General features: G+C 60.7%; 105 protein-coding genes, 4 tRNA genes, 3 pseudogenes and 1 riboswitch (2 of these 113 running past the window's edge). Of the genes and pseudogenes, 67 read left to right on the top strand and 45 right to left on the bottom strand.

The features are described from left to right. The 9 genes from K5K89_RS22860 to K5K89_RS22820 all read left to right on the top strand — a co-directional run. Positions 1-726: the 3' portion of a fatty acid desaturase gene (locus K5K89_RS22860; RefSeq protein WP_093125349.1), read on the top strand. 204 nt of this gene lie to the left of the window's left edge; only the last 726 of its 930 coding nucleotides appear in the window; the start codon falls outside the window, past its left edge; it ends in the stop codon at positions 724-726. Between the two features lie 9 nt (positions 727-735). Beyond that, positions 736-1527 (top strand): phosphate/phosphite/phosphonate ABC transporter substrate-binding protein, encoded by a 792-nt coding sequence (locus K5K89_RS22855; RefSeq protein WP_071489466.1) that lies wholly within the window; start codon positions 736-738, stop codon positions 1525-1527. Positions 1528-1635: 108 nt separating this feature from the next. After that, complete coding sequence (locus tag K5K89_RS22850) at positions 1636-2145, top strand: sigma-70 family RNA polymerase sigma factor (protein WP_071489467.1); 510 nt, start codon at positions 1636-1638, stop codon at positions 2143-2145. Next, the gene (locus K5K89_RS22845) at positions 2142-3086 is read left to right on the top strand and encodes a FecR domain-containing protein (RefSeq protein WP_222540321.1); all 945 of its coding nucleotides are present in this window, start codon (positions 2142-2144) and stop codon (positions 3084-3086) included. The genes K5K89_RS22850 and K5K89_RS22845 overlap by 4 nt, the downstream gene beginning before the upstream one ends. Positions 3087-3201: 115 nt before the next feature. After that, the gene (locus K5K89_RS22840; protein WP_222540320.1) at positions 3202-5838 is read left to right on the top strand and encodes a TonB-dependent receptor plug domain-containing protein; all 2637 of its coding nucleotides are present in this window, start codon (positions 3202-3204) and stop codon (positions 5836-5838) included. 31 nt (positions 5839-5869) lie between these two features. Further along, entirely contained in the window at positions 5870-6883 is a 1014-nt protein-coding gene (locus K5K89_RS22835) for an ABC transporter substrate-binding protein (protein WP_071489470.1), read from the top strand. Beyond that, entirely contained in the window at positions 6883-7809 is a 927-nt protein-coding gene (locus K5K89_RS22830) for an aliphatic sulfonate ABC transporter substrate-binding protein (protein WP_092247027.1), read from the top strand. Before K5K89_RS22835 ends, K5K89_RS22830 begins: the two co-directional genes overlap by 1 nt. Before the next feature lie 56 nt (positions 7810-7865). Further along, a complete protein-coding gene (locus K5K89_RS22825; protein WP_222540319.1) occupies positions 7866-8870 on the top strand; it encodes an ornithine cyclodeaminase family protein in 1005 nt (334 codons plus the stop codon). Beyond that, positions 8867-10297 (top strand): aromatic amino acid lyase, encoded by a 1431-nt coding sequence (locus K5K89_RS22820; protein ID WP_222540318.1) that lies wholly within the window; start codon positions 8867-8869, stop codon positions 10295-10297. The genes K5K89_RS22825 and K5K89_RS22820 overlap by 4 nt, the downstream gene beginning before the upstream one ends. On the opposite strand, the gene gstA is transcribed toward K5K89_RS22820, so the two are convergent. Continuing rightward, positions 10237-10839, bottom strand: a complete 603-nt coding sequence (gene gstA / locus K5K89_RS22815) for a glutathione transferase GstA (RefSeq protein ID WP_071489474.1) — start codon at positions 10837-10839, stop codon at positions 10237-10239. The two genes, K5K89_RS22820 and gstA, sit on opposite strands and share 61 nt — an antisense overlap. 96 nt (positions 10840-10935) lie before the next feature. On the opposite strand from gstA, the gene K5K89_RS22810 reads away from it, so the two are divergent. The 3 genes and pseudogenes from K5K89_RS22810 (at position 10936) to K5K89_RS29055 (ending at position 13275) form a co-directional block, all read left to right on the top strand. Continuing rightward, positions 10936-11805 (top strand): LysR family transcriptional regulator, encoded by an 870-nt coding sequence (locus K5K89_RS22810; protein ID WP_071489475.1) that lies wholly within the window; start codon positions 10936-10938, stop codon positions 11803-11805. 150 nt (positions 11806-11955) lie between these two features. Then, positions 11956-12732, top strand: a pseudogene (locus K5K89_RS29060) (PAS domain-containing protein); the annotation flags it as partial. Further along, entirely contained in the window at positions 12706-13275 is a 570-nt protein-coding gene (locus tag K5K89_RS29055; protein WP_371322067.1) for a methyl-accepting chemotaxis protein, read from the top strand. The pseudogene K5K89_RS29060 and the gene K5K89_RS29055, both read left to right, overlap by 27 nt. A 39-nt stretch (positions 13276-13314) precedes the next feature. On the opposite strand, the gene K5K89_RS22800 is transcribed toward K5K89_RS29055, so the two are convergent. From K5K89_RS22800 to K5K89_RS22780, 5 genes are all read right to left on the bottom strand, one after another. After that, entirely contained in the window at positions 13315-13812 is a 498-nt protein-coding gene (locus K5K89_RS22800; RefSeq protein WP_222540317.1) for a hypothetical protein, read from the bottom strand. Between the two features lie 240 nt (positions 13813-14052). Next, the gene (locus K5K89_RS22795) at positions 14053-14490 is read right to left on the bottom strand and encodes a hypothetical protein (RefSeq protein ID WP_222540316.1); all 438 of its coding nucleotides are present in this window, start codon (positions 14488-14490) and stop codon (positions 14053-14055) included. Between the two features lie 358 nt (positions 14491-14848). After that, positions 14849-16258 (bottom strand): MFS transporter, encoded by a 1410-nt coding sequence (locus tag K5K89_RS22790; RefSeq protein WP_222540315.1) that lies wholly within the window; start codon positions 16256-16258, stop codon positions 14849-14851. Positions 16259-16335: 77 nt separating this feature from the next. After that, a complete protein-coding gene (locus K5K89_RS22785) occupies positions 16336-16968 on the bottom strand; it encodes a glutathione S-transferase family protein (RefSeq protein ID WP_222540314.1) in 633 nt (210 codons plus the stop codon). Between the two features lie 83 nt (positions 16969-17051). Next, on the bottom strand, positions 17052-18083 hold the full coding sequence (locus K5K89_RS22780) for a LacI family DNA-binding transcriptional regulator (RefSeq protein ID WP_222541746.1): 1032 nt from the start codon (positions 18081-18083) through the stop codon (positions 17052-17054). Between the two features lie 211 nt (positions 18084-18294). On the opposite strand from K5K89_RS22780, the gene K5K89_RS22775 reads away from it, so the two are divergent. Beyond that, positions 18295-18828, top strand: coding sequence for a gluconokinase (locus K5K89_RS22775; RefSeq protein ID WP_071489482.1), 534 nt, complete (start codon positions 18295-18297; stop codon positions 18826-18828). Positions 18829-18912: 84 nt separating this feature from the next. Next, the gene (locus K5K89_RS22770) at positions 18913-20265 is read left to right on the top strand and encodes a GntP family permease (RefSeq protein ID WP_058423189.1); all 1353 of its coding nucleotides are present in this window, start codon (positions 18913-18915) and stop codon (positions 20263-20265) included. Between the two features lie 139 nt (positions 20266-20404). On the opposite strand, the gene alaC is transcribed toward K5K89_RS22770, so the two are convergent. Further along, on the bottom strand, positions 20405-21616 hold the full coding sequence (gene alaC, locus K5K89_RS22765; RefSeq protein WP_071489483.1) for an alanine transaminase: 1212 nt from the start codon (positions 21614-21616) through the stop codon (positions 20405-20407). A gap of 196 nt (positions 21617-21812) precedes the next feature. Here alaC and K5K89_RS22760 point away from each other — a divergent pair, with 196 nt between their 5' ends. Next, positions 21813-22295: a GyrI-like domain-containing protein gene (locus K5K89_RS22760; protein WP_071489484.1), complete on the top strand. Its 483-nt coding sequence runs from the start codon at positions 21813-21815 to the stop codon at positions 22293-22295. Between the two features lie 60 nt (positions 22296-22355). On the opposite strand, the gene K5K89_RS22755 is transcribed toward K5K89_RS22760, so the two are convergent. Then, positions 22356-22856 carry a GNAT family N-acetyltransferase gene (locus K5K89_RS22755; protein ID WP_222540313.1) on the bottom strand — a complete coding sequence of 167 codons (501 nt, stop codon included), beginning with the start codon at positions 22854-22856 and terminating at the stop codon, positions 22356-22358. A 149-nt stretch (positions 22857-23005) separates the two neighbouring features. On the opposite strand from K5K89_RS22755, the gene K5K89_RS22750 reads away from it, so the two are divergent. Genes K5K89_RS22750 through K5K89_RS22740 form a run of 3 tightly spaced genes read left to right on the top strand, consistent with a single transcriptional unit; the run spans position 23006 to position 25023 of the window. Beyond that, on the top strand, positions 23006-23425 hold the full coding sequence (locus K5K89_RS22750) for a YybH family protein (RefSeq protein WP_071489486.1): 420 nt from the start codon (positions 23006-23008) through the stop codon (positions 23423-23425). Between the two features lie 42 nt (positions 23426-23467). Continuing rightward, positions 23468-23812: a YciI family protein gene (locus K5K89_RS22745; RefSeq protein WP_016978318.1), complete on the top strand. Its 345-nt coding sequence runs from the start codon at positions 23468-23470 to the stop codon at positions 23810-23812. Next, positions 23809-25023, top strand: coding sequence for an RNA polymerase sigma factor (locus K5K89_RS22740; RefSeq protein WP_222540312.1), 1215 nt, complete (start codon positions 23809-23811; stop codon positions 25021-25023). Before K5K89_RS22745 ends, K5K89_RS22740 begins: the two co-directional genes overlap by 4 nt. Positions 25024-25029: 6 nt before the next feature. On the opposite strand, the gene K5K89_RS22735 is transcribed toward K5K89_RS22740, so the two are convergent. Then, complete coding sequence (locus K5K89_RS22735; protein WP_222540311.1) at positions 25030-25884, bottom strand: LysR family transcriptional regulator; 855 nt, start codon at positions 25882-25884, stop codon at positions 25030-25032. An 89-nt stretch (positions 25885-25973) separates the two neighbouring features. Between K5K89_RS22735 and K5K89_RS22730 the strand changes: the two genes are divergently transcribed. Continuing rightward, on the top strand, positions 25974-26417 hold the full coding sequence (locus K5K89_RS22730; RefSeq protein WP_071489489.1) for a multidrug/biocide efflux PACE transporter: 444 nt from the start codon (positions 25974-25976) through the stop codon (positions 26415-26417). A 2-nt stretch (positions 26418-26419) separates the two neighbouring features. On the opposite strand, the gene K5K89_RS22725 is transcribed toward K5K89_RS22730, so the two are convergent. Next, complete coding sequence (locus K5K89_RS22725) at positions 26420-27178, bottom strand: SDR family NAD(P)-dependent oxidoreductase (RefSeq protein ID WP_071489490.1); 759 nt, start codon at positions 27176-27178, stop codon at positions 26420-26422. 106 nt (positions 27179-27284) lie between these two features. Here K5K89_RS22725 and K5K89_RS22720 point away from each other — a divergent pair, with 106 nt between their 5' ends. Further along, positions 27285-28181, top strand: a complete 897-nt coding sequence (locus K5K89_RS22720; protein WP_222540310.1) for a LysR family transcriptional regulator — start codon at positions 27285-27287, stop codon at positions 28179-28181. Here the strand turns inward: K5K89_RS22720 and K5K89_RS22715 are convergent. Continuing rightward, positions 28178-29095: a LysR family transcriptional regulator gene (locus K5K89_RS22715; RefSeq protein ID WP_222540309.1), complete on the bottom strand. Its 918-nt coding sequence runs from the start codon at positions 29093-29095 to the stop codon at positions 28178-28180. The two genes, K5K89_RS22720 and K5K89_RS22715, sit on opposite strands and share 4 nt — an antisense overlap. A gap of 120 nt (positions 29096-29215) precedes the next feature. Between K5K89_RS22715 and K5K89_RS22710 the strand changes: the two genes are divergently transcribed. Genes K5K89_RS22710 through K5K89_RS22700 form a run of 3 tightly spaced genes read left to right on the top strand, consistent with a single transcriptional unit; the run spans position 29216 to position 31881 of the window. After that, positions 29216-29974, top strand: coding sequence for a 5-oxoprolinase subunit PxpA (locus K5K89_RS22710; protein ID WP_071489493.1), 759 nt, complete (start codon positions 29216-29218; stop codon positions 29972-29974). Between the two features lie 57 nt (positions 29975-30031). Continuing rightward, positions 30032-30910: a 5-oxoprolinase subunit B family protein gene (locus tag K5K89_RS22705; RefSeq protein WP_071489494.1), complete on the top strand. Its 879-nt coding sequence runs from the start codon at positions 30032-30034 to the stop codon at positions 30908-30910. After that, positions 30907-31881 carry a biotin-dependent carboxyltransferase family protein gene (locus K5K89_RS22700; RefSeq protein ID WP_222540308.1) on the top strand — a complete coding sequence of 325 codons (975 nt, stop codon included), beginning with the start codon at positions 30907-30909 and terminating at the stop codon, positions 31879-31881. The genes K5K89_RS22705 and K5K89_RS22700 overlap by 4 nt, the downstream gene beginning before the upstream one ends. Positions 31882-32007: 126 nt before the next feature. Here the strand turns inward: K5K89_RS22700 and K5K89_RS22695 are convergent, their stop codons facing one another. Together K5K89_RS22695 and K5K89_RS22690 are read right to left on the bottom strand one after the other, a co-directional pair. Continuing rightward, positions 32008-33624, bottom strand: a complete 1617-nt coding sequence (locus tag K5K89_RS22695) for an inorganic phosphate transporter (protein ID WP_071489496.1) — start codon at positions 33622-33624, stop codon at positions 32008-32010. Between the two features lie 233 nt (positions 33625-33857). Next, entirely contained in the window at positions 33858-34880 is a 1023-nt protein-coding gene (locus tag K5K89_RS22690) for a transporter (RefSeq protein ID WP_058423173.1), read from the bottom strand. Positions 34881-35143: 263 nt separating this feature from the next. On the opposite strand from K5K89_RS22690, the gene K5K89_RS22685 reads away from it, so the two are divergent. Then, the gene (locus K5K89_RS22685; RefSeq protein WP_222540307.1) at positions 35144-36772 is read left to right on the top strand and encodes a methyl-accepting chemotaxis protein; all 1629 of its coding nucleotides are present in this window, start codon (positions 35144-35146) and stop codon (positions 36770-36772) included. Between the two features lie 47 nt (positions 36773-36819). Here K5K89_RS22685 and K5K89_RS22680 read toward each other — a convergent pair whose 3' ends face one another. Then, positions 36820-37128, bottom strand: coding sequence for a PepSY domain-containing protein (locus K5K89_RS22680; RefSeq protein ID WP_071489498.1), 309 nt, complete (start codon positions 37126-37128; stop codon positions 36820-36822). 155 nt (positions 37129-37283) lie between these two features. Between K5K89_RS22680 and K5K89_RS22675 the strand changes: the two genes are divergently transcribed. Further along, positions 37284-38147, top strand: coding sequence for a sterol desaturase family protein (locus tag K5K89_RS22675; RefSeq protein WP_222540306.1), 864 nt, complete (start codon positions 37284-37286; stop codon positions 38145-38147). Here K5K89_RS22675 and K5K89_RS22670 read toward each other — a convergent pair. Beyond that, positions 38139-38792, bottom strand: coding sequence for a helix-turn-helix domain-containing protein (locus tag K5K89_RS22670; protein WP_222540305.1), 654 nt, complete (start codon positions 38790-38792; stop codon positions 38139-38141). The genes K5K89_RS22675 and K5K89_RS22670 overlap by 9 nt on opposite strands. Continuing rightward, positions 38793-39920 (bottom strand): glycerophosphodiester phosphodiesterase family protein, encoded by a 1128-nt coding sequence (locus K5K89_RS22665; RefSeq protein WP_071489501.1) that lies wholly within the window; start codon positions 39918-39920, stop codon positions 38793-38795. A 232-nt stretch (positions 39921-40152) separates the two neighbouring features. Here K5K89_RS22665 and K5K89_RS22660 point away from each other — a divergent pair, with 232 nt between their 5' ends. Next, positions 40153-40476: a DUF2025 family protein gene (locus tag K5K89_RS22660; RefSeq protein ID WP_071489502.1), complete on the top strand. Its 324-nt coding sequence runs from the start codon at positions 40153-40155 to the stop codon at positions 40474-40476. Positions 40477-40584: 108 nt separating this feature from the next. Here K5K89_RS22660 and K5K89_RS22655 read toward each other — a convergent pair whose 3' ends face one another. Both K5K89_RS22655 and K5K89_RS22650 read right to left on the bottom strand, forming a co-directional pair. After that, complete coding sequence (locus K5K89_RS22655) at positions 40585-40908, bottom strand: antibiotic biosynthesis monooxygenase family protein (protein ID WP_222540304.1); 324 nt, start codon at positions 40906-40908, stop codon at positions 40585-40587. Then, positions 40905-41606, bottom strand: coding sequence for a CTP synthase (locus K5K89_RS22650; RefSeq protein WP_222540303.1), 702 nt, complete (start codon positions 41604-41606; stop codon positions 40905-40907). The genes K5K89_RS22655 and K5K89_RS22650 overlap by 4 nt, the downstream gene beginning before the upstream one ends. Positions 41607-41686: 80 nt before the next feature. On the opposite strand from K5K89_RS22650, the gene K5K89_RS22645 reads away from it, so the two are divergent. Next, on the top strand, positions 41687-42565 hold the full coding sequence (locus K5K89_RS22645; RefSeq protein WP_071489527.1) for a LysR family transcriptional regulator: 879 nt from the start codon (positions 41687-41689) through the stop codon (positions 42563-42565). Here the strand turns inward: K5K89_RS22645 and K5K89_RS22640 are convergent. The 5 genes and pseudogenes from K5K89_RS22640 to K5K89_RS22625 form a co-directional block, all read right to left on the bottom strand. Then, positions 42562-43080: a DUF1003 domain-containing protein gene (locus K5K89_RS22640; RefSeq protein ID WP_058427265.1), complete on the bottom strand. Its 519-nt coding sequence runs from the start codon at positions 43078-43080 to the stop codon at positions 42562-42564. The genes K5K89_RS22645 and K5K89_RS22640 overlap by 4 nt on opposite strands. Positions 43081-43156: 76 nt before the next feature. Next, a pseudogene (locus K5K89_RS29050) lies at positions 43157-43594 on the bottom strand (methyl-accepting chemotaxis protein); the annotation flags it as partial. A 159-nt stretch (positions 43595-43753) separates the two neighbouring features. After that, a pseudogene (locus K5K89_RS29045) lies at positions 43754-44386 on the bottom strand (PAS domain-containing protein); the annotation flags it as partial. 352 nt (positions 44387-44738) lie between these two features. Continuing rightward, positions 44739-45797 carry a diguanylate cyclase gene (locus tag K5K89_RS22630; RefSeq protein WP_071489505.1) on the bottom strand — a complete coding sequence of 353 codons (1059 nt, stop codon included), beginning with the start codon at positions 45795-45797 and terminating at the stop codon, positions 44739-44741. 191 nt (positions 45798-45988) lie between these two features. Further along, positions 45989-46615 carry a TetR/AcrR family transcriptional regulator gene (locus K5K89_RS22625; protein ID WP_071489506.1) on the bottom strand — a complete coding sequence of 209 codons (627 nt, stop codon included), beginning with the start codon at positions 46613-46615 and terminating at the stop codon, positions 45989-45991. Between the two features lie 123 nt (positions 46616-46738). Between K5K89_RS22625 and K5K89_RS22620 the strand changes: the two genes are divergently transcribed. The 3 genes from K5K89_RS22620 (at position 46739) to K5K89_RS22610 (ending at position 50298) form a co-directional block, all read left to right on the top strand. After that, positions 46739-47788 carry an MBL fold metallo-hydrolase gene (locus tag K5K89_RS22620; protein WP_222540302.1) on the top strand — a complete coding sequence of 350 codons (1050 nt, stop codon included), beginning with the start codon at positions 46739-46741 and terminating at the stop codon, positions 47786-47788. Positions 47789-48172: 384 nt separating this feature from the next. Beyond that, a complete protein-coding gene (locus K5K89_RS28745; protein WP_231999525.1) occupies positions 48173-48649 on the top strand; it encodes a hypothetical protein in 477 nt (158 codons plus the stop codon). A 110-nt stretch (positions 48650-48759) separates the two neighbouring features. Further along, positions 48760-50298, top strand: a complete 1539-nt coding sequence (locus K5K89_RS22610; protein WP_231999524.1) for an amidase family protein — start codon at positions 48760-48762, stop codon at positions 50296-50298. Between the two features lie 158 nt (positions 50299-50456). On the opposite strand, the gene K5K89_RS22605 is transcribed toward K5K89_RS22610, so the two are convergent. The 7 genes from K5K89_RS22605 to argH all read right to left on the bottom strand — a co-directional run bounded on the left by K5K89_RS22605 (position 50457) and on the right by argH (position 57292). Then, positions 50457-50837 carry a helix-turn-helix transcriptional regulator gene (locus K5K89_RS22605; protein ID WP_071489508.1) on the bottom strand — a complete coding sequence of 127 codons (381 nt, stop codon included), beginning with the start codon at positions 50835-50837 and terminating at the stop codon, positions 50457-50459. Positions 50838-50931: 94 nt separating this feature from the next. Continuing rightward, complete coding sequence (locus tag K5K89_RS22600) at positions 50932-51879, bottom strand: hypothetical protein (RefSeq protein ID WP_222540300.1); 948 nt, start codon at positions 51877-51879, stop codon at positions 50932-50934. Between the two features lie 54 nt (positions 51880-51933). Then, a complete protein-coding gene (locus K5K89_RS22595) occupies positions 51934-53103 on the bottom strand; it encodes an MFS transporter (protein ID WP_222540299.1) in 1170 nt (389 codons plus the stop codon). A gap of 149 nt (positions 53104-53252) precedes the next feature. Then, positions 53253-54074 (bottom strand): ABC transporter substrate-binding protein, encoded by an 822-nt coding sequence (locus K5K89_RS22590; protein ID WP_071489511.1) that lies wholly within the window; start codon positions 54072-54074, stop codon positions 53253-53255. 25 nt (positions 54075-54099) lie between these two features. After that, a complete protein-coding gene (locus K5K89_RS22585; protein ID WP_010208290.1) occupies positions 54100-54864 on the bottom strand; it encodes an amino acid ABC transporter ATP-binding protein in 765 nt (254 codons plus the stop codon). Between the two features lie 24 nt (positions 54865-54888). Beyond that, on the bottom strand, positions 54889-55767 hold the full coding sequence (locus K5K89_RS22580) for an amino acid ABC transporter permease (RefSeq protein ID WP_071489512.1): 879 nt from the start codon (positions 55765-55767) through the stop codon (positions 54889-54891). Between the two features lie 97 nt (positions 55768-55864). Beyond that, positions 55865-57292 carry an argininosuccinate lyase gene (gene argH / locus K5K89_RS22575; protein WP_222540298.1) on the bottom strand — a complete coding sequence of 476 codons (1428 nt, stop codon included), beginning with the start codon at positions 57290-57292 and terminating at the stop codon, positions 55865-55867. Between the two features lie 193 nt (positions 57293-57485). On the opposite strand from argH, the gene K5K89_RS22570 reads away from it, so the two are divergent. Then, positions 57486-58445: a LysR family transcriptional regulator gene (locus K5K89_RS22570; RefSeq protein ID WP_222540297.1), complete on the top strand. Its 960-nt coding sequence runs from the start codon at positions 57486-57488 to the stop codon at positions 58443-58445. Positions 58446-58633: 188 nt separating this feature from the next. Continuing rightward, positions 58634-58837, top strand: a complete 204-nt coding sequence (locus K5K89_RS22565) for a hypothetical protein (protein ID WP_071489515.1) — start codon at positions 58634-58636, stop codon at positions 58835-58837. A 40-nt stretch (positions 58838-58877) separates the two neighbouring features. Here the strand turns inward: K5K89_RS22565 and K5K89_RS22560 are convergent, their stop codons facing one another. The 4 genes from K5K89_RS22560 to K5K89_RS22545 form a co-directional block, all read right to left on the bottom strand. After that, positions 58878-59519: an HAD-IB family hydrolase gene (locus K5K89_RS22560; protein WP_038846731.1), complete on the bottom strand. Its 642-nt coding sequence runs from the start codon at positions 59517-59519 to the stop codon at positions 58878-58880. A gap of 52 nt (positions 59520-59571) precedes the next feature. Continuing rightward, positions 59572-59751, bottom strand: a complete 180-nt coding sequence (locus tag K5K89_RS29040) for an HNH endonuclease (RefSeq protein WP_409996282.1) — start codon at positions 59749-59751, stop codon at positions 59572-59574. 51 nt (positions 59752-59802) lie between these two features. Continuing rightward, complete coding sequence (locus K5K89_RS22550; RefSeq protein WP_093529834.1) at positions 59803-61053, bottom strand: ribonucleotide-diphosphate reductase subunit beta; 1251 nt, start codon at positions 61051-61053, stop codon at positions 59803-59805. Between the two features lie 552 nt (positions 61054-61605). Next, the gene (locus tag K5K89_RS22545) at positions 61606-61875 is read right to left on the bottom strand and encodes a DUF2790 domain-containing protein (RefSeq protein ID WP_092242420.1); all 270 of its coding nucleotides are present in this window, start codon (positions 61873-61875) and stop codon (positions 61606-61608) included. Positions 61876-62288: 413 nt separating this feature from the next. On the opposite strand from K5K89_RS22545, the gene acs reads away from it, so the two are divergent. From acs to K5K89_RS22510, 7 genes are all read left to right on the top strand, one after another. Next, positions 62289-64244 carry an acetate--CoA ligase gene (gene acs, locus K5K89_RS22540; protein WP_071490555.1) on the top strand — a complete coding sequence of 652 codons (1956 nt, stop codon included), beginning with the start codon at positions 62289-62291 and terminating at the stop codon, positions 64242-64244. Between the two features lie 651 nt (positions 64245-64895). Then, positions 64896-65681, top strand: a complete 786-nt coding sequence (locus K5K89_RS22535; RefSeq protein ID WP_092242426.1) for an ABC transporter substrate-binding protein — start codon at positions 64896-64898, stop codon at positions 65679-65681. Positions 65682-65773: 92 nt separating this feature from the next. Continuing rightward, positions 65774-66463, top strand: a complete 690-nt coding sequence (locus K5K89_RS22530) for an ABC transporter permease (protein ID WP_010208305.1) — start codon at positions 65774-65776, stop codon at positions 66461-66463. Beyond that, positions 66460-67158 carry an ABC transporter permease gene (locus K5K89_RS22525; RefSeq protein ID WP_058426872.1) on the top strand — a complete coding sequence of 233 codons (699 nt, stop codon included), beginning with the start codon at positions 66460-66462 and terminating at the stop codon, positions 67156-67158. The genes K5K89_RS22530 and K5K89_RS22525 overlap by 4 nt, the downstream gene beginning before the upstream one ends. Before the next feature lies 1 nt (position 67159). Then, the gene (locus K5K89_RS22520; protein WP_222540296.1) at positions 67160-68272 is read left to right on the top strand and encodes a succinylglutamate desuccinylase/aspartoacylase family protein; all 1113 of its coding nucleotides are present in this window, start codon (positions 67160-67162) and stop codon (positions 68270-68272) included. Positions 68273-68299: 27 nt separating this feature from the next. Beyond that, a complete protein-coding gene (locus tag K5K89_RS22515; RefSeq protein ID WP_003214336.1) occupies positions 68300-69064 on the top strand; it encodes an ABC transporter ATP-binding protein in 765 nt (254 codons plus the stop codon). Between the two features lie 146 nt (positions 69065-69210). Next, a complete protein-coding gene (locus K5K89_RS22510) occupies positions 69211-70191 on the top strand; it encodes a GlxA family transcriptional regulator (RefSeq protein ID WP_071490552.1) in 981 nt (326 codons plus the stop codon). Between the two features lie 9 nt (positions 70192-70200). On the opposite strand, the gene K5K89_RS22505 is transcribed toward K5K89_RS22510, so the two are convergent. Continuing rightward, positions 70201-76098 carry a dermonecrotic toxin domain-containing protein gene (locus K5K89_RS22505; protein WP_222540295.1) on the bottom strand — a complete coding sequence of 1966 codons (5898 nt, stop codon included), beginning with the start codon at positions 76096-76098 and terminating at the stop codon, positions 70201-70203. Positions 76099-76384: 286 nt separating this feature from the next. Here K5K89_RS22505 and K5K89_RS22500 point away from each other — a divergent pair, with 286 nt between their 5' ends. The 7 genes from K5K89_RS22500 to astE all read left to right on the top strand — a co-directional run bounded on the left by K5K89_RS22500 (position 76385) and on the right by astE (position 84120). Next, a complete protein-coding gene (locus K5K89_RS22500) occupies positions 76385-77605 on the top strand; it encodes an aspartate aminotransferase family protein (protein ID WP_222540294.1) in 1221 nt (406 codons plus the stop codon). A 188-nt stretch (positions 77606-77793) separates the two neighbouring features. Continuing rightward, on the top strand, positions 77794-78813 hold the full coding sequence (aruF, locus tag K5K89_RS22495) for an arginine/ornithine succinyltransferase subunit alpha (protein ID WP_003175655.1): 1020 nt from the start codon (positions 77794-77796) through the stop codon (positions 78811-78813). Between the two features lie 51 nt (positions 78814-78864). Further along, the gene (gene astA, locus K5K89_RS22490; RefSeq protein ID WP_222540293.1) at positions 78865-79890 is read left to right on the top strand and encodes an arginine N-succinyltransferase; all 1026 of its coding nucleotides are present in this window, start codon (positions 78865-78867) and stop codon (positions 79888-79890) included. Continuing rightward, positions 79887-81356, top strand: a complete 1470-nt coding sequence (astD, locus tag K5K89_RS22485; RefSeq protein WP_222541745.1) for a succinylglutamate-semialdehyde dehydrogenase — start codon at positions 79887-79889, stop codon at positions 81354-81356. Before astA ends, astD begins: the two co-directional genes overlap by 4 nt. An 84-nt stretch (positions 81357-81440) precedes the next feature. Beyond that, positions 81441-82787 (top strand): N-succinylarginine dihydrolase, encoded by a 1347-nt coding sequence (astB, locus tag K5K89_RS22480; RefSeq protein WP_222540292.1) that lies wholly within the window; start codon positions 81441-81443, stop codon positions 82785-82787. A 26-nt stretch (positions 82788-82813) separates the two neighbouring features. Continuing rightward, positions 82814-83104, top strand: coding sequence for a topoisomerase II (locus tag K5K89_RS22475; protein ID WP_222540291.1), 291 nt, complete (start codon positions 82814-82816; stop codon positions 83102-83104). A gap of 11 nt (positions 83105-83115) precedes the next feature. Then, a complete protein-coding gene (gene astE, locus K5K89_RS22470) occupies positions 83116-84120 on the top strand; it encodes a succinylglutamate desuccinylase (protein ID WP_222540290.1) in 1005 nt (334 codons plus the stop codon). A 133-nt stretch (positions 84121-84253) separates the two neighbouring features. On the opposite strand, the gene K5K89_RS22465 is transcribed toward astE, so the two are convergent. Further along, a complete protein-coding gene (locus K5K89_RS22465) occupies positions 84254-84763 on the bottom strand; it encodes a 6,7-dimethyl-8-ribityllumazine synthase (RefSeq protein WP_071490545.1) in 510 nt (169 codons plus the stop codon). Between the two features lie 96 nt (positions 84764-84859). Beyond that, positions 84860-85029, bottom strand: a riboswitch (FMN riboswitch). A gap of 191 nt (positions 85030-85220) precedes the next feature. Here K5K89_RS22465 and ltaE point away from each other — a divergent pair. The 8 genes from ltaE (at position 85221) to mgtE (ending at position 92960) form a co-directional block, all read left to right on the top strand. Further along, positions 85221-86225: a low-specificity L-threonine aldolase gene (gene ltaE, locus K5K89_RS22460; protein WP_071490544.1), complete on the top strand. Its 1005-nt coding sequence runs from the start codon at positions 85221-85223 to the stop codon at positions 86223-86225. Between the two features lie 146 nt (positions 86226-86371). Continuing rightward, the gene (alaS, locus tag K5K89_RS22455; protein ID WP_071490543.1) at positions 86372-88990 is read left to right on the top strand and encodes an alanine--tRNA ligase; all 2619 of its coding nucleotides are present in this window, start codon (positions 86372-86374) and stop codon (positions 88988-88990) included. 95 nt (positions 88991-89085) lie between these two features. After that, positions 89086-90327, top strand: coding sequence for an aspartate kinase (locus tag K5K89_RS22450; RefSeq protein WP_222540289.1), 1242 nt, complete (start codon positions 89086-89088; stop codon positions 90325-90327). 174 nt (positions 90328-90501) lie between these two features. Next, complete coding sequence (gene csrA, locus K5K89_RS22445; RefSeq protein ID WP_003175645.1) at positions 90502-90690, top strand: carbon storage regulator CsrA; 189 nt, start codon at positions 90502-90504, stop codon at positions 90688-90690. 62 nt (positions 90691-90752) lie between these two features. Continuing rightward, positions 90753-90843: transfer RNA gene (locus K5K89_RS22440), tRNA-Ser, on the top strand. Between the two features lie 108 nt (positions 90844-90951). After that, positions 90952-91028: transfer RNA gene (locus tag K5K89_RS22435), tRNA-Arg, on the top strand. Positions 91029-91100: 72 nt separating this feature from the next. Continuing rightward, a tRNA-Arg gene (locus K5K89_RS22430) sits at positions 91101-91177 on the top strand. Positions 91178-91517: 340 nt separating this feature from the next. Further along, positions 91518-92960, top strand: coding sequence for a magnesium transporter (mgtE, locus tag K5K89_RS22425; RefSeq protein ID WP_071490542.1), 1443 nt, complete (start codon positions 91518-91520; stop codon positions 92958-92960). 103 nt (positions 92961-93063) lie between these two features. On the opposite strand, the gene K5K89_RS22420 is transcribed toward mgtE, so the two are convergent. The 3 genes from K5K89_RS22420 to K5K89_RS22410 form a co-directional block, all read right to left on the bottom strand. Then, on the bottom strand, positions 93064-93390 hold the full coding sequence (locus tag K5K89_RS22420; RefSeq protein ID WP_003175643.1) for an Arc family DNA-binding protein: 327 nt from the start codon (positions 93388-93390) through the stop codon (positions 93064-93066). Positions 93391-93772: 382 nt separating this feature from the next. Next, positions 93773-93952 carry a PA3371 family protein gene (locus K5K89_RS22415; RefSeq protein ID WP_071490541.1) on the bottom strand — a complete coding sequence of 60 codons (180 nt, stop codon included), beginning with the start codon at positions 93950-93952 and terminating at the stop codon, positions 93773-93775. An 11-nt stretch (positions 93953-93963) separates the two neighbouring features. Further along, entirely contained in the window at positions 93964-94191 is a 228-nt protein-coding gene (locus tag K5K89_RS22410; RefSeq protein ID WP_071490540.1) for a hypothetical protein, read from the bottom strand. Positions 94192-94518: 327 nt separating this feature from the next. Between K5K89_RS22410 and K5K89_RS22405 the strand changes: the two genes are divergently transcribed. Further along, positions 94519-94595, top strand: a tRNA-Arg gene (locus K5K89_RS22405). A 269-nt stretch (positions 94596-94864) separates the two neighbouring features. Further along, positions 94865-96244 carry an MFS transporter gene (locus K5K89_RS22400; protein WP_071490525.1) on the top strand — a complete coding sequence of 460 codons (1380 nt, stop codon included), beginning with the start codon at positions 94865-94867 and terminating at the stop codon, positions 96242-96244. A 60-nt stretch (positions 96245-96304) separates the two neighbouring features. On the opposite strand, the gene K5K89_RS22395 is transcribed toward K5K89_RS22400, so the two are convergent. The 4 genes from K5K89_RS22395 to flgA form a co-directional block, all read right to left on the bottom strand. Continuing rightward, positions 96305-97054: a flagellar brake protein gene (locus K5K89_RS22395; RefSeq protein WP_071490524.1), complete on the bottom strand. Its 750-nt coding sequence runs from the start codon at positions 97052-97054 to the stop codon at positions 96305-96307. A 96-nt stretch (positions 97055-97150) separates the two neighbouring features. Then, a complete protein-coding gene (locus tag K5K89_RS22390) occupies positions 97151-97621 on the bottom strand; it encodes a flagella synthesis protein FlgN (RefSeq protein WP_071490523.1) in 471 nt (156 codons plus the stop codon). Positions 97622-97669: 48 nt separating this feature from the next. Next, entirely contained in the window at positions 97670-97993 is a 324-nt protein-coding gene (gene flgM / locus K5K89_RS22385; RefSeq protein WP_071490522.1) for a flagellar biosynthesis anti-sigma factor FlgM, read from the bottom strand. A gap of 141 nt (positions 97994-98134) precedes the next feature. Further along, complete coding sequence (flgA, locus tag K5K89_RS22380; RefSeq protein WP_058427495.1) at positions 98135-98899, bottom strand: flagellar basal body P-ring formation chaperone FlgA; 765 nt, start codon at positions 98897-98899, stop codon at positions 98135-98137. Positions 98900-98993: 94 nt separating this feature from the next. On the opposite strand from flgA, the gene K5K89_RS22375 reads away from it, so the two are divergent. From K5K89_RS22375 to K5K89_RS22345, 7 genes are all read left to right on the top strand, one after another. Then, positions 98994-99926, top strand: coding sequence for a chemotaxis protein CheV (locus K5K89_RS22375; protein ID WP_071490521.1), 933 nt, complete (start codon positions 98994-98996; stop codon positions 99924-99926). Positions 99927-99968: 42 nt separating this feature from the next. Beyond that, positions 99969-100796 carry a protein-glutamate O-methyltransferase CheR gene (gene cheR / locus K5K89_RS22370; RefSeq protein ID WP_027607785.1) on the top strand — a complete coding sequence of 276 codons (828 nt, stop codon included), beginning with the start codon at positions 99969-99971 and terminating at the stop codon, positions 100794-100796. Between the two features lie 308 nt (positions 100797-101104). Next, a complete protein-coding gene (flgB, locus tag K5K89_RS22365; RefSeq protein ID WP_010208346.1) occupies positions 101105-101512 on the top strand; it encodes a flagellar basal body rod protein FlgB in 408 nt (135 codons plus the stop codon). Between the two features lie 3 nt (positions 101513-101515). Continuing rightward, positions 101516-101959, top strand: a complete 444-nt coding sequence (gene flgC, locus K5K89_RS22360) for a flagellar basal body rod protein FlgC (RefSeq protein WP_058427493.1) — start codon at positions 101516-101518, stop codon at positions 101957-101959. Positions 101960-101975: 16 nt separating this feature from the next. Then, positions 101976-102701, top strand: coding sequence for a flagellar hook assembly protein FlgD (gene flgD / locus K5K89_RS22355; protein WP_222540288.1), 726 nt, complete (start codon positions 101976-101978; stop codon positions 102699-102701). A gap of 31 nt (positions 102702-102732) precedes the next feature. Then, complete coding sequence (gene flgE / locus K5K89_RS22350) at positions 102733-104043, top strand: flagellar hook protein FlgE (RefSeq protein ID WP_071490520.1); 1311 nt, start codon at positions 102733-102735, stop codon at positions 104041-104043. A gap of 227 nt (positions 104044-104270) precedes the next feature. Beyond that, positions 104271-105254: a hypothetical protein gene (locus K5K89_RS22345; protein WP_222540287.1), complete on the top strand. Its 984-nt coding sequence runs from the start codon at positions 104271-104273 to the stop codon at positions 105252-105254. 102 nt (positions 105255-105356) lie between these two features. On the opposite strand, the gene K5K89_RS22340 is transcribed toward K5K89_RS22345, so the two are convergent. Further along, a complete protein-coding gene (locus K5K89_RS22340; RefSeq protein ID WP_071490518.1) occupies positions 105357-108254 on the bottom strand; it encodes a ribonucleoside-diphosphate reductase subunit alpha in 2898 nt (965 codons plus the stop codon). A gap of 553 nt (positions 108255-108807) precedes the next feature. Here K5K89_RS22340 and K5K89_RS22335 point away from each other — a divergent pair. Next, positions 108808-109533 carry a response regulator gene (locus K5K89_RS22335; RefSeq protein ID WP_222540286.1) on the top strand — a complete coding sequence of 242 codons (726 nt, stop codon included), beginning with the start codon at positions 108808-108810 and terminating at the stop codon, positions 109531-109533. After that, complete coding sequence (locus tag K5K89_RS22330; protein ID WP_071490516.1) at positions 109530-111140, top strand: ATP-binding protein; 1611 nt, start codon at positions 109530-109532, stop codon at positions 111138-111140. The genes K5K89_RS22335 and K5K89_RS22330 overlap by 4 nt, the downstream gene beginning before the upstream one ends. 4 nt (positions 111141-111144) lie before the next feature. Here the strand turns inward: K5K89_RS22330 and K5K89_RS22325 are convergent, their stop codons facing one another. Continuing rightward, complete coding sequence (locus tag K5K89_RS22325; protein ID WP_071490515.1) at positions 111145-111861, bottom strand: 4'-phosphopantetheinyl transferase; 717 nt, start codon at positions 111859-111861, stop codon at positions 111145-111147. A gap of 135 nt (positions 111862-111996) precedes the next feature. Here K5K89_RS22325 and K5K89_RS22320 point away from each other — a divergent pair, with 135 nt between their 5' ends. Together K5K89_RS22320 and K5K89_RS22315 are read left to right on the top strand one after the other, a co-directional pair. Then, positions 111997-112305, top strand: a complete 309-nt coding sequence (locus tag K5K89_RS22320) for a hypothetical protein (RefSeq protein ID WP_071490514.1) — start codon at positions 111997-111999, stop codon at positions 112303-112305. 18 nt (positions 112306-112323) lie between these two features. Beyond that, on the top strand, positions 112324-112873 hold the 5' portion of the coding sequence (locus tag K5K89_RS22315; RefSeq protein WP_058427484.1) for a response regulator. 128 nt of this gene lie beyond the right edge of the window; the window shows 550 of its 678 coding nt (coding positions 1-550); the start codon lies at positions 112324-112326; its stop codon lies beyond the right edge, outside the window.

Here is a 112873-nt window from a genome sequence, read left to right as displayed (position 1 = left end):
CAACACGAACTGCTCCACGGCCATCCCACCCGTTCGCTGCTGCTCAATAAACTTCTCGGCTATGCACCCTTTGCCGTGTGGTACCCCTACACGTTGTACCGCGACAGCCACCTGCTGCACCACAACGACGAAGACTTGACCCTGCCGGGCATCGATCCGGAAAGCCGCTACCTCACCCAGCAGCAATGGGACCACAGCTCGCTGTTCGAACGCGGCGTGCATGGGGTGACCAAGACCGTGCTCGGCCGCTTCCTGCTTTCTGCCCCTTTGGCGATTGGCCGCCTGATCCGCCACGAATGCCAGCGCCTGCCCCAGGTATGGCCGATGTGGCTGGCCCACGGTGCCGTCACCGTGCTGATGTTGATATTCATCGCCCACTACAGCGCGCTGTCGGTGGGGCATTACCTGCTGCTGGTCAGCGTGCCGGCCTTGTCCCTGGCCTCGATCCGTTCCTACTATGAACACCGCCCGCACCCCCGGCCCGAGCAACGCAGCGTGCTCAACGAAGCGTCCTGGCCGTGGACCTGGCTGTTCCTCAATAACAACCTGCACCTGGTGCACCACGATTTGCCGAAACTGCCCTGGTACTTGCTGCCCACGGTCTACCGTGCCCGGCGTGAACAATGGATCGCACGCAGCGGCGGCTTCCTGGTGCAAGGCTACGGCCAGTTGATCGGCCGCCACGGGCTCAAGGCCATCGACAGCCCCCGGCACCCCTTTGCGTGAGAGAAGAGCATGAGTGAGCACTACGCCGAACTGCTGATGTATGTCGCGCCCGAGCCGATCCGGCAGGCCAACCAACAGTGGCTGGAGCGCATCCTTGAACACCTCGGACTGCGCCGTCTCAATGCCGATCATCTGGACTTGCCGGGCCTGTGGCTCGCCCCCGAATTGCTGGTGACCCAAACCTGCGGTTATCCACTGATGACCCAATTGCGCGGCCAGGTCCGCGTGATCGGTCGACCGCGCTATGAGCTGCCCCACAGCAGCCGGGGCGAACATTGCAGCCTGTTGCTGACCCGCGACGACAACCCGCGCCACCCTCTGGCGGACTTCTACAACAGCCGTGGCGTGATCAACGGCCACGACTCCAACAGCGGCATGAACCTATTGCGCGAACGCCTGGCGCCGCTGCAGCGCGACGGGCGTTTCTTCGCCAGTGTCGGCATCAGCGGCGCCCATCGCGAAAGCCTGCGCTGGCTGCGCGAAGACCGTGCCGACCTCGCCGCTATCGACAGCGTGACCTACGACTACCTCGCCCGCTTCGCGCCGCAAGAGGTGGCGGGGCTGCGCATCGTCACCCACAGTGCGCCGAGCCCGACCTTGCCCTACATCGGCCCGCCGGGCTTGAGTGATGAACAGGTGGTTCAGATCCGCCGGGCGATGAACCAGGCGTTGCAGGACTTACCCGAGGTGGCCGAGACACTGGGCTTGCATGAAGTATTCCCCGCCAGCGAAGACGACTACGCGGTGCTCTTGACCTACCAGGATCAGGCCGTCAACGTCGGCTATCCTGTACTTCAATAGAGTTATATAAAAATACCTTTTAAATATTATTAAAGAATAAGCAGCCTTGCTAGGATCGCTCCACCGGAACACCGGACATAACGTGCAACCCTCTCAAATGGAGCCACTATGTCCGGCGCCGACACTTCTCACAGCGATTACGTGGGCGGATTGTTCCGCAGTCATTACGACTGGCTGTGCAGCCGTTTGCACCGCCATCTCGATTCCCGCGCCCACGCCGAAGACATTGCCGCCGACACCTTCGTCCAGCTCCTGAGTGCGCCGGGTGTGGTGCCTATCCGCCAGCCCCGCGCCTTGCTCACCACCATCGCCCAGCGCCTGATGTACCAGTTGTGGCGTCGCCGTGATTTGGAGCGCGCCTACCTCGAAGCGCTCGACCATGACGAGACGTGCACCGCACCGTCTGCGGAGGCGCTGGCACAAATGCTCGAAGCCCTGCACGCCATCGACCAGTTGCTCGACGGCTTGCCGGCCAAGGTCAAGGCGACCTTTTTGCTTTCGCAACTCAATGGCCTGACCTACCCGGAAATCGCCGCCGAGCTGGGGATTTCCCAGCGTTCGGTCAGCGACTACATGACCCGCGCCTTCAACCGTTGCCTGCGGCTGTGCCTGGAATGAACGACGACCTGATCAACGACGCCACGCGCTGGTACGTGCTGCTGCGTTCCGGCCAGGCCACGGCGGGCGACTGGCAGCGCTACCAACTCTGGCGTGCCGCCGACCCACGCCATGACGCGTTGTGCCGGCAGTTGGAAACGCGCCTCGGCGTGTTCCAGATTCCCCAGGCACAAGGGGTCAGCGGCCAGCTGTTGCAGCAGGCATTGGACGCACCGTCCAGCCGTCGCCAGGTGTTACAGGTCGCGCTGGTCGGTGCTGGTGTGGCTGCCGGCGCGACTTGGTTGGCCAAGCCGCTGGGTGTGCCGTTGGCGGACCTCACGGCGGATATCCGCACCGGCACCGGCGAGCGCCGCACCGTCACGTTGGACGACGGCAGCGAGCTGTCGCTCAACGCGCAAAGCGCGGCGGATATTCAGTTCGACCCACAACGGCGCCTGGTGCGCCTGCGCGAAGGCGAGTTGCTGGCCAGGGTGGCTGGCGATCGCGTTCGGCCTTTTATGATCCAGACCGACCAGGCGCGTTTGCGTGCCTATGGCAACCGCCTCCTGGTGCGCGAGCGGGCAGGGCAGGGCCAGGTCGTGGCGCTGAACGGCGCGGTGGAAATCGACAGCCAGAACGGCGAGCGCCTGCAACTTGCCGCCGGCCATGAGGTGCACTACGACCGTGCCGGTTTCGGCCCGGTGCAGGCCAGCTCCTCCGGAGCCACGGCCTGGGTCGACGGCTTCCTGCAAGTGCGCGACCGCCCGCTGTCTGAAGTCATCGAGGCGCTGCGGCCTTACCACAATGGCCTGTTGCGCCTGGACCCCTCCGTGGCGGGACTGCGTGTCAGCGGCCTGTACCGCTTGGACAACCCCCAGCAAATCCTCGATACCCTGGCGCGCACCTTGCCGATCCACATCACTCGCCGCACCGGTTTGTGGGTGAACGTCAATGCCGCGTGACCTTGGTTCTATCGACATAACCAAACGATCTGCAAGTTTCCCCCCGGCCGTGCCACATCACTCCCGTAAGCGCTGCGGGGAGCAGCGTTCTCGAGTTTCCTTGGGGGGAGCCAAAGTGAGTCAGTTCAACCGTTTGCCGCGTCGAACCTTTGCCCTGGTGCCGTTGGCCAGTCTGTTTTTCACGTTCGCCGCCAGTGCCGAAGAGGCGCGCCAGGTCTACCATATTGCCCCTGGCCCGTTGGATGAAGTACTGCTCGATATCAGCCGGCAAAGCGGCCAAGTGATCTCGTTCACGCCACAGTTGGCAAACTATTCTTCGTCCAGCGTAGACGGTTCGCTGTCGGCGCAACAGGCCGTCGACGCCGCACTGAAGGGCACCGGCCTGCACGTCCAGGTCAGCCCGGACGGCGCGTTCATCATCAAGGAAAGCGCGAGCAACAACGCCATCCGCAACGTCAAGGCCCAGACCAGCGCCGCCCAGGCCCCGACCCTGGACCGCGTGGTCGCCATCGGCACCCGGCGCAGTGACGCCACGGCCCTCACCAGCGCCGCGCCGGTGGATGTGATCAACGCCGAAGAACTCAAGCAGACCGGCGCCACCAGCCTCAACCAGGCTTTGTTCCAATTGCTGCCGTCGTTCAACTTTCCGCAGAACCAGAGCGCCACCCGTGGCCAGAACCCCAAGGGCGCATCCCTGCGCGGGCTGGCCCCGGACCAGACGCTGGTGCTGATCAACGGCAAGCGCCGCCATGCTTCGGCGGTGGTGAACATCTCCGGTGGCGTGCCGTTCATTGGCGCGCAGCCGGTGGACCTGGACATGATCCCCATCAGCAGCATCGACCACGTCGAAGTGCTGCGCGATGGCGCCTCGGCGCAATACGGTTCGGATGCGGTGGCGGGCGTGGTCAACATCGTGCTCAAGGAGCGTGACAGCGGCGGCCAGGTCAACACCCAGCTGGGCAAATACGCCCAGGGCGACGGCTTCAGCAAGACCACCGATGGCTGGTACGGCCTGGGCTTGCCGGGGGATGGTTTCCTCACGCTGAGCTTCAACACCCTCAACAACAAACCCACCGACATTGGCGACAAATATGTCGCCGACGGCCAACTGCAAGACCCCCGCTGGGGCGGTGCCGGGCGCGATAAATTCAACCTGGCGGCGAATGCCGAAATCGGCCTGAACGACCAGTGGCGGCTCTACAGTTTCGCCACCTTCGGCCAGGACAAGTCGGTGAACAACACGCCGCCGCTGCTGGCCAACAACCCGAACAACGTGCCGGGCATCTACCCCAACGGCACCATTCCCAAGTACCGCTACCGCTATGAGGACGGTGCGCTGACCGTCGGCACCCGCTACGAAGACGAGACCCTCGGCCGCTTCGACCTCAGTGCCACCTACGGACGCGACCAGCACGATGAACTGGCCTTCAACACGGTCAACCCCAGCTACGGCTTGAACAGCCCGACCAAGTTCGACGTGGCCACCCTGGTCAACGAGCAGACCAACCTCGGCCTGGATTACGCCAAGGATCTGGACGTCAACTGGTCGAGCCATCCGCTGACCGTCTCGGCGGGCATTGCCTACCGCCATGAGCAATATCGGCTGGAAGAGGGCGACTACGAGTCTTACTCCTTTGGCGGCATCAACGGCGTGCAGGTCGGAGCGGTGCAAGCCTCCGGGCTCACGCCGGATGACGCCGGCACCTACAAGCGTGATGTCGGCGGTGTGTACTTCGGCCTCGAACATCAGCTCACCGATAAATTCCAGATCGGCCTGGCCGGGCGTACCGAGCACTACTCGGACTTCGGTTCGGCCACCACCGGCAAGCTCTCGGCGCGTTATGACTTCACCCCGCAGGTGGGCCTGCGCGCCACGGTGAACAACTCCTTCCGCGCACCGACCCTGGGCCAGATCGGCACGTCGTGGACCACCACCACCAACGTCGACATCAACGGCAACCCGGTGTTGACGCGCATGCTGCCCGCCGACAACCCGGCCGCCCGTGCCCTGGGCGCCGAGCCGCTCAAGCCCGAGAAGTCCACCAACTACTCCCTGGGCCTGGTGCTGCGGCCGGTCGAAAACGCGTCCCTGACCATTGACGCTTACCAGATTTCGATCCGTGACCGCCTGCTCTACAGCGGCGGCATTTCCGGGCCGCGCGCCGAACAGATCCTGCAGCAGGCCGGGTTTGGCCAGTACACCTGGGCGCAGTTCATGACCAATGCGGCCAATACGCGCACGCGGGGTGTCGACATCGTCGGCAAGTACAACCTGGACCTGGCGCAGTACGGCGCATTGAGCCTGTCGGCCGGTTACACCAGGGCGCGCACCACGATTGAGAAGGTCCACGAGAACCCCAACGGGTTCGACATCCTCACCCGCGAAGCCCGTGGTTTCCTCGAACACGGTTACCCCGAAGACAAGCTGGTGCTCGGCGCCACCCACCGCATCGGCGCCTGGACCATCGCCCTCAGCGAAACCCGCTACGGCGAGTACCGCAAATACGCCGCCAGCGCAGCCAACGCCCAGTACGACCAGACCTTCGCCGCGCAATGGAACACCGACCTGGACGTGAACTACGCGTTCACCCAGCAACTGCGCCTGTCGATCGGCGCCAACAACCTGTTCGACAGCAAACCCGACGACTTCAACACCCGCCTGCGCCAGACCCCGGGCCAGCAGTACAGCTACCTGTCGCCGTCGGCGCCGGAAGGGGCGTTCTACTACACGCGGCTCAGTTATGACTTTTAACGAACATCACCGCACAACTATGAGGTTGCCGATGAAGCATCTGAAGAAACTCCTGGGCGGCGGCCTGCTGGCTCTGAGCCTGCTGTCCCCAACCGTCCACGCCGCCGAAGCCGTCAAACCCATCCACTTCGGTGACATCACCTGGGAAAGCGGCAGCCTGATCACCGAGGTGCTGCGCCTGATCGTCGAGAAGGGCTACGGCTTGCCCACCGACACCCTGCCCGGCAGCACCGTGAGCCTGGAAGCCGCCCTGGCCAAGGACGATATCCAGGTGATCGGCGAAGAGTGGGCCGGGCGCAGTCCGGCGTGGGTCAAGGCGGAAAACGAGGGCAAGGTGTTCGGCCTGGGCGACACGGTCAAAGGCGCTACCGAAGGCTGGTGGGTGCCGGAGTTCGTGATCAAGGGCGATACGGCACGCGGTATCAAGCCCCTGGCGCCGGACCTGAAGTCGGTGGCCGACCTGCCGCGCTACAAGGATGTGTTCCGCGACCCCGAAGATCCGAGCCGTGGGCGCTTCCTCAACAGCCCCACCGGCTGGACCTCGGAGATCGTCAACAGCCAGAAACTCAAGGCCTACAAACTCACTGACAGCTTCGTCAACTTCCGCACCGGCTCCGGCGCGGCGCTGGATGCCGAAGTGGCCTCGTCGATCCGCCGTGGCAAGCCGGTGTTGTTCTACTACTGGTCGCCAACGCCGCTGCTGGGCCGGTTCAAGCTGGTCAAGCTGGAAGAGCCGCCGTTCAACGCTGATGCCTGGAAGACCCTGTCCGACGCGAAAAACCCCAACCCCATCGGCACCCGCTCGATGCCGGCACGCCTGGCGATTGGTGTGTCGGCGCCGTTCAAGGCGCAGTACCCGCAACTGGTGAGTGTGTTTGAAAAGGTCGACCTGCCGATTGATCTGCTCAACGGCATTCTCGGCGACATGAGCGAGAAACGCACGCCGCCCCGCCAGGTGGCTGAAGCGTTCCTCAAGGACCATCCAGACGTCTGGCAACAATGGGTGCCGGCGGATGTCGCGGCCAAGGTCAAGGGAGCGCTCTGATGCTTAAAGTCTTCGCTGCAGCTGTACTTTCGTTGATCGCCGGTCACGTGCTGGCGGCCGAGCCCTCCACCTTGCGCATCGGTTACCAGAAAAGCTCGGTGAGCATGGTGTTGGCCCGTGAGCACAAACTCTTCGAAGCGGCGCTGCCCGGCACGCAGGTGCAGTGGATCGAATTCCTCGGTGGCCCGCCGCTGATCGAAGCGCTGAATGGCGGCAGCCTGGACATCGGCAATATCGGCGACATCCCGCCGATCTTTGCCCAGGCCGCCGGCATCGACTTGCAATACTTCGCCGTCGAGCCCAACGAGGGCAAGACCGAGGCGGTGCTGGTGCCCAAGGCCAGTCCGGTGCAGAGCGTGGCTGAACTGAAGGGCAAGCGCGTGGCGCTGCTCAAGGGCTCCAGCGCGCACAACCTGTTCCTCAAAAGCCTGCTGCGCGCCGGCCTGCAATGGAAGGACGTGAACGTGGTGTACCTGTCGCCGTCCGATGGTCGTGCTGCGTTCGAGCAAGGCAAAGTCGATGCCTGGGTGGTGTGGGACCCGTACTACTCCGCCGCCGTGGTCGACGGCTCCGCCCGTGTGCTGGGTGACGGCCAGGGCCTCAACCCGGCCGGCAGTTTCTTTGTGGTCAGCAGCCCGTTTGCCAAGCAGTACCCGCAGTCCATCGGCACGATCATCCAGACCCTGGGCAAGGCGCAGCGCCTGTCCCTCGACAAGCCCGAAGAAAGCATCGCACTGATGGCCAAGACCCTGGGCCTGCAACCGGCGGTGGTGAAAAGCTACTTCGAACACCGCTCGCCCGCGCCGATCCGGCCGCTGCAAGCCTCGGACGTCGCGACCCAGCAACGCACGGCGGACCTGTTCTTCGCCAACGGCCTGATCCCGAAAAAGGTCGACGTGCAGCAAGCCGTCTTCAAGGCGCCATGAATGTGTGGTGAGCGGACTTGCCACAACCACAAAAGCCCTTAATCAGTGAGCAGACCATGCAACCGATCTACATCGATTTTCTCAACGGCCTCGACATCGACGAACTGGGTCTCTCCAACGATGAAATCCTTAGCGCCATCGAAGCCAGCCTGGCGATCCAGGGCCGTGGCGAGGCGGTGATCGAGCCGCGTACCCACCTGATTCCCGGTGGCGAGATCAACGGCCACTTCAACGTGCTGCGCGGTGTGCTTGGCGGCGCTATCGGTTATGCCGGGGTCAAGGTGGTAGGGGATTTTGTCGACAACTATCGCAAGGGCCTGCCCTCGGAACTGGCGATTCTCAACCTGCTGGACCCGGCCACCGGCATTCCCAGGGCCATCCTGGATGCCTCGGCGATCACCGATATGCGCACCGGCGCGGTCACGGCCATTGGCGCCAAATACCTGGCCCGGCCCGACAGTAAAGTGCTGGCGCATATCGGCGCGCGCGGCACGGCCTACTGGAACGTGCGCTTGCTGGATCACCTGTTCGACTTCGACGAAATCCGCGTGCACTCGCGCCGCAGTGAAAGCCGCGAGGCCTTTGCCGAAGGCCTGCGCCGGGACCTGGGTAAACCGGTGATCGTCACCGACGATTGGGAGTCCGCCGTGCGTGGCGCCGACATCGTCGTCGAGGCCTCGCGCCTGGACCAGCCCGAACCGCTGTTGCGCACCGAGTGGATCAAACCCGGCGCCTTCGTGGTGCCCTACGGCACCATGAGCGCGGTGGAACTGTCGCTCACCGACATCATGAGCAAGTTGGTGGTGGATGATTGGGGCCAGTGCAAGGGCGGTCTGTTCGGTTCGTTGCGTGCCCATGTCGATGCAGGAAAACTCAGCGCCGAGACCCTGCATGCCGAGTTGGGCCAGATCGTGGCCGGCTTGAAGAATGGCCGGGAAACCCCCGAGGAAACCATCCTGTTCTGGCATCGCGGGCTGAGCCTCAGTGATATCGCATTGGGCCATGCGCTGCTGGAGAAATCCAGGCGCCTGGGCATCGGCCAGCGGTTGCGCTGGGCATGATTCACTTCGACCCCCAAGGCTTGGTACTGGCGGATTTGCTGGCGATTGCGCGGCAGGATATACCGGCGGATTTCAGTCAATCGGCACGTCAACGTATCGACGAAGGCCATCGGCTGCTGGTGAAACTGGCGGCTGACGGCACGCCGATCTATGGCGTCAACACCGGCCTTGGCGCGGCGGTGGGTACGCCGGTGGCGCCGGTGCAGGCGAGCATTCCGTTGGGGCGTGCGGTGGGGGTGGGGCGGCTTGCCAATCGCCAGGAGTTGCGCGCCATCACCGCCACGCGCCTGGCCGGGTTGGCCCAGGGGCGCTCGGGGATTTCACCGGCAGCGGCGCAGGCATTGCTGGACCTGCTCAACTCAGGCGTCGAGCCCGAGGTGCCGTTGCTGGGTTCCCTGGGCGAAAGCGACCTGGCGCCGTTGTCGCACCTGAGCCTGGCGCTGACGGTGCCTTTGACCGGTAAGGATGGCTTGGCGCTGGTCTCGGCGAATGCCGCCAGCGTTGGGCTCGGTGCGTTGCTGGTGGCTGAGGCGCAGCAGGCGTTGGAGGCTGTGCTCGCGGCGCTGGCGTTGTCGTGTGAAGGCTACCGCGCCAATCTCAGTGCGTTCCAGCCATGGGCCTCACGCCTGCGCCCGGCCCCGGGGCAAACCGAGCAATCGGCGGCGCTGTTGCGCTTGCTGGCGGGGGGCGAGTTGGCGGACAGCCCACGTCGCCTGCAAGACCCACTGAGCTTTCGCTGCGCCACGGTGGTCCAGGGCGCGGCGCAGCAGGCGTTGCACCAGTTGCATGAGCTGATCGAACTGGAACTGCGCAGCGGCGCGGACAATCCGGCATTGATCAGCGAGGAAGCGCTGGTGTTGGCCACGGCGAATTTCGACAGCACGCATCTGGCGCTCGCCGCAGAAGGGCTGGGCCTGGCGCTGAATCGAGTGGCGGCGTGCGGTGCAGAACGCATCGCCAAGTTGCTCTCGCCTGGCTCCAGTGACTTGCCGCGCTTCCTGATCACTCAACCGGGTCATGTCGGCATGGCCGCGTTGCAGCGCACCAGTTCGGCGCTGGTCGCGGAAATCGGACACTTGGCCAATCCCCTGCCGGCGGTGAGCGTGCCGGTGGCGGATCGTGTCGAAGACTATGCGGGGCAGGCCTTGGCGGTGGTCGACAAGACCCGGCGGTTGGTCGAGCGGGTCGTGTGGCTGGTCAGCATCGAGCTGATCGTCGCGGCGCAGGCGGTGGACCTGCGGGGTGCGGTGCGATTGGGGCAGGGCTCCGGACAGATCCATGCCGAGGTGCGCAGCCAGGTGGCGCACCTGGATCAGGATCGCTCGGGCTCGGTGGATGTGTTGGCGCTGAGCCGCTTCATCTCAACTCATGGGTTTTCAGCGGCCAATGCGGCAACCACCGCAGGTCGCTCACCCACCCGTTGCTGAAACGCCGCCAGCGCCGGCCACCGGCCCAGGTCAATTGCGTGAAACGCGGCCCAGCGCAGCACCACGAACAGGTAGGCATCCGCCACCGAGTAGTGCGACCCCAGCAGGTAATCCTGGCGCTCCAGCGTTTGCACCAGCACCGCGAAACGCTTGAAGAGTGTGGCCTCGAACAGCGCGCGCACGTCGCCCTGGATCGCGTCGTTGAAGAACACCGCCAGGCCGCCATGAATCTCGGTGGCGATAAAATTCAGCCATTCCTGCAAACGCACCCGCTCCCAGCTGCCATTGGCAGGGGCCAGGCCAGCGGCGGGTTTCAGGTCGGCGAGGTATTGCAGGATCGCGCTGGCTTCGGTCAGTACCTGGCCGTTGTCCAGTTTCAGGGCGGCGACGTAGCCCTTGGGGTTGATCTGCAGGAAGTCCTCGCCCTCGGCGGTGATCTTGGCCTGGTTATCGACCAGCACCAGGTCGAACGGCAACGCCAATTCGCGCAACACGATATGCGGGGCGAGGGAACAGGCGTAAGGGAAGAAATACAGTTTCATCTGGGGCAGCTCCGTTGAATTTGCGCCAGTCTCGCGGGCGTGGCACCGTGCGTAAAATTAAACCTTCAGACCCCTGCCATAAGGACAGCTACTGCCATGATGAACCTGATGCACTGGCGCCTGCTGGTGGCCGTGGCCGATCACGGCAGCATCACCGCCGCCGCCGAGCGGGTAGGCATGACCCAGTCCGCTGCCAGCCAGGCCATGGCCGGCATGGAGGCGACGTTGGGCGCGCAACTGTTCACCCGTGAACCGCGCAAGACCTTGCCTACGGCGTTGGGCTTGAGTGTGATCGAACAGGCGCGGGTGATGCTCGGTGCCTTGCAGGCGATCCGCAGCACTGTGGACGAAGCCAGGCCCATGCTGCGGGGGACGATTCGCATCGCCAGTTTCCCGAGGGTGCTGGCGACGTTTCTGACACCTGCGTTGCAGCGTTTTGCGCAGCTCTATCCCGGCATCGAGGTCACCACCCTGGATGTCACCGACAACGAAGTACTCACCCTGCTCGACACCGGCCTCATCGACCTGGGCGTGGTGCTCAACCCCGCGCCCGAGCGCAATGCCACCGTGTTGGGCCGTGACTTATGGATGGCCGTGCTGCCAGCGAACCATGCCCTGGCGCAACGCCCGGCTGATGCGTGTGTGTCGCTTGAGGAGTTACTGGAGCAGCCTTTCGTGCTGGCCACCGGTGGCTGTACCGCCAATGCGCGCAGCCTGGGGGCCGCAGCGGGGCTGACCCTGCGGGATATCCGCGTGGAAGTGCGCGAATGGAACAGTGCCTTCAGCCTGGTGCGCGAGGGGGTTGGTGTCACGCTGGTGCCGGAAATGGCCCTGCCTATCCAGCGTAAGGGGCTGCGGGTGATGGCACTGAAGATGCCGCTGCACCGTGAATTTGCCTTGGTCGGTACGCCAAATCGTCCACCTTCAGCCGCCGCCCGTGCATTGTTAGAAATGCTGGCTGACTAGTGGCTTGCAGAGTGCCAAGCCCTGTCTATGCTCATCCAGAACCGTTGATGACGCTTGGTATATAAAGCGATTTGGATGGTTTGCGACTGTATTCGATCCGTGAATGGAATGCGCCCCGCCAGGCGCTGGTAATTGAAGGGTGATCCGAACATGTTCAACCTCCACCACAAATCCGACCTGCAGCAAATCGAACGTTTCTCCTGCGCGCTGTCCGAATCCAACGCCAAGCTCGCCGCCATCAGCCGTTCCATGGCCATGATCGAATTCGACCCTGGCGGCGTGATCCTCGACGCCAATGACAACTTCTGCAAAACCATGGGCTACAGCGTTGAAGACATCCGCGGCAAACACCACCGCATCTTTTGCGACGAGGCTTACACCCACACCGACGCCTACGCCAAGCTATGGCACGACCTGGCGCGGGGCGAGGCGCTCAGCGGCACCTTCATGCGCTTGAACAAGCACGGTCAGGAAGTGTGGCTCGAAGCCAGCTACATGCCGGTGCTGGACAAGGACAATCACGTGCAGAGCGTGATCAAGGTCGCTTCGGATATTTCCGCGCGGGTTCACCATGAACATGAAAACCAGAGCCTGATCGATGCCATTAGCCGTTCCATGGCGGTGATCGAGTTCACTCCCCAGGGCCAGATCCTCAACGCCAACGAAAACTTCCTGAAAACCGTGCAGTACTCCCTGGATGAAATCGTCGGCCAGCACCACAGCCTGTTCTGCCATCGCTGTGACGTCGAGTCGCCAGCCTACAAGGCGTTCTGGGCGTCCCTGAACCGCGGCGAGTACCACTCGCACCGTTTCGAGCGCAAAGACAAATACGGCAAGACATTGTTCCTGGAGGCGTCCTACAACCCGATCTTCGACGCCAGCGGGCGCCTGTACAAAGTGGTGAAGTTCGCCAGCGACATTACCGACCAGGTCACCACCCTGCGCAACGCCGCCGACTCGGCTCACGCGACGTCAGTGCAAAACGATGTCTGCGCGCGCAAGGGCTCGGAGGTGGTGCAGCAGACCGTGCAGATCATTGAAGAAATTTCCAACGACCTGAACCAGGCGGCGCAGAGCATTGATGCGGTGAACAAGCAATCGGACATCATCGGCAGCATTGTGCAGACCATCCGCAGTATTGCCGAACAGACCAATATGCTCGCGCTCAATGCGGCGATTGAAGCGGCGCGGGCGGGCGAGCATGGGCGCGGCTTTGCGGTGGTGGCCGATGAAGTGCGCAGCCTCGCGGCACGGACCAGCCAGGCGACGGTGGAGATTGTCGATGTGGTGCGCAAGAACCACGACCTGTCGCTGAGCGCGGTGTCGAGCATGCAGTCGAGCTTGAGCCGCACGGGGCTGGGGGTGGAACTGGCGAATGAGGCGGGGCAGGTGATCCTGGAAATCCAGGAAGGGTCACGGCATGTGGTGGATGCGATCGGGCAGTTCAACTCGACATTGCAACTGCAATAGCCTGCAGGAGCGCGTTCGCTCCCGCAGGGGCGGATGGCGTCAGATCGCAGCCAGGGTTTCTTTGACTGTCTGCGCCTGCGGCTCAGCGGTTTTCGCCGCTACTTGCTGTTCTTGCTGCTGCTTCAGGCGTTCAGCCACCTGTTTGGAAATAGCGTCCTGCTTTTCCTGGGACATGTTCTGCACATCCGCCTCGGTCAAACCCTGCTCCTTGAGCAATTGCTCGCGGATACGCTCGGCCGGGGATTTGCTCATGTAGTCCGTGAACTCGGCACGTGCGCCGGAGGTGGCGCTGGTAGCCGGCACATCCGAGGTCGCCGCGCTGGTCTGCAACTGCACACGGGTCTTGGCGAAGGCTTCGTCGATGCGGTCGGCGGCCTTGTCCAGTTCCTTCTGCGCGGCCGGCACGGTCAAGCTTTGCTGCGCGGCCTGCAGGGCACCGCTGTACAGCGCGCTGGCGGCGGCGTTGGCGGGGTCCATGTCGGGCCGTTTGATCTGTTGAACGGTCGACACGGCTTGGGTGTTGTTGTTAACCAGCATGATCGGTCACCTGTGGAAATGTGCGGTGCCACAGGTGGAGCAAATAGCGTGCCGGGCGTGAAGTGCCCGGTTTTATTGGGGATGGCGTGGCCGGCGCGGCAAGGGTTGTCCTGCCGGCGGCCAGCCGTTGCCGTCAATGGGCGATGTTTTCCAAAGCTGGTTCGGCATACTGGCAGCTTCGGGCTGCGTTTGATCCCTATTTAAATGGATATCGAAGGCAAAACGTTTTAAGGTCTAACTTTAGACAGAAACATCAAAAACATATTTAACTTCGACTTCTTTTCCGCCACGGTTTGAGGTGAATGTTACGGATCCAGTGACATGTTGGGTGTTCGGAATATAATCGATGTGGTAGGAGCCTGTATCGGACCAGTAGAAACTACCATTTCCGCTGGCGTCCGAAAAGTTGTAAGTGGACCAAGGGCGTATGCCAGCCCCGGGGAATGTTCCGTTCGATTCTCCTGGAACTTTGTCGACAATCAAACTAATAATGGCTTCTTCTCCATTGGGCCATTTTATAATGCATTCCACGATATTGTATTGTTCTGTCTGTGACAGAAAGACCCTGTCTGTTGTGAAACTGCCTTGAGGCGACTCGGAGACCCGGAAGTGTCCAGTGGCCTTTGGCGTTTTATTGGTTATGAAGCTCGGGGGGATTGGCTTCGTATTTGCGGTCATGGCGAGTTTCTTCCTGTTTGAGTTAGAGGGTTCTATCTCTTTTTAGAGATGGATTGAGTGTAAATGGGCGCGTTATTTTGTCTACTGTAAAGGTTGACAGTAGATTCGTTGCGGTGAGCGAGGTAGGGTTCGGTGTTTGACTTTTATACTGGAGAGATGTGGCAATTTTAGACTTGGGTCTATTTGAATTTCATATAAGAGCTCTAATAGCTGCTCGTGTTCCAGAGTTGGGTGAGGCATGGCAGTTGTTTCGATAGTGTCGGGGTTTGCTACATCCAGACGGGATCACTATAAAACTGCCCTACGAACGAGGAGGGACGTGCCATCGACATTGACCCCCCGCCGAACGCTACCTTGATCAGTGGGCGATATTTTCCAGCGCCAGGTTCCGCGTACGCGGCCCGAACCAACTGATGGTGATCATCACGATCAGCATGCTGCTGGCAATGAATGCCAGTACCCCAGGCGTGCCCAGATGCTCGAGGATAAAACCGATCAACAAGCTGCTGAACACCGTGGACAAACGGCTGAACGAGTAACAGAAACCCACCGCCCGTGCGCGGATGTTGGTGGGGAACAGCTCACTCTGATAGGAGTGGTAGCTGAAGCTCAGCCAGGCGTTGCAGAAGGTGATCATCACCCCGCAGATCACCAGACCCACCGCCGTGGTTTGCAGGGCGAACAGGCTGCCGAAGATCATCGCGCCCAGCGCCGATCCGACGATTTGCCATTTGTTTTCAAAGCGATTGGCCACCTTCACGAACAGCAGCGGCCCCAACGGGTAGGCGAGGGTGATGATGAAGGCGTAGAGCAAACTGTGGGTCACGCTGACGCCCTGGCCGGACAGCAACGCCGGCAACCAATTGCCGAAGCCGAAGAAACCGATGGCCTGGAACACATGAAACACGATCAGCATCAACGCGCGGCGGCGGTACGGCGGTTGCCAGATATCGGCAAAGCGGCCACTGCCTTGCACGCTGACGGCTTGCGGCTCGGGTTCGTCCAGCGGTTTGCCGTGGTCTTTCTGGCAGCGTGCTTCCAGGTTGTCCATGATCGTCCCCGCTTCTGCGAAGCGGCCCTTTTGCGCAAGCCAGCGCGGTGACTCTGGCAGGCGCTTGCGCAGTTGCCAGATAAACAGCGCAAACACCGCACTGCTCAGCACCACCCAGCGCCAGCCCGACACGCCGAACGGCGCTTGCGGCACCAACCACCACGACATCAATGCCACCGCCGGCACCGACAGAAACTGGATGAAAAACGCAAAGGCAAACGCCGAGCTGCGCATGCGCTTGGGCACCAGTTCCGAGAGGTAGGCGTCGATGGTCACCAGTTCGATACCCAGGCCGATCCCCACCAGGAAACGCATGCCGATGATGCCCAGCGCTGACGTTTGAAGCCCCATCAACACGGTAGCGACGGTGTACCAGATCAACGCAAAGATGAAGATCGCCCGGCGGCCGAAGCGGTCGGCGATGGGGCTTAGCAGGCTGGCGCCAAGGAACAGACCGAGAAAGGTCGCCGAGGCGAAGGCGGCCTGATCCGAGAAGCCGAATACACCCTCGCTGCCGGTGTGGAAAATCCCGTCGCTGATCAGGCCGGGGCTGATGTAGGCGGTCTGGAACAGGTCATACAGCTCGAAAAAACCACCGATGGACAGCAGCGCGACCAGGCGCCAGACGGTGGCGACGGCGGGCAGGCGGTCAATGCGTGCGCTGATGTGGGCGGCGCGGATCGGGTCGATGCCGTCGGTGCTAGAGAGTACGGGCATGGGAAAACTCAATAAGTGATCGGAATCTCGACTGTTTGAAACGCGCCATCCTGGGGATGCTTTCTCTCGCAGCGTGCTCAGTTATGGCCGTCGAGGGCAAAGGTTTTGAAGCCGGAGCGCTGGCTGAGGCGCTGGTAATACGCTTGCACCGCAGGATAGTCGGGATGCGCCAGTGGGGCGTTGCGCCAGCGGTGCACCGAGAGGCCGATGAGGATGTCGGCCAGGGTGAACTCATCGCCCGCGACGTAGGCGTCGGTCTTGAGCAACTGCTGTTCGAGCAGGCCCATCTTGTCATTCCACGCTTGCACGCCAGCCTGGATGCGCTGCGGGTCCTGGTAGTCCGGGTTCTGGCGCACCAGCGCATGGAACGCATAGCCCCACGACGGATTGAGTTCGGTGGCTTGCCAGTCCATCCATTGCTCGACGCGCGCCCGTGGCGCGGGTTCGGCTGGGAGCAGGTCGTGGCGTTGGTAGAGGCCGACGAGGTAGCGGCAGATGGTGTTGGACTCCCACAGCACGCCGTGGTCGTCGATCAGCACCGGCACCTGGGCGTTGGGGTTCAGGGCGAGGAACTCAGCGGATTGAGTGGGCTTGAAGCCGACGCCCCAGTCTTCGCGCTGGTAGTCGATGCCCAGTTCCTGGCAGGTCCAGAGTACTTTGCGCACGTTGATGGAAGAGGTGCGGCCCAAGATTTTCAGTGAGTGTCCCATGGTGCTTCCCTGGCATTTGGAGAAGGCTCAATCTAGCAGGGGTGATAGCAATGTGGGAGGGGGTTTGCCCCCTACCACATGGGTCAAGTGCTTTCCCGTATCTGCAATTCAAAGCCCATATCCACCACCGGCTTGGCGATTTTGCTGCCCGCCATGATCGTCAGCAGATGCTCCGCCGCCCGCCGGCCAATCGCTTCCCTTGGTGTACTGATACTGCTCAGGCGCGGCACCATGAACGACGACGCCGGTAAATCGTTGAAGCCCAGCACAGCTACGCGCTCCGGCACCTTGATGCCATGGCGCATGGCCTCCAGCAGGGCGCCCTGGGCCAGGTCGTCGTTGCCGAAAAAGATCGCATCCACATCCGGATGGGTTGCCAGCAACTGCAGGAACAATTCACCTCCCAGGCCGACTGAGGAAGGGCGCGGCGTCAGTAGTTCCAGCGCCGGGTCGTACAGGCCGGCCTGTTGCAGCGCCCGGCGGAAACCTTCACCGCGCAGCAGCGTGCGTTGGTCCAGTTGCGCGCCGATATACGCCAGGCGCTTGCGCCCACGGGACAGCAAGTGCGCCGCCGCTGTCTCACCCGCCGCCAGTTGCGAGAAACCCACGCAGTTCACCCCGGCGTTGGGGTCCAGGTCCATCATGTACACGCAAGGCACGTTGCTGGCCTCGACCATTCGTCGGGCGCTTTCGGTGCGATCAAAGCCGGTCAGCAACAAACCCCGTGGCTGATAGGCCATGTAGTTGCGCAACAGGTTTTCTTCTTCGTCGCGGGAATAGTGGGAATTGCCGATCAGCACTTCGAAGCCCTTGGGCCGCAGAACCTGGTGGATGGCTTCGAGGGTTTCGATAAACAGCAGGTTGGACAACGACGGCACCAACACCACCACCGAGTGGCTCTGGGCCGAGGCCAGGGCGCGGGCGGCGGGGTTGACCACATAGTTCAGTTCGGCGGCGGCCTGCTGTACTTTCTCCACCAGTTCGGTGGCGACGGTACTGATGCCGCGCAGGGCGCGGGAGGCGGTAATCGGGCTGACGCCGGCCAGGCGGGCGACTTCGTTAAGGGTCGGGCGACCCGTGGTGCGCATTTTTTTATCGTTCTTGGAGGTCATCAGGCGGCTTGCCAAACAAAAATCGAGGCACTAAGGTAGCGCTGTCTCCAAGTAGCTGCAAATGCTTGAACGCTGGGTTGCCTGATCCGGTTCAAATGATTGGAGAGGATGCACGCGTCACTCCATAAAAATGACAAGACGGCGCGGGAAAGCCTGTTTTTGCACTAGCCTTACAGCGTGCAAAGGTAGCGCTATCTGCGTCCTGAGGTGTTTCATGAGTCAACCTGTTACCGCCCTGGTCATCATGGGTGTCGCCGGCTGTGGCAAGACCAGTGTCAGCGAGGCCCTGTGCCGCTTGAACGGCGCCACCGCGATCGAAGGCGACAGCTTTCACCCCGCCGCCAACATCGAAAAGATGAGTGCCGGCCACCCCCTCAACGACGACGACCGCGCCGGCTGGCTCGACATCCTGTGCGATGAACTGCGCCGTTCGCTCAAGGCGGGCGAGCATCCCGTGCTCACCTGTTCCGCCCTCAAGAAGAAATACCGCGACCACTTGCGCGAAGCCGCCCCGGGTCTGGGTTTTGTGTTCCTGGAACTGACCCGTGAAGTGGCGGCCGACCGAGTGTCCCATCGCCCCGGGCATTTCATGCCGGCCAGCCTCATAGACAGCCAGTTCGCCACCCTTGAATCGCCCAAGGGCGAGCCGCTGACCCTGGCCCTCAATGCCAGCGAAGACAGCGTCGAGCAGTTGGCCGAGCAGACCAATGCCTGGTGGCTGCAACACGGCTTTGAACCAACCCATTGATTTTTTGCCGGAAAAGATAGCGCTGTCCCCGGCAGGAAATTCAACACCCGCTTTAATAACAACAACAAACAGGAGAGACCCCCCATGTTTGGCATGTCCCACGAGTCCTACCTGCTGCTAGACGCAGTGGTTACCATCATCGGGTTGATCGTTCTGATCACCAAGTTCAAGGTGCACCCGTTCATTGCACTGATCATCGCGGCCGGCTTCCTCGGCCTGACCTCGGGCATGCCCGTGGACAAGATCATCAAGGCGTTCCAGGACGGCTTCGGCGGAGTGCTCGGCTTTGTCGGCATCATCCTCGCGCTGGGTACGATGCTCGGCAAGATGATGGCCGAATCCGGCGGTGCCGATCAGATCGCCCAGACCCTGATCCGTGCCTTCGGCAAAGAGAAGGTCCAGTGGGCCATGATGTTCGCTGCGTTCCTGGTGGGCATCCCGCTGTTCTTCGAGATCGGCTTTGTGCTGCTGATCCCGCTGGTGTTCATCGTCGCGCGCCGTACCGGTGTGTCGCTGATCAAGATCGGCATTCCGTTGCTGGCCGGCCTGTCGGCGGTACACGGCCTGGTGCCACCGCACCCGGGCCCGCTGCTGGCTATCGGCGTGTTTGGCGCGGACATCGGCAAGACCATTCTCTACGGCCTGATCGTCGCACTGCCGACAGCGATCATTGCCGGCCCGATCTTCGGTACGTTCATCGCCAAGTACATCCCGGGCAACCCGTCCCAGGAACTGGTCGATCAACTGGCCCGCGAGCCTGAGAACAAAGACCTGCCGAGCTTCGGCATTACCCTGGTCACCGTGCTGCTGCCGGTGTTCCTGATGCTGCTGAAAACCTTCGCCGACATCGCGTTTGCCGAAGGCAACGTGGTACGCAACTGGATGGACATGATCGGTCACCCGATCACCGCCTTGCTGCTGGCGTTGCTGCTGTCGCTGTACACCTTTGGCCACCGCCAGGGCATCCACTCCAAGCAGATCCTCAAGCTGCTCGACGCCAGCCTCGCGCCGACCGCCGCGATCATCCTGATCATCGGCGCCGGTGGTGGCTTCAAGCAGATGCTGGTGACCAGCGGCGTGGGCGATGTGATCGGCCACATGGCGGTGAACGCGCAGATCAACCCGATCCTGCTGGCGTGGCTGGTGGCGGCGGTGATCCGTGTGGCGACCGGTTCGGCTACCGTCGCGACCATTACCGGCGCGGGTATCGTGGTGCCGGTGGTGGGGATGATTCCGGGGGTTAACCGTGAGCTGCTGGTGCTGGCGACGGGGGCGGGCTCGTTGATCCTGTCTCACGTCAACGATGCGGGGTTCTGGCTGGTGAAGCAGTACTTCAACATGACCGTGGCCGAGACGTTCAAGACGTGGACGGCGATGGAGACCATTCTGTCGGTGGTCGCGTTGATTTTCATCATGCTGCTGTCGCTGGTGGTCTAAGCCACACCGCGGAACAAATGTGGGAGGGGGCTTGCCCCCGATAGCAGAGTGTCAGTCACCGCATCTGGTGACTGATCTACCGCCATCGGGGGCAAGCCCCCTCCCACAGTTTTGACCACATTCCTACCGGTAGATTGGGTCAGGCTTTAGTGACCAACCCATCCGCGCGAAACATCCCGCGAATCCCGCGCACCGCCTGGCGAATCCGATCCTGGTTCTCGATCAGCGCAAAGCGCACGTGATCATCGCCATACTCGCCAAAGCCGATGCCCGGCGACACACACACCTTGGCTTCCAGCAGCAACTTCTTGGCAAATTCCAGCGAGCCCAGGGCGGCATACTGCTCGGGAATCTTCGCCCAGACGTACATCGACGCCTTCGGGTTCTCCACCATCCAGCCCAGCTCATGCAGGCCCTTGACCAGCACGTTGCGGCGTTGGCGATACTGCTCGGCAATGTCCTTCACGCACTGTTGGTCGCCTTCCAGCGCAGCAATCGCCGCCACCTGCAGCGGGGTAAAGGTGCCGTAGTCGTGGTAGCTCTTGATCCGCGCCAGGGCGTTGACCAGTTCCGGGTTACCCACCATGAATCCGATGCGCCAGCCGGCCATGTTGTAGCTCTTGGACAGGGTGAAAAACTCCACCGCAATGTCCTTGGCGCCCGGCACTTGCATGATCGACGGGGCTTTCCAGCCGTCGTAGACGATGTCGGCGTAGGCCAGGTCATGCACCACCAGCACGTCGTACTGCTTGGCCAGGGCGATCACGCGTTCGAAGAAGTCCAGCTCCACGCACTGCGCGGTAGGGTTGGACGGGAAGCCCAGGATCATCATTTTCGGCTTGGGGATCGAGCCGCGAATCGCCCGTTCCAGCTCAGCGAAGAAGTCCACGCCAGGCACCAGCGGCACTGAACGCACCTGGGCACCGGCAATCACCGCACCGTAGATGTGGATCGGATAGCTCGGGTTGGGCACCAGCACCGTGTCGCCCTGGTCCAGAGTGGCGAGCATCAAGTGCGCCAGGCCTTCCTTGGAGCCGATGGTGACGATGGCTTCCGACTCGGGGTCGATGTCCACTTCATAGCGGTCCTTGTACCAGCGCGAAATCGCCCGGCGCAGACGCGGAATGCCTTTGGAGGTGGAGTAGCCGTGGGTGTCTTCACGCTGGGCGACGGTGACCATTTTCTCCACGATGTGGGCAGGCGTGGCGCCGTCAGGGTTACCCATGCTCAAGTCGATGATGTCTTCGCCGCGCCGACGCGCAGCCATCTTCAGCTCGGCAGTGATATTGAAAACATACGGGGGGAGTCGATCTATGCGCGCAAAGCGGCGCGGCGAACCTTGGTCGGCCATTGTTGCCTCGAGAGTACGTAAGCGCCCGGAACCGTCCGAGCGACGTCGGCCACTGCGGTGGCCTGCGGGGCAGACAATACGGTCGATGATGGCCAGTTGTCCAGATGCGTAGGAAAATTTTCTGCATGGAGTCGCGCGTGGATATGCCCCTATACTCGATACGGGTTTGTTCCCTCATAAGAAGGAGACTGTTCGTATGGATCAGCAGACAAAACAACCGTTGGAGCCACGCATGGAAGCAGGCAAGGCCCTGGTGATTGCCGGTGTACAGGGGCGTTATTCGAAGGCCACCGTGGGCGATATTCCCAAATTGTGGGAGTTGTTCGACACCTGCATCAAGGACATCAAGAAGCGCGTCGGCGGTGTGACCTATGGCGTTTGCCATAACCCCAACCATGGCGAATTCGACTACATGGCGGGGGTCGAAGTCCCCAACAAGGGCGACGTGCCGAGCAACTTTGAATACATCGAAATTCCGCCGCTCAACTATGCCGTGTTCCCGCATTACGGGCCGGTGCAGGCGCTGGAACAGACGTACGAACGCATCATGTTCGAGTGGCTGCCGCACTCGGGCTACAAGGTGATGGGTGCGGATTTCGAACGCTACAGCGAGGATTTTGATGCGCGTAAGGGCACCGGGACGGTGGAGATCTGGTTGCCGGTGGGCGAAAGAGGCTGAAGCACTCGCCGATGTCACGTAAACAGGACATTAACGTCTGAAAGTCATGTTTACGTGACATCAAAGGGCTGGGTTAAACACCCTCTTCAATCTGCGCTCATACCCGATCCGCCCTTTATACGCCTCCCCGCTATCGACCCAACCAGCCGACAGATACAACCCCATCGCCGCCACATTGTCCGCGTCCACCGACAACTCCAGGCCCCTGATCTGCGGCCACGCAGCCAATGCCGCCGCCGGCAGCGCCTGCAAGCACGCCTTCCCAAACCCGCGCCCTTGTTGATGCCGATCGACCTGCAACGCATGCAGGGTCGCGCTGTGCTCATCGGCCCAATGGGGCAGGCACGGTGGGCGTTTGAGCAGCAGGAAGGCCACCGGGATTTTATCGGCGAGCAGGGCGAAGCCTTTGATGGCACCGGTGCTGGGATTGACCAGCAGGCTGTTCAGCGCACAGTAGATATCGCCGGAGTACGGCAGTTGCTCGGGATGCACTTGCAGGGTGTCGAGTTGCTGTTTCTGCACAAGGCTCAGCGTCTCATAGGCGACGAGGCGGGTTTCCATCGGTGGCGCATCCGAAATCCTACAAAGAGGCGTGGATTCTAGCGGGTTTGCCGAGGGCGAAATTATTTTTAAGCGGGGTGTCGATTTGTCGGCGGGCCATTCGACCAAGGGTGTCTTCCGTGATGTTTTCCAACCCGAGGAGTATCGCCATGAGCACTGCCATCAACACCCTGATCGAACAATGGAAGCAAGCTGTCACCGCCAAGGATGTCGACAAGATTGTCAGCTTTTATGCCGAGGATATCGTCGCGTTCGACGCCGTTGGCGCCCTGCAATTCAAAGGCAAGGCCGCTTACCAGGCGCACTGGAAGGCCTGCATGGAGTTCTGCCCCGGCCCCGGCGTTTTCGACTTTCATGAGCTGCATATCGTAACCGGAGAAGACAGCGCCTTTGCCCACTGGCTCGCCCACTGTGGTGGCGCCGGGCCGGATGGCGTGCTCAAGACGTGCTGGATGCGGGTCAGCGCCGGTTACCAGCGCATCAACGGGCAGTGGAAGGTGGTGCATGAGCACTGGTCCGCGCCTTTTGACATGGAAACCGGCGCCGGTCTGTTCGACCTGAAACCTTGACCTGCGCGATCTATAGTCAGTAATCCGAAAACGGAGAACGCCATGAAATACCTGTGCCTGATCTACAGCAACGAACAGGTGCTGCACACCTCGCCGGACAGCCCCGCCGACCCGGAGTGCTTCGCCTACGCGCAGTCCGTGCAGGCCAGCGGTCGCATGCTGGCCGCCGAGCCGTTGGAGTCGGTGAGCACCGCCACCACCGTGCGCATGCGCAATGGCAAGCTGTCGATCACCGACGGGCCGTTTGCCGAAACCAAGGAACAGCTCGCCGGCTTCTACCTGATCGAGGCCCGTGACTTGAACGAAGCGATCCAGGTGGCTGGCGGTATTCCGGCCGCCCGGGTCGGCAGTGTAGAAGTGCGTCCCGTGCGTGAATTGAATCTGTGACTGCAACAACCTCGGTCGATGCCCTTTACCGCAGTGAATCACGTCGGGTTCTCGCAACGCTGATTCGCTTGCTGGGCGACTTCGACCTGGCCGAAGAAGCCCTGCACGACGCGTTTTTCGTCGCCGTGCAGCGCTGGCCCCTGGACGGTGTGCCGGCCAACCCAAGGGCATGGCTGGTGTCGACCGGGCGCTTCAAGGCCATCGACCGTCTGCGCCGCCAGGCGCGGTTTACCCCGTTGTTGCAGGAGCAGGCCGACACGCTGGAAGCGGCTGACTGGAGCGATCAAGACGTGGAAGACGACCGCCTGCGCCTTATTTTCACCTGCTGCCACCCAGCACTGGCGGCAGATGCCCAGGCGGCGCTGACCCTGCGTGAGATCTGCGACCTCACCACCGAGGAAATCGCCCGGGCGTTCCTGGCCACGCCGGCGACCATCGCCCAGCGCATCGTGCGCGCCAAGGGCAAGATCCGCGAGGCGAAAATCCCTTATCAAGTGCCGTCCAGGGAGGCGCTGCCGGAGCGTTTGGATGCGGTGCTGCGGGTGATTTACCTGGTGTTCAACGAGGGGTATTCGGCGTCCATCGGTGCCGACCTGACCCGCGAGGAGTTGACCCGCGAAGCGATTCGCCTGGGGCGCCTGCTGATGGAGTTGTTGCCCGAACCGGAAGTCATGGGCCTGCTGGCCTTGATGCTGCTGCACGAGTCCCGCTGCCCGGCGCGCACCTCGGCCGAGGGTGAGTTGGTGCTGCTGGCTGAGCAGGATCGCTCGCTGTGGGACGCCTCGTTGATTGCCGAAGGTTGTGCCCTGGTCGAGCGCGCGCTGGGCACACGGCGCTTTGGTCCGTATTGCCTGCAGGCCGCCATCGCCGCGGTGCATGCCGAAGCGGCGCGTGCCGATGAGACGGACTGGCCGCAGATCGTCGGGCTCTACGATGTATTGCTCAGGGCCCTGCCGTCACCGGTGATCGAACTGAACCGCGCCGTAGCCCTGGCCATGCGCGATGGGCCGTTGGCGGGGTTGCAGCAGGTGGAGGGCATTCTGGCACGCGGCGAGTTGCTGGATTACCACTTGGTGCATTCGGCGCGGGGGGAATTCTGCCGGCAACTGGGGCGCGTCGAAGAGGCGCGCGCCGCCTACGCAAAAGCCCTGTCGCTGACCCAGCAGGGCCCGGAACGACGTTTCCTCGAACAACGTTTGCAAAACCTGTAGGCGGTGTCATTCGAGCATTTGACTGAGCATCCAACTGCCCGCCGGCCCGGGTGGGTGTTGTCGCGACCACAACGCATCCACCGCCACCGAGCGTGGCCAACCCCGAACGTTGAGTTCAACCAGCTCGGCATTGCCAAAGCGCTCCACCAACCAGCGTGGTAACTCCGCCCAGCCGAAACCGAGTTGAGCCATCTCCATCAGCATCAGAAAGCTCGGCGCCGACCACACCCGGCCCATGGGGCGTGTCTCGTTGGGGCTGATGATGCTTGCCAGGCGCAGTTCCCGGTGTTGTTGCAGGGCTTGCGAGTCGATGTTTTCTACGCGCGCCAATGGGTGAGTGGGGGCGACGAACAGTGCGATTTCCGTGCGTTCGGCCACGGGCGAGTGGGTCAGGTCGGGCGGGTAGATGTGCTGGGCTTCGATCAAGGCAATCTGTGCACGGCCGCTCTGCACCAGGGCGATCAGGTCTTCACACTCGGCGATCAGCCATTCCAGTTCAAGGTCCGGGTAGCGATGTTCAAAGGCCTTGAGGGCGATCTCGAAGCGTTCCGACTGATACGTATCGGACATGGCAATCGTGACCTTCGGCTCCAACCCCTGGGACAACTGGCTCGCCGCCAGTTCCAGACGACTGCTGGCCTCCAGCACCTGTTCGGCGCGTTGCAGCAGCACGAGGCCGGCCGGGGTCAGCGTCGGCTTGCGGCTGCTGCGGTCGAACAGCACCACATCCAGGTCAATCTCCAGGCTCGCCACGGCCGCACTGACGGTGGACTGGCTCTTGCCCAGCTTGCGTGCCGCCGCCGAAAACGAGCCTTGGGTGGCGGCCTGGACAAACGCTTGCAGCACTTCGTGCGAGGCCATGACTATCGCCTTGATCGATGGTTATTAGTTATGAAGTATCGATTCAAAGGGTAATCATGGCAACCATCGTCCTTCACAGAGCACAGGTTATGAGCCCTACCAAGTCGATTACTGAACGCGTTTGCCAGGCCCTGGGTTTTGAAGGCCTGGCGTTGTTGATCTGTACGCCGCTGCTGGTCTGGATCACCGGCAGGCCGGCCCTGGAAATGGGCGCAGTGACCCTGGGCCTGAGCCTGTTGGCGCTGACCTGGAACGTCATCTTCAACAGCCTGTTCGACCGCCTCAAGGTGCGCCTGCAACTGTCCAACGGCGGTTGGACGCGGGTGTTGCATGCGCTGATGTTCGAAGGCGGGCTGATCATCGTCGCCGTGCCGCTGATCGCGGCGTGGCTGAACATCAGCCTGATGCAGGCGTTCATGCTCGACATCGGCGTGTTGCTGTTTTTCCTGCCGTACACCTATGTGTATCACTGGGGGTATGACGTGATCCGGGAAAAAATCATCAACAGAAACGCGCCTGCAGGTTATGTGTGAAATCAGAGGAACATGCCGCCTGAGGCTTCGATGCGTTGCCCGGTGATCCAGTGGCTGCCATCGGCCAGCAGGGTCGAGATCGCCCCGCCAATGTCGTCCGGCAAACCGGCGCGACCCAGGGCGGTGTTGTTGGCCACCATCGCATTCACATCCGGGTTGTCGCGCACGGCGCCGCCGCTGAAATCCGTGGCAATGGCGCCAGGGGCCAGGGTGTTCACGCTGATCCCGCGCGGGCCCAGTTCCTTGGCCTGGTAGCGCGACAGCACTTCCACCGCACCTTTCATCGACGCATAAGCCGCATACCCCGGCAGGCTGAACCGCGCCAGGCCGCTGGAAATATTGAGGATGCGCCCACCATCGCAGATCAGCGGCAGCAATTTTTGCGTGAGGAAAAACGGCGCCTTGAAGTGGATCGCTACCAATTGGTCGAACTGCGCTTCGGTGGTCTCGGCAAAACTGGCGTGGGCGCCGATACCGGCGTTGTTGATCAGAAAGTTGAAGTGATCCTGTGCGAACACATCCTTTAGCAGGGTGCCGACTTCGCCGACAAAGGCATCGAAGCGGTCGCTCTGGCTCACATCCAGTTGCAGCATGGCGGCGCGGCCACCCAGGGCCTGGACCTGCTCGACCACCGTCTGGGCTTCAGCCGCCGCGCTGTGGTAGGTGCCGATGATGTCGACGCCCTGGGCCGCCAGGTGCAGCGCGGCGCTTTTGCCCAGGCCACGGCTGGCGCCGGTGATCAGTGCGATTTTACGGGGCATGGTGCAGTCCTCTCAGGTGATTAGTGGGACTGAGTGTATTTATTCGTCCGTAACGTGATAAACAGCGCCATACCGGAATCACTGGCCGGATAAGGCGAACAATCCCATGAATAAACTTGAGCTGTTGCGCACCTTCGTGCGCGTCACCGAACTGTCGAGTTTTACCCAGGCCGGCGAGAGCCTCGGCCTGCCGCGCTCGACCGTGTCCGAGCATGTGCAAGCCCTGGAAGAACTGCTCGGCGCGCGCCTGTTGCAACGCACCACGCGTAAGGTGCAGGCGACCCAGGACGGCCGGGTTTTGTATGAGCGCAGCAAGGACCTGCTGTCGCATATGGAGGAGTTGGAGGGGTTGTTTCGCCAGGCTGAGGCGCAACTGAGCGGGCGCATCCGGGTGGACATGCCCACCGTGATGGCGAGGGAGTTGATCCTGCCGCGCTTGCCCGAATTCATGGACGCGCATCCGCTGATCGAGCTGGAGATCAGCAGTTCCGACCGCCAGGTGGACCTGATCGCCGAAGGCTTTGATTGCGTGTTGCGTGTCGGTGCCCAGCCGGATCAAACGGTGGTCGCACGAAAAGTCTGCAGCATGCCGATGGTCAACTGCGTAAGCCCGGTCTACCTGCAACGCTATGGCTCGCCGATGACCCTGGCGGACCTGGCGCAGCATCAACTGGTGCATTACGTGCGGCCGCTGGGGTCACGTTCGGCGGGCTTCGAGTACCAGCAGGGCAACAAGGTGCACCGCGTGCCGATGGCCGGGCGGGTCACGGTCAACAGCACAGATGCCTATCAGGCTGCCTGCCTGGGTGGTTTCGGGATTACCCAGGTGCCGTCGCTCGGTATCCGCGAGTTGCTGGAGCGTGGCGAACTGGTCAGCGTCCTGCCGGATTACCCGGCTCCCCCGTTGGACGTGTCGCTGCTCTATGCCGGGCAACGGCATTTGCCGCAACGTGTGCGGGTATTCATGGAGTGGCTGGCTGCGACGTTGCAAGCCCAGCTCTAACGCCGTGCCGACAATTGCTGCGGTGCCAGGAACGCGTCGTGGAAGTAATCGCGCACCGCCTGCATCGCCGGGGTGAACGCGCGTTCGCGGTGCCAGGCCAGACCCACGCTCATCGGCGTGACGGGGTCGGTGACGGTGAGGGTTTCGATGCGCTTGCCTTCCAGGGACCAGGGCCGATGCACCAGGTCGGACAGGATCGCCACGCCGCTGCCATTGGCGACCATGCTGCGCACCGCTTCCACCGAACTGGTGCGCAGCCGCACCTGGGGCGTTTGCCCGGCCTGTTCCCAATAGCGCATAGCGCTGTGTTCGGCCTCGTCGACGGTGAGCAGGATGTAGGGTTCCCGGGCCACATCGGCCAGGCTCACGGCGCCGCGCTCGCACAGCGGGTGGTGGCTGGGCAGCCACAGGCGGCGTTCCGAGTTGAACAAGATCTCCGAGACGATAGCCGGGTGGGTAAGGTTGGCGGTGAGCACCACCGCCATGTCGAACTGGCCGTCGAGCAAACCCTGTTCGATGGCCTGGCGTTCCTGCTCGAAGACCTCGATGGTCACGTCCGGGTGCCAGTGCCCCATGCGCTGCAAGTGGTGCGGCAGGAAGTAGCCGAGCACCGTGTAGCTGGCCGCCAGGCGCAGCACGCCGCTGGCGCGGTAGTCGGGCAGCGGGCTGTTCAGCGCGTCATCGACACTGCGCAGGATCACATAGGCGCGGTTGAGAAAATGCCGCCCGGCGTCGGTCAGGTTCATGCCCTGGGCCGAACGCACGAACAGTTGCACACCGAGCATGCCCTCCAGCTCCTTGATCGCCGTGGTCACCGCCGACTGGGAGATGTTCAGGTGGATGGCCGCCTGGGAAATCTGGCCGATCTCGGCGGTGGCGACAAAGTAGCGGACTTGGCGCAAGGTCAGGGACATCGGCCTCTCCAAAACGTAGGATTATCTGATTTTCAGAAGATGGGTCATCTGATAATAGATCTTCCCAAGGGGTCAAGGGGCAGCCTACTTTTCCTGCATCACTTAGGCGGAGCGACTTCGATGCAGGCAGTGGATTTCAATTCGGACATGGGCGAAGGCTTCGGCCCCTGGACCATCGGCGATGGCGTCGACGCTGAGCTGATGGCCTACATCAGCTCGGCCAATATCGCCACCGGCTTCCACGCCGGCGACCCCGGCACCATGCGCCGCACCGTCGAGCGGGCCAAGCAATTGGGCGTGGGCATCGGCGCGCATCCTGGCTTCCGGGACCTGGTCGGCTTTGGCCGCCGCCATATCAACGCTCCGGCCCAGGAGCTGGTGGACGACATGCTCTACCAGCTTGGTGCTCTGCGGGAAATTGCCCGCGCCCAGGGCATGACCCTGCAACACATCAAACCCCACGGCGCGCTGTACATGCACCTGGCCCGCGACGAAGAAGCCGCGCGCCTGCTGGTACAGAACCTGCGCATCATCGAACCGACGCTGCTGCTGTACTGCATGCCCAACTCGGTGATCTGGCGTGTCGCGCAGGAGCTGGGACAGCCGGTGGTCCGGGAGTTTTATGCCGACCGTGAGTACGATCTGACCGGCTCCATCGTGTTTACCCGCAATGTGCGGGCGCTGGACCCGGCGACGGTGGCGGCGCGCGTCCTGCGGGCCTGTCAGACGGGACTTGTGCGAACCGTGGAAGGCGAAGACCTGTTTATCGAATTCGACTCCATCTGCCTGCACAGCGACACCCCCGGTGCGCTGGAGCTGGTGGAAGCCACCCGCGAAGCGCTGGACCAAGCGGGCATCACGGTCAAGACACCACAATAAAAATCATCGCCTTATTTTTTCGCCTGCCTTTCTACAATGATTCCAAGAGGAACAGACATGGCTGAAACGTCCCCCATCCGCTACAGCTTCGGCGGTGATGAACACCTGTTTGCCGAGGTCAGCGACAGCATGTCCCTGGAGGCTTTTTTCAAGGGCATGGCGGTGACCCGCGCGGTGGAGCGCCTGGCGCTGGAAGGCGTGCTGGATGTGTGCCTGGCCAACGCATCGTTCCAGATCCGCTTCGACCCCGACCGCATCGCGCCCCACGTATTGCTCGACGCGGTGCAGACCGCCGAAGCCCAGGCCGTGGCCGAACGCACGCTGCACACGCGCATCATCGAAATCCCGGTGCTGTACAACGACCCGTGGACCCATGAAACCCTCATGCGTTTTCGCGACCGCCACCAGGACCCCAGCGGCACCGACCTGGAATATGCTGCGCGCATCAATGGCCTGGCCGATGTCGACGCGTTTATCGCTGCCCACAGCGGTGCGCCGTGGTTTGTGTCGATGGTCGGGTTTGTCGCGGGCTTGCCGTTCATGTTCCAGATGGTCGAGCGCGAGCGGCAGTTGCAGGTGCCCAAGTACCTGCGCCCGCGCACCGACACGCCGAAACTCACCCTCGGCCATGGCGGCTGTTTTGGTTGCATCTACTCGGTGCGCGGTGCCGGCGGTTACCAGATGTTCGGCGTGACCCCGGCGCCGATCTATGACCCGGCGCAGCAGTTGGCCTACCTCAAGGAGCACATGGTGTTCTTCCGGCCTGGCGATATCGTGCAGTTCAAACCCATGGACCGTGACGCCTACGACCGAGCGGTGGCCGAGGTGGACGCAGGACGTTTCGACCTGCGTATCCGCCCGGTGGAATTTTCCCTCGACGCTTTTCTCGCCGACCCCATTGGCTACCCGAAAACCCTGCAGGAGGCGCTGGCATGATCAAGGTCCTCAAACCCGGCCTCGCCACCTCCGTGCAAGACCTTGGCCGCGAAGGTTACTACCACCTGGGCATCCCGCCGTCGGGTGCGTTGGATCAATACGCGTTGAGCGCGGCCAACCACCTGGTGGGCAACCCGGTGGGCGCGGCGGGTCTGGAATGCACATTGATCGGCCCTGAACTGCAGTTCCAACAGGATGCGCTGGTGGCCCTCAGCGGCGCCTTGATGTCGCCGCGCCTTGACGGTGAAGTGGTGCACCAGGACACCGCGTTCCAGGTGCGCGCCGGGCAGGTGTTGCGCTTTGAATTTCCCAAGGCGGGGGCGCGGACTTACCTCGCGGTGGCCGGTGGCATTGATGTGCCGCTGGTGCTCGGTAGCCGCTCGACCTACACCCTCGGCGCGCTTGGCGGCTTTCAGGGGCGGCGCTTGCAGGAAGGCGATGAATTGCCCATCGGTGAAGTCAGTGGCACGGGGCGCGCGGGCAACAGTCTGCCGATGGCGTTGCGTCGCTCAGTGGGCGGGGATATCACCCTGCGCGTGGTGCCGGGGCTGTATTACGAGCGCCTCACGGATGCGGCAAAAAGCAGCTTTTTCGCCGAGCCCTGGACCGTGGGTTCCGAAGCCGACCGCATCGGCTATCGCTTCAAGGGCGGCAGTGCGTTGAGCTTCCAGCCACGGGAGCAGCCGTTTGGCGCGGGGTCGGACCCTTCGAACATCGTCGACAGTTGCTACCCGATCGGTTCGATCCAGGTGCCGGCTGGCTTGGAGCCGATTGTGTTGCACCGGGATGCGGTGTCGGGCGGTGGCTACGCGATGATCGGCACGGTGATCAGCGCCGACCTGGATTTGATCGGGCAGATGCAACCGAACCAGCGGGCCGGGTTTGTGGCGGTGACGCTGGAGCAGGCGTTGGAGGCGCGGCGTATCTACAAGAAGCGGTTGAAGATAATGTCCGGGCTGTTCGCAGGATAAAACTGCGGGAGGGGGCTTGCCCCGATAGCGGTGGACCAGCCAGCTTATCTATAGCTGACCCCCTGCAATCGGGGGCAAGCCCCCTCCCACATTTGGTTCTCTGTTCACTTTTGCTTTGGTTTTGTGTCAGAAAAGTTGGGTGAACAGCCAGTAGAGGCTGCCGGAAAGCAAAATCGCCGCCGGCAACGTCAGCACCCACGCCATCGCCAGGTTGCGGATCGTGCGCATCTGCAATCCACCCCCGTTCGCCACCATGGTTCCCGCCACACCCGACGACAGCACATGGGTGGTCGACACCGGCAACCCATACATGTCTGCCGCGCCGATGGTCAGCATCGCTACCATCTCCGCCGAGGCGCCCTGTGCGTAAGTCAGGTGGGTCTTGCCGATCTTCTCGCCCACGGTCACCACGATGCGCTTCCAGCCGACCATGGTGCCCAGGCCCAGGGCGATGGCCACGGCGATTTTCACCCACAGCGGAATAAAGCGCGTGGAATTGTCGATCTGTTGCTTGAACAGTTGCAGCTTGCCCTGGGTGTCGGCGTCGAAGCTGCCGACCTTGCCCTTGTCCATCAGGCGAATGGTTTCGCTGGTCAGGTACATGTCGTTACGCACGTTGCCGACGGCTTCGGCAGGCACCTTGGCCAGGGAGCCATAACCTTTGACTTCATCACCGATCTGCCCGGCGAGGGCGGCGAGGGCGGGGACCAGTTCCGGGGTGGCTTCCTTGGTGCGCACGTAGGTGGAGAGGATCGGGCGCGGGTCACCGGTCAGCGCTTGTGGGGCACTTTTCACCAGGGCGACCTGGGTGACTTCGGCCACTGCCGCGAACTGCAGCGACTGCTCGGCCGGCATGGTGCGGTTCAGCGCGTACGCCATCGGCAAGGTGCCCACCAGGATCAGCATGATCAGGCCCATGCCTTTTTGCCCGTCGTTGGAGCCGTGGGCAAAGGACACGCCGGTGCAGGTGGCGATCAGCATGCCGCGGATCCACCACGGTGGCGGGGTGTCGCCCTTGGGCGCCTTGTACAGCGCGCGGTTCTTGACGAAGGCGCGCAGGGCCAGCAACAGCATCGCCGCAAACGCGAAGCCGATCAGCGGCGACAGCAGCAAGGCGTAACCGATCTTGATCGCCTGGCTCCAGTCCACACCGCTGGTGCCGTCACGCCCGTGCATCAAGGCATTCGCCACGCCCACGCCGATGATCGAACCGATCAGCGTGTGGGACGACGACGCCGGCAAGCCCAGCCACCAGGTGCCGAGGTTCCACAGGATCGCGGCGATCAGCAGGGCGAAGATCATCGCAAAGCCGGCGGAAGAACCCACCTGCAGAATCAGCTCGACCGGCAGCAACGCAATAATCCCGAACGCCACCGCGCCGCTCGAAAGCAGCACGCCGAGGAAGTTGAAAAAGCCCGACCACACCACCGCAAAATGCGGCGGCAGCGAGTTGGTGTAGATCACCGTCGCCACGGCGTTGGCGGTGTCGTGGAAGCCGTTGACGAACTCGAAACCCAAGGCGATCAACAGCGCCACACCCAGCAGCAGAAACGGCGTCCAGGTGGTGAGCTGGGCGCCCATTTCATGCATGTCGTGCATCAGGCTGTAGGCGGTGAACAACAGGCCCATGGCGAGTACGGCGAAGAAGATGATCACCGTCACCAGGCCGGGTTTCTTGTCCAGCCTGGGCTTGGGCGCGGCGGGTGAGGCGTGGGTGGAGGCAGTCAGGGAAGGGGTGGCCATGCCGGGGCATCCAGTGTGGGGAGGATGTCGTTCATAGTCATTGCAGAATGTTACAGAGATGCTGCCATAGGTCAGTGTTTGATGGAATTGGGATAGCCGCTGATCCTGTATACGCCGCAGAAACTATGTGGGAGGGGGCTTGCCCCCGATTGCAGTGGGTCAGCTGAAGACAAACTGCCTGATCTACCGCTATCGGGGGCAAGCCCACTCTCACATGTCAACTGCGTTCCAGTTCAGTAGTCTTTGCGCTTCCTGAAGGCCCACCGCCCGGCAATCAAGGTAAAGGTCGCCACCAACGCCACCAGGATCCAGAAGCCTTCCGGGTCCTGCGAAAGCGGCACCCCCCCCACGTTCATGCCGAAAAAACCGGCGATGATGTTGATCGGCAACGCCAGCACCGTCACCACGGTGAGGGTGAACAGTGTGCGGTTGCTCTGCTCGTTGAGGTTGGCGGCGATCTCTTCCTGTAACAGCTTGATGCGTTCGCCCAGGGCCATCAGGTCGTTGATGATCAGCGCAAACTCCTCGGTGGATTTGCGCAGCTCTTTCACGTCCTCTTTTTGCAGCCATTGCGGCGGGCGGTTGAGCAGGCGCAGCAGCGAACCCGGTTCCAGCGCCAGCAGGCGTTGCAGGCGCACCAGCACCCGGCGTGCCGCCCCCAGTTCAGCGCGGTTGGTGGACAGCCGTGACGAGAGCAACTGGTCCTCGATATGGTCGACGCTGATGCTGGTCTTGCGCACGATCTGCGTCAGCACTTCACCCTGGTCACGCAGCAAGTGCACGAGCAAGGCCAGCGGTGAGCGGAAGCTTTCACCGGCTTTCACTGACGAGCGCAGCTTGTCCACCGAGTGCAGCGGTTGCAGGCGTGCGCTGATCAACAGGCGGCTGCGGGCGCACACCCACAGCGTGGAAATGTCCGACGAGACCATGCTGCTGAAGTTGAACACCACGTCGTTGACCACCGCCAGCAAGGCCGAGTCAACATGTTCGATGCGGGTTGAGCGCGAACCTTCATGCAGGGCTTCGAAGAACTCTTCCGGCAGGTCCAGATGCGCCTGCATCCAGCGCTCGCATGCGGCGTGGGCCAGGTTCAGGTGCAGCCACAAAAACTCGTCCGGGTCGGCCGGCTGGCGCAAGGCCTGGAGGGCCGTGGCCGAATCGATCTGCTCGCCCTTTTCACCGGGGCGAAAACGGAAACCGTAAAGCAAGCCGAACAGGTCGGAATCCTGGTGGCTGTGGTCGATGCTGTGGTTCATGAGGGCTCGCAGGAAAAGCGCCTGTAGGAGATTTCACAGGTTCGCATGCGCGAATCATTGCAAGGGGATTTGACAGTTTTGTGACGGTTTTGGATTTATTTCGTTGCGGTGACATTTATTTGACCGCCTGTCAGGAACTGTTCAAGAGGCCTCTGGCCCGGCCGATTCAAGGTGTTAAGAACCGCTGTGGATCGGCGGTGCTTTTGATGACAGGGAAGTCGCCGTGTGTATGCACCACTTCCTTGTATCGAGGCTTTTCCCCGATGAATGTTTTGCGAACCTCATTGAGAGCACAAATCCTGTCGCTGCTCGGTGGCAGCCTGTTGGCGATGCTGTTGATCGCCCTGGCCTGTTTCAACTTCCTGTCCAATGGGGTGCAGAGCTATCGAAGTTTGATCGATGGGCCGTTACTGACCTCACAGTTGATTGACGAGGCCAACCTGCAATTCAAGGTGCAGGTGCAGGAATGGAAAAACGTCCTGTTGCGCGGCAAGCAGCCCCAGGACATGGAGAAATACTGGGGCCAGTTCCAGGAGCGCCAGCGCGATGTGCAGGGCATTCTCACTCGGCTGGTCACCCAGACCGGCAGCGACCCGAGCCTGAGCCGACGCATCGAAACCCTGCGTCAGACGCACGAGCAACTCGGTGTGGCTTACCAGAAAGGCCGCGATGCCTACGTGGCGGCGGGGGGCGATGCCACTGCGGGCGACACGGCGGTAAAGGGCGTGGACCGCGCCGCCAGCGAGCAGATGAGTGCGCTGGTCAGTGACCTGCGCGAACAAGGCAGCCAGCAATCCAAGGCCATCAGCGCCTACGCCGAGCGCACCGTGCTGGTGGGGTTGGCGATCATGTTGCTGTCCGGTGTGCTGATCGGCTTGTTCAGCCTGTGGTTGATCAACCGCAACCTGATCCTGCCGATCCGCAGCCTGATCGACTACGTGACGCAACTGAGCCACGGTCGGTTCGCCGAGCGCGTAGCCAGCCGTCGCCAGGATGAGTTGGGGCACTTGGCCGCCGCCGCAAATACCTTGCGCGACTTTCTTGCCGAAACCTTCAGCCGCTTGCAGCGCAGCGCCAGCGACCTGGTCGGCGCCAGCGGCGAGTTGAACGCCATCGCCGGGCAGATGGCCACGGGCACCCACAATCAATTCAACCGCACCGACCAAGTGGCCACGGCCATGACCGAAATGTCCGCCACCGCCCAGGAAGTCGCGCGCCATGCCGCCAGTGCTTCCCGTGCGGCCGACGAGGCGGACCATTCGGCGCGGGAAGGCGGTGAGGTGATGAGAGTCACCATTGCCACCATCGGCCAGATGCGCAACGAAATCCTCAATACCGGCACCATCATCCGCCGCCTCGAAACCGACAGCGTACGCATCGGCAAAGTGCTGGAAGTGATTCGTGGCATCGCCGAGCAGACCAATTTGCTGGCGCTCAACGCGGCGATTGAAGCTGCGCGCGCAGGCGAAGCCGGTCGTGGTTTTGCCGTGGTGGCTGATGAGGTGCGCAGCCTGGCGCAACGCACGGCGGCGTCGATCATCGAGATCAACGGGATTATCGAGGCGGTGCAGACCGGTGCGGTGGACGCGGCTGAAGCGATTGTGAGCGGCCAGTCATGCAGTGATGAGAGTGTGGAGAAGGTCACGCAAGCCGGCGCCATGCTGGCTCACATCACCCAGGCGGTGGAGGCGATTCGCGACATGAACCGTCAGATTGCCACGGCAGCGGAGGAGCAGACGTCGGTGGCCGAGGACATCTCGCGCAACATCACGCAGATCACCACGGTGGCGACGGCCAACCTCGACAATGTGAAGCGCACCGAAGCGGCGAGCCATGACCTGCGTGGGTTATCGAGTGAGTTGAATGAGGTGACGGCGCGTCTGAGCGCCTGATCAGGCACAAAAAAAGCCACCCGAGGGTGGCTTTTTTTTAGTTCAAATCAAGTATCGAGCTTGTCTTCCAGCACGGCGCCGGTCTTGGCGTCGAGCTTCACTTCAAACTTCTTGCCGGCGGTGTCGGTCAGTTCGACTTCGTAGACCAGCACGCCACTGTTGTTATGGTCCAGCTCGGTGTCGTTGAGGGTGGCGCCTGGGTGTTTGGCCAAGGCAGCCGCGTTGAGTTTTTCGAAAGGCATCACGGCGCCGGACTTGAGCAGGCCTTCAATGTGGTCGGGGCGAACATCCGCCTGGGCCAGGCTGGCGGTCAGGGTCAGGGCGGTAGCGGCGAACAGAGCGGTCAAGGTTTTCATGGTGTGTGTCCTTCTTCGGTGAGCTGTTTAAGTGGCGCCAGATTAACCAGCGCAACTTAATTCACCCTTAATTAATTCAAACAGTTGCGCAGTTTGTTCAATCCACCAGACGCGGGGGATTTCATGCTGGAGGCTCACTTGAGGGGAGACTCGGCATGAAACGGTTAGTGAGTTGCATCTACGCGCCTGTATTTCTGTTCGGCTTTATCGGCTGCGGGTTTTGGCAGCCGCACGCGCTGATTCTGCTGTTCGTGATCGCGGTTGCAGTGTCATTCCTGGCAGAGCAGTGGCTGCCCTATGAACCGCAGTGGAATTGCAGCCTGGGCGATCGGCGCCGCGACACCGTGCACGCGCTGGTCAACGAAAGCCTGAATGCCCTGGGGTTGTTGATCCTGCCGGGGCTTACTGCGCTGTTCGCGTTTGAAGGTCTCTGGCCGCGCGGTTGGCCGCTGTGGCAGCAACTGCTGATGGCCATTGTGCTGGCTGATGCCGGTATCACCTTGATGCATTACGCCAGCCACCGCATTGCGCCGCTGTGGCGTTTGCATTCGTTGCATCATAGTGTGCAGCGCCTTTACGGTTTCAACGGTTTGATGAAGCACCCCTTGCACCAGATGCTGGAAGCCACGGCCGGGTTGCTGCCGTTGATCCTGCTGGGCATTCCCCTGGACGTGGCGCAGTTGCTGGCACTCGCGATTGCCCTGCAGTTGCTGTTGCAGCATTCCAATGTGGACATGCGCCTGGGGCCTTTGCGCTGGGTGTTCGCCTGGGCGCCGGTGCATCGTTTTCACCATATGAAATATGGGCACGCCGGGGATGTGAATTTCGGGCTGTTCTTTAATCTGTGGGACTGGTTGCTGGGTACTGCGTTTTACCGCGAGGGGTATCGCATGGGGGCGGGTGATCTGGGGATTGGCAGTCGGCCGGATTTCCCGGTGGGCTACGGGGCGCAGTTGCGTGATCCGTTCAGGCCGGTTGCCTTGAGCAAGGAGCCGTCCCTGCCGGACGAATTACGTTAACAGTTCAACGTCCAGCTGGCGCAATGACGCAGCTGCCGTGACCCCAAACAACTGCTTCATGGTCCGTGAGAAATGTGCTGAGTCGGCAAAGCCGGCACCGTGAGCGGCATCGGTCAGCGTGCCACCGGCGAGGGCCAGTTGCAGGGCGATGCGCAGCCGTCGCCACAGCACCAGGCGACGCACGGGCAGACCGAGTTGATGGGCGAACAGCCGCTCCAGTTGGCTCAAGGACAGGTGCGCGGCCTGGGCCAGGGCCTGGGCTGAGACCTTGCCGATGAGTTGTTGATCCAGTGCGGCCAGCGCCCGTTCCAGGCGTGAGTCCTCCAGGCTGCGTCGGGGGAGTTGATGCAGTGCATCCAGGGACAGGTCTGTATCCAGCAACGGGGCGATATCAAACACCGCCGGTTCGGCGTACAGCACCGTGACTTCACCTTGAGCGTCAAGAATGGCGTGGGTTTGACGCGAAGGGATAAACAGGCGATGGGCCGTGGTGATTTGGCCATCGAGGCTGACCGTGAACGGTGAGCCTTTGGAGACCATCAACTGATGGGCGTAGTGCGCATGGGGCGCTGTGCGCCCCAGCTCGCCGACGATCAGGCCATAGTCACGCCCCAACCACAGGCGGCCTGACCATTCGGCCGTCACTCAGTACTTATAGTCGTTCAGCAGGTCTTGCACGCTGGACGACGGCCAGCGCTTGTAGAACTTCAGCAGTTCGGCGGCGCGGTTGGTGAAGATGCCATCGACGCCGGCCTTCATCACTTTGTCGAAGTCCACCGGCTCATCGACGGTGTAGACGTGCACCAGCAGGCCCTTGTCGTGGGTCAGCTTGTTCATCTCCGGTTTGACCAGGTCCGAATAGCTCTGGTCGCCGTGGTTGGTCAGCTCGGCCGATGGGCCGGTGCCGATGGCGCCGAGGCTCTTGGCTTCGTCGACCCATTTTTCGAACTCGGCGGCATCTTTCGGTTCCTGCTTGGCGTAGTAGGCGGCCTTGGTGGTTTCGCCGGACTCAGCGAACGTCTGCTTGTTTTTCGGCTCGATGCTGCCTTCACCCACCCACAACAGCAGGATCTTCGGGGTGTTGGGCATTTCTTTCTGCAGCTCTTTGAGGCTGGCAACCTCGAAGGTTTGCAGCACCACGCGGCCCTTGCCCTGGCCGACGCCGGTGTTGCTCTTGCCCAGCTTGGAGCCGGCGGAGCTCAGCCAGCCTTTATCCTGCAGCTTGTTCTTCAGGTCGGCTTCGATGCCCGGGAATTGCTTGGGCTCCTTGGTCTCGATGTACAGGCCGGGTTTGTGCGACGGGTTGCCTTCGGCGATCTTGATGATGTCGTCCAGGCTCTGGATTTTCAGGCCGACGAAGCCTGGACGCGCGCGGTCCGGGTAGGCGGCGTTGAACCAGCTGCCGGCGTCGAGGGTTTGCAGTTCTTTCCAGGTGAACTCGTTGGCCGGGGCGTCCTTGCGGTCGGGGAACTTGGTGGCCACGTCGGTGGTGCGCTGCAGGTTGTTGTCGTGCAGGGCGAACAGCACGCCGTCCTTGCTGCGCTGCAGGTCCATTTCCAGATAGTCGGCACCCAGGTCGCGGGCAATCTTGTAGGCCGCGGCGGTGGATTCGGGGGCGTCGTAGGATGCGCCACGGTGGGCGATCACGGCTGGGTACGGAATGCCTTCGTTGGTTGCCAATTCAGCCGGGCTGATCGGGTCGGCAGCCTGTGCCTGGCCAAGGCCGAGCATCAGGGCGAGCAGCAAGGCACTCTTGGTAAACGTGACAGGCATATGCGAAGTCCTTTCGTGGAGGTAGCTTTGAGAAGGCCTCCTTTTTAACAATTGATTGCGAAAGGCGCTATCACCAAACCGACATTAACGTGTGCACGCCTCGATTTTCTGCGTTTTTTTTGCAGGCATTGCAGTACTCTTGCCCGAAGCTGCCCCGTTAGAGGGCGGTACTTTGTGCCACGCGTGTAAACCATCTTTCCAGTCCCTGTGGGACTTTTCAGTGAGGTTTACCATGCGCATCACCTCCGAGCTTATCTGCCAGGCCGCCGACCAACTCCGTGGTTTTGTTGGCCTCAACCGCAAGACCGGCCAGTACATCGTGCGTTTCAGCGAAGACGCCTTCGGCATGGACGTGGCCGATGACGGCATCATTCCCACCGCCGAATTCGTCTGGCTGCCGGCCCCGGAGCAGACCATGACCCTGTCCCGCGAGCGCATCCAGTTGCTGCTGGACCAGAACATCGACGACCGTATCAACATCACTGAACCGTTGCGGGTGTATATGCGGCGGGTGGAGGTTCCGCAGATCAGTGCGTTGCGCAGTCTTGTAAGCTGATCCTGTGGTTAGCAGGCTTGCCCTGCCACAGCAAGCCTGCTGGCCACAAGCGAGTCTGGGCCTCTGAAAGCAAGCCTGTTCATCGCCAAGACCTCTCACCCCAAAGGCTCAACCGCTTTCGAAGGCGTACGCCCGTTCGACTTTGCACACCCGTGTCTGGAACGCCGAGTACCACGTGGCGCGTCCCTGTTCGCGCACTGCCCGGTGCTCGGCCTGCTGTTTCCAGGCCAGGATCGCCGCCTCACTCTCCCAATACGACACGGTAATGCCCAGGCCGTCTTCCCGCGCTGACTCCACGCCGAGGAACCCCGGTTGCTCGCGTGCCAGTTCGAGCATGCGGTTGGCGGCCAGGCCGTAACCCTGGTCGCCCTCGGTGCGCAGTGAACTGAAAATCACCGCGTAGTACGGCGGGCAAGGTGTGCGGGCGATCATGGCGACACCGCCTGGCAAGCCTTGAGCAGGGCAATCGCCAGGGGTGGGGTGATGCCTTTCAGCGCGGCGCGTTCGGGTTGGAACAGGGTGGCGACGAAGAACGGGTGGTCGAGCAGCTCCACGGCTCGCAGATCACCTGCCGAGTCATGGCCGCTGGGGATCAGGTCGCCTTCCAGCAGTGCGTCGAGAAACTCAGGGTTCACGCCGTAGCGGCAACGATAGCCTTCCTGCACATCAAGAGTGCCGTAGGCTTCTGCAATACGCGTGTAGGACACCAGGCGCACAGTGTCGGTGGCTTCCACCAGCGCACAACTCAGTGGCGCGATCACGGCGCGCCTGGCGTGCGGCGCCAGTTCGCCGTGCTCGGCATCCTTCCAGCCCAGTACGTTGCGCGCATATTCCAGCACCGTGTGCTGAAAACCGCCGCAGGTGCCGAGGAACGGCCGGCGTTGCTCGCGGGCAAAACGGATCGCCCGCAGTGCGCCATCGGTGTCGCGGTAGGGGCTGGCGGGGACGCACCAGAAACCATCGAAAGCGTGCAGTGACTGGGGCAGGGCATCGGTGTCGAGCCAGTGGACATGCACGCTCAGCCCCAGGGTCTCGGATGCCTGTTGCAAGGCCACGGGAATGGCTTGGTGGGCGATGACATCGGGGTTGTAATCGCCGATCAGGGCAAGGTGCAGAGGTGTGGTTTTCATCGTGTACATCCCATGGCTTGTGGTGTCCTGGAGCGCACTATAGATTGGCGTTCACGCAATCAATATTGGCGTTTGCCCATATGTTCAATGCAGCTACGCACTATTCACTCGATTACCCTGATTTGTCGCTGATCCTCGCGCTGGTGCGTGGCGGTACGCTCGCACGGGCGGCCGCGTTGTTGCGGGTGGACGTGTCCACGGTGTTCCGCGCGGTGCGGCGCCTGGAGGCGGCGCTGGGCCAGACATTGTTTGAAAAAAGCCGCACCGGCTACCTGCCCACCAGCCTGGCGAGCAACCTGGCGCAGCAGGCCGAGCGTGCCGAACAAGCGCTGGAGGCGGCGCGCATTGGCGTGGAGCAGGGCGGTGAGGTGATCAGCGGCACGGTGCGCCTGACCTGTACCGACTCCGTACTGCAAGGTCTGCTGTTGCCGGCCCTGGCGCAGTTCATGCCGCACTACCCGGCATTGACCCTGGAACTGAGCACTTCGAATGACTTCGCCAACCTCAGCCGCCGTGACGCGGATATCGCCCTGCGCCTGACCCGCACGCCGCCGGAACATCTGGTCGGCCGACGCCTGGGCAACGTGGCTTATCAGGTGTGCGCCAGCGCGGATTTTGCTCGTCAGCATGCCGGCCGCGAGTTGGCCGACCTGCCATGGATCGCCCCGGATGACTTCCTGCCCGACCACCCCACGGTCGCCTGGCGTCGCGAGCATCTGCCCGGTGTGCGTCCCAGTTATCGCTGCAACAGCATGTTGTCGGTCACCGAGCTGGTACGGGCAGGGTTGGGGGTGGCAGCCTTGCCGGACTTTCTATTGGGGGACGGCCTGCAATCGCTCGGCCCCGCGTTGGCAGGGCATGACACCGCGTTGTGGCTGCTCACGCGCCCGGACTGCCGAGCGTTGCGCTCGGTGGTGACCCTGTTCGATGAGCTGGGACGGCAGGTGCGATTGCCTTAGGTTTTTCGCACAAAATGCTCATGCATTTCGCAGGTCAGGCTTTCAATGTGCTCAGTCAGTTGTTTGGTCATTTCCGTGAGCCGGGTGTTTTGCTCCAGCAGTTCCAGTAACTGTTTGGTGGTCTGCGCCGCCTGGGCCTGGCGCTCGGTATTGGCGATCGCCAGGGCTTCACGGTGCTGCGCATCTGCATCGGACTGCGCCTTGTCGCGTGCGGCCTGGCGGGTCTGGGCCAGCAGGATCAGCGGCGCGGCGTAGGCCGATTGCAGGCTGAACGCCAGGTTGAGCAGGATGAACGGGTACACATCGAAATGCGTGATGCCGGTCATGTTCAGTACCACCCACAACACCACGATGGCGGTTTGTGCGCCAAGGAAGGTCGGCGTACCGAAGAAGCGCGCGAAGGCTTCGGCCTTGAGGGCAAAGGTGTCGTTGCCGAAGGTCGGCGCCAGGTGGGCGTGGGGGCGGTGGAAGCGCAGGTGGTCGACGGGGGTGGCTTCGGGCTTTTCTGGGGTCATGGCGGGCTCGGATCTCATGCTTGAAGAACAACCAGCACTATAGACCGAGCCCCCGGCACTCCGTATGAAGATCGGGTCAGTTGCCGCCACGCTCGTTGGCGAATGCACTCACCGCCTGCACCGCTTCGCTGGTGCCTTGGCGAATCTGCAGGATAACTGTGCCAGCCTGGTTGGCCATTTCAACGCCTTGGGCGGCGCGGTCGCGGGTGGCGTCCATGCTGTCGATGGCTTGTCGAGTTTCAGCCTGAATCATCGCGATCATGCTGGAAATTTCCGTGGTGGAGCCGCTGGTGCGCGCCGCCAGTTGCCGGACTTCGTCGGCTACCACGGCGAAACCACGGCCTTGTTCACCCGCACGCGCGGCCTCGATGGCGGCGTTGAGAGCCAGCAGGTTGGTCTGGTCGGCGATACCGCGAATGGTGTTGACGATGGCAGTGATCTGTTGCGAGCGATCACCGAGCTTGGCGATCAGTTGTGAGGAACCGTCGATGTCGGCAGAAATTTCGCGCATGCCGTTGGCTGTTTTCTGAATCACCTCGGCACCTTTTTCTGCCATGTCCTGAGTGCTCAAGGACAGGTGATAGGCCTGCGCCGCACTCTGCGCATCTGCCGCATGCTGTTGCACGCGGGCGGTGATGTCCGAGGCGAACTTCACCACTTTGCACAGCCGCCCGCTGGCGTCGTACACCGGGTTGTAGTTGGCTTCGAGCCACACGACCTGGCCGTTTTTATCCACCCGCTCGAACTGGCCGCTGAACATTTCCCCCTGGTTCAGGCGTTTCCAGAAGTCGCTGTAGGTTGAGCTGCTGGCCAGTGCCGCGCTGCAGAACATCCGGTGATGCTGGCCCTGGATCTGCGCCAGGGTGTAACCCATGCGCTGCAGGAAGTTGGCGTTGGCGGTGATGATGGTGCCGTCGAGCTTGAACTCGATCACCGCCATGGCGCGGCCAATGGCATCCAGTTTGGCATTGGCTTCGCTTTCGGCCTGCAGGCGCGGGGTGACGTCCATCGCGTACTTCACCACTTTGGTCACCTGGCCCGTGTCATCACGCACCGGGTTGTAGCTGGCTTCCAGCCACACCGACTGGCCATCCCCGGCCACCCGTTCAAAGGTGCCGGACTGGAATTGGCCATTACGCAGGTTTGACCACAGTTGGCTGTACTCGGGGCTACGGGCGAAGGCCGGGGTACAGAACATTCGATGGGACTGGCCCTCTACCTGCTCGGCGCGGTAGCCCATGGCCTGCAGGAAATTGGCATTGGCGCGCAGCACATTGCCGGACAGGTCGAATTCGATCACCGCCATGGAGCGCTCGATAGCGTCCAGCAGGCTGGCCTGTTGGGCGATGGTGTGTTGCTGGGTGCTGATGGTTCTTTTATGTGTGTTGAATAGCATGTGCGGTGCTCGGGCAAGCAGACTCTGGGGTTTCCTTGGATATGCGCCTGCCCCCGTAAGGCGTACGCCACACGGTTGACTTGCTCATTGCCAGCTTCCTTGTGCTGACAGAGGGGGGTGGGACAACGGGTTCAGAGTGATCAGCCTGACAAGAAGTTCGCCCGTGTGGGAGGACCTTTTTTGGGTAGGCGACCAGTGGTGGCATTATGCTTTCTTGTCGGGTGCTTTCTGGTCTTTTCAGACGAGGAGTCGTAGGACGACTTCAGGCGGAATGGGCGATCACTTCGTCGCTGACATTGACCCGGTTGCGCCCGGTGTCCTTGGCGGCGTACAGCGCGCGATCCGCTGCATTCAGCCACATCGCGGCATCGCTGAAGAAGGGTTGGAAATCGGCCAGGCCGATGCTCAGGCTGACCCGCAATTCGGGGATCTGCGGGTTGCGGTAATTGCTGAAAGTTTCGCGCATGCGTTCCATGATCTCCGCAGCCTGTTCCAGCGGCATTTGCGGAAGAATCACACAGAACTCATCGCCCCCGTAACGACCGGCCAGGTCGTTTTCCCGCAGATTGCGCCGCAACTCCAGGCTCAACTGTCGCAGTACCGCATCGCCGACGATATGGCCGTGGGTGTCGTTGATCTGCTTGAAGTGGTCGATGTCGATCAAGGCAATGGTGGCGTGGCTCCGCTGCTGCCGGCACTTGTGGAACTTGAGGTGCAGCAGGTCTTTCCAGGAACCGTGATTGAGCAGCCCGGTGAGGCTGTCGGTGCGGCTCAGGGCGCTGAGGGCGCGCTTGTGTTCGGACAGTTTGATTGCCAGTTGATAACAGACCATGCCGATGGCCATGGGGTAGAGCGTCAGCATCGGCAGGCAGGTGTAGACCTGCAGCAGGCTGACATCGGGGTTGAACCGGATGCCGAACAACGCGCCGGCCACGCCGATTCCAAGCCCCTGTGCGCACAGGCCACGCAGGAACAGGCGCTTGCCTCCGGCGGCGACGTTATTCATGGTCATCATCGACAGAATGGTCACGGCCGTCAGTGGCGTGAACTGCGTGGCGGCGGCCCAGAAGCCGCCGAGCAGCGAGTCATATAGCAGGTTGCGTTGTTCTGCCTGGTAGGGGTATTGCGAGCGGGCCGACAGTTGATACGCCACATGCGCCCAGGCAAACCCGTTGAACAGCAGGAGTGCCCACACCCAGCCCGGCATGGCGAGAGTGTAAAGGGCGCCGCTGACGCTGATACAGCCGATAGAAAGGCCGATGATCCTTGGCTTGTAGATACGCTTGGCAAATGAAAGCCCTTTGCCTTGTCTGTTTTCCATAAATTCCTGGGGCAGCTGTTTTTTGCAGATACGGTGGCGCGCGTTCGCTGGATCAACCGTTGATCGGATAATGCCTGTGAATATTGTCAGTTATTCGCGTGGGAATAATCAGTGTCCTTCCAGGCCATTTGCGCAAAACAGAGGGCGAATGCGTCAAAAGCGACCTGGAATGTCGCTCACACAACAGGTTTTTATGGCTGGCGGGGCAGGGTGACTTCGTAGCCGGCGAGGAACAGGTCGATGGCCGACTCGATCACGCTGGCCTGGTGGGCGGCATCCAGGGTGGGTTGGCCGAGGGTAATCTGTGGCCAGAAGGCGAAGGCCTTGAGCAGGCTCTGAATCTGGTGGGCGGCGAAGGCCGGGTCGGTGCAGTTGAGCCGGCCGTCTGCCTGGGCGGCGCGAACCCACTGGGTGAAGCCTTCTTCGCGCTGGCTCAGGCGGGTGACCATGTCTTGCGCACGTTCCGGCGAATGGATGGTGGCGGCGATGGCGACCCGGGCCAGGTCGAGGAAATTGGTGTCCGACATCATCTTCATCTTCGCCTCCAGCAATCCGCGCAGTTGTTCGCGCAATGGGCGGTCGCTGGCGTAACTGACGTCAAGTTGGGCAACGCTGCTGGCCCAGAGTTGATGAAGAATTTCTGCGAACAGTTCTTCCTTGCTGGGGAAGTGATTGTACACGGTGCGTTTGGATACACCGGCGGTGGCGGCGATCTTGTCCATGCTGGTGACCTCGAAACCGTTTGCGCGAAATTCGGCGATGGCCGCAGCCACAATGGCTTCGCGTTTACGGTCGGTGAGGCGTTGAGGGGCAGTCATGGGTGGGGCTCGGCTCTTGGAGGAAAATTACACTCGGTAGTTTACTTGCTCCGGGTTTTGTTGCAATCTTGAAACTACACTGTGCAGTGTAATTTATAAGCGATCCGTAGGAGTCACCCGGTAATGGCCACGATCTCGTCCCGTGTCGATTCTTCGCCAGCAGCGCCCAAGCAAGGCCAAGGGCACTTCAGCAACGATGCCCCCGTGCAGCACGGTGGCTTCGGCAAGACCCTGCGCATTTTCTGGAACATGCTGTTCAACAAACCCCGCAGCACGCGGCCGGTGGGGCCGATTCCGGTACAACCGCTGACGCGCGAGCAATTGCTGGCGGCCCCGGATCACAGCGTATTCCGCCTTGGACATTCCACCGTGTTGCTGAAAATGCGCGGTAAGTTCTGGGTAACCGACCCGGTATTTGCCGAGCGCGCCTCACCGTTCAGTTGGGCCGGCCCCAAGCGCTTCCATCAGCCGCCCATCAGCCTTGAAGAGTTGCCGCCCCTGGAGGCAGTGATTCTTTCCCACAACCACTATGACCACCTTGACCGCAAGGCTGTCGTCCAATTGGCCGACAAGGCCCGTTATTTTCTTGCGCCGCTGGGCGTGGGCGACATCCTGGTCAAGTGGGGCGTGGATGGCAGCAAGGTGCGCCAGCTGGATTGGTGGCAGGGCACCGAGGTGGATGGCGTTCGGTTTGTCGCCACCCCTGCGCAACATTTTTCCGGGCGCGGTCTGTTTGATGCCAACCAGACCCTGTGGTGTTCCTGGGTGATGATCGATGGACCTCGGCGGATTTTCTTCAGCGGTGACACGGGTTACTTCGACGGTTTCAAACGCATCGGCGAACAGTACGGTCCATTTGACCTGACGCTGATGGAAACAGGTGCTTACAACGTCGACTGGCCCCATGTGCACATGCAGCCAGAGCAAACCCTGCAAGCGCATATCGATCTCAAGGGCCGCTGGTTGCTGCCGATTCACAACGGCACTTTCGACCTGGCGTTCCATGCCTGGCATGAGCCGTTCGACCGCATCATGGCCCTGGCCTGGGAGCGCAACGTGTCGATCACTACGCCGCAGATGGGGCAGGCGTTCAGCTTGAATCAGCCAGAGCGTGGAGGTGCGTGGTGGCTGGAGGTGGAAACCCAGGGGGCACAGGAACACCTCGCAGGCTGACGGAGGAGGCTATGGAAAAAGGAGTTTTCAAGCTGTTTCAGAGCTGCGACAGTTGCCAGGCAACGGTGCCATGATCCCCGGAAATTTATGTGTCGGGGGACGTATTTTATGGAGTGCAAGTGTAAGAAATATTGGCAGGCGGGGTTGCCCTGTCCGACGGGGCAACCGGTGTCTGCGCTTACTGACGCGTCAGCCCAGACAACGACAGCCCAAGAGCATACAAGTCCGCATGGTATCGTTTTCGGTGTCGATCCCCAGGCTCATGGCACCCGAGGGGGCGTCCCGATCCCGGGGTATGACGCCCCGGGAATTGCTCTCAAACCCCCGCGCGACCCGTCGCTGTCATTGATCGCATTGAGTGGTATTGACCCCTCGGGGCCGCTGATGGCTGAAGTCCCTCCCGTGCTGAACAACAGCCCCTTCACCCGCACTCAGGTATTGGTTGGCTGGCGCATAGGGTTTGCCAACCGTTACGTTGGACCAGGTGCAAGCGAGGCCGTCGACCACAGTCCTGCTTTCCTACAGGCCCTGGATACCTTGCGCTCGGCGGGCGCGCAACTGGTGGCGCTGGATGCCTTGCGAGGTGACAGGGCCAACCCATTCGTTGCGTGTACTCGCAATGAGATCGATGAGCGCGTCGGTGAGCATAGTCTTGATGCCCTTGTGTCCGAAAGCAAAAGCGCAGCGTTTCATGGCGCGTGCGCCAGCGGATATCCCGGAGTATACGAGCTGCTTGAGGGCGGGACGAAACTGTGGTTTTACGGTGCCCGTTGGGCCGGTGACCGCTTACTGGTACTGGTTCGGTTCTATCGTCGGTTACTGAAAGATTCCGTGTGGATGCCTACATCGAGTAGTGAATAATCGGACCCCGGAGCAGGATTAGCCTCAACGGTTGTACAGGGGGGACTTCTTAGACTGATGTCGGGTTATCGACCGATAGCCTGACATTCAGTCAAGTAGTGAGGCAGTTTATGATCGGACCGATTATCGCAGGCGGATTAACAGACGGTGTGCTGCAGGCATTTTTGAATCAGCCGCAAGGCTTCAAGAGTGCCTTTCAAATGTCAGAGGAAATGGCAAAAGGCCAAGCCACTTCAGAATCGCTGGTGAACGACTCGCTGAAACAAATCGCCAATATTGATCGCGGGTTGCAAGGTGGCAACGCGTTTATAGAAATCAATCCCGATGCCCGCAAGCAGGCGCAAATGCGCGATCAGGAGCGTGCCAGAGGCGTCTCTTGTGGATATCTATACGGTGTTCCGGTTGCGTTGAAAGACGTTTTTGAAACCAAGGACCGTATGCAGACAAGTGCAGGTTCCAAGGCATTGGTGGGGGCTCCGGCTACAGCAAATGCCAAGGTCGTGGACAAATTGCTGAAGGCTGGCTCGGTGGTTGTGGGTAAAACCAACATGAGTGAATTTTCCAACTTCCGCTCTGAATTCCCCGTTGATGGGTGGAGTTCCCGAGGTGGCCAGACGCTCAACCCACATCGGTTGGGAGGCCAGGTGGCTGGGTCGAGTTCCGGTTCTGCTGTTGCGGTTGCCCAAGGGCATGTTCCTCTGGCGTTAGGGGTGGAAACCAGTGGTTCGATCATTACCCCGGCTGCCTACAATGGTGTTTTCGGTCTGAAAACCACGGTTGGACTGGTCAGTACCGAAGGTGTCATGACCAGTTCACGTATGGATACGATAGGCACCTTCACACGTAATGTCCGTGATGCGGCAGAGGCACTCAACGCAATGACCGAAAGCAGGCGCTACTCTGAAGGCCTGGGGTCTGACGCCTTGAAAGGCAAGAGAATTGGCTACACACCGCTGCCTAAACTATCTGAAGAGGATGCCAAAGACCCAGCGAAACGGGCAGACCAAAAGCACTATGAGGCTGCAATCGAAGTGTTGAAGGATAGGGGCGCTATCTTGGTTCAGGTCGGACAATTGGATTCAGACATTACTGAACAAACCTACAAGGACTATAATCAAGCGTTGTTTGGAGACGTCAAACAACAACTGGAAAATTACCTGGCAGGTCGGGAGAGGTTGCCGGTCAAGTCGATCTCGGAACTGATAGCTTTCAACAAACGTCACTCGCAGTCAGGAGAGCCTGACCAGAGGTTTCTGGAAATGATCAACGATCTGAACGTGACCCAGGAGAGGCGCGATCAGTTGTGGCAGGATATCGTGCCGATTTTCCAGAAAAGCATCGATGATCCCATCAAGAAACACAAACTCGATGCCATGGTGTCGAACTTTCTTTCTCACAACTATTATTACGCTGCCGCCGCGGGCTACCCGGGCATGTCCATCCCGTCCGGGATGGATGATGAAGGTATGCCGACAGCGCTCTATTTATATGGCACAGCTAACAGTGAAGCGACCTTACTCTCGGCTGCTTATGTCTATGAACAAGCTTCCCCGTCGATCAAGGAACCCGCCTTTCTTCCGGGGACGCCCTTCTCGCGAGTACCCGTTGATACAGGCGCCACTATAGGGGAACCTACAAACCTCGCATAAGGTTGATTCAACCTCTGCTGGCAGATGCACAGCAGAGGTCCGCCTCCCTTGATCAACTCGAACCGTAGCGTAAGGCGGGTTTGCGATGTGACAGGTTTGGCCCCAGGGCCAGGGGCCCAAATTGATGCGCCGGGCACTGCAACTGCAGGTCTGAAGCGCTACACACCATTAGGTTGTGGCGTTGGTGAGTCAAGGGATGACGAAGTTGCGCCGATCAAACGAGAGATGATCCCTTGCGCCGCGTGTTCGGTTGTGGCGGTGTCAAAGCGGCGCGCACTCATCCCCCACCCCGGCGCAAACCCCGGGAAGAACACCAGCCCTTCAGCTTCCAACCGAAACGCCAATGCCAGGCGGGTTTCATCCCCCACGTCGTATTGATTTTCAAACTGTTGAACCGCTTCGACCGCCACGCCGGCCTGAATAGCCAGGTGTTCCCTGCTCCAGCCCAGCATCGCGCGCGCTTGCACGCTGTGTTTGGCGGTGAATTGATGCAGGACGATCTGCTGTTCTACGAAAGAGCTCATTGCCAGAGAGGACATGGGTTTTCTCCAGGATTCGACGGGGGAGGGCAAACTATACTGTGTTTTTGTACAGTTGTTTTGACCGCTCATCAACTGGATGTTCAACGACCCGTTATTCCACCCCTGGCGCCTCGCGAATGATCAGGTGATCCAGTTTCTCGATATTCGCGCTGAACACCCCGAACGTCTGCTCGGGGTTTTTCTTGCTCGGCACCTGTTTCAGCTCCGGCGTCACCCCATAGAAGAAGCAGTACAACGCCCGCTCACTGTCCACCGCCGCCTTGATCTGCTCCAGGAAAGCCTTGCGCTTGCGGTAATTCTCGATGAGTTTCTTGCTCAGGTAGACGTTGACCGAGTAGGGCTTCTTGTCGAGCCACGCCTTCTTTTCGAAATCGATGCGAAAGCTGCTGGTGTAGTCCTTGATTTCCTTGATCTTGCCCCAGTAGATCAGGCCCTTGTTGTCCTGCAGGTATTCGATCTTCTTGAAGAACGTCCAGTAGGTGGCGGTGTGGTCGCCGATCTTCAACGGCATGGACTTGAGCTTGTCCTTGTCGTCGATGTTGGACACATAGCATTCCACCGGGTGGGCGAACACGCTGGTTTTGTCTGGTGTGGTGTCGCTGGCGCCGTGGGAAACGGAGCTGCGGTCTGAGGGTGTCTTCGTTGGTTCTAGTGGCATGCTTCCTTCGGTGCCCGCCAACGGGGGCTTGCGCTCGTACTGGCGGCGTGTGAGGACAAATTCCGATGGGAAATTATCCTCACGCTCGTCATCACTTTCGCCGGCGGTGGTCTTGTGCTTGCTGGCGTAGCGGCAGCCATCGATGTGTTGGGTGCCGGTCTTGTTCTTGAAGTGCGGCGTGCGCAGGTAATTGACGTTTTTGGCGTTGAAGGTGCTCAGGGTATTGCTGGTATCAAACGCTGCCCGGCATTCGTCGTTGGGGCACAGGAAGCGATCCTTGTCGGAATCGAAGTCGGCGGTTTCGTCGAAATTCAGGTCTCGTACGTCGTAGATCGACAGCTTGTCATCGAGACTCAGGCTGTAGGCCGTATCGAATTTCATGGGGCTCGGGTCCGTGAGAGGTTTCGCTATTAATAGCGGGATCCTGGGTAAATATCAGCAAGAACCTGCTACCCGTCGTCCACTCAAGAAACACAAGGTGCCACCTACCGCAGTCAGTGCCCCCAACGCATAGAACATGCTGGCCGGCGTGGCATTGATCAGCAGATAGCCGCAAATCACCGGGCTCATTGCCCCGCCAAATGCCGCCAGGTTCTGCGCACCGTAGTAACTGCCGCGCAGCGCATCAGGTGCGATAGTGTCGATAAACAGGAACTCGGAGGGGTAGATGATCATCTCGCCCAGGGTGAACACGAACATTGCCAGACACCAGGTGACCAGGCTGTTTGCGAGGCTGAAACCGATAAGCCCGGCAATGAACAGCAACGTACCTAGCACGATCCAATAGCGCAGTTGCTCACGCTTGAGGAAACGGCCGATCTGGTACTGCATCAAAATCACAGTGATGGCATTGCAGGCCAGTACCGCAGACAGAATCTTCAGCGCCTCGGCGGGTTTGTAGGCTACGAGCAAAAACTGCGACAGATACAAGGTGTAGCGCCCATGGACAATGGTGCTCAGCAGGCTGCCGCTGGTAAATAGAATCAGCGTGCGGTCGTCGCGCAAGGTGCGCAGGGTGGTGAGGAAACTCAAGGGCTTGTTGCTGTCATCCCGTTGGGTGGGCGGGATGCCAATCATCAGGAACACGCTGCCAAAGGCGATCGCGCTGGCGATCAGGAACGGTGCCAGTTGCATATGGCCGGCAATCACGACGCCGACCATCGGGCCTGTGGCGTAGCCGACGTTGGTCAGTGTGTAGCGCAGGGAAAACACCTTGGCACGCTCGCCCACCGGCAGGTTCTCGCTGATGATGGCTTTTGAGCCAATCAGGAACAGCGCCGACGCCGCTTCGGTGATGACCACGGTCAGGGTGGTGAGGTAGAGGTTGCTGGCAAAGGTCAGCAATAGAAAACCGATGGAGCTGGAGAGCATGGCCAGGATCAGCAGCTTGCGCTTTTCCAGGCGGTCGATGATGTAGCCACCGTACAGGCCCAGCAATGTCGCGATAAACACCGCGATGCCCATCAGCAAGCCGATGTCCTGCTGGTTCAGGCCCAGGCGGGTACTCAGCAACAGGGCCAGCAACGGGCTGGTCATGGCGCGGCTGACCACGATGGTCACCGAGCAAATCATCAGGCGGCGGATTACCAGGGAGTAGGTGGCCACGGTGGGGCGGGTGTCCTTGTTATCTTTGTGGACAACGAAAATCCAGGGTGGGAGGGGGCTTGCCCCCGATGGCGGTGGCTCAGTCACCAGATGCTTGGCTGATAGACCGCTATCGGGAGCAAGCCCCCTCCCACATTGTTCAGATCGAGTTATTGGCCGGAGTTGATGGTGATTTTTTCGACCGCACCTTGCTCCAGGTCCCACTTCTTCAGGATCTTGCCGTAGGTGCCATCATCGATCATGCCCTGCAACGCTTCACTGATCGCCGTGACCAACGCCGTATTGCTCTTCTCAATCCCAAGCCCTGTGAACTGCTTGGAAATCGCCAGGCCCACCGGCTTGTACTTGCCTATATCCAGCGACATCAGATAAGGAATGGTCTCGCTGCCTTGCATCGCCGCGTCCAGGCGGTTCTGTTGCAACTGCGCCCGTGCATCCGCCGAGCCCTCAGTGCCGATCACCACGATCGCCGGCTTACCCGCCACTTCGCAGTTTTCCTTGCTCCATGCGGCAATTTCCGACGGCCAGGTGGTACGGCGGCTGGTGCCGACTTTTTTACCGCACAGGTCAGTCAATTCCTTGAGGTCTTCGCGCTTGGCCAGGGTGTAGAACTGCGGGCCGCTGGTGAAGTAGTCGATGAAGGTCACGGCCTTCTGGCGTTCGGCGGTGTCGCTCATGCCCGACAACACGATGTCCACGCGCTTGGTGGTCAGGCCGCTGAGCATCTGCTCGAAGCCGGTTTCCTGCCACTTGATCTTCACGCCCAGGCGCTCGGCGAGGGCGTTGCCCAGGTCGAAATCCAGTCCGGTGATCTTGTTGGTGGCCGGGTCCTTGAAGTCCATCGGCGGGTAGTTCGGCACGATGGCCGCGCTGATCTCACCCTTGTCCTTGATTGCCGCCGGCAATGCCGCGAAAACAACGGAAGAGGCCATCAGGCCTGCGAGCAACGTGGGGATAACTATTTTCTTCATGGAGGCGTTCTCGTTTGTTTTTTAGTTAAGTGCGAACGGCAGAAATAAAGCTTTGGGTACGCGGGTTTTGTGGGCTTATTAGAATTTCTTCGGGGCTGCCGGCTTCCACAATCTGGCCGGCATCCATAAACACCATGCGGTTGGAGACCTCGCGGGCGAAGCCCAACTCATGGGTGACCACGATCATGGTCATGCCAGTAGTGGCCAGGTCGCGCATCACCGACAGCACTTCTCCTACCAGCTCCGGGTCGAGGGCTGACGTCGGTTCGTCAAACAGCATCAGCTTGGGGCGCATCGCCAGCGCACGGGCAATCGCCACACGCTGTTGTTGCCCGCCGGACAACTCCACCGGATAGGCATTGCGTTTGTCCGCCAGGCCGACGCGGGCCAGCAACTCCAGGGCGTCCTCGATGGCTTCCTTGGGCGAACGCTTGAGCACCTGGCACGGGCCTTCGATGATGTTTTGCAGCACGGTCATGTGCGGGAACAAATTGAAACGCTGGAACACCATGCCGGTGGCCAGGCGCTGGCGGGCAATCTGCGATTCATTCATCTCATGCAGCTTGTTGCCGACCACGCGGTAACCCACCAGTTCGCCGTCGACCCACAGGCCGCCCTTGTCGATTTTTTCCAACTGGTTGACGCAGCGCAGCAGGGTGCTTTTACCCGAGCCGGACGGGCCGATGATGCACATCACTTCGCCTTGCTCGACCTCGATATTGATGTCGCGCAGCGCGTGATACTGGTCGTAGTACTTGTTCAGGTTGACGGCCTTGACGATGCTTCTCATGGGGCAATTCTCCTCAACCCAGACTTACGAACGCTTGCCGGCGCCGCGGGCAAAGCGGCGCTCGAGGCGGCTTTGGCCAAATGAAAGAACAGTCACCACCGCCAGGTACCAGATGCCGGCCACAATCAGCAGTTCCATGACCCGGGCGTTGGCGTAATAGATGTTTTGCGCGTTGTGCAGCAGTTCCGAATACTGGATCACGCTGGCCAGGCTGGTCATTTTCACCATGCTGATGAACTCGTTGCCTACAGGTGGAATGATCACCCGCATGGCCTGCGGCAGAATGATCCTACGCAGTGCTTGCAGGCTCGGCATGCCGATGGACTTGGCGGCTTCATACTGGCCGGTGTCGACCGAGAGCAAACCGGCACGCACCACTTCGGCGGTGTACGCACCCTGGTTGATACTCAGGCCCAGCAGGGCAGCCACGAACGGCGTCATCAGGTCGACGGTGTCGATGCTGAACACGCCGGGAATCGCGATCACCGGGAAGATCAACGCCAGGTTGAACCACAGCAGCAGTTGCAGGATCAGCGGCGTACCCCGGAACAGCCAGGTGTAGGTGATGGCCACATAGCGCAGGATCGGGTTGGCCGACATACGCATGATCGCCGTGATCACCCCGATCACCACGCCCAGCGCCATGGCCAGGATCGACATGACGATGGTGTTGACCAGGCCCCAGAGGATGGCCTCAGACGTGAGGAACTGCCCGATGTAGGACCATTCGATCTGGCCGTTGGCGAAGGCACGCAGCAATGCAGCCAACACGATCACGATCAAGGTGGCAAAAAACATCCGTCCGTAATAACGACGCGGCACGTGTTCGTACTGCGTGATATCGAACTGGTTCTCGGACAACTTGCGCTCGGCTGCCAAGCGCTCGGCCGGGGTTTGGTTCATGGTGAATCTCCAAAACTTACAACGCTCTAACTACTGTACGCGGTCCAAATATGGGAGCTGGCTTGCCTGCGAAGACGCCAGCCCAAACACCGCAGATTTAAATCCGGAACCCCTGATAACTCTCTGCCCACTGCTGTTGAGCCGCTAATGCGGACTTCAACCGCCCAATCTGCTCCCGAACCCGCTCCGGCGCTGTTCCACCCCACCCACTGCGCGCCGCAATCGCCGCTTCCAGGGTCAGGCAGTCGCGCACTCCTGGTGTGAGTCGTGCATCCACCTCCGCCAACATCGCCGGCGAGGCTTCCCACAACTCAATCTCATGCTTCTCACAGGCCTGCACCAACGCGCCGGTGATCTCGTGGGCCTCTTTAAACGGCACACCACGGGTGGCCAACCAATCCGCCACCTCAGTCGCCAAGGTGAAGCCCATCGGCGCCTGACGCCGCAGCTCTTGTACCTGCACCTTCATGGTCGCAACCATTCCGGCCATCGCCGGCAACACCAGCAACAATGTATCCACGCTGTCCAACACGCTGTGCTTGTCTTCACTCAAATCGCGGTTGTACGACAGCGGCAATGACTTGAGCGTCGACATCAAGCCGGTCAGGTTGCCAATCAAGCGCCCAGCCTTGCCGCGCGCCAATTCGGCAATATCCGGGTTCTTTTTCTGCGGCATGATCGAGCTGCCGGTAGCGTAGGCATCGTCCAGCACCACCCAGCGAAATTGCCGCGAGGACCACAGGCAAAACTCTTCGGACAGGCGCGAAATATTCACCCCGAGCATGCCCGCCACAAACAGGAACTCCGCCACATGGTCACGGCTGGCCACCGCGTCGATGGAGTTTTCGCACGGCCCGGTGTAGCCCATTTCCTTAGCGGAATGTTCTGGCTGACGGGCAATCGCAGAACCTGCCATTGCGGCTGCGCCTAAAGGCGACAAAGCCGTGCGTGCATCCCAATCCACCAAACGCTGTACATCCCGCAACATCGATTGGGCATGGGCCAGCAAGTGGTGGGCGAACACAATCGGCTGCGCCTGCTGCAAGTGGGTGAAGCCGGGGCAAATGCTCTCGATATGCTGCTCGGCCTGATCCACCAGCGCCTGCTGCAAACCCAGTACTTCAGTGGTGATGGTGCGCGCATGGTCCCGTAGGAAAAGGCGCAAATCGTTGGCGGTCTGATCGTTACGCGAACGCCCGGCGCGCAATTTTCCGCCCAGGGCACCAAGGCGCTCGGTCAATACGCGTTCGATGAAGGTGTGTACGTCCTCGTCATCCTGGGTCGGATGCAGGTTACCGGCGGCGAAATCCGCACCGATCTCGTCCAAAGCCGCCAGGGTGCGCAGGGTTTCCGATTCATCCAGCAAGCCCGCGCGCTGCAACTCACGGGCATGGGCACGGGAGCCGGCCAGGTCGTAGGGTGTCAGGCGGAAATAGCGATCAGGGCAACGCGACAACGCGGCCAATGCAACAGACGGGCCGGTCTTGAAACGAGCGCCCCAAAGGCGGTCGGTGGGCTGGGACATGGTTGTTCCTCACGCTTGTTTTTAGAAGAGTCGGAGGCAGTAAAAATAAGTTTTCAACTAGACTGAACCAGCATCTGACGCGCCGTATTCAAGGTTGCCAAGGGCGGATGTTTATGTTCATTATCGCCGCCTGGCTATGTTCAAGGATTGGGTTGAAGCCTGTTGAATATGGCACTTGAGGTCAACGCGTATTATGGAAACCCCACTTTCCACTTCTGGAAACCTGCCACCCAAACCCGGCACAAGACCGCCCCTGCAGTTGAGCGGGCTGGACTTCAAATTGCTGCGCGTGTTCATGGCCGTGGTCGAAGCCGGCGGCTTCAGCGCCGCGCAAAACGAGCTGAACGTGGGCCTGGCGGCGATCAGCAAACAGATCTCCGACCTTGAGATTCGCATCGGCATGCGCCTGTGCACCCGGGGTCGCGAAGGGTTTGGGCTGACCGAAGAAGGCAAGTTGGTGTATCAGGCGTCCATCGAGTTATTTACCTCGGTGGACAGTTTTCGCGACAAGCTTAGTTCGGCGCAGAACGAGCTTATTGGTGACCTTAGTGTGGGGGTTATTGATAACACGGCGTCCGACGTTAATTCCCCGCTCATTGCCGCGTTGGGGAAATTACATAGCGAATCGCCAAAGATTAGATTGCGCCTGCATGCCTCACAATTGGACGAAGTTGAACGCGGCGTGGTGGAAGGGCGCTTGATCGTCGGCATCGTGCCGGTGTACCAGCGCCGTGAAGAATTCGACTATTTCCCGCTGTATGAGGAAAAGGCCCACGCTTACTGTGCCGTAGGACACCCACTCTTCGACGCAAACGACCTCACGCCCGATGTCTTGCGCCAATACGAAGTGGTGAACCATCGGTATGCGATCCACCGCGACAAGGCCAACTTCGTCAACTATGACAGCCAGTCCGCGTCGGCCTCACAAGTCGAAGCCGTCGCGATCCTGATCCTTACTGGCCGTTTCCTCGGCTTCTTGCCCGAACACTACGCCACGCCCTTGGTAAGAGAAGGGCGCCTACGGGCATTGTGCCCGGAGCAAGTGCACTTGAGCACCGCCTTCAACCTGATCCTGCGCCACAACGCCCCGCGCAGCCCGATGGTAAAAGCCTTTGCGACGGCGTTGGGCGTGGACCTCAAAGCCACGGCATAGACCTCCTGCCAAACACGGATCTGGGCTCGGCGAAGATCAAATGTGGGAGCTGTCGAGCTTCGGCGAGGCTGCGAAGGGATCGAATCGGTTTCCCTGGCGAACCTGCCATTCGCATCGATACATTTTCCGCCTAGGCAACAAACAAGCTGGCTTGTATTGTCTTCAGCCAACCCAAAGGAGGGATGCTCATGACTCAAACAAAAAACAGCCCCCCAGCGGAAAGCACCTGGGACAGCTATTTTCTCCATGGCGAATCAGTGTCTGACGACTTTATGTCTGAGGATGATCGATTGGAGGTTCTGAAGTTGAATCAGATTGTTCAGGAGCGACTCGACGTCAGCGAAACACCCATTGGTGTGTCCCTCGAAGAACGAGATTTCGGGGCAACGTAATTCAATCTTTCAACCCCTAGCACCCCTTGCTAGTGCGCGACTACCGCAGCTGCTTGCGCTTCTTCTTCGCATGAAAATGCCGAAAATGCGCATCCTGCGCCGCCGCCAGCAACTCCCGATCCCCACGCGTATCGCCCCAGGCACGCAGCCGATACTCGCCCAAATCCCCGTACACCGCCTCAAGCCGCAACACCTTGTTCTCACACCGGCAATTATTCCCGGTGAGCTTGCCGGTCAACACCCCGTCGACCACCTCAAGCTCCGTGCCGATCAGCTTGATCCCCAGGCGATTGGCAAACGGCTGCAACACCAATGCCGGCGACGCCGAACACAGCGTGACCTCCGCCCCGGAGCCCAACTCCTGCTCCACCGATAACACCCCTGTCGGCCGCATCAGCCGCGCCCAGGTCTTCTGGCAATACTCCTCGGCTTTCTGTTGCACCCATGCCTTCTCCACCCCTGTCATAAAGGTGCGGATCAACTGTGCCTTCAACTCATCCCGGCTGATCTGCCGCACCAGAAAGCGCAGCCCCGGCACCGCCAGCTTGACCATCCGGCCGTAGAACTCGCCGGGGCCAAAGGCAAACTTGAGGAAGGGCACGAAACTGTCGTGGTGGGTCAGGGTGCCGTCGAAGTCAAAGACGGAAAGTACTTTGGCGTCAGCGGGGCCGGCTTCGAGCATGTCTGGGTTCACGGGTTGGCCTCGGTCCTATCGGGTATTTTTTGAGTGTGCATCAGCTGTGACAGCGGGAGTCTACTCCCGTGCCAATCTTCCGACTTTGGCGTAAAGCCCTTCGGTGACAACGCTGATGGCAATTGGGGCACAAGGCTACAGCATTGGTGATGCGATCCGAACCCTTCTGGGCGAGGAGGTCAGCCTGATGTGCTTCAAAAAGTGGCAATTCACCGCGCACAAAAAAGCCCTGAACACGTCAGGGCTTCATGGGTGGGGCCTGGCTCAGGAATCAATCCCAGCTCAACGCGCCGCCAGTCTGGTACTCGATCACACGGGTCTCGAAGAAGTTTTTCTCTTTCTTCAAGTCCATGATCTCGCTCATCCACGGGAACGGGTTGGTGGTACCTGGGTACTCTTCCTTCAACCCAATCTGCGACAGACGACGGTTAGCGATGAACTTGAGGTAATCCTCCATCATCGCTGCGTTCATGCCGAGTACCCCACGCGGCATAGTGTCGCGAGCGTATTCGATCTCCAGTTGAGTCCCTTGCAGGATCATCTGGGTCGCTTCTTCCTTCATCTCGGCATCCCACAAATGCGGGTTTTCGATTTTGATCTGGTTGATCACATCGATACCGAAGTTCAGGTGCATCGACTCGTCACGCAGGATGTACTGGAACTGCTCGGCGACGCCGGTCATTTTGTTGCGACGGCCCATGGACAGGATCTGGGTGAAGCCGCAGTAGAAGAAGATGCCTTCCAGGACGCAGTAGTAGGCGACCAGGTTGCGCAGCAGTTCCTTGTCGGTTTCGACGGTGCCGGTTTCGAACTTCGGATCGGAGATCGAGCGGGTGTACTTCAGGCCCCAGGCGGCCTTTTTGGCGACCGATGGGATCTCGTGGTACATGTTGAAGATCTCGCCTTCATCCATGGCCAACGATTCGATGCAGTACTGGTAGGCGTGGGTGTGGATCGCTTCTTCGAAGGCCTGGCGCAGGATGTACTGGCGGCACTCCGGGTTGGTGATCAGGCGGTACACGGCCAGCACCAGGTTGTTGGCCACCAGGGAGTCGGCGGTGGAGAAGAAGCCGAGGTTGCGCATGACGATGCGGCGTTCGTCGTCGGTCAGGCCTTCGGGGTTTTTCCACAGGGCGATGTCGGCGGTCATGTTGACCTCTTGCGGCATCCAGTGGTTGGCGCAGCCGTCGAGGTACTTCTGCCAGGCCCAGTCGTACTTGAACGGCACGAGTTGGTTGAGGTCGGCGCGGCAGTTGATCATGCGCTTTTCGTCAACGGCGACGCGGGCGGAGGCGCCTTCGAGTTCGGCGAGGCCTTCGGCAACGTCGAGTTTGTCCAGCGCAGCCTTGGCGCGGACGATGGCGGCGGAGTCACTGGCGGTGACGGCGCGGGCTTCGATGGCCGCGGCAGCGCCGGCACCGTCGAGGCGGTCCATGTTGGCTTCGGTGGCGTGGCCGGCGTTGGCGCCTTTGGTGGCTACTTCGCCTTCTTCTTCTTTGTCGAATTCGTCCCAGCTCAGCATGACGTGTCGTCTCCTGCGTGAGGGCTCAAAGGTGCCCGTGTGAAACCGGATGGTTGGGTGTTCACACGGCCCTGAGGCCGCGGTGGATCTTAAGGAATCGTTTGTTGCAGCTAGCGCACGCATTAAACGGAATAGGCTTACGGGTGCTCTGCGTGAGGCTTGAGGTGCGGAGCGGTGGTTGCTTGCTCCTGCGGGATGCCTCAGGTCTGGCTCTTCATCCCTGTGTAAAGGGATATTGCAGGCCCGATTTACCCGCGCATTGTAGGGGAAAAAAACCGGTTTGTGTTGAGGCGGATGGTCACGGAGAGCGGCCAGAATGGCGTGTTTTTCGGCCAGAGTGCGGGTTTACAAGGCTTTGCCGGGGTTGGATTTTTTTGACGGGCGGTGGGATGTTTTTTGTGGGGGGAGGAGCGGCGTGGTGAGTCAGGCTTTTATAGGTGCGGTGTGGCAGCTAGCGCTATCGGGGGCAAGCCCCCTCCCACATTTAGGCGGGGTCGTTGCTTTGCCGCAAGAACGATTTCTTGCGGCGAATACGTTCAAACTAACAAGTGATTAGCCGTTAGAACAACCATTGCCCATCACGTGGTAATTAAGAATATGCCGCTGGCCCTGCGAGTCTTCATATTCCATCTTCACCGGTACCACTTCGCACACTTCCGGAATACTGCTCATGGACAGTACTTTTGCCACGTCCAGATGGGTGCTGTAAGTGTAGTCTTCAACGATCGGAGGGTTGCTGCCAGCTACGTCAGTCGGGGCTTCGTCGGCCAGGGCGGCGGTGGCGCACAAGCTGCTGAGGGCCATAACTACTAAAGCTTTCATTTCTCTATTTACCTTCTTCAGGGCGAAAGGGGTCACGGGGCCCTTGTGAGGCCACGTGTGTAACTCAAGAGTTGGGAAGTTCGGATTAACGTTGCCTTCGTGGGGGCTGTTGCGTTGTTAATCACTGCTGTATTTAACTAGAGTGCCGTGTTGGCGGAAGTGATTTTAGGCTTCCAGGTTATATTCATATACCCGTGCTTTTGATAAACACTATTGGCGGTTTTTGTAACAATCCCGTGGTAAAGCTTTTTTCACAAAGCCGCAAAGCGCCACAGCCCGCGGGCCAGAGCCGCAAACGGAGATATCAGGGCAATTTGTAGGGGCTTGTTACTACCATCGTCGAATGGTTCTATAGGGCTGCCCCGGCTACAACAGGGCCATACAAAAACAACTATGTCACCGAGGTAAGAAAGATGAGTGCGGCTTCCCTGTACCCCGTTCGCCCCGAAGTAGCAGCCAACACGCTGACCGACGAGGCGACCTACAAGGCCATGTACCAGCAGTCGGTGGTCAACCCCGATGGCTTCTGGCGCGAGCAAGCCAAGCGTCTTGACTGGATCAAGCCTTTCACCACGGTGAAGCAGACTTCTTTCGACGATCACCACGTCGACATCAAGTGGTTCGCCGATGGCACCCTGAACGTTTCCTACAACTGCCTGGACCGTCACCTCGCCGAGCGTGGCGACCAGATCGCGATCATCTGGGAGGGCGACGACCCTGCCGAGAGCCGCAACATCACTTACCGCGAGCTGCACGAAGAAGTCTGCAAGTTCGCCAACGCCCTGCGTGGCCAGGATGTGCACCGTGGCGACGTGGTGACTATCTATATGCCGATGATCCCCGAAGCCGTGGTGGCCATGCTGGCCTGTACCCGCATCGGTGCGATTCACTCCGTGGTGTTTGGCGGTTTCTCGCCGGAGGCCCTGGCCGGTCGCATCATCGACTGTAAGTCGAAGGTGGTGATCACTGCTGACGAGGGCATCCGTGCCGGTAAGAAGATTCCGCTGAAGGCCAACGTCGACGACGCCTTGACCAACCCGGAAACCAGCAGCATCCAGAAAGTCATCGTGTGCAAGCGCACCAACGGCCAGATCAAGTGGAACCAGCACCGCGACATCTGGTACGAAGACCTGATGAAAGTGGCGGGCACAGTGTGTGCGCCCAAAGAGATGGGCGCTGAAGAAGCGCTGTTCATCCTCTACACCTCCGGTTCCACCGGCAAGCCCAAGGGCGTGCAGCACACCACCGGCGGCTACCTGTTGTACGCCGGCCTGACCCACGAGCGCGTGTTCGACTACCGCCCGGGCGAAATCTACTGGTGCACCGCCGACGTCGGCTGGGTCACCGGCCACACTTATATTGTCTACGGCCCGCTGTCCAACGGCGCGACCACCGTGCTGTTCGAGGGCGTGCCGAACTACCCGGACATTACCCGGGTGGCGAAGATCGTCGACAAGCACAAGGTCAACATCCTCTACACCGCCCCAACCGCGATCCGCGCCATGATGGCCTCCGGCACCGCTGCCGTGGAAGGCGCCGATGGCAGCAGCCTGCGCCTGCTCGGTTCGGTGGGCGAGCCAATCAACCCGGAGGCCTGGGACTGGTACTACAAGAACGTCGGCCAATCCCGTTGCCCGATTGTTGATACCTGGTGGCAGACCGAAACCGGCGGCAACATGATGAGCCCGCTGCCGGGGGCTCATGCGCTCAAGCCGGGTTCGGCGGCACGGCCGTTCTTCGGCGTGGTGCCGGCATTGGTGGACAACCTCGGCAACCTGATCGAAGGCGCGGCCGAAGGCAACCTGGTGATCCTCGATTCGTGGCCAGGCCAGGCGCGTACCCTGTACGGCGACCATGACCGCTTTGTCGACACCTATTTCAAGACCTTCCGTGGCATGTACTTCACCGGTGACGGTGCGCGCCGTGACGAGGACGGTTACTACTGGATTACCGGCCGCGTGGACGACGTGCTGAACGTGTCCGGCCACCGCATGGGCACCGCCGAGATCGAAAGCGCCATGGTTGCCCACCCCAAAGTCGCCGAAGCAGCGGTGGTGGGGGTTCCGCACGACATCAAGGGGCAGGGCATCTATGTGTATGTCACCCTCAAAAATGGCGAAGAGCCCAACGAAGCGCTGCGCCTGGAGCTGAAAAACTGGGTGCGCAAGGAAATCGGGCCGATTGCTTCGCCGGATGTGATCCAGTGGGCGCCGGGCTTGCCGAAGACCCGTTCGGGGAAAATCATGCGGCGCATCCTGCGCAAGATTGCCACGGCTGAGTACGACGGGCTGGGGGATATCTCCACGCTGGCGGACCCAGGTGTGGTGGCGCATCTGATCGAGACGCACAAGACCATGAACGTCGCGTAAGGCGGGATAGTCGGATAAAGCCCCACCCGGTATAAGCCGGGTGGGGCTTTTTCGTGGGATCTTGAAACCAATGGAGATCAAATGTGGGAGGGGGCTTGCCCCCGATGGCAGTGTGTCAGTAGACATATTTGGCGCTGATCCACCGCTATCGGGGGCAAGCCCCCTCCCACATGGGGTCTGCGGCAGATCAATAAATATCGGTTTTTCGTGTAGGGCGTTTCTGAATGTTACCGCGAGCGCTGAATGTGTAACCTCGCGCCCAAACCTGAGGCAATGCGCTACGCCTCTGCTCCGAAAAACCCCATTCCAGACACCCCTGGAAATAAGATTAAACGCCAGACTTGCCGTGCCAGAAGGGTTTGCGAATAATAGGCCCGCAATTTGCAGCGTCTACAGGTTTAATGTCTTTTGTCTCTGCATAAAATCCAGAGGCTGTCAATGAGCTGGAACCGCTTTCTCGGTGCTTCTGTAAATTGTTGTCGCATTGAGGAAATATCGGCTTCCAGCCTGTCGTTAGAATGCCGATCACTCGCTCGTCGTCTCCGGTGTTGAATCGGTGTCGGACGCAGCACCGCTATTCGGTTTCCCTTACGCCGCATCGTGGGCCATGGCTCATACTGCTGTTTTGCCCTATACCGATGGAGTCCCAAGATGAAGAAACTCGTGCTGTTGGGCGCCCTGGCGCTGTCCGTGCTGTCCATGCAGGCTTTCGCTGATGAAAAGCCCCTGAAGATTGGTATCGAAGCGGCTTACCCTCCGTTTGCCTCGAAGGCGCCGGATGGCAGTATCGTCGGTTTTGACTACGACATCGGCAACGCCCTGTGCGCAGAGATGAAGGTCAAGTGCACCTGGGTCGAGCAGGAGTTCGACGGCCTGATCCCGGCGCTGAAAGTGCGCAAGATCGACGCGATCCTGTCGTCCATGTCCATCACGGAGGACCGCAAGAAGTCCGTGGACTTCACCACCCGCTACTACCTGACCCCGGCGCGCCTGGTCTTGAAGGAAGGCACTACCGTCAGCGACAGCCTGGATGAATTGAAGGGCAAGAAAATCGGTGTGCAGCGCGGTTCGATCCACGATCGTTTCGCCAAGGAAGTCCTGGCTCCGAAAGGCGCCACCGTGGTGCCTTACAGCTCGCAGAACGAAATCTACCTGGACGTGGAAGCCGGTCGCCTCGATGGCACCGTGGCTGACGCTACCCTGCTGCAGGACGGTTTCCTGAAAACCCCTGCTGGCAAAGGCTACGCGTTCGTGGGCCCGGCGTTCACCGACGTCAAGTACTTCGGCGACGGCGTCGGTATCGCGGTACGCAAGGGCGACAAGGAAAACCTGGACCGCATCAACGCAGCTATTGCCGCGATCCGTGCCAACGGTGAGTACAAGAAAATCCAGGACAAGTACTTCGACTTCGATATCTACGGCGCTGACGCCAAGTAACTCGTCGCAGCGGTCTGTCCCAAATGGCGCAAGCAACAGAATTCCTGCGGTTTGCGCCATTTTTTCATCCCCCCTTTTCGAGGACCTGAATCATGTTGAAAGGCTACGGGGCCGTCATCCTCGATGGCGCATGGTTGACGCTTCAGCTCGCCTTGTCGTCCATGGCCTTGGCCATTGTTCTGGGTCTGATCGGGGTCGCGTTACGCCTGTCGCCGGTGCGCTGGTTGGCCTGGCTGGGTGACTTGTACTCCACGGTGATCCGCGGGATCCCCGACCTGGTGCTGATCCTGCTGATTTTCTACGGCGGCCAGGACCTGCTCAACCGCGTCGCGCCGATGCTGGGCTACGACGACTATATCGACTTGAACCCCTTGGCCGCCGGTATCGGCACCCTGGGTTTCATCTTTGGCGCCTACCTCTCGGAAACCTTCCGTGGCGCCTTCATGGCCATTCCCAAGGGCCAGGCCGAGGCCGGCCTGGCGTATGGCATGAGCAGCTTCCAGGTGTTCTTCCGGGTGATGGTGCCGCAGATGATCCGGCTGGCAATCCCCGGGTTCACCAACAACTGGCTGGTTCTCACCAAGGCCACTGCGCTGATTTCGGTGGTGGGCCTGCAAGACATGATGTTCAAGGCCAAACAGGCGGCAGACGCCACCCGCGAGCCTTTTACCTTCTTCCTCGCGGTGGCGGCGATGTACCTGGTGATCACCAGCGTGTCGTTGCTGGCCCTGCGTCATCTTGAGAAGCGCTACTCGGTAGGCGTAAGGGCGGCTGATCTATGATCTTCGACTACAACGTCATCTGGGAGGCCATGCCGCTGTACCTCGGCGGCCTGGTGACCACCCTCAAACTGCTCGCCATCTCGCTGTTCTTCGGCCTGCTCGCGGCCTTGCCCCTGGGCCTGATGCGCGTGTCCAAGCAGCCGATCGTCAATGGTGCGGCCTGGCTCTATACCTACGTGATTCGCGGCACGCCGATGCTGGTGCAGCTGTTCTTGATCTACTACGGCCTGGCCCAGTTTGACGCCGTGCGCGAAAGCTTCCTGTGGCCGCTGCTGTCCAGCGCCACCTTCTGCGCGTGCCTGGCGTTTGCGATCAACACCAGCGCCTACACCGCCGAGATCATTGCCGGCAGCCTCAAGGCCACGCCCAATGGCGAGATCGAGGCGGCCAAGGCCATGGGTATGTCGCGCTACAAGCTGTATCGCCGCATCCTGCTGCCGTCGGCCCTGCGCCGTGCGCTGCCGCAGTACAGCAACGAAGTGATCATGATGCTGCAGACCACCAGCCTGGCCTCCATCGTCACCCTCATCGACATCACCGGTGCCGCACGCACGGTGAACGCGCAGTTCTACCTGCCGTTCGAAGCTTATATCACCGCCGGCGTGTTCTACCTGTGCCTGACCTTCATCCTGGTGCGCCTGTTCAAGTTGGCCGAGCGCCGCTGGCTGAGCTACCTGGCGCCACGGAAGCACTGATATGGAACGTATCGATCACCGGTTGCCCTGGGGTCACCTGGGCTGCGAGCGCCAACTGAGCGTGTTCCGTTTCGGCAAGGGCGAGCGCAAGGCCTATATCCAGGCCAGCCTGCACGCCGACGAATTGCCCGGCATGCGCGCCGCGTGGGAGCTGAAAAAGCGTCTCGTCGAACTGGAACAGCAAGGTGCGCTCAATGGCGTGATCGAGCTGGTGCCAGTCGCCAACCCGATGGGCCTGGGCCAACTGCTGCAAGGCAGCCACCAGGGGCGTTTCGAGGTGGGCAGTGGCAAGAACTTCAACCGTGATTTTGTCGAGTTGAGCGAGCCGGTTGCCGCGTTGCTCAGCGACAGGTTGGGTGATGACCCCCACGCCAATGTGCGTTTGATCCGTCAGGCGATGAGCGATGTACTCCGCGCGTTGCCCGAGCCAAGCAGCCAGTTGCAAGGCATGCAGCGTATCTTGCTGAGCCACGCCTGCACCGCCGATGTGGTGCTCGACCTGCATTGCGACGCCGAAGCCGCACTGCACATGTATGCACTGCCGCAGCACTGGCCGCAGTGGCGTTCGCTGTCGGCGCATTTGAATGTGAAGGTCGGCCTGCTGGCGGAAGACTCCGGCGGCAGTTCGTTTGATGAAGCCTGCTCGCTGCCGTGGCTGCGCTTGTCCCAGGCGTTTCCCGCGGCACAGGTCCCGCTGGCCTGCCTGGCAACGACACTGGAGTTGGGTGGCCAGGCTGACACGGGCCGCGACGAAGCGATCTTCCACGCCGAAGGCATCCTCGCGTTCCTGGCCGAGCAGGGCCTGATCAAGGGCGAATGGCCGGCGCCACTGTACGAGCCGTGCGAAGGCCTGCCGTTTGAAGGCACCGAATTGTTGTTCGCGCCCCATGCCGGGGTGATCAGTTACCTGCGTAAAGCCGGTGATGTGGTCGAAAAAGGCGAGCCGATTTTTGAAGTGATTGACCCCCTGGAAGACCGCGTCAGCACGATCTGCGCGGGCACCTCGGGGGTGCTGTTTGCCGTTGAACGGCTACGTTATGCCCAAGCGGGTTTCTGGCTGGCCAAGGTGGCGGGGCGCGAAGCGCTGCGTCACGGGCGCTTGCTCAACGACTGACCACCTGTTTTTGTGAGAACCGACCGCATGTACAAACTTGAAGTCCAAGACCTGCATAAACGCTATGGCAGTCATGAAGTGCTCAAAGGTGTGTCCCTGGCCGCTGCGGCCGGTGATGTGATCAGCATCATCGGTTCCAGTGGTTCGGGCAAAAGTACCTTTTTGCGCTGCATCAACCTGCTGGAGCAACCCCACGCCGGCAAGATCCTGCTCAACAACGAAGAGTTGAAGCTGGTGGCCAACAAGGACGGCGCCATGAAGGCTGCCGATCCTAAACAGTTGCAGCGCATGCGCTCGCGCCTGTCCATGGTGTTCCAGCATTTCAACCTGTGGTCGCACATGACCGCGCTTGAAAACGTGATGGAAGCGCCGGTGCACGTGCTGGGCATGTCGAAGAAAGACGCCCGTGAAAAAGCCGAACACTACCTGGCCAAGGTCGGCGTGGGTCATCGCAAGGATGCGTTCCCCGGCCACATGTCCGGCGGCGAGCAGCAACGCGTGGCCATCGCCCGCGCCCTGGCGATGGAGCCGGAGGTGATGCTGTTCGACGAACCCACCTCGGCGCTGGACCCGGAACTGGTCGGCGAAGTGCTCAAAGTGATGCAGGACCTGGCCCAGGAAGGCCGCACCATGGTGGTGGTGACCCACGAAATGGGCTTTGCCCGTGAGGTGTCGAACCAGTTGGTGTTCTTGCACAAAGGCATCGTCGAAGAGCGTGGCAACCCGCGGGAAGTGCTGGTGAACCCCCAGTCCGAGCGCCTTCAACAGTTCCTGTCCGGCAGCCTGAAATAATGACCTCCTGTGAATAGGTAACCCCTGTGGGAGGGGGCAAGCCCCCTCCCACATTGGATATGCATCGTTTTTGAGATTTGTACTCGATTACGGGCTAGCATTGGCCCTTGTCTTCATTACTGTTACTGGCTTCGGATAGCACTCCCATGACCGCCCACAAAATTGGTTTCCTGATTTGGCCCAGCACAAAAGCCTTGACGCTTGCGCTGGCTGAGGAGGCCTTGCGCGTTGCCCAGCGGGTGCATCCGGAGGTGGTCTACGAGCTGTCGTTCCTGCAGGCCGAACCTCCCACTGACAATGCCTGGCAACTGCCGGGCGAGCCGTGGGCCGGCAAGCTCGAAGGTTTCCAGAAGCTGTTCCTGCTGGCGGATGAACCACCCACCGTCATTGCCTCGCAACTGAGCACGGCGCTCAAGCAGCTGGTTCGCGCCGGATGTGTGATCGGTGGTCTGTCGGCCGGTGTCTATCCGCTTGCCCAGCTCGGCCTGCTCGACGGCTACCGCGCCGCCGTGCACTGGCGTTGGCAGGATGATTTTGCCGAGCGTTTCCCCAAGGTCATCGCCACCAGCCATCTGTTCGACTGGGACCGCGACCGTCTCACCGCCTGCGGGGGCATGTCGGTGCTCGACCTGCTGCTGGCGGTGCTGGCCCGTGACCACGGCGCCGAACTGGCTGGCGCGGTGTCCGAAGAACTGGTGGTGGAGCGCATCCGCGAAGGCGGCGAGCGCCAACGCATCCCGCTGCAAAACCGCCTGGGCTCCAGCCATCCGAAGCTGACCCAGGCGGTGTTGCTGATGGAAGCCAACATCGAGGAACCGCTGACCACCGACGAAATTGCCCAGCACGTGTGCGTGTCGCGACGACAACTCGAGCGCATCTTCAAGCAATACCTCAACCGCGTCCCCAGCCAGTACTACCTGGAACTGCGCCTGAACAAGGCCCGCCAGATGCTCATGCAAACCAGCAAGTCGATCATCCAGATCGGCCTGTCGTGCGGCTTCTCCTCGGGGCCGCATTTCTCCAGCGCCTACCGCAACTTCTTCGGCGCCACCCCCCGTGAAGACCGCAACCAGCGGCGCAGCAGCAGCCCGTTCGAGCTGTCGTCGGTGCCGTCGGAACGCGGCTGAATACAGGCTTCACTCTTCTTCCCGACCCAAGGGTGGGATCAGTGGGTTGCCCTCGGCGTCCTGCCTGGCGGCCTCGACATGGAAAGCAAAGCCTGTACGCCGGTAATACTCCCTGAGCAACGCCAGGCTGTGTGGCGACAACGGGTTGCCGCGCAGGTCTGAATCGCTGTCGAGGGTGTATGAAATTTCCAGGAGAGACGCCGGCAACTGTTCGATGTGGTTGTTGCTCAGGTCCAGGGTGTGCAACACCGACGACTCCTGGAACACCCCTTCGGGGACGTGATGCAGTTGAGCATTGCGCAGGTGCAGTGAGCTCAATTGACGAAGCTGGCTCACATCCGGTGCGTGGCCGAGGGGGTTGTTGCTCAGGTCGATGAACTCGATGTCTTTCAAGTCCTCGAGTGCGCGGGCACTTTGCGGTGAAAGCGCAATGTTGCATTCGGACAGGTCCAGGGAGGACAGCTTGGGCATGTTGAATATCGAGGTGGGCAGGGTTTGCAGTGAGCACTTGTTGAGGGTCAGTGTCTCCAGCTGGGGGAAGCTGCCGAGTGTGCCATCGACCTGGGTCGTGATGCCGTCGCCGATCAGTTCGAAAGTGGACACGTGATTAAAGCGCGCGCGCAGTTGCGGCAGGGCCCCGAGTATTGGGGTATCGAGTATCAAACTGTGGGTCACCTCTTCGTCCAGGCTCTCTTCGTCTTCGATGCTCTCAAAACGCCAGGCTTGCTCGAGCAGGGTCTTGAAATCCTGCCGGATCAACTGTTGTTCGGCGCGTGCCTGTTCATCCATCAGCGTGCCGAGAATCGGGTGATGGGTCGGGACATCCAACACCCATTCGTTGAGGTCGGTGCCCAATTGCCGGTATTCCTCTTCGAGCAGGCTGATTTGGTTGGTAACGGCGTCCATGTCGCCAGGCAGTTTGAAGATGAACCGATGGATTTCGCTGTCGACGAAGGTGGGGTAAAGCTGTTGGATACGTTCGCGCTCGCCAGGGTTGGCTTCTGCCTTGAAGAACTCGCCGGTGCGTTGGCAATAGGTCTTGACCTGTTCCAGCGTCGGCTTGGACAACGGATTTCCCGACAGATCAATGCCTCGCACCGCAGTGTTGGGCAATGTGAAGGCGGCAGGGGGCAGGTTTTCGATCGCATTGTTGCTCAGGTCCACCGTGACGTGCTGATCGCTGCGCAGCAGACCCGCCGGCACCTCGCGCAGGCCGGTATTGCGCAACAGCACCCGGCGCAGGCTGGGCAATTGGCTGAAGTCGGGTGTGTGCGCCAAGGGGTTATGGTTCAGGTCCAGGAACGTCAGCCCCTTCATGCCTTCCAGGCCTTGCGCGGATGAGGCCGACAACATGATCGAACATCCGGGCAGGCTCAGGAATTCCAGGTGTTGCAGGCTGAGCAACGAGGCCGGCAGGTCCCCCAACGGTGCGTCCTGTATGGAGAGCGCGTGAACATTGGGAAAGCTGCGCAGGAACTGATCCAGGTGCAGGGGCCGTTGGTTGCCCTGTATGCGAAGCCCGCCGATGTGGTCGAACGTGATGCTCAGTTGCGGCAGTTCGCCTGCCAGGGTGGCGGGAATTTCCAGGGAGCCTACCTGGGTCTGCTGCGGGGTTTCGCGCCGCCAGCTTCGTTCCAGCAGGTCTTTGAGCGCCGCCCTGCGAGCCGTTTCCAGCTCGGGAAGCGCCGGTGCCTGGGCCCAGGCCTGCAACTTGTCCGTCAGTGTCTGGTAGTCGCCTGCCAGCCGTGCCAGCTCACGTCGTCCCGCTTCGATATCGCCGGGCAGGTTGAAGATGAATCGGTTGATCTGCTCTTCGCTGAATTTCGGAAACAACAGCTTGGCGTCGCGCCGGTCGGCCTGCAAGGCGCTGGCCTCGAAGCGGGTGCCGTGCCGCTGGTGATAGGCCTTGATCCTTTCAAGGGTTTCGCGGTTCAACGGGTTGCGCGAGAGGTCGAAGCGCAAGCTGGATTCAGGCGCAAGCTGGAAAATGCCATCTGGCAAGTGGCTGATCCGGTTGTTGCTCAACAGGGCGACTTGCAGCTCCGGATGGCTGAGCACGCCGGCCGGCAGGCGGTCGATATTGGTGCGCGACAAGTCCAGGGCGACCAGGTCAGGCATTGTTTCGACGCTGGGGACAAGACCCAACGGATTGCCGTGCAGGTCCAGCGAGCGCATCTGGTGCATGGCGGCCAACTGCGCCTGGCTTTGCGGGGTGAGGACGATCTGGCAGGTGTTCAGTTGCAGGGCGTTCAGGTCCGGCATCGACGTGATCTCCTGAGGCAGGCCCCGTAGAGGCGTGTTGATGACACTGAGTTGGCGCAGTTTGGGAAAGTGGCCCAGGAACGAGGACACCCCGCGCAAGTTGGCTGATCCGTTGAGGGACAGCAGAGAGACATGATCGAAATTGGCTTGCAGTCGTGGCATCTCGCCCAGGATGTTGCCATTGAGCTTGAGCGTGTGGCCGTCCCGCGCCGGGTCTTCGTAGTAGTTGTCGATCACTGTTTCACGCCGCCAGGCCGCTTTGAGCCGATGAGTCATCGCGGTGCGATTCTGTTTTTCCAGCTGGAGCTCCCACCGGTACAAGGCGTGTCCCGTCACCGGGTGATGGTGAGGGACATCGGCTTGCCAGGCCTGCAAGCCGCTGTCCAGTTGCGCATATTCCTCGGCCAGTTGCGCGAGCTTGGCTGCCGCTCCGCCGGGGTGTGCCTGCCAGTCTTGGATGAGCGCGTGCAACTGGCTGTCGTCCAGGCTTGGGTACAGGCTGCGTGCGCGCTGATGCAGACTCGCCGGACCACCCTCGATGGCGGGTTGGTGGGCGTAGCCGGCATCGTGACCGAGCAGTTGCAGGGTCTCGGTGGCCGGTTCGGGAGTGTCGCCCCCCAGCAGCACGCGCATTTCGTCGCGCGGCGGCGGGCGTTGGCGCAGGCGCTCGCGCAGTTCGTGGCCTTGATGAATGTCGATGTTCAGCTGCTCACGCTGGGCGTCAGGCAGGGCATGGAGAATGGCCGAGTACAGGTCGGTCTCGCCGCACAGGGGGCCTTTTTCGTCGTAGGCCACGTAGCGACCGCTGTCCAGGCGCACCAGGCTGCGGCGGATCGGTGCGTCGTCAGAGCCGACGCTGTGCCAGGCCTCGCCGTCGATGGACTGGTGCAGGGCTTGCAGGTTGATCTCCGTGGACCAGCCTGGCAGCACCCGCAATGCGCTCAAGGCCAGCAGGTCGGTGTCGAGGTTGACCTGTGAGTCCAGGTGCTGCCCTTCGTAGGCGCGGTTCAGGCGGACTTCGGTGAGCGCCGCCTGGGCCAACTGCGCCAGGCGTGGCGGTGTGCGCTGGGCGTGTAGCTCAAGCAGCTCTTCACCGGTGGCCTGGCCCAGCAATCGCTCGGCGACGGTGGCCGGCAAGCCGGGGGCTTCATCGGCCAACTGCCGGGCTTGGGGGTGTTCAGCGTGCTGCAAGGGCCCGTAGCGTGAGTCGAAAAGTGCGACGCGATGCTTGCGGGCGATCCCGGCAAGGGTTTTTCTCAGGTTGCGCGTGCGGGTTTCCAGGCTCAGTTGCGGGTCGCTGGCACGCTCGCCGAATTGTGCGCGGATCTCTTCCGGGGTCAGTGTCTGCAACACGGTCTTGAGCAGATCGCCGTTGCTCAGTTGCGCTTCGTGTATTTGTACCAGCGGCTTGGTCTGGTCGCCAAAGGTCCAGACCACGCGGCCCTGATCATCCAGAAAGCGCAAGCCCCGGGTGTGCGGCCAGGCGCCATTGGCGGTGAGCAATTGCAGCAGGTCCTGGGCGGCGATGCGGTTGTAGAGTGCCGGGTCATCGCTGCTCAGGCGTTCGATCAAGGTGTCCAGTTCCCGCTCGATCCTGAGTCGCGCCAGGGCATCATCCAACAGCGGCGGCAGCGGTTCGCTGTTGTGGTGCATCTTGCGCAGGATGGCTTCGTCGGTACCGCTCAGGGTCATGGCCAGTTGCCGGTCGGCGTCACTGAGGCCTTGCGCACGGTGGCCGAGACGGCCGAGCAAATCCGGGCCTTGCCATTGCAACGGCTGGTCGAGTTCGGTACGCCAGGTGCCCGCCTGGTTATGGATCAGCAGCGGTTGATAGGCGTCGGCCCGGCTCGGGTGCTTGAGCCGGTACTGTCCGTCTCCAGGAGACTTCTGCACGGCGTAAAACGAGCCTTCCAGCGGCAGGATCGATTCCTTGCGCACCGTATGCAGGCCCAGTTCGTCGATGCCCAGGTTCGGCGGCAACTGCAGGTTTTGCGCATAGGGGGCCAGGTCGGGTTTCCAGTAACGGCGGGCACCGCTGGCGAGGGTGACTGGTTTGAAGCGATCGATGAAGGCCAGTGTCTGTGGCGACATCAGCTTGCGCAACTCGGGTACGCCGATCTGCCCACCCGCCGTGAACAATCCCAGTTGAACCGCACTCTCCAGCAGGTTCATCAGGTGTGCGAAGGCCTCGCGGTCAAGTCCTTCAGCCCAGTCGACAATGCCTTCGAACACGTCGTCGAGCAGTTGATAGGCCATGTACGCGAGCATCAATTCCCCCAGCCCCGGAATAAACGGTGCGACCACCAGCAACGCTGCATTCACGATGGATGAAGCGACGTTGACGAAGCTGTCCCACAAGGCCCATCGCGCATTGCGATCCACGGTCGCGGTGGAGACGGCGAGGGTGCGGGCGTCGTTGAGCAACTGGTTGAGCCTGGACTGGTAGAGGTAGTCCCAGGGGGCGATGAGAATCGGGCTGGCGGTGAACTGCAATAACGGATCGTCGGTGGGGTCGGCGCGCCAGGGCGCCAGGCCGCTGCCGTATTCACTGGGATGCCAGGTGATTTTTTCCAGGCGTTGGCCCAGGTCGGCGAAAAACGCGCCGCGGTGCTCGTGGGCGACGAATCGGCTGAAGAACACCTGGTAATCGGCGGCGCGCAGTTGTCGGGTCAGCTCCTGCTTGAAGGCCAGGGGGGAGGGGTACTCCTTGAGCGGATGTTCCGGGTCGTCCGGCACATAGGCCACCATTCGTTGCACCGTGCGGGTGTTTTCGAGGTCCGGAGCGAAGAGCAGGATGCCGGTGAGGGGGGCCTCCATCATGCTGAAGTCATGTATATGCACGGCGCTTGAGCCAAGGCGCATGCCGGAAAGCCCGTCGATCAGGCCTTCGATCAACCGTGCATAGTCTTCCTGGATGTCGCCCCGGATCCGCGCCAATTGTACCGCCGCACGCAGAGCGGCTTTTTGGCTGGCGTCGACCTTGGCTTGCAGCACCGCGCCGGCGACCGGGTGGTCGACGCCGAGTTGCTCGCGCAGGTAGCCCATATAGCGCGCGCCGAGGTCGAGGTCACGACACAGTTGGGCGAACGCCGCGATGGGCAGGCGGCGCTTGATGGCGGGCAATGTGTCGAACTGGCCGTTGGCATCGGGTTGAGTGATGTAGGTGGAGTCCGGCTCATAGGCATCCGCCAGGGTCTCTTTGTGTTCGAAGTTATGCAGTGCGGCGTCCAGCAGGGACACGGTCCAGGCGCGCGCCCCGCCGGAACGTACCGTAAACCAGGGGATGGTCTGGGGGATGTAGAGGCGGATAAACGTGGTTTCCACCTCCAGTTCAAGGCCGGATTGGCGTTTCAAGGCGTCTTTGAGCAAGGGTATGGAGTAGGTCCTGGCGTCCTGGAGGTCCTTGAGGGCCAGGTCGACGCGGTTCTGTGCGTGCCAGTGGGCACCATTGAGCTGCTTGAGGGTTGCCTGTTGCGCAGCGTCGGTGGCGGGCAGGGGCAGGGGCGTGGCGTTTTTGAGGGCGGAGCGCTTGCTGGCGGACGCGTTGCCGAGCCAGGCCGGCAGTGCGCGGGTCAAGGGTTCGTAGTGGCGATCGGGATGGCTGCTTTGGGTGATTGCGGGTGCAGGGGGCGTTGGGGTCGTCATGCTCACATCCATGGAGGGCTTGAAAACCACGAGTTAATCAGTCACCTGCGCGCACCGGCCTTTAGATAGTTATGCCGAGCGTGCGCGCAGGTCTCACGTAATTGTGCGACAGCGTTTAAACTGCGCCATTGCGATGCTATTTGTCGCATTGGCGTAAACCCGCATAAAACGCGGGTTGGCGCTATAAGAAGTTGTCGCTTGGCGACAAGGCCCTACTGAAAACTGTCCTTACAATCCCTGCATCGCCCGCCAGTTCCAGGCAGGCGTTCCTCTTCAGGAGACTCCGATGTCCGTTGAGCAAGCCCCGGTGCAACGTGCCGATTTCGACCAGGTCATGGTTCCCAACTACGCACCTGCCGCCTTCATCCCCGTGCGTGGCGCAGGTTCCCGCGTGTGGGACCAGGCCGGTCGTGAGCTGATCGACTTTGCCGGCGGCATCGCGGTCAACGTATTGGGCCATGCCCATCCGGCGCTGGTTGGCGCGCTGACCGAACAGGCCAACAAGCTGTGGCACGTATCCAACGTGTTCACCAATGAGCCGGCGCTGCGCCTGGCGCATAAGCTGATCGACGCCACCTTTGCCGAGCGCGTGTTCTTCTGCAACTCCGGCGCCGAAGCCAACGAGGCCGCGTTCAAGCTGGCCCGTCGCGTCGCGTTCGACCGTTTCGGCACCGAGAAGTACGAGATCATCGCCGCGCTGAACAGCTTCCACGGCCGCACCCTGTTCACCGTCAACGTCGGTGGCCAGTCCAAGTACTCCGATGGCTTCGGGCCTAAAATCACCGGCATCACCCACGTTCCTTATAACGACCTGGCTGCGCTGAAAGCCGCCGTGTCGGACAAGACCTGCGCTGTGGTGCTGGAGCCGATCCAGGGCGAAGGCGGCGTACTGCCGGCCGAACTGGCCTACCTGCAAGGCGCCCGCGAGCTGTGCGACGCGAATAACGCCTTGCTGGTCTTTGACGAAGTACAGACCGGCATGGGCCGCAGCGGTCACCTGTTCGCCTACCAGCACTACGGCGTGACGCCGGACATCCTCACCAGCGCCAAGAGCCTGGGCGGCGGTTTCCCGATTGCGGCCATGCTCACCCGTGAAGACCTGGCCAAGCACCTGGTGGTCGGTACCCACGGCACCACCTACGGCGGCAACCCGCTGGCGTGCGCGGTGGCCGAGGCGGTGATCGACGTGATCAACACCCCTGAAGTGCTGGCTGGCGTGAACGCCAAGCACGACCTGTTCAAGGTGCGCCTGGAGCAGATCGGCAAGCAATACGGGATCTTCAACGAAGTGCGCGGCATGGGCCTGTTGCTCGGTTGCGTGTTGAGCGATGAGTTCAAAGGCAAGGCCAAGGACGTGTTCAACGCGGCCGAGAAGGAAAACCTGATGATCCTGCAAGCCGGCCCGGACGTGGTGCGTTTTGCGCCGAGCCTGGTGGTGGAAGACGCGGATATCCAGGAAGGCCTGGACCGTTTTGAACGTGCAGTGAAAACGCTGACTCAAGCCTGATACACACTTATTTGCCGGACCGTGTCATGTGGGAGGGGGCTTGCCCCCGATAGCGATGGGTCAGCCACCTGATTTATCAACTGACAGACTGCTATCGGGGGCAAGCCCCCTCCCACATTTGACCTGTGTTGAATCAGGAACTGTCCGGTATTTTTTCCTATGAGTTTTTCGAGTTAAGGAGTGACACCATGCTGGTGATGCGCCCCGCGCAAATGGCTGATCTGGGCGAGGTACAGCGTCTGGCTGCGGACAGCCCGATTGGTGTCACCTCCTTGCCGGACGACGTGGAACGCCTGAGCGACAAGATCGCCGCGAGCGAAGCGTCCTTCGCCGCCGAGGTGAGCTTCAACGGTGAAGAAAGCTATTTCTTCGTGCTCGAAGACACCGAGACCGGCAAGCTCGCCGGTTGCTCGGCCATTGTCGCGTCGGCCGGTTACTCCGAGCCGTTCTACAGCTTCCGTAACGAGACCTTCGTGCACGCCTCCCGCGAGCTGAAGATCCACAACAAGATCCACGTGCTTTCCCAGTGCCACGACCTTACCGGCAACAGCCTGCTCACCAGTTTCTACGTGGTGCCCGAGCTGGTCGGTTCGCCGTGGTCGGAACTCAATTCCCGTGGCCGCCTGCTGTTCGTCGCCAGCCACCCCGAGCGCTTTGCCGACTCGGTGGTGACCGAGATCGTCGGCTACAGCGACGAGAACGGTGACTCGCCGTTCTGGGACGCCATCGGCCGCAACTTCTTCGACCTCAATTACGCCGCCGCCGAGCGTCTGTGCGGGCTGAAAAGCCGCACTTTCCTCGCCGAGCTGATGCCGCATTACCCGATCTACGTGCCGCTGCTGCCGGACGAAGCCCAGGAAGCCATGGGCCAGGTGCACCCGCGTGCGCAGATCACCTTCGACATCCTGATGCGCGAAGGCTTCGAGACCGACCACTACATCGACATCTTCGACGGCGGCCCGACGCTGCACGCACGGGTATCGGGCATTCGCTCGATCGCCCAGAGCCGCGTGGTGCCGGTGAAGATCGGCGAGATGGTCAAGGGCGTCGGCCGCCAGTACCTGGTGAGCAACGCGCAATTGCAGGACTACCGTGCGGTGATGCTGGAGCTGGACTACGCGCCGGGTAAACCGGTGACGTTGGACCTGGCAGCGGCCGAGGCCTTGGGTGTTGGCGAAGGCGCGAGCGTGCGCCTGGTTGCGGTTTAAAAAGAGAGTTTCGCGGGTGGCTGACAACAGCGGCCCGTTCGAGGAGATAGCATGATCGTTCGTCCCGTACGCAGCAGCGATTTACCGGCCCTGATTGATCTGGCGCGCAGCACCGGCACCGGCCTCACCACCTTGCCGGCCAACGAAGAGCGCCTGACCCACCGCGTGGGCTGGGCGGAAAAAACCTTTCGCGGCGACGCCGGGCGGGGCGATGCCGACTACCTGTTCGTGCTGGAAAACGACGAAGGCCGTGTGGTGGGCATTTCCGCCATTGCCGGTGCCGTCGGCCTGCGTGAGCCCTGGTACAACTTCCGGGTCGGGCTGACCGTCAGCGCTTCCCAGGAGCTGAACATCTATCGCGAAATTCCGACGCTGTTCCTGGCCAACGACCTCACCGGCAATTCCGAACTGTGCTCGTTGTTCCTGCACGCCGATTACCGCAGCGGCCTCAACGGTCGCATGTTGGCCAAGGCGCGCCTGCTGTTCATCGCGGAATTCCCGCAGCTGTTCGGCAACAAGATCATCGCCGAGATGCGCGGGGTGTCCAACGACGCCGGGCGTTCGCCATTCTGGGAAAGCCTGGGTCGCCACTTCTTCAAGATGGAGTTCAGCCAGGCCGACTACCTGACCGGCGTGGGCAACAAGGCATTCATCGCCGAGCTGATGCCTAAGTTTCCGCTGTACAGCTGCTTCCTCTCCGAAGATGCGCGCAACGTGATCGGCAAGGTCCACCCGGACACCGAACCGGCGCTGAGCATGCTCAAGAGCGAAGGCTTCAGCTACCAGGGCTATGTCGACATCTTCGACGCGGGACCTGCGGTGGAGTGTGAGACCCAGAAGATCCGTGCCGTTCGCGACAGCCAGACACTGGTCTTGGCGATCGGCACCCCAGGTGACGACGCCACGCCGTTCCTGATCCATAACCGCAAACGCGAAGATTGCCGCATCACCGCCGCCCCGGCCCGCATGGCAGCCGGAACCCTGGTGGTCGACCCACAGACCGCCAAGCGTCTGCGCTTGGTGGTGGGTGATCAAGTGCGTGCCGTACCGTTGTCCGCTGCTCGGGAGTTGAAATAATGAATTCGCTGTATATCGCAGGTAGCTGGCTGGCTGGCCAGGGTGAGCTGTTTGAGTCGCGCAACCCGGTGACCCAACAGGTGCTGTGGGCCGGCAATGGCGCCACCGCCGAACAGGTCGAATCCGCCGTGCAGGCCGCGCGCCAGGCATTCCCGGCCTGGGCCAGGCGCCCGCTGGAAGAGCGCATCCACGTGCTGGAAACCTTCGCCGCCACCCTGAAACGTCGCGCCGACGCAATCGCCCGCTGCATCGGCGAGGAAACCGGCAAGCCGCTGTGGGAGTCGGCCACCGAAGTCACCAGCATGGCCAACAAGATCGCCATCTCGGTACAAAGCTACCGCGAGCGCACCGGCGAGAAGAGCGGCCCGCTGGGCGATGCCACCGCCGTATTGCGTCACAAACCCCACGGTGTGGTGGCGGTGTTCGGGCCTTACAACTTCCCTGGTCACCTGCCGAACGGGCATATCGTCCCGGCCTTGCTGGCGGGTAACACCGTGCTGTTCAAACCGAGCGAACTGACCCCTAAAGTCGCTGAGCTGACCGTGCAGTGCTGGATCGAAGCCGGCCTGCCGGCGGGCGTGCTGAACCTGCTGCAAGGCGCGCGGGAAACCGGCATCGCCCTGGCGGCCAACCCCGGCATCGACGGGTTGTTCTTCACCGGCTCCAGCCGCACCGGCAATCATCTGCACCAGCAGTTCTCTGGGCGCCCGGACAAAATCCTGGCCCTGGAAATGGGCGGCAATAACCCGCTGGTGGTCGACGAAGTGGCCGACGTGGATGCGGCGGTCTACACCATCATCCAGTCAGCCTTTATCTCGGCTGGCCAGCGTTGCACCTGTGCCCGTCGCCTGTTGGTGCCGGAAGGCGCCTGGGGCGATACGTTGCTGGCGCGTCTGGTGGCGGTCAGCGCGACGATCGAAGTCGGTGCGTTCGACCAGCAACCGGCGCCGTTCATGGGCTCGGTGATTTCCCTTGGCGCCGCCAAAGCCTTGATGGACGCCCAGGAATTGATGTTGGCCAATGGCGCCGTAGCGCTGCTGGAGATGACCCAGCCACAGGACCAGGCCGCGTTGCTCACGCCGGGCATCATCGACGTGACCGGTGTGACCGAGCGCGAAGACGAGGAGCTGTTCGGCCCCTTGTTGCAGGTGATCCGCTACGCTGACTTCGAAGCGGCGATTGCCGAGGCCAACAACACCCAATACGGCCTGGCCGCGGGCTTGTTGTCGGATTCCGAAGCGCGTTACCAGCAGTTCTGGCTGGAAAGCCGCGCCGGCATCGTCAACTGGAACAAACAGCTGACCGGCGCCGCGAGCACCGCACCGTTCGGCGGGGTAGGGGCGTCGGGTAATCATCGTGCCAGTGCCTACTACGCGGCGGATTATTGTGCGTACCCGGTGGCCTCGCTTGAGACCCCGAGCCTGGTGGTGCCTGCCACGCTGACCCCCGGCATCACACTGATCTGAATGTGGGAGGGGGCTTGCCCCCCATTTTGATCTCTGTAGTACTGAAGATTGCCTATAAAAACAGATGTTCGTGGAGCCTCGCCGATGAAATCCTATGAAGTCAATTTTGACGGTCTAGTGGGGCCGACCCATAACTACGGCGGTTTGTCCTTCGGCAACGTCGCGTCCCAGAGCAACAGCCAGCAGCATTCCAACCCGAAGGAAGCGGCGTTGCAGGGCCTGCAGAAAATGAAAGCCCTGATGGACATGGGCTTTGTACAAGGTGTGTTGGCGCCCCAGGAACGTCCTGACGTGGCCGCCTTGCGCAACCTGGGTTTTAGCGGCACCGACGCGCAAGTGATCCAGCAGGCGGCCAAAGACGCTATGCCGTTGCTGGTCGCGAGTTGCTCCGCGTCGAGCATGTGGGTGGCCAACGCCGCCACCGTCAGCCCGAGTGCCGATACGGCGGATGGTCGCGTGCATTTCACTGCCGCCAACCTCAATTGCAAGTACCACCGCAGCATCGAACACCCGACCACCAGTCGTGTGCTGGGGGCGATGTTTGCCGATCGGAAGCACTTCGCCCACCACGCCGCGTTGCCTGCCGTGGCGCAGTTTGGCGATGAAGGTGCGGCTAACCACACGCGTTTCTGCCGTGAGTACGCAGAGGCGGGCGTCGAGTTTTTCGTGTTTGGTCGCAGCGCGTTCGACCCCCGCTACCCGGCGCCCCAGAAGTACCCGGCGCGCCAGACCCTCGAAGCCTCCCAGGCCGTCGCGCGCTTGCACGGTTTGAAGGATGACGGCGTGGTCTACGCCCAGCAGAACCCGGCGGTGATCGATGCCGGCGTGTTCCACAACGACGTGATCGCGGTGGGTAACGGCGAAGTGCTGTTCTACCACGAGGACGCATTCCTCAATACCGAACAGATGCTCGGCGAGCTGCAAGGCAAACTGGCCAGGCTGGGCGGCAACTTCCAGTCGGTGTGCGTGCCCCGCGCCCAGGTCAGTGTCGAGGACGCGGTGCGTTCCTACCTGTTCAACAGCCAGCTGCTGAGCCGCGCCGATGGTTCGATGCTGCTGATCGTGCCGGAAGAATGCCGCGCCAACGAACGCGTCTGGCAGTACCTGCAAAACCTGACCGCTGCCGGCGGCCTGATCCGCGAAGTGAAGGTGTTCGACCTCAAGCAAAGCATGCAGAACGGCGGTGGCCCGGCGTGCCTGCGGTTGCGCGTGGCCTTGAACGAAACGGAGCTGGCGGCGGTGAATCCAGGCGTTATCATGACCGCGCCGTTGTACGACACCCTGACCCAGTGGGTCGGCAAGCACTACCGTGACAGCCTGCGCGAAAGCGACCTGGCTGATCCACAATTGCTGCTTGAGTGCCGGACGGCACTGGATGAACTGACGCAAATCCTTAAACTGGGCGCGGTTTATCCTTTCCAGATCAATTAACGCCGTACGGCTGAGAACTATCTATTATGACCACCGACACCCTGAAACTGATTCTTGAATACACCGACGGCACCCAGCTGGAAACTTCCTGCACCCGCGTCGCCGTGGTCTGGCAGGGCAAGGAAATCTGGATCCAGCACGACGGCCGTGGCCAACTGCTGATCGGCGTGGACGTGGAAGAGGGCGACGCCGAATACGCCAACCTGCTGATGCGCCCGCTGGCCACCAACCTGATGAGCCTGCAACTGGAAATGGAACCGGCCGATGTTGAAGGTGATGACGACGATCACGTCCATGGCCCAGGCTGCAACCACTAAGGAAGCTGCGTATGCTCGCCCTTGGCAAACTGCTTGAACTGACCCTCGCCGGTCGTGAACCGGCGCAAAAAATTCAACTGACTGTCGACGGCGTGCAGATGCGCTGGCTCAGCGAGGGCGCACTTGAAGTGCGCCCGCCTGAAGTGAAGGACAACGGCAGCGACCTGCTGCTGTCGTCCGGCATCCATGGCAACGAAACCGCGCCGATCGAACTGCTCGACCGCCTGTTGCATGGCATTGCCCGTGGGGAGATCAAGCCCCGTACCCGTATTCTGTTCCTGTTCGGCAACCCCGAGGCCATGCGCCGCGGCGAGCGTTACCTCGAACTGGACGTCAACCGGCTGTTCAACGGCCGGCATGAAAAAAACATCGGCCCGGAGGCCATGCGCGCCGCCGAGCTGGAGCAACTGGCCCGCAGCTTTTTCAGCCTGCCGGGCCGCTCACGCCTGCATTACGACCTGCACACGGCTATTCGTGGTTCGAAGATCGAGCAGTTTGCCCTGTACCCGTGGAAAGAAGGTCGCCAGCATTCACGCCATGAGCTGGCGCGCCTGAACGCTGCCGGCATGCAAGCAGTGTTGCTGCAGAACAAGACGTCGATTACCTTCACCGCGTTTACCTACGAACAACTCGATGCCGAGGCGTTCACCCTGGAATTGGGCAAGGCGCGGCCGTTCGGGCAAAACCAGGGCGTGGACGTGTCCCGCCTGGAAACACGCCTCAAGCAAATCATCGAAGGCACCGAGCCGACGACTGACAGCCTCGACGGCCTGCAATTGTTTGCCGTCTCCCGTGAAGTCATCAAGCACAGCGACGCCTTCCTGCTGCACCTGCCGGCAGACGTGGAAAACTTCTCGCCGTTGGCCCAGGGCTACCTGCTGGCCGAAGACGTGGCCAAGACCCGCTGGGTGATCGAGGAGGAGGGCGCGCGCATTATCTTCCCCAACCCGAAGGTGAAGAATGGTCTGCGGGCGGGGATATTGATTGTGCCGACGACGGACGTCGGCTTGGCCTGAAGCTCAAACCCTCATCCGATCCAAATGTGGGAGGGGGCTTGCCCCCGATGAGGATGTCTCAGTCACTGTATGTGTTTCTGATCCGCCGCCATCGGGGGCAAGCCCCCTCCCACATTTTGCTTTGCCGTGTTGCTTAGACCGCTACCGCGCGTGGCTCGCTACGGCGAATCGCGCGGACCTTGTGCAAAGTGTCGGCGCACGTACGTGCAGCTTCCTGGCCCTTGTGCACGAAGTGCTCGTAGAAGAAGGTCTGGTGTTCGCTGCCGGCGTGGAAGTGATGCGGGGTCAGGGACACCGAAAACACCGGCACTTCGGTTTCCAGCTGCACCTGCATCAGGCCGCTGACCACCGATTGGGCGACGAATTCGTGGCGGTAGATGCCACCGTCCACCACCAGCGCGGCGGCGACGATACCAGCGTAACGGCCGGTCTTGGCCAGCAGCTTGGCGTGCAGCGGCATTTCAAAGGCGCCGCCGACTTCGAAGAAGTCGATATCCGATTCCTGGTAGCCCTGGGCGATGATCTCGGCGAGGAAGCCTTTACGGCTCTGGTCGACAATTTCCTTGTGCCAGCAAGCCTGGATAAACGCGATACGTTCGCCGTGATGGTGCTTGGCTTTGCTGTCGATTGCGGTGGGTTGCATGTTCTGACTCCTGTTTAAGAAAAAAACAGGGCGTTATGAATCGAATGGGATTTAAGGGTACGCAAGCACACATCGTGCGCGGCCCTCAGGTGCCAATCCCGTTCTCTCTTCATCCGGACTATGACCGTCGGCCCCGGGATCACACCGGGTCTGCTGACCTTGTCGCCGTCCTGCGTGAGCAGTTCGAGGCGCCAAGCGCTCGCGGGCTATACACATTGCGTGTAATTACCGCCGGTGGGGAATTGCACCCCGCCCTGAGAACGTTGCCGCCAGAACCCTGGCGGCGGAGAGTTTTTAACACGGTTTTTCGAAAACTGCACGACCGCGATATCGATAAGCTATATCGGTTTGTTTGGTTGGTATTCGATTGAATTCAGTTGGGGCTTGATATTGTGTGGCGTTGCCCGCAGTAATCACTCACAAAAGGACCTTACTGAACCCTCGAGAGGCTTGTTTCATGTCTGTGATCGACCTGCGCAGCGACACCGTGACCCAACCTACCCCCGGCATGCTCGACGCGATGGCCACCGCCGCCAGCGGTGACGACGTGTATGGTGAAGACCCCAGCGTCAACCGGCTGGAGGCCGAACTGGCCAAGCGCCTGGGCTTCGCCGCTGCGTTGTTCGTGCCCACCGGCACCATGAGCAATCTGCTGGCGTTGATGGCCCACTGTGAGCGCGGCGAGGAATACATCGTCGGCCAACAGGCCCACACCTACAAATACGAAGGTGGCGGGGCAGCCGTGCTCGGTTCGATCCAGCCGCAGCCACTGGACGTGCAGGCGGACGGCTCTCTGGACCTGGACCAGGTGCTGGCGGCAATCAAGCCTGACGACTTCCACTTTGCCCGTACCCGGCTGTTGGCGCTGGAAAACACCATGCAGGGCAAGGTGCTGCCGCTGGAGTACCTGGCCAAAGCCCGCGCGTTTACCCGGGAGCATGGCCTGGCCCTGCATTTGGATGGCGCACGGCTCTACAACGCAGCGGTGAAGCTGGGGGTGGACGCACGGGAGATCGCCCGGCATTTCGATTCTGTGTCGGTGTGCCTGTCCAAGGGCCTCGGCGCGCCGGTCGGCTCGGTGCTGTGCGGTTCCACGGCGCTGATCGCCAAGGCCCGGCGTTTGCGCAAGATGGTCGGCGGCGGCATGCGTCAGGCCGGATCCCTGGCAGCAGCGGGGCTGTACGCTCTGGATCACCAGGTGCAGCGCCTGGCCGACGACCACGCCAATGCGCAATGGCTGGGGGATGAATTGCGCAAGGTGGGTTACGAGGTGGAGCCGGTGCAGACCAACATGGTCTATGTGCAGATCGGCGACCAGGCCCAGGCCTTGAAGGCGTTTGCCGCCGAACGCGGGATCAAGCTGAGCGCCGCGCCACGCTTGCGCATGGTCACTCATTTGGATGTGAGCCGGGCGCAGGTCGAGCAAGTGCTCGCGACATTCGTCGAATTTTCGCGCAAATGACTGTGCAGACCGTCTAATTGAGCCTCTCTATCGCATAAACACGCTGTACCACCGGCAAAGGGCCGATATAATGCGGCCCTTTGCCGTCGCTCCGTCTGATGATGTTGCGCACTGGCCTTTGGCCGCAGCCTCCGTGGAAGAACCTAATGAAAAGCGCAGAAATCCGTGAAGCCTTCCTTCGCTTCTTCGAAGAGCAAGGTCACACCCGTGTCTCCTCCAGCTCCTTGATCCCAGGCAATGACCCTACCCTGCTGTTCACTAACGCGGGGATGAACCAGTTCAAGGACTGCTTCCTGGGCCAGGAAAAGCGCGCCTACACTCGCGCCGTCAGCAGCCAGAAATGCGTACGCGCCGGTGGCAAGCACAACGACCTGGAAAACGTCGGCTACACCGCTCGTCACCACACCTTTTTCGAAATGCTCGGCAACTTCAGCTTTGGCGATTATTTCAAGCAAGACGCGATCAACTTCGCCTGGACCTTCCTGACGGGCGTGCTGAAGCTGCCGAAGGAAAAACTCTGGGTCACCGTCTACGCCAGCGATGACGAAGCGTATGACATCTGGACCAAGGAAGTCGGCGTGCCGGCTGAGCGCATGGTGCGCATCGGCGACAACAAAGGCGCGCCGTACGCCTCCGACAACTTCTGGACCATGGGCGATACCGGCCCGTGCGGCCCTTGCACCGAGATCTTCTACGACCACGGCGCTGACATCTGGGGCGGCCCACCGGGCTCGCCGGAAGAAGACGGCGACCGTTACATCGAGATCTGGAACAACGTGTTCATGCAGTTCAACCGCACCGCCGATGGCGTGTTGCATCCGTTGCCAGCGCCGTCGGTGGACACCGGCATGGGCCTGGAGCGGATCAGTGCGGTGATGCAGCACGTGCACTCCAACTACGAGATCGACCTGTTCCAGAGCCTGCTGGCCGCTGCGGCCAAGGCCATTGGTTGTACCAATGAAGACCAGGCCTCGCTCAAGGTAGTGGCTGACCACATCCGTTCCTGTGGCTTCCTGATTGCCGACGGCGTGCTGCCGTCCAACGAAGGCCGTGGCTACGTGCTGCGTCGCATCATCCGTCGTGCCTGCCGTCACGGTAACAAGCTGGGCGCCAACGGCAGTTTCTTCTATCAGATCGTCGCGGCGCTGGTCGCCGAGATGGGCGAGGCCTTCCCGGAACTCAAGCAGAACCAGGCGCATATCGAGCGCGTGCTCAAGGCTGAAGAAGAGCAGTTCGCCAAGACCCTGGAGCAGGGCCTGAAGATCCTCGAGCAAGATCTCGCCAACCTGCAAGGCTCTGTGGTGCCGGGCGACGTGGTGTTCAAGCTCTACGATACCTACGGTTTCCCGATGGACCTGACCGGCGACATCGCCCGTGAGCGCAACCTGACCCTCGACGAGGAAGGTTTCGAGCGTGAGATGGAAGCCCAGCGCGTGCGCGCACGGTCGGCCAGCTCGTTCGGCATGGACTACAACAGCCTGGTCAAGGTTGACGTAGCCACTGAATTCACCGGCTACAAGGCTACCAGCGGTTCGGCCAAGGTGGTTGCCCTTTATAAGGATGGCCAGTCGGTTGATGTACTGAATGAAGGCGATGACGGTGTTGTGGTTCTGGACCAGACCCCGTTCTACGCCGAATCCGGTGGCCAGATTGGCGACTGCGGTTTCCTCAAGGCGACTTCGGGTCGTTTTGATGTGCGTGATACCACCAAGACCGGCGGTGCGTTCCTGCACCACGGTGTGTTGGCGTCGGGCAGCCTGACTATCGGTTCGTCGGTCGAAACCCAGGTGGACGCCGACGTGCGCCACGCCACATCGCTGAACCACTCGGCCACGCACTTGTTGCACGCCGCGCTGCGTCAGGTTCTGGGCGAGCACGTGCAGCAGAAGGGGTCGTTGGTGGACAGCCAGCGCCTGCGTTTCGACTTCAGCCACTTTGAAGCGATCAAGCCTGAGCAGATCAAGGCCCTGGAAGACATCGTCAACGCCGAGATTCGCAAGAACACGGCGGTAGAAACCGAAGAAACCGATATCGAGACCGCCAAGGCCAAGGGCGCCATGGCGCTGTTCGGCGAGAAGTACGGCGACAGCGTGCGCGTACTGAGCATGGGCGGCGACTTCTCGGTGGAACTGTGTGGCGGTATCCACGCCAACCGGACCGGCGACATCGCCCTGCTGAAAATCATCAGCGAAGGCGGCGTAGCCTCCGGCGTGCGTCGTATCGAAGCGGTGACCGGCGCTGCGGCCCTGGCCTACCTGAATGCGGCGGAAGAACAACTCAAGGAAGCGGCCAGCCTGGTCAAGGGCAGCCGCGACAATCTGATCGACAAGCTGTCCGCTGTGCTGGAGCGCAACCGCGCCCTGGAGAAACAGCTGGAGCAGTTGCAGGCCAAGGCGGCCAGCGCGGCCGGCGACGACCTGTCGGCTTCGGCGGTGGACGTCAAGGATGTGAAAGTCCTGGCTGCACGCCTGGACGGCCAGGACGGCAAGGCGCTGTTGGCCTTGGTCGATCAGTTGAAGAACAAGCTCGGCCGCGCAGTGATCCTGCTCGGCGGTGTCCATGAGGATAAGGTCGTTCTGGTTGCGGGTGTGACCAAAGACCTGACTGGCCAACTCAAAGCCGGTGATTTGATGAAGCAAGCCGCCGCGGCAGTGGGCGGGAAGGGTGGTGGTCGTCCGGACATGGCGCAAGGCGGTGGTGTAGACGCCGGCGCCCTGGACGCGGCCCTGGCCCTGACCGTGCCGTTTGTCGAGGCAGGTATTTAAGGCACTGTTAACCGGCCCGTGGTCTAGTCACGGGCCGGTGTGGTGCTGGTTGATTGGATATTAGGCGCCCCTTTACGGGCTGAGGCGGCTTAGAAATGGCTTTGATCGTACAGAAATTTGGAGGCACCTCGGTCGGCTCTGTCGAAAGAATCGAGCAGGTGGCCGACAAGGTTAAGAAGTTCCGCGATGCCGGCGACGACCTGGTGGTGGTGCTGTCGGCCATGAGCGGCGAGACCAATCGCCTGATCGATCTGGCCAAGGCAATCAGCGGTGACCAACAGCCGCTGCCGCGTGAGCTGGATGTGATCGTGTCCACCGGCGAGCAGGTGACCATCGCGTTGCTGGCCATGGCGTTGAATAAGCGCGGTGTGCCGGCGGTGTCCTACACTGGCAGCCAGGTGCGCATCCTCACCGACAGCGCGCATACCAAGGCGCGTATCCTGCAGATTGACGATCAGAAAATCCGTACGGACCTGAAAGCCGGGCGCGTGGTAGTTGTAGCAGGCTTCCAGGGTGTGGACGAGCAGGGCAACATCACCACCCTCGGGCGTGGCGGTTCGGACACCACCGGCGTGGCGCTGGCAGCGGCCCTCAAGGCTGATGAATGCCAGATCTACACCGATGTGGATGGCGTCTACACCACCGACCCGCGTGTGGTGTCCGTGGCCCAGTGCCTGGACAAGATCACCTTTGAAGAGATGCTGGAAATGGCCAGCCTTGGTTCCAAGGTGTTGCAGATCCGTGCGGTGGAATTCGCCGGCAAGTACAACGTTCCGCTGCGCGTATTGCACAGCTTCAAAGAGGGTCCGGGCACCCTCATTACTATTGATGAAGAGGAATCCATGGAACAGCCGATCATTTCCGGTATCGCTTTCAACCGTGATGAAGCCAAGCTGACTATCCGTGGCGTGCCGGATACCCCGGGCGTGGCGTTCAAGATCCTGGGTCCTATCAGCGGTGCGAACATCGAAGTCGACATGATCGTGCAGAACGTTTCGCACGATAACACCACCGATTTCACCTTCACTGTGCACCGCAACGAGTACGATGCGGCCGAGCGGATCTTGCAGAACACTGCCAAGGAAATCGGCGCCCGTGAAGTGGTCGGCGATACCAAGATTGCCAAGGTGTCGATCGTGGGCGTGGGCATGCGTTCCCATGCCGGCGTTGCCAGCCGCATGTTCGAGGCACTGGCCAAGGAAAGCATCAACATCCAGATGATCTCCACCTCGGAAATCAAAGTCTCGGTGGTGATCGAAGAGAAGTACCTGGAGCTGGCTGTACGCGCTCTGCATACCGCTTTTGAGCTGGACGCTCCGGCCCGACAGGGCGAGTGACGCAGTGCCTGAAAGGCGCGGTTTACCGCGCCTTTCCTTTTTTTGTCGGGCGCATGTTCTTTTGCGCGCGCTCGACAATACTTAGGCGGTAGGGCTATGGCCTTTGGGTTGTAGGCCGAAGGCCTTTTTTTTGCAGACTGTTGTTCCTGAACTGAAATGCGTGAGGAGAAAGGTATGCTGATTCTGACTCGTCGTTGCGCAGAAAGCCTGATTATCGGTGATGGCGAAATCACCGTGACCGTGCTCGGCGTCAAAGGCAATCAAGTACGTATCGGGGTTAACGCTCCGAAAGAGGTAGCGGTGCACCGCGAGGAAATTTACCTGCGGATCAAGAAAGAGAAGGACGAAGAACCAAGCCTTTAATTTTTATCGTTTTTTATGTTTGCAAACGGGGATGAACGTGGTTAATATACGCCCCGTGTTGCGGAGAGCTGGCCGAGTGGCCGAAGGCGCTCCCCTGCTAAGGGAGTACACCTCAAAAGGGTGTCGGGGGTTCGAATCCCCCGTTCTCCGCCATTATTTGCTTAGTACGTTGCAATCTGGTTTTTTCGGTAAGTTGTTGAAATTACTCGAAAAAATAGCTTTACATAGAGATTGAACGGCCTATAATGCGCGGCAACAAATGCACTCGTAGCTCAGCTGGATAGAGTACTCGGCTACGAACCGAGCGGTCACAGGTTCGAATCCTGTCGAGTGCACCATTTAAGAGTCAGTTGCAGGAATGCAGGTGATTCGGTTACAGCCAGTTGTGATCTGGTCTAAAAACACAATCTGCACTCGTAGCTCAGCTGGATAGAGTACTCGGCTACGAACCGAGCGGTCACAGGTTCGAATCCTGTCGAGTGCACCATACAAACAAAAAGCCCGCCTAGTGCGGGCTTTTTGCCGTCTGGGGTTTGTGTAGGATTTCTTCTTTTTCCCTCGCCTTCATGTGTTTTCCTCATCCGCTGCGTCGTCGCAGTTCATAGATGCGGCCTTTGCTCAGCTTTGGCTCGCAAGCGCTTGTTCTTTCCAGTTTTTTGACGTTTAAAGTGGCCGGGCGGTGTATCATTGCGCCCGTCAGCCCCGCCGGGGCTTGTGGAATACCTCCATGGACTTACCCAGTAGTTACTCAGTACCCCGTTTTACCAATCATGAATTGACTGATTGATCCTTCCGGCGTGCCCCGCTGCTGGGAGTGGAGTTCGCCTATGACCGAAGTAGAAGTAAAGAAAACACAAGAAAGCCTGCAGGATCGCCTGGCTCAAGTCATCGAGCTACTGCAGCGCCAGCGCGTGGTCGAAGACCTTACGCACCGCCAGGATGGCCCGAATAACAACCTGGTTGAAAACCTGGTTCACCGGCAAAACCTCGTCGAGTTGCAGCGCAAGCTTGACGACCTGCACTCCGCCGACGTCGCCTATATTCTCGAAGCCTTGCCGCTGGATGATCGACTGACCCTATGGCAGTTGGTCAAGGCCGACCGCGACGGCGACATCCTCCTCGAAGTATCCGACTCGGTTCGTGAAACCCTGATCGCCGACATGGACGATCATGAGCTCCTGGCTGCAGCCAAGGAGATGGACGCCGACGAACTGGCTGACCTTGCCCCTGAGCTGCCTCGTGATGTTGTCCATGAGCTCATGGAAGCGTTGGATACTCAGCAGCGTGAGCGTGTGCGCTCCGCGCTTTCCTATGACGAGGACCAGGTCGGCGCCCTGATGGACTTCGAGATGGTCACCATCCGCGAAGACGTCAGCCTGGAAGTGGTCCTGCGTTACCTGCGCCGACTCAAAGAGCTGCCAGGTCACACCGACAAATTGTTCGTGGTGGATTACGAAGGCATTCTCAAGGGTGTGCTGCCGATCAAGCGCCTGCTGGTGAATGATCCGGAGAAGAAAGTTGCCGACCTGATGGCCAGTGATACCGTGAGCTTTCATCCGGACGAGGATGCCTATGACGCAGCCCAGGCATTCGAGCGCTATGACCTGATCTCGGCGCCGGTCGTCGACAAGAACGGCAAGCTGATCGGTCGTCTGACCATCGATGAAATCGTCGACTTGATTCGTGAAGAAAGCGAGACCGAAGTCCTCAACATGGCGGGTTTGCGTGAAGAGGAAGACATCTTTGCCTCGGTTTGGCGCTCGCTGCATAACCGTTGGGCGTGGTTGGCCATTAACCTGATCACAGCCTTTATCGCGTCGCGGGTTATTGGCTTGTTCGAAGGGTCGATCGAGAAGTTGGTGGCGCTTGCAGCGCTGATGCCGATTGTGGCCGGGATCGGCGGAAACTCGGGTAACCAGACGATTACCATGATTGTGCGCGCCATGGCGCTGGATCAGGTCAGTACGGCCAACTCGTCTCGCCTGCTGCGCAAAGAGTTGGCGGTGGGTCTGATCAATGGGCTGGTGTGGGGTGGGGTGATCGGTGTGGTGGCTTACTTGCTGTATGGCAGTTGGTCGCTCGGTGTGGTGATGACGGCTGCGATGACCCTCAACCTCTTACTGGCGGCGTTGATGGGGGTATTGATCCCGATGACCCTGGCTCGCCTTGGGCGCGACCCTGCCATGGGTGCCAGCGTGATGATCACGGCCATGACCGACAGCGGCGGTTTCTTCATCTTCCTGGGCTTGGCAACGATTTTCCTGCTCTGACTCCATTCTGCGGGGGGCAAATCTGCCCCCGCTTTGCATTATCTTCCCAAATCCCAGGCAAAAAAAAGCCAGCACTTGGCTGGCTTCGGCTTTCAGTTGCGGATCAATTGGCTTCTGCGGCCGCCTCAACGTCGTGCGCGATAAGCGAGACGAGAGCATTTTGCTGGCGGTGGGAGAGTTGACGAAAACGCTGCAGCAGTTCGCGTTCGTGCAACGACAGCTCTGGGCTGTCCAGGCGCATGCTCAACTCGTCGCCCAGCGCACCTTCCTGAATGAGGCTTTGTTCCAGGCGAGCGATGATTTCGGAGTTCATGCTGCGGTGATGATTGCGAGCCACCTCGGCAATGCGTTCCCGCATTCCGTCTGGCAGACGTACGACGAACTTGTCAGCCGTACGGCTGGAATAAATTGCCTGTTTCAATGGGCGCATATATTTAACCGGTTAGTTCAGGGGAGCGGTTTTTGGAATTGGCCGCAAGATGAGTGTTAAGACAAGGCTCACGACCAAAGTTCAACCTGAATTGCAAAGAGGCCGCATCATGCCTCAGATTTGACAGTTCCTTGGCGTCAATTCTGTGACAAATATTGAACTGCCTAAAGGCTTTATGCCAGCACTCATTTACATTTTTGCGGACTGGTTGGAAAATTTTTCACCGTGTGAATTCGCGAGGGAACTTCCCACAAGCCCGGGCCACCACAGGGTTTCAGGCCGCACATCCTATAGCAAAGTGGCCCTTTGCCCTTAGCTTTAAGACTAGTGGCAATTTGCCGATATGCGAGGACCAAGCGACATAAGGTCGGGCGCGGGGGGATCAGCGCAGGACGGGGTCGAATTTGATACGACGACCCACGATGAGCGTCAGCAACAAGAGAGTGGCGAATACACCACAGGCGATGAAAGCGGTGGTGGTGCCGTCTTGAGATTCTTCACCCAAGCCTAGAACCGCTGTGACAACGGTCAGGCAAAGGAATAGCCAGGCATATTTGGTCATCAGGGGCTTCCTCAGAATACCCAGTGTTCAGCTGCAGGCGCCACTTGGGTGTCCTGGGTCAGACGTATTGGCGATTGCACGTTCGGTGCCATCACTGCCAGTTGCGGACGTTGTTGCAAGTGATGAGGGACGGCCTGGGTGATCTGCGCGGGGTCGTGACTGTCGCTCGATTGAAAATGGAACATGAGCAGTGCCGCCAGGGCTACGGTGTTGAGGGCTAACAGAAGGGCACTGTTCATGATTATGTTCTCCGCTTAACGCCGTGGTTAGTTAGGGTTTGTAGGAGAAGTATTGCAGGTGTCATGCCAATCTATTATTTCAATAAAATCATAGGCTTAAGTCTGATTTGAAAGGCTGTCAGGTTGCAATTTGCAATGATGGCATTTCGCGAGAGTGCATTTTGCACGATACGGTTCTTGCGCCTGTATCGACGGGGTCAAGGCACGGTCCACCCGGCAAGTATCGGCCTACACTCAAAAAGCCTACGGACGACATGACAAAACCTAACCTGGCCGTTAACATGCACGCCGTCCGTCGCCGCTTGCCAGGCGCGGCGCCTGTCATTTGTCCCAGTAGCTCAATTGGATAGAGCATCCCCCTCCTAAGGGGAAGGTTGGCCGTTCGAACCGGCCCTGGGACACCAGATTCGAGGCCTCGTACAGATTCGTCTGGCGGGGCTTTTTTGTGGGCGTTTTCCGAAGATGGGTCGAACCTTGCCAGGGTTCTAGGTTCACACCACTGGCATCGTGTATTTATAGCGATTCGTGTATCCCACGAGCAGCCGGACTGCGTCTGAGTCTTGTAGCAAATAATCCCCCGGAAACAGCGCATACCGCCTGTCCGGACCCGACCACCCCGGACTATCATGCCGATAGCCCTGTCTCTCACTGCAAGGAGCCGCTCGGAACGCCGATGCGCCAGATCTGGAAATCTTTTCGAGCCCTTTATTTCGCCTCCTTGATGATGCTGATCGGCTCCGGCCTGCTCAGTACCTACCTGGCCTTGCGCCTGGCGGCCGACCAGGTGGACAGCCTGTGGGTCGGTGCGCTGATGGCGGCCAACTATTTCGGCCTGGTGCTGGGCGGCAAGATCGGCCACCGCCTGATCGCCCGGGTCGGGCATATACGTGCTTATGCAACCTGCGCCGGTATTGTCGGCGCGGCGGTGCTGGGCCATGGCCTGGTCGACTGGCTGCCAGCCTGGATCGTGCTGCGGATCATCGTGGGCCTGGGGATGATGTGCCAATACATGGTCATCGAGAGCTGGCTCAATGAACAGGCCGACGCCAAGCAGCGCGGCGTGGTGTTCAGCGGCTATATGATCGCGTCCTACCTGGGGCTGGTGCTCGGCCAGTTGATCCTGGTCATGCACCCTCAGCTCGGCCTCGAATTGCTGATGCTGGTCGCGCTGTGCTTCGCGCTGTGCCTGGTGCCGGTGGCCATGACTCGCCGTATTCACCCGGCGCCCCTGCATCCGGCGCCGATGGAGCCACGCTTCTTCATAAAGCGCGTGCCGCAGTCGTTGAGTACCGTGCTGGGCGCGGGGGTAATCGTGGGCTCGTTCTACGGCCTGGCGCCGCTTTATGCCTCCCAGCAGGGCCTGACTACCGAGCAGGTGGGTCTGTTCATGGGGAGCTGCATTTTTGCCGGCCTGTTGGTGCAGTGGCCGTTGGGCTGGTTGTCGGACCGCTATGATCGCGCGCTGCTGATTCGTTGCTTTGCCCTGTGCCTGGCGGTGGCGGCGCTACCGCTGGCGATACTGACCAAAGTGCCACTTGAAGTGCTGTTCGTGGCGGGCTTCTTGTGTTCCCTGGTGCAATTCTGTTTGTACCCGCTGGCGGTGGCGTTCTCCAACGATCATGTGGAAGGCGACCGTCGTGTCTCGCTCACCGCCATGCTGCTGGTGACCTACGGTGTCGGCGCGAGTATCGGGCCGTTGCTGGCCGGTGTGGTGATGAAGATGTTTGGCAGTCACATGCTGTATGCGTTTTTCAGTCTGTGTGCGCTGATCCTGGTGTGGCGAATTCGGCCGAAAGCCGTGACTAACCTGCATCAGGTGGATGACGCGCCGTTGCACCATGTGGCGATGCCCGACAGCATGTCCAGCTCGCCGTTGGTCGCCTGCCTCGATCCGCGGGTGGACGAGGCGGTGGTGCAGGAGCAGATGCAAACCGCCACGCCGGAACCCGAGCCGGAAACGGTCACGCCGGTCGACGAGCCGCTCTTTGAGGGGCCGCCTGAGCCGCCGGGCCCGGACGAGCATCCTCACGACTTGAGCAGGGCGCGCCCCTGAATGCAAAAACGGGCAGATCCCATCAGGGGCTGCCCGTTTTTTTTGCTGCGATCTTTGAGTTTAAAAATCGTCGTCTTTGTCGAAACGCCGTGCTTCGCGTTGCAGTTGGTACACAAAGCGCTCGACCTGGCGCTGCACCAAACCACTCATATTGTGGAAGCGCACGCCGGCAAACGTGGTGTTGATCTTTTCTTCGAAATGCAGGTAACGCAGTTCGACCGATGTGGTCATGCTGCCGAAGGGCAGGGCGGCGATAAAACGATCGTAGACCTGGCCCAGTTGCAGGCGTTCGGAGATGTCTCCTTCGAAGCGCAATTTGCAACCTGTGGCGGAAATATCCAGCAGCTTGCCGCTGACCGGAGCCTTGAGCTTCTCGCCACCCAGCTCGATGTTCACCAGTTGCGCCAGTTTCAAGGCCGCGCGAAAGGCATTGCGACGCTGGTGGTAGACCACTTCGCTGGGCAGGCTACCGGTGTAGATGCGGTGGCCGTCCTTTTCGCTGATGCTCAGGTTGCCATTGCTTTCCCATGCGACACGCACGCCGTCGTGGAACCCTTCGATACGGAAGGGTTCGCCGTTTTCGAGGTGGCGTTCGCCATCGCGAGGAATCATTTCATCCAGGGCCAACGTGCCGCTGTCCCGATTGACGTCTACCAAGTAGCTCTGAAAGCGCTGGCTGCGTTCATGGAAGGTGATGATCAGCGGGTCATGGCTTTCTTGCAGCATGCGCAAGGTACTGGCGATTTCCAGAGGCGTGGTGAGGACCTTGGGTGGCTGCGGGGCATCTTCCGCATTAAGGGCGTTGAACACGGTTCTTCCATCTCCAGACAAAATACGACTACACGCAAGAGCAGGCATTCTGCCAGTATGTGGCGCGCCTTGGATAGGCCGCGCTGTAAACCGGCGTCAGGCTTGGCTGCGGGTGCTTGGCTTGACCAGGCGCGAGGTGGAACCCTGAGCGTTGTAAAGCGCTGGAGGCTCTCCGCCGTGAAGTATACGCAACTGGTTGGCGGTCGTGGCTTGCTGAAGCTGGATCGACTGACCGTTGAGCTGGTTGGCTTCCTGGCACTGGGTGAGCAATTGGTTGAGTGCTTTGCTCTGGGCCAGTAGTTGATCGCCGACCGAGGAGTGGCTGGCCAGCTGCGCGAGCCCATCATGGTCGGCCGGCAGGCCCAGGCTGACGAGGATCTCGCTGCGTTTTTTGCCGTGCTGTTCCAGCAGGACAATCAGCGATTGCTTGCGCGCCAGAATTTCTTCCAGCAAGGGCATGTCCCGGCCGTAAAGGGCCAGGGATTCTTCCCTGAGCAGCTCGAGCAGCAATTGCGTCGGTGCTAGATCATCAATGATCAGTTGAAGCAGGGTTTCGTCGTGATGCATGGCTGGCCTTGGGGTTTAAGCGTCCAAAAGCCCGGCGCAGGCCTTTGCCTAGCGCTCGGCTTCGAAATTAAGCAGCTTGCTGGCTACACGGTTGCTGTCGACTTTATAGCTGCCATCGGCGATTGCCTGTTTCAATTCGGCCACACGGGCTTTATTGACCACCGGTTGATCGCGCAGCGAGTCAGTGACCTTCTGCAACTGTTGAGCCTCATTGCTCAGGTGTACGGATTCCCCGCTCTGGCTGGCGCTGGCCTGTTCTGCCTTGACGGGCACTGGCTGAGCCTTGGCTTCTACGCTGTCCTTGGTGCCGGCAGTGCGCGTAGGGGCCGACGTCGTCGGGGTGTTATTCAAACGGCTGAAATCGATGACCATGATCAAAAAACCTCTGGGTATTTGGACGCTTGCCATGTTTTCGGCCATATCTGGACAAACTTTAGGCTCGAATGACAATAAACTGCACAGGCCGGCATCCAACCGACAGTGTAGGAAAAGCTGGCGTCTGATACCAGTGGTCTATAAAGCCACCTCCACTTGGCCGGGGGCCGTGACCCGCGCCTTGATCACCCGGTTGGAGTTGAGATTCTTCACGCGGATCTGTTCGCTCATACCGCCGTTGGACAAGGCTTCCCCCGGCATTTTGACCTGCAGCGCGCCACTGCTGGCGGAAATCACCACTTGGTCACCTTTGCGAATCACCTCGGCCTGCTCCAGATGCACCAGGGTGATGACCTGATCGGTGACCACTGGTCGGGTCAGTTTCTGCCCGACGGCCTGGTCGAGGGAGGTCAGGTAGCCCTGGCTGATCATGCTGATGTCGCGCTCGCGCAACACCACGTCCTCGAAACCGATAATCCCCGTGCGTTTAAGTGGACGGGCAACCACCACCACATCGCGGAATAATTTGACCTGAGCGGGCACGAACACCGTCCAGGGCGAGGCGCCGTCGCAACGCACCTTGACCGTTACACGCCCGATGGGCTGGGCGGGGCTTTCCAGGGTGGCTGTCAATTCCTTGTCGCACATTGGCATGCGCAGGCGCGGGTCCAACTGGTTGACCTGGATTTCGTAACGCCCCGGCGTCTGTGTGGTCGCCAGATAATCTTCTACAGTGAACTCAAGAAAGCCCTGGGTGACGCCGATAAGTAGATCAGGCAAGGTGACGTTATCTGCGCGGGCCGTGGCGCCCAGGCCCAAGGCAAGCAGTGCCAGCGGCGCGCAGAGCAGTCTGCAATACCGTGTCAGGTGGAGGCGTCGGGAAACTGTCGTTTTAATATCCATGACCAATAAATAGCAAAGCTCGTGCCGTTTAGTGTTGGGTGCGCGTCACTGCCCTTATAGGTATGGCCGAAGGTTTTAGCGTGGGAGTCAAGGCATGGCAGGAGTAATGGATTCAGTAAACCAGCGCACACAGCTGGTGGGGCAGAATCGCCTGGAGTTGTTGCTTTTTCGCCTGGACGGCAAGCAGTTGTATGGCATCAACGTGTTCAAGGTGCGGGAAGTGCTTCAATGCCCCAAGCTGACGATCATGCCCAAGTCCAGCCCGGTGGTGTGTGGCGTTGCCAACATACGTGGCGCGACGATCCCGATTCTTGATCTGGCCCTGGCCACCGGTTCCGCCGGGCTGCAGGACCGCGAAAACCCGTTCGTGATCATTACCGAGTACAACACCAAGACCCAGGGTTTCCTGGTGCGCTCGGTGGAGCGCATCGTCAACATGAACTGGGAAGAGATCCATCCGCCACCCAAGGGCACCGGTCGCGATCACTACCTTACGGCGGTGACGCGGGTCGACAACCAGCTGGTGGAAATCATCGACGTCGAGAAAATCCTCGCCGAAGTGGCGCCTACTTCTGAGTCGATCTCCGTGGGTGTGGTGGACGCCGAAACCGCGCACAAGGCAGTCTCACTGCGCGTGCTTACGGTGGACGACTCGTCCGTGGCGCGCAAGCAGGTGACCCGTTGCCTGCAAACCGTCGGGGTTGAAGTGGTCGCCCTCAATGATGGTCGCCAGGCGTTGGACTACCTGCGCAAGCTGGTGGACGACGGCAAGAAGCCGGAGGAAGAATTCTTGATGATGATCTCCGACATCGAGATGCCGGAAATGGACGGCTATACCCTCACGGCCGAGATCCGCAACGATCCACGCATGCAAAAATTGCATATCATCCTGCATACTTCGTTGTCGGGTGTATTCAACCAGGCGATGGTCAAGAAGGTCGGTGCCGATGACTTTTTGGCCAAATTCCGTCCTGATGACCTGGCATCCCGGGTTGTCGACCGGATCAAGGCAGCAGATCACAGCTAAGGTGTTTCCCTTGGCGGTCATACGATTTTAGAGGCGGTATCAGTGTCTACAGGTAATTTGGATTTTGAACAGTTCCGGGTCTTCCTGGAAAAAGCCTGTGGCATATTGCTCGGTGAAAACAAGCAGTACCTGGTATCCAGCCGTCTCAACAAACTGATGGAGCAGCAGGGTATCAAGTCGTTGGGTGAGCTGGTCCAGCGCATCCAGGGCCAGCCGCGCAGCGGGCTCAAGGAGATGGTGGTCGATGCCATGACCACCAACGAAACCCTGTGGTTTCGCGATACCTACCCGTTTGAAGTGCTCAAGAGCAAAGTGCTGCCGGAGGCCATCAAGGCCAGCCCGGGCCAGCGCCTGCGCATCTGGTCGGCCGCCTGTTCCTCGGGGCAGGAGCCGTACTCTATTTCGATGTCCATCGATGAGTTCGAGCGGACCAACATGGGCCAGTTGAAGGCCGGGGCGCAAATCGTGGCCACCGACCTGTCCGGCACCATGCTCACCAACTGCAAGACCGGCGAGTACGACAGCCTGGCCCTGGGGCGTGGTTTGTCCCAGGAACGCCTGCAGCGTTACTTCGACCCGAAAGGGGCGGGACGCTGGGCGGTCAAGGCGCCGATCAAGAACCGTGTGGAGTTCCGCTCCTTCAACCTGCTAGACAGCTATGCAAGCCTGGGCAAGTTCGACATGGTGTTCTGCCGCAACGTGCTGATCTACTTCTCGGCCGAAGTGAAGAAAGACATCCTGTTGCGCATCCACGGCACGCTCAAGCGCGGTGGTTATCTGTTCCTTGGCGCTTCTGAGGCGCTGAACGGTCTGCCGGACCATTTCCAGATGGTGCAGTGCAGCCCGGGGATCATCTACCAGGCCAAGTAAGGCTGACGCGGTCAAAAATGTGGGAGGGGGCTTGCCCCCGATGCCGGTGTGTCAGTGATTGATGTATCAACTGAACCGCTGCCATCGGGGCAAGACCCCTCCCACATTTGTTTTGCGGCAAACCGAAGTAAAGCGGCAACCCTCATTGCCGCTTTACTGGCGCCACGCGGAAACCGCTTGCCGCTTTTCTGGCATTGCCGCTGGCAACCTCCTCCAGAACCCTTGATCTACGGGCCTTCGTCAGATTGGCATGCACCTTGCTATAACCCTGGTAACGAAAAGCAGGTCAGCCCTTGAAGGTTTCCGCCATGAGCATCAGCTTCGATAAAGCGCTCGGTATCCACGAACAAGCCCTGGGCTTCCGCGCCCAGCGTGCCGAAGTCCTGGCCAACAACATTGCCAACGCCGACACCCCGAACTACAAGGCTCGGGACCTGGACTTCTCCGCCGTGCTCGCCGCACAGCAAGACAAGACCAAGAACGGCACCTTCGCCTTGAACATGACCAACAGCCGTCATATCGAAGCGCAAGGCTTGAGCAATGGCGACGAGTCGTTGCTGTATCGCACGCCGATGCAGCCGTCGATCGACCAGAACACCGTCGACGCCCAGTTGGAGCAATCGGCCTACGCCGAGAACTCGGTGAACTTCCAAGCCAGCTTTACCCTGCTCAACAGCAAATTCAAAGGGCTGATGTCAGCCCTGCGTGGAGAGTAAGCCATGTCCCTGTCCAGTGTTTTCAATATTGCCGGCAGTGGCATGAGCGCGCAGACCACGCGTTTGAACACCGTCGCCAGTAACATCGCCAACGCCGAGACCGTGTCTTCGAGCATTGACCAGACCTACCGCGCCCGTCACCCGGTGTTCGCCACCATGTTCCAGGCTGGCCAGAACGGCGGCAGTGATTCGCTGTTCCAGGACCAGGGTGCCGCCGGCTCCGGCGTGCAGGTACTCGGTGTGGTTGAAGATCAGAGCAACCTTGAAGCGCGCTACGAACCCAACCATCCCGCCGCGAACGAAAAGGGTTATGTCTACTACCCCAACGTCAACGTGGTCGAGGAAATGGCTGACATGATTTCCGCCAGCCGCTCGTTCCAGACCAATGCGGAAATGATGAACACCGCCAAAACCATGATGCAGAAGGTCCTGACCCTGGGTCAGTGATAAGGGGCGCCAAATAATGGCCATCGTTGATACATCAAACAACACGCCGGTCCAGGACCTGTTCAACTCCAAGGTCAAGAACGCCCAGGACAACAGCAGCGTCAGCGACGCCGCCAATAAGGCGACGGGCAAGCAGGCGTTGGGCAAGGATGCGTTCCTGCAACTGCTGGTAACCCAGCTGAAAAACCAGAACCCGCTGTCGCCGCAAGACAACGGCGCGTTCGTGGCGCAACTGGCGCAGTTCAGCAGCCTGGAAGGCATCAACACCCTGAACGACTCGGTGAATGCGATCTCCACCAACTTCAGCTCGTCGCAGGCGTTGCAGGCCTCGTCGCTGGTCGGGCGCTCGATCATCATCCAGACCGACAAGGCCATGGTTGATACGAGCAAGAGCATGACCGGTTCGGTGGCGGTGACCTCGGCGGTGGGCAACGTCTCCGTCAAGATCACCGACAAAGACGGCAACGTGGTGCGCACCATCGACATGGGTGCCCAGAGCGCCGGCACCCAGAACTTCATCTGGGATGGCAAGAACGACAAGGGCGAGGTTGCCCCGGCGGGCACCTACACCTTCAACGCCACCACCAAGAACGACAAGGGCGACTCCGTGGCCCTGGCCACTTCGCTGCCCGCGACGGTAACGAGCGTGACCCTGAGCAAGACCGGCGGCGAAATGCTGCTGAACGTGGCGGGCGGCATGGGCAGCGTCAAGCTGTCGCAAATTCAGACTATCGGTACATAGAGCCGGCTAAGTACGGCAGAGGGAGAGAAACATGTCTTTTAACATCGGCCTTAGCGGCCTCTATGCGGCCAACAAACAACTGGACGTGACCGGCAACAACATCGCCAACGTCGCGACCACTGGCTTCAAGTCGTCCCGTGCGGAATTCGCCGACATCTACGCCGCGTCCAAGCTGGGCACCGGCCAGAACAGCATCGGCAACGGTGTGAACCTGGCGGCCGTGTCGCAGCAATTCACCCAGGGTGACGTCAACGGCAGCGGCGGTATCCTGGACATGGCGATCCAGGGTGGCGGCTTCTTCGTGCAGAAGGGCAGCGACGGTTCGCTGGAGTACACCCGCAGCGGTGCCTTCCGTGCCGACAAAGACGGCTACATCACCAACAATACCGGCACTTCGCGCCTGCAAGGCTACGCGGCAGATGCCGATGGCAAGATCATCAAGGGCGGCCTGACCGACCTGCAACTGAACCTGTCGAACCTGCCGCCCAAGGCCTCCACCAAAGTGGACTCCACCAGTAACCTGAACTCCTCGGAGCCGGTGATCGACCAGGTGGCCAAGCCGTTCAACCCGAACGACACCAGCACCTTTACCACCCAGTACAGCACCACCTTGTACGATTCCCAGGGCAACGCGCACCCGATGGTGCAGTACCTGGTGAAAACCGACGGTAACAAGTGGAATGCCTATACCCTGATCGATGGTCGCAACCCCAACGGTTCGGCGCCAACCGGCACCCCATCGACTCCACCTGTGCCATCGACCTTGACCTTTGACGGCGCCGGCAAGCTCACCAGTGTGGTCACCGGTGGTGTCTCTGATAAGACCCTGACCATTAGCGGTTGGGTTCCTGGCACCGTGACCAACGGTGTGTGGAAGGCCAACGGTGCAGATGCGAACCCAGCAGGTATCGCCGTCAACATGGCCAACATCACCCAGTACAACTCGGCCACCTACCGCAACCCACCGGTCACCGATGGCTACGCCACCGGCCAGATCACCGGCCTGAAAATCGACGGCAGCGGCGTGCTGTTCGCCACGTTCAGCAACCAGCAGAGCAAGGCCATCGGCCAGATCTCGCTGGCCAGCTTCAACAACGAACAGGGTCTGCAGCCTGCCGGTAGCACTACCTGGAAAGAAACCTTCGCCTCGGGCCAGCCGGGTTATGACACCCCGCAAGCCGGTACCCTGGGTTCGATCGTGGCCAACTCCTTGGAGAACTCCAACGTCAACCTGACCAACGAGCTGGTAGACCTGATCAAGGCCCAGAGCAACTACCAGGCGAACGCCAAGACCATCTCCACCCAGAGCACCATCATGCAGACCATCATCCAGATGACCTGATATGCGGTAGCGCTGCACAAAAAGCCCTTCGTAAGAAGGGCTTTTTTGTGGGCGTAAGAAAAAGTGCCGATGACATATCAGGTTACGTGCTTTGAAGCTTGGGAAGGAACGCGCTTGACCTGTTCTGCCACTGATTGAACCAGAGCCTGGGTGGCTCACCAATCAAAGGGGGGCGGGGAATGTGGCATTCAGGAGTGTCCGGGCAAGGCGCTCGGCGTGTCGGGTATATGCCTGGCCAGGCAGGCGGCGATACACCTGTGGTTGCGCCGGTGGCTGAAGTGTCTGCGGTGAAGCAGTTGCTCGGCGAGCTGTTCGATGCGCAACAGACCGGCAAGAATCAGGTGGTTCAGGATACGCGCGACAAGTTGAATGCGTTACGTGAGAAATTGGGGAGTGAGAAGTTCAAGGAAATCCTCAACACAATGATTGAGGCCGCTGATGCACAGTTTCGTGAGTTTCTCAGGCAGCTGTTGAAACAGTGGTTTCCCGAAGACGAGGATTCACAGCCACCTGCGCCCCCTGTGTCGCCAGGCGGTCGTCGCGGTCCCAGCGTTCCCCGAAGTGATTTCGGGCCCTCTGAGTCCATGAGCAACAAGCCGGTTACTGAAGGGGCAAGGCACTTCAACTACAGGCCGGATAACAGCAACCCCGGAAAAAAGCCTGACAATATCTGGAGCGGATTCAGTCAGGGCCCCGATGGTAATTGCATCACGGTTTCCGCCATCAAAGCCGCCATGATGCAGTATGGCCAGAAGCCTACCGATGTCTTCAAGGACGTGAAGGAGACTGCAAACGGTTACGACGTGACAATGCGCGATGGCTTCAAGCTGTCATTGACCAAAGACGAAGTGAAGCAAGCGGCCAGGCATGCTCAATTCAAGGGGGATGACCCGGCAATGATGACGGACGCCAACTTCATGTATGCCGCCAGCGCCAAGCGGGCGCAGATGGAAAATAACGACGGCACGGCTGGGAGAAGTTTCCGGGCAGCGATGGATAGCCTCAATGATGGCGAGGATTCGCGTGAGGGCTTGGATCGACTGGGGTTGAAGGGGCGCTACCGGCCTGCGAGCGACGCCGATTTGAGAAACAGCAAGGTGGGCACCGTGGAGTACGACGGACACTCGATGGCGGTCATCAATGGCCGGGTTGAGTTGTGGGGAGGGCGAGGCGGTGTGCCTAAATCGGGTGTTGCGACCATCTTGTTCTAGTCAGCGTACTTGCCTGTAGCCCGACAAAAAAAGCCCCCGATACACCATGGATATATCGGGGGCTTTTCAGTCTTGGGTGGTTAAACCCAAGGCAGGCTCAGCTTATTGGCAAGCTTCGCAATCCGGCTCGTCAATCGCGCAGGCTTTTGGCACTGGCGCCGGGCCAGCTGGCGCAGCAAGCACCGAATCATCACCGTGGTTGCCGCCGCTGGAAACAGCGTTCAGCTTACCGGTGTTGATGGTCGACTTCTCGGTGCTGGTCGCGGCCAGGGCACGGAGGTAGTAAGTGGTTTTCAGGCCACGGTACCAGGCCATGCGGTAGGTCACGTCCAGCTTCTTGCCCGAAGCGCCGGCGATATACAGGTTCAGGGACTGCGCCTGGTCGATCCACTTCTGGCGACGGCTGGCGGCGTCAACGATCCACTTGGTGTCTACTTCGAAGGCGGTCGCGTAGAGCTCTTTGAGTTCTTGCGGGATGCGCTCGATCTGTTGCACGGAACCGTCGTAGTACTTCAGGTCGTTGATCATGACCGAGTCCCACAGGCCGCGAGCCTTGAGGTCGCGAACCAGGTACGGGTTGATCACGGTGAATTCGCCCGAGAGGTTCGATTTCACATACAGGTTCTGGTAGGTCGGTTCGATCGACTGCGATACGCCGGTGATGTTGGCGATGGTGGCGGTCGGTGCGATAGCCATGATGTTGGAGTTACGAATGCCTTTCTGCACACGGGCACGTACCGGCGCCCAGTCCAGGGATTCGTTCAGGTCGACGTCGATGTACTTCTGGCCACGGGCTTCGATGAGGATCTGTTGCGAATCCAGCGGCAGGATGCCCTTGGACCACAGCGAACCCTGGAACGTCTCGTAGGCGCCGCGCTCGTCGGCCAGGTCGCAGGAAGCCTGGATCGCGTAGTAGCTCACCGCTTCCATGGACTTGTCGGCGAACTCGACCGCAGCATCCGAACCGTAAGGAATGTGCTGCAGGTACAGCGCGTCCTGGAAGCCCATGATGCCGAGGCCGACCGGGCGGTGCTTGAAGTTGGAGTTCTGCGCCTGTGGCACCGAGTAGTAGTTGATGTCGATGACGTTATCGAGCATGCGAACAGCGGTGTTGACGGTGCGTTCCAGCTTGGCGGTGTCCAGCTTGCCGTTGACGATGTGGTTCGGCAGGTTGATCGAGCCCAGGTTGCAAACGGCGATCTCGTCCTTGTTGGTGTTCAAGGTGATCTCGGTGCACAGGTTCGAGCTGTGGACCACGCCCACGTGCTGCTGCGGGCTGCGCAGGTTGCACGGGTCTTTGAAGGTCAGCCATGGGTGGCCGGTTTCAAACAGCATGGACAGCATTTTGCGCCACAGGTCTTTGGCCTGGATGGTCTTGAACAGCTTGACCTTGCCTGGGTACTCGGTGAGGGCTTCGTAGTACTCGTAGCGCTCTTCGAAGGCTTTACCGGTCAGGTCGTGCAGGTCCGGCACTTCGGATGGCGAGAACAGGGTCCATTTGCCGTCATCGAAGACACGCTTCATGAACAGGTCAGGGATCCAGTTGGCGGTGTTCATGTCGTGGGTACGACGACGGTCATCACCGGTGTTCTTGCGCAGCTCGATGAACTCTTCGATGTCCATGTGCCAGGTTTCCAGGTAGGCACACACCGCGCCTTTGCGCTTGCCACCCTGGTTTACGGCCACGGCAGTGTCGTTCACCACTTTCAGGAACGGCACGACGCCCTGGGACTTGCCGTTGGTGCCCTTGATGTACGAACCCAATGCACGCACCGGGGTCCAGTCGTTGCCCAGGCCGCCGGCGAATTTGGACAGCATGGCGTTGTCGTGGATCGCGTGGTAGATGCCCGACAGGTCATCCGGCACGGTGGTCAGGTAGCAGCTCGACAGCTGTGGACGCAGGGTGCCGGCGTTGAACAGGGTCGGGGTCGACGACATGTAGTCGAAGGACGACAGCAGGTTGTAGAACTCGATGGCACGGTCTTCTTTCTGCTTCTCTTCGATCGCCAGGCCCATGGCCACGCGCATGAAGAACACTTGCGGCAGTTCGAAGCGGATACCGTCCTTGTGGATGAAGTAACGGTCGTACAGGGTCTGCAGGCCCAGGTAGGTGAACTGCTGGTCACGCTCGTGGTTGATCGCCTTGCCGAGTTTTTCCAGGTCGAAGGTGGCCAGGACCGGGTTCAGCAATTCGAATTCGATACCCTTGGCGATGTAGGCCGGCAGGGCCTTGGCGTACAGGTCAGCCATCTCGTGGTGGGTGGCGCTGTCGGCGACTTTCAGGAAGCCCAGGCCTTCGGCACGCAGGGTGTCCATCAGCAGGCGCGCGGTCACGAACGAGTAGTTCGGCTCGCGTTCAACCAGGGTACGGGCGGTCATCACCAGGGCGGTGTTGACGTCGGTCAGGGCCACGCCGTCGTACAGGTTCTTCAGGGTTTCGCGCTGGATCAGGTCACCGTCGACTTCTTCCAGGCCTTCGCAGGCCTCGGTGATGATGGTGTTCAGGCGGCCCAGGTCCAGCGGTGCAAAGCTGCCGTCGGCCAGGGTGATACGGATCGACGGATGCGCTTGCACGGCGGCTTCTTCGGCCGGGGAGCGTACGGCACGTTCCTTGGCACGCGAATCACGGTAGATCACGTAGTCGCGGGCGACTTTCTGCTCGCCGGCACGCATCAGGGCCAGTTCGACCTGGTCCTGGATTTCTTCGATGTGGATGGTGCCGCCCGACGGCATGCGACGCTTGAAGGTCGCGGTGACCTGTTCGGTCAGGCGGGCAACGGTGTCGTGGATGCGCGACGAAGCGGCAGCGGTGCCGCCTTCAACTGCAAGAAACGCTTTGGTGATGGCGACGGTGATTTTGTCATCGGTGTAAGGAACGACAGTGCCGTTACGCTTGATCACACGCAGTTGGCCAGGTGCGGTGGCGGACAGATCCAGGTTCGAATCAGCGGCCTGCGGCACGGAGCCTTGCGGGTTCTCGCGAGTTGTGTCGGTTTGCATGGGGGGTTGTCTCCACGTTCTATATTTGATTGCGAGTGCCAGGCTCTTCCTGCAACACCCGTACCGTTTTCCATATCGGGGATGGGAAACAGCTGCCATCCGCGTGAGCGGTTTGGTCTACTGAAAATCGGTTGGTTCCATGCTGCGCTAGCAATAAAACGCTTGAATTTCGAGCCACTTGTGTGGTTGGGCGATTTCTTCGAAAACCCCACATGTAGGGTCTTCTGTAGTGCCGAGGTACAAGATAATGCGTTTTCGAGGGGTTAGCAACGCAGTAACCTGTGGATAACGCTGTGAGTAAAATGTGTAAGAAAGGTAGAACAGCCGTGTAGGCCGCATTGCTGCTGGATTACGCCGTTTGTCATTAAATGTTTCGGCCTGAAAACAAGCGGCCCATTTTCGAAGGGCGCGAACCCTATCACAAAAAAACCTGATCACCGAATGGATTTCCTGGCTTGTGTTTGAGGGCTGGCCCATGGCTACAATCGCCTGCCTCGGGCTAAGAAGTGACCCACATCATGCCCGCCTTTTATGACAGACATTGAGGTCACCCGTGGAGCAAGAAGCCTGGCAGGTATTGATAGTCGAAGATGACCAGCGACTGGCCGAATTGACCCGTGAGTACCTGGAGAGCAACGGCCTGCGGGTCTCGGTGGAGAGCGATGGTGGCCGGGCGGCGGCGCGGATCATCGCCGAACAGCCCGACCTGGTGATCCTCGACCTGATGCTGCCCGGCGAAGACGGCCTGAGCATCTGCCGCAAGGTGCGTGAGCGCTATGACGGCGTGATCCTGATGCTCACCGCGCGCACCGACGATATGGACCAGGTGCTGGGCCTGGACATGGGCGCCGACGATTATGTGTGCAAGCCCGTGCGTCCGCGCCTGTTGCTGGCGCGCATCCAGGCCCTGCTGCGGCGCAGCGAAGCGACGGAGCCAACCGCCGTGGAGAACCAGCGCCGCCTGCAATTCGGCCCTCTGGTGGTGGACAACGCCCTGCGCGAGGCCTGGCTGAATAATGAGGGCATCGAACTGACCAGCGCCGAGTTCGACCTGCTGTGGCTGCTGGTGGCGAATGCCGGGCGCATTCTGTCCCGCGAAGAAATCTTCATTGCCCTGCGCGGCATCGGCTACGACGGCCAGGATCGCTCCATCGACGTGCGTATTTCTCGCATACGCCCCAAGATAGGTGACGACCCCATCCACCCGCGCCTGATCAAGACCATTCGCAGCAAAGGCTACCTGTTCGTCCCCGAAGCCGCCGCCGACATGCCGCTGTGAACTCGATCTTCCTGCGCATATACGGCGGCATGTGCGCGGCGCTGATCCTGGTAGCGCTGCTCGGCGTGCTGGCCTTGCACCTGCTCAACGAGGTGCGCAGCGGCCAGTACCGCGAGCGCCTGGCCCATGGCACCTTCGCCTTGATGGGTGACAACCTGCAACCCATGAGCGCCATCGAGCGCCAGCGCGCCCTGGCGGTGTGGGAGCGTTTGCTGGGGATCCCGCTGGAGTTGCGCCCGCTGGCCGATGCGCAACTGGACTTGAGCCAGCGCAATCGCCTGCAACGCGGCCAGGTGCTGGTGGAGCAGACCGGGCCGCATGCCGCGCGGGTGCTGCGTTTGGTCAGCGAACAGGAGCAGCTTGTTCTTACAGGCGAGGTTCAGCAGATCAGCGAACAACTGGCCCGCGCGACTATCTACCTGCTGGCCGATGAGCTGGTGCGCTTCCCGGTGGCCGAACAGCCGCAGCGCCTGGCAGATATAAAGGAAACCAAGGGCTTTGGCTTTGATATGCACCTGATGACCCTCGACCAGGCCGATATGGATGAAGACCAGCGTCGGCGGGTTTCGGAAGGCGACACGGTGATGGCCCTGGGCAAGGGCGGCGATTCGATCCGCGTGTTTGCCGGTATGGTCGGTACACCGTGGGTGCTGGAGATCGGCCCGTTGTATCAGATGAACCCTTACCCGGCGCAATGGCTGATCCTGATCGCCTTGATCGGCCTGACCCTGATCGGGCTGATCGTCTATCTGTTGGTGCGCCAGCTTGAGCGTCGGCTGCGCGGCCTGGAGGCCGCCGCCACCCGCATCGCCAAGGGCAACCTGGAAGTCCGCGTGCCGGCCCGTGGCGCCGATTCGGTGGGGCGGCTGGCGGCAGCGTTTAATGGCATGGCCGAGCATTTGCAACAGCTGCTTGCTATCCAGCGTGAACTGGTGCGCGCTGTGTCGCACGAGCTGCGCACGCCGGTGGCACGCCTGCGTTTCGGCCTGGAGATGGTTGGCGACGCCACTACCGTCGAGGCTCGGCGTAAATACCTGGAAGGCATGGACAACGACATCCAGGACCTCGATGGCCTGGTGGATGAAATGCTCACTTATGCGCGCCTGGAACAAGGCTCGCCGGAGCTGAATTTCCAGCGCGTCGACCTCGATGCGCTGCTCGACCAGGTGATCGGCGAATTATCGCCACTGCGTCCGCAAGTGACCGTGGCCCGAGGGATCTGCTTGTCTTCGACGCATTGGGACGACGCCTGGGTCGACGCCGAACCGCGTTACCTGCACCGTGCCCTGCAGAACCTGGTGAGCAATGCCATGCGCCATGCCCAGGGGCAGGTGTTGATCAGTTATCAGGTGGGCCAGGTACGCTGCCGCATCGACGTGGAAGACGACGGCCCCGGTGTGCCGGAAAGTGCCTGGGAGCGCATCTTCACGCCGTTCCTGCGCCTGGACGACAGTCGCACCCGTGCCTCGGGCGGGCATGGCCTGGGGCTGTCGATCGTGCGGCGGATTATCTACTGGCACGGTGGGCGGGCGTTGATCAGCAAGAGCAATAATCTGGGCGGCGCGTGTTTCAGCTTGAGTTGGCCCAGGGATCAAGAGAAACCCTGATGGATCAGGCGCTGATTGCGACCAGGCTCAACAACTGCCCATCATCCACCGCGAACTGCCCCGCCAATTCCTTGCCGTGGCACCATTCTTCGGACAGGTCCGTCAGCAGTCGCAACCGCAGATGCCCGGCCTCTGACCATTCCAGCAACTCGGCATGCTCAAAGTAGAAACGCTTTTGCACAATGGGGTAGAGCGCCTTGAACAGGCTCTCCTTGGCGGAGAACGTCAGCGTCACCAACAGGGCGATCCTTTCTCTTGGCAAGGCGGACATGCGCAGTAATTCATCAGCCGTCAGGATTTCCCCCGCCAACCGCTCGGCCCGCTCGAGGCTCAGCACATTCTCCAGGTCCATCCCCAGCCCGCGCCATTGCGCCTTGTGCCCGACAATCGCGGCGGCATGCCCGGTGCTATGGGTGATGGAGCCGCTGATAGGCGCGGGCCACACCGGTGCGCGGTCTTCGCCGATCGCGGGGATGCAGTCCAGGTGATCTAGCTGTTGCAGGGCGGCACGGGCGCACAAGCGGCCGGCGAGGAACTCGGCCTGACGCTTGGCTACCGAGCGCTGGATGCTCGCCGGTGGCGGCACGGCACAGCGCTGGAAATCGCCGGCCGTGAGCAGGGCCGGGTCAAAGCGCGTGCTGAGAAACACCGTGCCGGGCAACGGTTCGGGCAGCGGCCAATGGGCGTCGAGTGGAGTGCAGCAAGCGGGCAAGGGATTCATGGTCGGTATTTTGCCGAGTTGAGGGGCGTGAGGATAGCCCACTGCGGTTCAGGTGAGGTTCAGAGCCTGTTCAGGGGGAGTTCAGGGGGGGCTGCGTAGTCTGGGGCATACAGCCAAACGCATAGAGGTAACACCATGACTGCGATCAAACAGCTGATGTTGGCGTTAACCATGCTCAGTGCAACCGCTGGGGTCCAGGCATCCGATGGCGCCTTCGCCGCATTCGGCGGTGAGAAAACCAAGAAATCCAGTACCTTGATCCAGCGTGTCAGCTTCGAAGAAATGGGCAGCCAACCCACGCCCTGGGGCCAGTCCCTGGGCCTTGCAACACCGCAGCCGGCCTACCGCGCCGGCTATGAACACCTGACCGGCCAGTTCAATGGCATTAAACTGCGCCCGCAAGACCTGCAGGGCCGCTATGATATCCCTCTGTCGGACAGTTGAATTGCTTTGGAGAGCCTTATGAAATTGCTGGTGGTGGAAGATGAGGCGCTGCTGCGTCATCACCTGTTTACCCGCCTGACCGACAGCGGGCATGTGGTCGAGGCCGTGGCCAATGCCGAAGAGGCGCTGTACCAGACTGGCCAGTTCAATCATGACCTGGCGATTATCGACCTGGGCCTGCCCGGCATGGGCGGCCTGGACCTGATCCGCCAACTGCGTACCCAGGCCAAGACCTTTCCGATCCTGATCCTCACCGCCCGCGGTAACTGGCAGGACAAGGTCGAAGGCCTGGCTGCGGGGGCCGACGACTACGTGGTCAAACCGTTCCAGTTCGAAGAGCTGGAGGCGCGGATGAACGCTTTGCTGCGCCGCTCCAGTGGCTTTACCCAGTCGACCATTGTTGCTGGTCCCTTGTTGCTGGACCTCAATCGCAAGCAGGCGTCGCTCGAAGAGCAGCCGCTGGCGTTGACCGCCTACGAATATCGGATCCTTGAATACCTGATGCGCCATCACCAACAAGTGGTCGCCAAAGACCGCTTGATGGAACAGCTCTACCCCGATGACGACG

This window comes from Pseudomonas sp. DR208 (genome assembly GCF_019823005.1).
Taxonomy (GTDB): domain Bacteria; phylum Pseudomonadota; class Gammaproteobacteria; order Pseudomonadales; family Pseudomonadaceae; genus Aquipseudomonas; species Aquipseudomonas extremorientalis.
This window is presented reverse-complemented; position numbering and strand designations above follow the sequence as displayed.

What these genes read in the sequence shown, in the direction of transcription:
- K5K89_RS22570 (WP_222540297.1), top strand. Translation starts at nt 57,486, where the DNA reads ATGGAAACCCCACTTTCCACTTCTGGAAACCTGCCACCCAAACCCGGC.
- flgC (WP_058427493.1), top strand. Translation starts at nt 101,516, where the DNA reads ATGTCCCTGTCCAGTGTTTTCAATATTGCCGGCAGTGGCATGAGCGCG.
- K5K89_RS22715 (WP_222540309.1), bottom strand. Translation starts at nt 29,095, where the DNA reads ATGTCCCTGACCTTGCGCCAAGTCCGCTACTTTGTCGCCACCGCCGAG.
- flgM (WP_071490522.1), bottom strand. Translation starts at nt 97,993, where the DNA reads ATGGTCATCGATTTCAGCCGTTTGAATAACACCCCGACGACGTCGGCC.
- K5K89_RS22640 (WP_058427265.1), bottom strand. Translation starts at nt 43,080, where the DNA reads ATGACCCCAGAAAAGCCCGAAGCCACCCCCGTCGACCACCTGCGCTTC.
- K5K89_RS22650 (WP_222540303.1), bottom strand. Translation starts at nt 41,606, where the DNA reads ATGAAAACCACACCTCTGCACCTTGCCCTGATCGGCGATTACAACCCC.
- K5K89_RS22845 (WP_222540321.1), top strand. Translation starts at nt 2,142, where the DNA reads ATGAACGACGACCTGATCAACGACGCCACGCGCTGGTACGTGCTGCTG.
- K5K89_RS22655 (WP_222540304.1), bottom strand. Translation starts at nt 40,908, where the DNA reads ATGATCGCCCGCACACCTTGCCCGCCGTACTACGCGGTGATTTTCAGT.
- K5K89_RS22400 (WP_071490525.1), top strand. Translation starts at nt 94,865, where the DNA reads ATGCGCCAGATCTGGAAATCTTTTCGAGCCCTTTATTTCGCCTCCTTG.
- csrA (WP_003175645.1), top strand. Translation starts at nt 90,502, where the DNA reads ATGCTGATTCTGACTCGTCGTTGCGCAGAAAGCCTGATTATCGGTGAT.
- flgE (WP_071490520.1), top strand. Translation starts at nt 102,733, where the DNA reads ATGTCTTTTAACATCGGCCTTAGCGGCCTCTATGCGGCCAACAAACAA.
- K5K89_RS22415 (WP_071490541.1), bottom strand. Translation starts at nt 93,952, where the DNA reads ATGACCAAATATGCCTGGCTATTCCTTTGCCTGACCGTTGTCACAGCG.
- ltaE (WP_071490544.1), top strand. Translation starts at nt 85,221, where the DNA reads ATGTCTGTGATCGACCTGCGCAGCGACACCGTGACCCAACCTACCCCC.
- alaC (WP_071489483.1), bottom strand. Translation starts at nt 21,616, where the DNA reads ATGGCCGACCAAGGTTCGCCGCGCCGCTTTGCGCGCATAGATCGACTC.
- K5K89_RS22750 (WP_071489486.1), top strand. Translation starts at nt 23,006, where the DNA reads ATGAGCACTGCCATCAACACCCTGATCGAACAATGGAAGCAAGCTGTC.
- K5K89_RS22605 (WP_071489508.1), bottom strand. Translation starts at nt 50,837, where the DNA reads ATGTCCTCTCTGGCAATGAGCTCTTTCGTAGAACAGCAGATCGTCCTG.
- K5K89_RS22710 (WP_071489493.1), top strand. Translation starts at nt 29,216, where the DNA reads ATGCAGGCAGTGGATTTCAATTCGGACATGGGCGAAGGCTTCGGCCCC.
- flgD (WP_222540288.1), top strand. Translation starts at nt 101,976, where the DNA reads ATGGCCATCGTTGATACATCAAACAACACGCCGGTCCAGGACCTGTTC.
- K5K89_RS22690 (WP_058423173.1), bottom strand. Translation starts at nt 34,880, where the DNA reads ATGAACCACAGCATCGACCACAGCCACCAGGATTCCGACCTGTTCGGC.
- K5K89_RS22830 (WP_092247027.1), top strand. Translation starts at nt 6,883, where the DNA reads ATGCTTAAAGTCTTCGCTGCAGCTGTACTTTCGTTGATCGCCGGTCAC.
- K5K89_RS22625 (WP_071489506.1), bottom strand. Translation starts at nt 46,615, where the DNA reads ATGACTGCCCCTCAACGCCTCACCGACCGTAAACGCGAAGCCATTGTG.
- K5K89_RS22545 (WP_092242420.1), bottom strand. Translation starts at nt 61,875, where the DNA reads ATGAAAGCTTTAGTAGTTATGGCCCTCAGCAGCTTGTGCGCCACCGCC.
- K5K89_RS22420 (WP_003175643.1), bottom strand. Translation starts at nt 93,390, where the DNA reads ATGCGCCCATTGAAACAGGCAATTTATTCCAGCCGTACGGCTGACAAG.
- K5K89_RS22560 (WP_038846731.1), bottom strand. Translation starts at nt 59,519, where the DNA reads ATGCTCGAAGCCGGCCCCGCTGACGCCAAAGTACTTTCCGTCTTTGAC.
- gstA (WP_071489474.1), bottom strand. Translation starts at nt 10,839, where the DNA reads ATGAAACTGTATTTCTTCCCTTACGCCTGTTCCCTCGCCCCGCATATC.
- K5K89_RS22550 (WP_093529834.1), bottom strand. Translation starts at nt 61,053, where the DNA reads ATGCTGAGCTGGGACGAATTCGACAAAGAAGAAGAAGGCGAAGTAGCC.
- K5K89_RS22800 (WP_222540317.1), bottom strand. Translation starts at nt 13,812, where the DNA reads ATGCTGGTTAACAACAACACCCAAGCCGTGTCGACCGTTCAACAGATC.
- K5K89_RS22535 (WP_092242426.1), top strand. Translation starts at nt 64,896, where the DNA reads ATGAAGAAACTCGTGCTGTTGGGCGCCCTGGCGCTGTCCGTGCTGTCC.
- flgA (WP_058427495.1), bottom strand. Translation starts at nt 98,899, where the DNA reads ATGGATATTAAAACGACAGTTTCCCGACGCCTCCACCTGACACGGTAT.
- K5K89_RS22320 (WP_071490514.1), top strand. Translation starts at nt 111,997, where the DNA reads ATGACTGCGATCAAACAGCTGATGTTGGCGTTAACCATGCTCAGTGCA.
- K5K89_RS22755 (WP_222540313.1), bottom strand. Translation starts at nt 22,856, where the DNA reads ATGGAAACCCGCCTCGTCGCCTATGAGACGCTGAGCCTTGTGCAGAAA.
- K5K89_RS22685 (WP_222540307.1), top strand. Translation starts at nt 35,144, where the DNA reads ATGAATGTTTTGCGAACCTCATTGAGAGCACAAATCCTGTCGCTGCTC.
- K5K89_RS22390 (WP_071490523.1), bottom strand. Translation starts at nt 97,621, where the DNA reads ATGCATCACGACGAAACCCTGCTTCAACTGATCATTGATGATCTAGCA.
- K5K89_RS22530 (WP_010208305.1), top strand. Translation starts at nt 65,774, where the DNA reads ATGTTGAAAGGCTACGGGGCCGTCATCCTCGATGGCGCATGGTTGACG.
- K5K89_RS22585 (WP_010208290.1), bottom strand. Translation starts at nt 54,864, where the DNA reads ATGAGAAGCATCGTCAAGGCCGTCAACCTGAACAAGTACTACGACCAG.
- alaS (WP_071490543.1), top strand. Translation starts at nt 86,372, where the DNA reads ATGAAAAGCGCAGAAATCCGTGAAGCCTTCCTTCGCTTCTTCGAAGAG.
- K5K89_RS22770 (WP_058423189.1), top strand. Translation starts at nt 18,913, where the DNA reads ATGTTTGGCATGTCCCACGAGTCCTACCTGCTGCTAGACGCAGTGGTT.
- K5K89_RS22665 (WP_071489501.1), bottom strand. Translation starts at nt 39,920, where the DNA reads ATGCCTGTCACGTTTACCAAGAGTGCCTTGCTGCTCGCCCTGATGCTC.
- K5K89_RS22850 (WP_071489467.1), top strand. Translation starts at nt 1,636, where the DNA reads ATGTCCGGCGCCGACACTTCTCACAGCGATTACGTGGGCGGATTGTTC.
- K5K89_RS22760 (WP_071489484.1), top strand. Translation starts at nt 21,813, where the DNA reads ATGGATCAGCAGACAAAACAACCGTTGGAGCCACGCATGGAAGCAGGC.
- K5K89_RS22730 (WP_071489489.1), top strand. Translation starts at nt 25,974, where the DNA reads ATGAGCCCTACCAAGTCGATTACTGAACGCGTTTGCCAGGCCCTGGGT.
- K5K89_RS22775 (WP_071489482.1), top strand. Translation starts at nt 18,295, where the DNA reads ATGAGTCAACCTGTTACCGCCCTGGTCATCATGGGTGTCGCCGGCTGT.
- K5K89_RS22785 (WP_222540314.1), bottom strand. Translation starts at nt 16,968, where the DNA reads ATGGGACACTCACTGAAAATCTTGGGCCGCACCTCTTCCATCAACGTG.
- argH (WP_222540298.1), bottom strand. Translation starts at nt 57,292, where the DNA reads ATGTCCCAGCCCACCGACCGCCTTTGGGGCGCTCGTTTCAAGACCGGC.
- aruF (WP_003175655.1), top strand. Translation starts at nt 77,794, where the DNA reads ATGCTGGTGATGCGCCCCGCGCAAATGGCTGATCTGGGCGAGGTACAG.
- K5K89_RS22630 (WP_071489505.1), bottom strand. Translation starts at nt 45,797, where the DNA reads ATGGAAAACAGACAAGGCAAAGGGCTTTCATTTGCCAAGCGTATCTAC.
- K5K89_RS22375 (WP_071490521.1), top strand. Translation starts at nt 98,994, where the DNA reads ATGGCAGGAGTAATGGATTCAGTAAACCAGCGCACACAGCTGGTGGGG.
- K5K89_RS22725 (WP_071489490.1), bottom strand. Translation starts at nt 27,178, where the DNA reads ATGCCCCGTAAAATCGCACTGATCACCGGCGCCAGCCGTGGCCTGGGC.
- astB (WP_222540292.1), top strand. Translation starts at nt 81,441, where the DNA reads ATGAAATCCTATGAAGTCAATTTTGACGGTCTAGTGGGGCCGACCCAT.
- K5K89_RS22580 (WP_071489512.1), bottom strand. Translation starts at nt 55,767, where the DNA reads ATGAACCAAACCCCGGCCGAGCGCTTGGCAGCCGAGCGCAAGTTGTCC.
- K5K89_RS22525 (WP_058426872.1), top strand. Translation starts at nt 66,460, where the DNA reads ATGATCTTCGACTACAACGTCATCTGGGAGGCCATGCCGCTGTACCTC.
- flgB (WP_010208346.1), top strand. Translation starts at nt 101,105, where the DNA reads ATGAGCATCAGCTTCGATAAAGCGCTCGGTATCCACGAACAAGCCCTG.
- K5K89_RS22700 (WP_222540308.1), top strand. Translation starts at nt 30,907, where the DNA reads ATGATCAAGGTCCTCAAACCCGGCCTCGCCACCTCCGTGCAAGACCTT.
- K5K89_RS22695 (WP_071489496.1), bottom strand. Translation starts at nt 33,624, where the DNA reads ATGGCCACCCCTTCCCTGACTGCCTCCACCCACGCCTCACCCGCCGCG.
- K5K89_RS22810 (WP_071489475.1), top strand. Translation starts at nt 10,936, where the DNA reads ATGATGAACCTGATGCACTGGCGCCTGCTGGTGGCCGTGGCCGATCAC.
- K5K89_RS22790 (WP_222540315.1), bottom strand. Translation starts at nt 16,258, where the DNA reads ATGCCCGTACTCTCTAGCACCGACGGCATCGACCCGATCCGCGCCGCC.
- K5K89_RS22600 (WP_222540300.1), bottom strand. Translation starts at nt 51,879, where the DNA reads ATGAAATTCGATACGGCCTACAGCCTGAGTCTCGATGACAAGCTGTCG.
- K5K89_RS22705 (WP_071489494.1), top strand. Translation starts at nt 30,032, where the DNA reads ATGGCTGAAACGTCCCCCATCCGCTACAGCTTCGGCGGTGATGAACAC.
- K5K89_RS22610 (WP_231999524.1), top strand. Translation starts at nt 48,760, where the DNA reads ATGATCGGACCGATTATCGCAGGCGGATTAACAGACGGTGTGCTGCAG.
- K5K89_RS22745 (WP_016978318.1), top strand. Translation starts at nt 23,468, where the DNA reads ATGAAATACCTGTGCCTGATCTACAGCAACGAACAGGTGCTGCACACC.
- K5K89_RS22835 (WP_071489470.1), top strand. Translation starts at nt 5,870, where the DNA reads ATGAAGCATCTGAAGAAACTCCTGGGCGGCGGCCTGCTGGCTCTGAGC.
- K5K89_RS22590 (WP_071489511.1), bottom strand. Translation starts at nt 54,074, where the DNA reads ATGAAGAAAATAGTTATCCCCACGTTGCTCGCAGGCCTGATGGCCTCT.
- K5K89_RS22515 (WP_003214336.1), top strand. Translation starts at nt 68,300, where the DNA reads ATGTACAAACTTGAAGTCCAAGACCTGCATAAACGCTATGGCAGTCAT.
- astE (WP_222540290.1), top strand. Translation starts at nt 83,116, where the DNA reads ATGCTCGCCCTTGGCAAACTGCTTGAACTGACCCTCGCCGGTCGTGAA.
- K5K89_RS22675 (WP_222540306.1), top strand. Translation starts at nt 37,284, where the DNA reads ATGAAACGGTTAGTGAGTTGCATCTACGCGCCTGTATTTCTGTTCGGC.
- mgtE (WP_071490542.1), top strand. Translation starts at nt 91,518, where the DNA reads ATGACCGAAGTAGAAGTAAAGAAAACACAAGAAAGCCTGCAGGATCGC.
- K5K89_RS22500 (WP_222540294.1), top strand. Translation starts at nt 76,385, where the DNA reads ATGTCCGTTGAGCAAGCCCCGGTGCAACGTGCCGATTTCGACCAGGTC.
- K5K89_RS22465 (WP_071490545.1), bottom strand. Translation starts at nt 84,763, where the DNA reads ATGCAACCCACCGCAATCGACAGCAAAGCCAAGCACCATCACGGCGAA.
- K5K89_RS22345 (WP_222540287.1), top strand. Translation starts at nt 104,271, where the DNA reads ATGCCTGGCCAGGCAGGCGGCGATACACCTGTGGTTGCGCCGGTGGCT.
- K5K89_RS22855 (WP_071489466.1), top strand. Translation starts at nt 736, where the DNA reads ATGAGTGAGCACTACGCCGAACTGCTGATGTATGTCGCGCCCGAGCCG.
- K5K89_RS22825 (WP_222540319.1), top strand. Translation starts at nt 7,866, where the DNA reads ATGCAACCGATCTACATCGATTTTCTCAACGGCCTCGACATCGACGAA.
- K5K89_RS22565 (WP_071489515.1), top strand. Translation starts at nt 58,634, where the DNA reads ATGACTCAAACAAAAAACAGCCCCCCAGCGGAAAGCACCTGGGACAGC.
- K5K89_RS28745 (WP_231999525.1), top strand. Translation starts at nt 48,173, where the DNA reads ATGGCTGAAGTCCCTCCCGTGCTGAACAACAGCCCCTTCACCCGCACT.
- K5K89_RS22645 (WP_071489527.1), top strand. Translation starts at nt 41,687, where the DNA reads ATGTTCAATGCAGCTACGCACTATTCACTCGATTACCCTGATTTGTCG.
- K5K89_RS22735 (WP_222540311.1), bottom strand. Translation starts at nt 25,884, where the DNA reads ATGGCCTCGCACGAAGTGCTGCAAGCGTTTGTCCAGGCCGCCACCCAA.
- K5K89_RS22510 (WP_071490552.1), top strand. Translation starts at nt 69,211, where the DNA reads ATGACCGCCCACAAAATTGGTTTCCTGATTTGGCCCAGCACAAAAGCC.
- K5K89_RS22620 (WP_222540302.1), top strand. Translation starts at nt 46,739, where the DNA reads ATGGCCACGATCTCGTCCCGTGTCGATTCTTCGCCAGCAGCGCCCAAG.
- K5K89_RS22475 (WP_222540291.1), top strand. Translation starts at nt 82,814, where the DNA reads ATGACCACCGACACCCTGAAACTGATTCTTGAATACACCGACGGCACC.
- K5K89_RS22795 (WP_222540316.1), bottom strand. Translation starts at nt 14,490, where the DNA reads ATGACCGCAAATACGAAGCCAATCCCCCCGAGCTTCATAACCAATAAA.
- K5K89_RS22520 (WP_222540296.1), top strand. Translation starts at nt 67,160, where the DNA reads ATGGAACGTATCGATCACCGGTTGCCCTGGGGTCACCTGGGCTGCGAG.
- K5K89_RS22505 (WP_222540295.1), bottom strand. Translation starts at nt 76,098, where the DNA reads ATGACGACCCCAACGCCCCCTGCACCCGCAATCACCCAAAGCAGCCAT.
- acs (WP_071490555.1), top strand. Translation starts at nt 62,289, where the DNA reads ATGAGTGCGGCTTCCCTGTACCCCGTTCGCCCCGAAGTAGCAGCCAAC.
- K5K89_RS22680 (WP_071489498.1), bottom strand. Translation starts at nt 37,128, where the DNA reads ATGAAAACCTTGACCGCTCTGTTCGCCGCTACCGCCCTGACCCTGACC.
- K5K89_RS22820 (WP_222540318.1), top strand. Translation starts at nt 8,867, where the DNA reads ATGATTCACTTCGACCCCCAAGGCTTGGTACTGGCGGATTTGCTGGCG.
- K5K89_RS22410 (WP_071490540.1), bottom strand. Translation starts at nt 94,191, where the DNA reads ATGAACAGTGCCCTTCTGTTAGCCCTCAACACCGTAGCCCTGGCGGCA.
- astA (WP_222540293.1), top strand. Translation starts at nt 78,865, where the DNA reads ATGATCGTTCGTCCCGTACGCAGCAGCGATTTACCGGCCCTGATTGAT.
- K5K89_RS22340 (WP_071490518.1), bottom strand. Translation starts at nt 108,254, where the DNA reads ATGCAAACCGACACAACTCGCGAGAACCCGCAAGGCTCCGTGCCGCAG.
- K5K89_RS22660 (WP_071489502.1), top strand. Translation starts at nt 40,153, where the DNA reads ATGCGCATCACCTCCGAGCTTATCTGCCAGGCCGCCGACCAACTCCGT.
- K5K89_RS22450 (WP_222540289.1), top strand. Translation starts at nt 89,086, where the DNA reads ATGGCTTTGATCGTACAGAAATTTGGAGGCACCTCGGTCGGCTCTGTC.
- K5K89_RS22325 (WP_071490515.1), bottom strand. Translation starts at nt 111,861, where the DNA reads ATGAATCCCTTGCCCGCTTGCTGCACTCCACTCGACGCCCATTGGCCG.
- K5K89_RS22720 (WP_222540310.1), top strand. Translation starts at nt 27,285, where the DNA reads ATGAATAAACTTGAGCTGTTGCGCACCTTCGTGCGCGTCACCGAACTG.